Genomic DNA, 115343 nt, shown 5'->3' with positions numbered 1-115343 from the left:
GCCAGTATCACATAAAGAATCGCAACAACCCTCTCATCCACTGGCTACACAGTGAAATACAGACCGCACTCAACCATCAAGTCAATAAAAGCGAATCCATTCTAGCAGTCTGACCAAAAGTAATAAGCATTACTTATCTTTGATATAAGCTCATTCCATTAGATGAAGCAGTGCTTATTAACAATAATAGCCACCAGCAGTTTTGCTCAGCATCGGAATTTGCTGATGGGTGTTGCTTTGACGCAGCTATTTACGTTCGTCTCAAGCCTTAGATTCTCTTCGCCCTCGCCTAAGGAACTGGCAGCTCAATAACACCTGGCAGTAATCACATTTATCTCGCCAGTCTAAAATTTGTCAGACTTTAAGGTAGTCAATTATGAAAAAATCTCTTATCGCTTTAGTAGTGGCAGGTTCATTGGTGCTTGCTGGTTGTTCTTCGTCAGGTGGTGTTGCCGGTGACTCTCAATCGCCAACTATTCCTGACATTGATAACTCTCCAGAGTGGGGCTTAGATACCGGTAACCTACCTAGCCGTCCTGAGCCTGTCGATCCTGGTTTTGGCGTTGCAGTACCATCTCAACCACCAGTTGATAATGCACCAGACCGTCCGACACCAGATATGGGTGATACTCCTGACTGGGGGCTAGATATGGGTAATGCACCAGACCGACCAGAGCCAACAGATCCTGACTTCGGCGTCGCTGTACCGACTCAACCGCCAGTGGATAACGCACCTGATCGCCCAACACCAGATATGGGTGACACGCCAGAATGGGGCTTAGATTCACCAGTCGACCGTCCTGAGCCTGTTGATCCAAGCTTTGGCGTAGACACAAACCCAGAAGTATCACCAGCGATCAACTCTATCGATCGCAACAAGGTCCGTGACGCTCTACGTTCTCGTCTAAACGGCTAACCTTCCCTTTTCAGAGCCCTTATTTCTTAAGGGCTCTCATTTAAGTTTCCGACTATGAAAAAACTTTCAATAGCCTGCTTAGCGACCATGTTAAGCGCAGCGTCATATGCCGACGTGACTGTCTCTATTGAAAAGGACTTCTTTGAACTTGGTCTCTATGCCTCTTTGACCGATAACTCATTTCTGTTTGTTGGTGCTGATACCGATGGCTGGCTCGGTGTAGGTACTGGATATCGCCACAACTTTAATCACCAATGGCGGATGGATGCCTACTATGAATATGGGCTGTACGACGATTGGCTGATGCATGAAGTTGGCATTGATGGTGTCAAAACAACAAGCCACCAGATCGATCTTTCAGTGACGCGGTATTTTGAACACACTTCTCTTAAAGTTGGCGCAACTGCTGAATATATTCGTAATGGTTTTACATGGTTGACGGTTGATGACGTTAACAAATACTCGGCATACGTAAGCGCAACTCGTTACTTTGAGCATGTCTACGTTGCTGCGAAATATGAGCACTACATGGCGATTGATCAGTCCGATATGGAAGATTTTAATCAAGGTCACGCAAACGTCTGGGAGCTTTCACTTGGATCAATGCATTCAATATTCAAGTTTTTCCCCTACGTCAAAGTCAGTGTCTTTGAGCCTAACGGCACCTACTATGGGCTTACAAACTCAAACGTGACATTTTCCATCAATGGAACATTCTCATTTTGATGATAAGCCTTACTTATAAGCAATATAACAACCATTAATTAGAGCTTATTTATCATCTTCGATAATATAAACGCATCGGAACAAAGACATTTCTAGGAAGGAAAGCAAAAATTAATTTACGAGAGAGTAAACAAATGAAATTAGCTTTCACAACACTATTAACGGCATCACTTCTATCGACAACGACTATTGCAAACACATTTGAAAGCCAACACCGAGTTGGCATTGGTTTCAGCGGCACAGAAATATCTGACGCAGACTATGGCATCTCAGGCTCATGGGGCAATGGCATCAAGTTGGAATATGGCTATGAGTTTAACAAGATCGTTGGAATTAACGTCTCATACGCTAAGAACAAAGATAAAGAGGGTGGCTACAACTTAATCGCCGAAATTGATGGCACGACAATGCAAATTGATGCGGATATCGGTTACAAATTTGACTTAAATGGCTTCTCAATCAAACCGTATGGCGTTATAGGTCTAGCGCGCTACAACGAAGAGTTAACCTTAGGCTATCAAGATAGTAAGGCGTCTAGCTCTTGGAATGATACTAATCTAGTTCTTGGAGCAGGTGTGCGTGCGGATATCGGCCAACACTTTTACTCAGACCTAAGAGTCGACATTACCGCCTATGACACGGGTATAGACGTCATCGATTACGATCAAGTGTCATGGACGGTCGGCTACAAGTTCTAAGCATTTAAAATTTGCCCAGAATGGCAACTGTCACTGATTCTATTTATCGAAGCGCATCATCAATGCTTTGTTCGCCCAAGTGGCGAACATCTTTACCTTTGACAAAGTAGATGATGTACTCACAGATATTCTGGCAACGATCTCCAACTCGCTCTATCGCGCGAGCAGACCACATGACCTGAAGAATATTGGGAATATTTTTCGGGTCTTCCATCATATAGGTCATCAACTGGCGGATCACCGCTTCGTACTCAGCATCAATCTTATCGTCGAGTTTGTATACTTCTGCTGCCGCGTCAACATCCATACGTGCAAAGGCATCGAGCACTTGGTGCAGCATGCTAATTGCTTGACGGCAAAGCGGCTCCAACGAAACATGGAACTGGCGCTCTTTAGAAGATGGACTTTCAATCGCCACATAAGCAATTTTGGTTGCAACATCACCAATGCGTTCTAAATCGGTAATCGTCTTGATGATCGCCATAATCAAGCGCAAATCTTTAGCTGTCGGCTGACGTTTGGCAATGATACGAGTACAGGCTTCATCGATTGAGACTTCCATTGCGTTAACTTTATGATCATCGCGCACCACTTTTCTCGCCAGTTCGATGTCTTCTTTGTGCAACGCCTGCATCGCAAACGATAACTGCTGCTCGACCAAACCACCCATAGTTAATACATGGGTTCGGATCGACTCTAGCTCGACATTAAACTGACCTGATATGTGGCGTCCAAAATTCATAGTTGACGTTAATCTCCCAATGGATAAGTAAAAATTCTAATACGACGAGTTAGCCGTATCGACCCGTAATATAATCTTCAGTCTGTTTTTTCAATGGCGACGTAAAAATTGAGTCGGTATCTGAGTACTCGATCAACTTACCCATATGGATAAAGGCTGTGTGATCGCTCACTCGCGCTGCCTGCTGCATGTTATGGGTAACGATAACTACAGTATATTTGGTTTTCAGGTCGTTGATCAGCTCTTCAATGGTTAAAGTGGAAATAGGATCAAGTGCTGAGGTCGGTTCATCAAGCAACAGTACCTCAGGCTCAATCGCTATTGCACGCGCGATAACCAAACGTTGCTGTTGACCACCTGACAATCCAAATGCATTTTCATGTAAGCGATCTTTAACTTCATCCCACAACGCCGAGGCACGCAATGAACGCTCGACAGCATCATCGAGAGCACGGCTGTTTTTGATTCCTTGCAGACGCAAGCCATACACCACATTTTCATAGATAGACTTGGGAAACGGATTCGGGCGCTGGAACACCATACCCACTCGGCGGCGAAGCGTGGCGACATCGACTTTCGGGTGGTAAACGTTTTTTCCGTGTAGTTTGACCTTGCCTTCGACACGGCAACCATCAACAAGATCGTTCATGCGGTTTATGCAACGAAGCAGTGTCGATTTTCCACAACCAGAAGGACCGATAAACGCGGTAACCTGCCCTTTTGGAATTCGCATCGAGATATCACTTAATGCCTGGCTGTTTTGGTAGTACAAGTTCAACCCTTCGATAGCAATCGCTGTTTGCTCATCGCTCAGATTATTCACATCTAAGGGGGTCTGGTAGCCGAGTGTTTGATTGACTGAAAACATGGTTAATCTTGTCCTAGAGTTCGGTACTTCTCGCGCAAATTATTACGAATACTGATCGCGGTTAAGTTCAGGCCAACAATCACAGTTACAAGTAAAAATGACGTGGCGTAAACCAAAGGTCTTGCTGTTTCAATGTTAGTGGTTTGGAAGCCAACATCATAGATATGGAAACCTAAATGCATGAACTTACGCTCCAAATGCAAAAACGGAAACTGGCTATCGACAGGCAAGCTCGAGGCCAATTTCACTGCACCGACTAACATTAACGGAGCCACCTCACCTGCAGCGCGAGCGACCGCAAGAATCAAACCAGTAATAATCGCCGGGCTCGCCATTGGCAAGACAATTCGCCACATGGTTTCAAACTGAGTCGCGCCTAACGCCAAAGAACCGTGACGAACTGAACTCGGAATTCGAGTTAAGCCTTCTTCGGTAGCCACAATCACCACTGGCAGTGTTAACACTGCAAGCGTCAATGCTGACCATAACAGACCAGGAGTACCAAAGGTCGGGGTTGGCAGTTTCTCTGCATAGAATAGCGAGTCGATTGAGCCGCCTAGCGTGTAAACAAAGAACCCTAGTCCAAATACACCGTACACAATGGAAGGCACACCTGCCAGATTAATCACTGCCACTCGAATTAAGCGGGTGAACGCATTGTTCTTAGCGTATTCGTGAAGATAGATAGCCGCAATCACACCGAGTGGCATCACGATAACCGACATGATCAGCACCAGTAGCACTGTACCAAACATCGCAGGGAAGACACCGCCCTCAGAGTTAGACTCGCGAGGGTCATCAGATAAGAACTTCCACGCCTGCTTACCCCATCTAGCAGTTTTCTCTACTAGGTTCATTTGGTTCGGGTACCATAAATCCAGAATCTCACTCAGCGGAATCGTTACCTGCTGACCAGTCATATCTTCAACCAGCAAACCTTGGTTCGCCAACTGGTTACGCAATCGGTCTAACTCAGCTTCTGTTGCCGCTAACGCCTCTGTGTACTTGTTACTCTGGCTTTGATACAAAGCAATGAAATCATCATCCAGCGTGCCATTCAGGCTACGTTTTTTCCTCTCCAACCTTAATCGCTCAGCTTGAGCATTAATCACTCTCACATCGCGCTCAATGAGATTTTCGATCTCGTCTCGCAAGTTTTCAGCAAACGCGATTCCTTGCGTGTAGTCTTGAAGAATATCGCTACTTACACGTCCATCCGCATGCATGTATCCAACCGGATGACCGTAAAAATCTCCACCACGAGTTCGCTCTATAACCGCCCAGTTTTCTGGTTTCGTTGGCTCATCAAGGTCAATTTCTAACAGCGACACAAAGTCAGAAGAATATAAGTCGCGGTTGGCAACCTTGATGCTCACTCGCTTTACCAGACCTTTTTCTACCACGTCCTGCGGCAGTTCAATATCCATCTCTCGCAAGTGACTGATAGGGACGTACTCTTGCGAGTAGACTTGACCAACCAGAATGTCGCCTTGCTTTGTTTGCCACTGATACAAGGGGGCAGGCCAGAAGTAAGAAAGCCCTTTCCAGCCAATAAGCAGCAAAAGCCCTAACACAGACAACAAGCTGATACTGACTGCACCGCCCGTTAACCATATCCAAGGAGAGCCTGACTTTAACCACTTAAACACTTAGAAGGTTTCCTAATAAATCTGATTTACAGCGAGCGATACTTAGCGCGTAAACGCTCACGTACCCACTCAGCTAAAGAGTTAACCGCAAAGGTAAACACTAGCAACAACAACGCTGCTAAGAACAAGATTCGATAGTGAGAGCTACCGACTGCTGACTCTGGCATTTCTACCGCAATCGTAGCGGATAGAGTGCGCATCCCTTCAAGGATGTTCCAATCCATAATTGGGGTGTTACCTGTTGCCATTAACACAATCATGGTTTCACCCACCGCACGTCCGAGTCCCATCATAATCGCAGAGAAGATGCCTGGACTGGCTGTCAATAGAACAACATGAATCAGCGTTTGCCATGGCGTCGCCCCTAAAGCGAGTGAACCATCAGACAAATGCTTAGGTACTGAGAAAATAGCATCTTCTGCAATAGTAAAGATCGTGGGGATAACCGCAAATCCCATCGCAAAGCCAACCACTAGCGCATTACGTTGATCAAAATCGATACCGTGTTCAGCTAGATAAACCCTGACATCACCATTAAAGAATAAGGCTTCAATGTTGCCACTCTGCGACAAGATCACCACAGTAATAACCACAATAATTGGCATCAAAATCGCAGCATGCCAACCATTTGAAAGCTGCCCAGACCATTGCTTTGAAGCACTATGCCAAACAAAACCCACCATTATCGTTGATAGTGGTAAAAACAGCATCAGGGCGACGACCGCTGCTAGATGGCTTTCTACAATCGGCGCAAACCATAATCCAGCGAGGAAACCTATGATAACCGTAGGTAGCGCTTCCATCAGTTCAATAGAAGGTTTGACTACCCTGCGCATTTTCGGCGTCATAAAGTAGGCTGTGTAAATGGCACCTAAAACCGCGATAGGAATCGCGAATAGCATGGCGAACGTCGCAGCTTTCAAGGTTCCAAATGCGATTGGGATTAAACTGAACTTAGCTTCAAATTCATCGCTAGCGGACGTGGTTTGCCAAACAAACTCGGGTTCTGGATAACCTTCATACCAAACTTTCTGCCAAAGCGAGGAAAGAGAAACTTCTGGGAACGGGTTATCAATCACTGCGAGATTTAATGTATTGTTATCGACAGCTAATAAATACGATTCGTTATTCGACATCGCCGCTAGCAACGGGGCTTTAGTGTAGGCACGCTCGAACATCACCAACTTTTCACTGGTGGTGTAATGACTTTGAACAGTGCCATTAATATAAAAACTGTAGAACCCTTTACGGTAGGTATCAGGCAATAGGAATTGGAGCTCGGAAGCAAGCTTGAACTGGCGAATATGAGTTAAGTATCGTTCTCCATCTGTCAGAACATCAAACCATTGAGAGACAAGGCCGTCTTGGTGGGTCACCAAAACAGAGTATGCTCCCGGCAACAAATCAATATCGGTAACGGCGTGTTCTGAGCGACCTTGGCTCAAGTCCACTACCTCACGAACCTCAAATCGATTTTCGTTTTTTAGCGCGATGATAAGTTCAGAGCCAGAGCGCAAATACAGCGCGTTTCCATCAGGCGTCAATATTAGTTGTTCTAAATCTGGTAACGGCTCTGCAAAGGTAAAATGGTGGGCTTGATCCTGCTCTAGCCAACGAACTCTGACAAAACCATCATCATACCAACCCGCCAACGCCATACTGTCTTGGGTAGCAAAAGCAAATTTAACTAACTTGTGCTTATCAGTACGTAAATCAAACGGTCGCTTGAGTTCAGTGACACTCGGGGTTAAAACTCTAACGCCTTGATTCATTTCAGAGTCTAAGTTTGGCTTGATGATTTGTACTTGCCCTTCTGGCGTAGCAAAGCCATATAGCCCATCGGATGCCAGTGATTGAGCAAACAAGTCATTAGGCTGACCAATCTGCTGAGATAATACCGGTTGGCGAGTCGGATGCGTGAGTGACCAAAAATCTATCTCGCCTTGTGCTGAAATGACAAAAGCGCTTTCACCCACATCATCCACCCCTAAAGCGATGGGCTGAGAAACTGAAACGGGAACTGAACGAACATTGGGGGTTATCTTCGCATCACTAAACAGTGGCAATACCATCATGGCAAGGTAGACGAAGATCAGAACCAGCGCTGCCAACACACCCACGCCACCAGCAGATACAGCGAGTCGAACTAATCGATCTTTGATTAGTCGCTTTTGATCTCGCTCTCGCAATGAGAATTCTGCTTGGCCCATCTGTTTCTCTTACCTATTTTCGTCCGAGGGTATAATATTTCTATTAGGTGACAATTATATTACAGATCGCAATAAACAACTGAAAACAATGCAATAAAAATTTGCAATAAAACTGTCATCTCAGCACCTTAAGTTGCTATTCATCTGAGAGTTTTCTCAGTAATTTACTTCGTCATTTCGGTTAAAGGTGAGATCATGAGCGCAGAGAAACTCTATATTGAAAAAGAATTAAGTTGGCTCTCTTTCAATGAGCGTGTCTTACAAGAAGCCGCAGATAAAAGCGTACCTATAATCGAAAGGATCCGTTTTCTTGGCATATTTTCCAATAACTTAGATGAGTTTTATAAAGTTCGCTTTGCGGATGTGAAGCGTCGCATCCTGATCAACCAAGAACGTGGGATCAACGATAATTCCAAACACTTGTTAACCAAGATGCAGACCAAAGCGCTAAGACTCAATGAACGTTTTGACGAGCTATACGCAGAGCTTATCCGTGATATGGCAAGGCATAGAATCTTTTTAGTCAATGAAACCCAGCTCAACGAAACTCAACAAAACTGGGTAAAAAAATACTTCCGCAAACAAGTACTGCCTCACATTACCCCATTAATGATGCGTGATGATATTGATGTGCTGCAATTTCTGAAAGATGAATATGCCTACATTGCGGTTAATTTGCGCAGCGGTGAACAAAGTCAATATGCATTGATAGAAGTCCCAACCGATCACCTGCCTCGCTTTGTGATGGTTCCGGAGCAAAAGCGCAAGCATCGCAAAACGATCATCTTACTCGATAATATCATTCGTTATTGCTTAGATGAGTTGTTCAGTGGATTCTTCGAATATGACGAGCTCAACGGCTATGCGATGAAGATGACACGCGATGCTGAATACGATCTTAACTATGAAGTCGAGCATAGCTTAATTGAGCAAATGTCTGAAGGGGTAAACCAACGTTTAACCGCGATGCCTGTAAGGTTTATCTACGAGCGAGAAATGCCGCAAGATATGCTCGACTTTCTGTGCAGAAAACTCAAAGTATCCAATTATGACAGCTTAATTCCAGGCGGTCGTTACCATAATTTTAAAGACTTTATCGACTTTCCTAACGTAGGAAGAGACTACTTAGAAAACAAACCTTTACCACCAATGGCATGCGCCGACTTTTACGGATATGCCAATAAATTTGACGCCATCAAGGCTCAGGACATCTTGTTGCACTACCCCTATCACACTTTTGAGCATATCAGTGAATGGGTACGCCAAGCTTCGTTCGACCCTAAGGTACTGAGTATTAAGATCAATATCTATCGCGTTGCTAAAGACTCACGCCTAATGAACTCGCTAATTGATGCTGTTCACAATGGCAAAGCAGTGACCGTTGTCGTTGAGCTGCAAGCGCGCTTTGATGAAGAGGCGAATATCGAGTGGTCAAAAGTACTCACCGAAGCCGGAGTTCATGTCATATTTGGTGTTCCAAGGCTTAAGATTCACTCCAAACTATTGCTGATTAGCCGACGAGAAAATGACGAGATTGTTCGTTACGCGCACATTGGAACCGGTAATTTTCACGAAAAAAATGCGCGAATCTATACCGACTTTTCTCTGCTTACCGCGGACTCAGAGCTCACCAACGAAGTTCGTGGGGTCTTCAACTACATTGAGAACCCTTATCGGCCGATAAAATTCCACCACTTGATCGTCTCACCGCGCAACTCTCGCAAACAACTCTATCGTTTAATTGACGATGAAATCGCTAACGCAGAACAAGGTCTTAAAGCAGAGCTAACTCTCAAAGCCAATAACTTAGTCGATAAGGGCTTGGTCAATAAACTCTACGAAGCCAGTGGGGCTGGGGTCAACATTCGCATGATCATTCGCGGTATGTGTTCTTTAGTTCCTGGGGTCGAAGGCGTCAGTGACAACATCAAGATCATCAGCATTGTTGATCGATTCTTAGAGCATCCAAGGGTTATGATTACTCACAATAACGGTGACCCACAGGTTTACATTTCTTCAGCAGATTGGATGACGCGTAATATTGACCATCGCATTGAGGTCGCAGTCCCTATTCGTGACGAACGTCTTAAACAGCGCATTATTGATATCATTAACATCCACTTTACCGATACAGTGAAGGCGAGATGGATCGATAAAGAAATGAGTAATAGCTACGTAGCACGCGGAAACCGTAAGAAAGTTCGCTCACAAATTGCTATTTACGACTATCTTAAAAATATAGAAAAACAAACTAAGAATCAGAAACGTAAAGAGCCGTTAATACAACATGACCTCGGACATTCGTGACGTTGCCGCTATAGATTTGGGCTCCAATAGCTTCCATATGGTGGTAGCAAAAGTCATTGACCAAGACTTACAACTTGTCAGTCGCCATAAGCAGCGAGTTCGGCTAGCTGCTGGGCTCGACGCACAAAAAAACCTAGACAATGCCTCTATTGAACGCGGATTAGAATGCCTTGCGATTTTTGCTGAGCGCTTACAAGGCTTTGATCAACAAAACGTTCGTATTGCAGCAACTCACACGCTTCGCCAAGCCAATAATGCACATATCTTTTTGCAGCGCGCTCGGGAGGTCCTCCCTTTTCCGATTGAAATTATTCCCGGCATTGAAGAGGCGCGCTTAATTTACCTTGGTGTGGCTCACACCCAACCCGAATCAGACTCAAAACTAGTGGTCGATATTGGTGGTGGTAGTACCGAAATGATTATTGGCGGTGGCTTTGAGCCAGAACTGATCAACAGTAAACAGATGGGCTGTGTCAGTTACACCAAACGTTTCTTCGCTAACGGTAAACTATCGAAAAAGAATTTCGCTAAAGCCATGCTCGCCGCCGAGCAGAAGATGGAGTCTTTAGCCTATCGCTACAAGAAGAGAGGTTGGGATATTGCTTTTGGTTCATCGGGGACCATCAAAGCGATTCGAGAGGTATTGATTGGGTTAGGTTTCGAGGATGGGCTTATCACTGGCAAACGTCTCGATAAACTCATCAGTGTCTTGTGCGATTGGGAAACAATCGAAGAGATCGAGCTTGGTGGGCTCACCCCAGAGCGCAAACCCGTTTTTGCTGCCGGCGTTGCTATTTTATCCGCGATAGTAAACAGCCTCAAAGTTACTGAGATACACTTTTCAGAGGGCGCATTGCGTGAAGGTCTACTGTTTGAAATGGAAGACAGCTTTAAACGTTCTGATATTCGTATGCGAACCACTGAGAACCTCGCCAATAAACATCTCGTAGACTTAGAGCACGCCGCAAAAATCAAAGGCCAAGCGACCGAATTTTTGCAGCAAGTCCATAAAGATCTCGGCATCAAAAAAAGCTCAGAGCTGTTCGACTTGTTAGAGTGGAGCGCACTGCTACATGAGGTGGGTTTAAGCATCAGCTTACAGGCTTTTCACCGTCACTCCGCTTACATTCTGCGTAATACATACATGCCAGGGTTTAACCGTGAGCAACAACGCGTGTTAGCCATGTTGGTTCGTTTTCAAAGAAAAGCGCTCAAACTGCATGAGATGGAAGAGTTTACCCTGTTTAAGAAGAAACACATCGTCGGTTTGATACGTATCTTGCGCTTGTCGATTTTACTTAATGGTCAGCGTAATGACACGCCTCTCCCTGCGCTGACGCTATCTATTGACGGCGATAAGTGGTCACTCACTTCGCAAGATGAAAACTGGTTGGAATCAAATAAATTGCTCGATGCGGACCTAACCAGTGAGCAAGAATATTGGCTGGCTGCCGGCTGGGAGTTGAGCTTCTAGATGTAAATAGAGCCTCTTAAATGAGGCTCTAGTAAAGTTTACTGTTATTCCGAAATGCCGACTTTCGCTAGCTCTCGTCGAGCGATTTGCGTAGAAATGGGAATGTAGCCATCTTTTGCCACCAAGGCCTGCCCTTGCTTTGAATAGATAAAGCGAATGAACTCTTGCTCGATGGGACTGAGTGGTTTGACTGGGTTCTTGTTTACATAGACGTACAAGTAGCGCGATAGTGGGTACTTGCCAGATAAAATATTCTCTTGGCTCGCTTGTACGTAATCCTCACCTTGTTTCGCTATCGGTAACAGCTTCACTCCCGAAACCTGGTAGCCAACACCGGAGTAGCCAATAGTGTTGATTGCAGAGCTGACAGATTGAACGACAGACGCCGAACCTGGCTGCTCATTGACACTATTTTTAAAATCACCACCACAAAGTGCGTTCTTCTTAAAATAGCCGTAGGTGCCAGAAACGGAATTTCGGCCGAACAACTGCATGCCTCGTTTAGCCCACTGATAGTCTAAACCTAGCTCTGACCAAGTATTGATATGTTGTGTAGAGCCGCAACGTAGTGTTGCTGAGAAAATGCTGTCGAGCTGAGAAAAGTTCAAACCCTTGATTGGATTATCTCGATGAACAAAAATCCCAATAGCATCAATGGCAATTCTTAGCTCAGTCGGCTTGTAACCATGCTCTCTTTCAAATGCCTCAATCTCACGATTTCGCATTGGCCGACTCATAGGACCAAACTGCGCTGTGCGTTCAGTCAGCGCAGGTGGCGCAGTCGAAGAACCTGAAGCCTGAACCTGACCATTAACGCTCGGGTATAGCTCTTTAAATTCCTCAACCCACAAGGTCGTCATACCTGCCAAAGTATCAGAGCCGACACTAGTTAAGCTGCCCGTAATCCCAGACTTTTTCTTATAGTTTGGCAATTCATCCGCCGCAAAAGCAGAGATACAGACACTCAATAACATTGACGCTACGGCTATTCTCATTAACTCACCACTAATCGCGGTGGCAGAATAAACGAGAACTTACTGCCAACATTGACCTCACTTTGAATTTCAAGGTGTGAGTCATGATGACTAAGCGCATGCTTAACAATGGCTAAGCCTAAGCCACTGCCGCCTGTATCGCGAGAGCGAGCTTTATCAACGCGATAGAATCTTTCTGTAAGCCGATGTAAGTGTTGCGGCTCAATACCGTCACCACTGTCTTCCACCTCTAAGTGTGCACCTTGTGCAGACTGATACCAACGAACTCGAATATCTGCCCCTGCCGGAGTATATTTAACTGCGTTGTATACCAAGTTCGATATTGCACTGCGTAGTTGATCATCATCGCCTAATACACGTAAGCTGCTATCAACATCGAACGACAATTTATGTTCGAGCTCACCGCTTAGACTTGCCGCTTCTTTCTCCAGCACTTCAAGCATCGCGGGAACATTGACGACCTCTTCAAGCTCATGCATCGGCGCAGCTTCAATCTTAGATAGCGTCAGCAACTGATTAACCAAACTGTTCATACGATTGAGCTGCTCAGTCATTACGCCATGAGCTTTAGTCCACATTGGGCCAACCACCATATCTGGATCTTCGGTCATTTCAAGGTAACCTTGCAGCACCGTCATTGGCGTTCTTAGCTCATGAGAGACATTGGCGAAGAAGTTACGACGCATCCCTTCCAGCTGTTTAAGCTGAGATACGTCACGCACCACCATCAAGTGCTCGCCTTCTGTGTAGGGTACGATACGCAGTTCAAGCATACGTTCAACATTGAGCGGCGAACGCATCTCAAGTGGTTCAGAAAAGTCTTGCTTGTTGAGGTACTTAATAAAATCCGGCGTACGAATCAGATTCGAAATTGGCTGACCGGAATCATCGGGCCATTTAAAACCAAGTAGGTGCTGGGCAAGTTTGTTGCACCAAACAATATTCCCCTCACCGCGAAACACGACCACGGCATCAGGTAAGGATTCTGCACCATTGCGGAAACGGCGAATTAGGTTGGTTAACTCTTTGCGTTTTTTACGTTGGCGTTGCTGCAAACGGTAAATACCGTTAAACAACGATTCCCAGTTACCGCTACCCGAAGGGGGCGTAAGACGCTTTTCATCCCACAACCATGCAGATAAGCGCATCTGGTTATGTAAATGCCATACAAGCTGCAAAACCGTGGCAGCCAATAGCAACCACGGCATATATCCGAAAATCCAGCCTACAATCACCCAAGGGGTGTAAAAAAAAGCTAGCTCCCAGGCTAGCTTTTTCCAAGTTAACCGTTCTACCACTTACCTCTCCAAATGGTATTGCTTGTTACGCTTTCGTCGAGAATCGGTAGCCTGCACCACGAACTGTCTGAATCAGTTTGTCATGCCCTGCTGCCTCTAGCGCTTTACGCAAGCGACGAATATGTACATCCACTGTGCGGTCTTCAACATAAACGTTGGTTCCCCAAACATTGTTCAGCAGTTGCTCACGGCTATATACGCGCTCTTGATGCGTCATAAAGAAGTGCAGCATTTTGAACTCAGTTGGGCCCATATCTAACGCTTCATCATTAGCCGTAACGCGGTGTGAAACTGGGTCTAGTTTAAGACCTTGAACGTCAATCACGTCTTCTAGCGCGGTTGGTGTCACACGACGAATCACAGCTTTTAAGCGAGCCACCAGCTCTTTAGGTGAGAATGGCTTGGTAATGTAGTCGTCAGCGCCGACTTCAAGTCCACGGACTTTGTCTTCTTCTTCACCGCGAGCCGTTAACATCACAACAGGAATGTTACGTGTCAGCTCTTCACGCTTCATATGTTTAATAAAATTGATACCGCTGCCACCAGGTAGCATCCAATCTAGTAGCACTAGATCTGGGAAGGGTTCAGCCAGTTTAGTTACCGCACTGTCGTAATCTTCCGCTTCCACCGCTTGGTAACCTTTCTGTTCAAGAACAAAGCAAAGCATTTCGCGAATTGGTGCTTCGTCTTCAACAACCAGAATCCTTCTAGACATAATCGCATAACCTTATGTTAATTGAGTTTTCTCATGATTAAGGCAGTTCTGCCGCCTCTTGATGCATAGGCATTATTACTAGCAATTATGACACTTTTGTGACCTTTGAAAACAAATTTTCATATAACTTTCATCCCACTATTGTGTGTTTGCAGTAAGACAAGCGCGACAAAAGTCTTTATGATTGGCTGCTAATTTAAAGGTATAGAGAAAGAGTATGTGGTTTAAAAACTGTCTGGTATATCGTTTTAACCGTGAAATCGAGTTCAACGCAGATCAGCTTGAGAAACAATTGGCTGAGTTTCGTTTTACCCCGTGTGGCAGCCAAGATAAGCAGAAATTTGGCTGGGTTACCGCCATGGGCAAGCATGGTGACATGATGACTCACGTCTCTGAAAACCGCATCCTTATCTGCGCTAAGAAAGAAGAAAAAATGCTACCTGCGTCAGTCATCAAAGATTCTTTGAATGCCAAGGTAGAGGCTCTTGAAGCGCAAGAAGGTCGCCCTCTTAAAAAGAAAGAAAAAGATAACCTCAAAGAAGATATTGTGATGGATTTGCTTCCGCGCGCCTTTAGCCGTAGCAACCACACTTATGTCCTTATCCTGCCTAAAGAAGGTTTTATCTTAGTCGATGCGAGCAGCTTCAAAAAAGCGGAAGATGTTTTAGCCCTACTACGTAAGACGATGGGCAGCTTACCTGTGGTTCCTGCTATCCCAGAGAAAGCGGTAGAAACAACCCTTACTGAGTGGGTGAAAACGGGTGAGACGCCGGTTGGCATTCAAATGCTTGATGAAGCCGAGCTAAAATCAGTGCTTGAAGAAGGCGGTGTGATTCGCTGTAAGAAGCAAGAGCTGACAGCAGACGAGATCCGTAGCCATATTGATGCTGATAAAGTCGTGACAAAACTGGCCTTATGGTGGCAAGAGCGTATCGAGTTTATCTTAGCTGAAGATGGTAGCATCAAACGCTTGAAGTTCTCTGATGAGCTTAAAGACCAAAATGATGATATTCCACGTGAAGATCAAGCAGCGCGCTTTGACGCTGATTTCTCTCTACTGTGTGGCGAGCTAAGCGCATTCCTACCTAACCTGTACGAATGCTTGGGTGGTTTACCTCACCCTAACGCTTAATACCTCCTAGGTGCTCGACCTATTCGGGCACCTTTTGCATTTCCCCAACTTAGTTATGGACTTTTTCCTAGTCACAGGTCACATTTTGGCGTAAAATTTGCGCCCCCGATCCCATCTGGTGGAATCGGCCTGACTTGAGATCAGATTAAGAGAATTACACATGACTGAGAAAGCATTCGTACCTGAGCTACTGTCACCAGCAGGTAGCCTGAAAAACATGCGTTACGCATTTGCCTACGGCGCAGACGCGGTATACGCAGGCCAACCTCGTTACAGCCTTCGCGTACGTAACAACGAGTTCAACCACGAAAACCTAAAGATAGGTATTGATGAAGCTCATGCCCTTGGCAAAAAGCTTTACGTGGTTTGTAACATCCAACCGCACAACTCTAAGCTAAAAACCTTCATCCGCGACCTTAGACCTGTGGTTGAAATGGGCCCAGACGCACTAATAATGTCTGACCCTGGTTTAATCATGATGGTTCGTGAAGCCTTCCCTGAAATGCCAATTCACCTGTCGGTACAGGCGAACGCGGTAAACTGGGCAACAGTGAAATTCTGGGCGGCAAACGGCGTTGAGCGCGTGATTGTTTCTCGTGAGCTTTCTCTGGAAGAGATCGAAGAAATTCGCGAGCACTGTCCTGAAACTGAACTCGAAGTGTTCGTTCACGGTGCTCTATGTATGGCTTACTCTGGTCGTTGCCTACTTTCTGGCTACATCAACAAACGTGACCCTAACCAAGGCACATGTACCAATGCATGTCGTTGGGAATACAAGGTTGAAGAAGGCAAAGAAAACGACACTGGCGACATCGTTGAGAAGTTCGACCCAGCACAAGCGCAAGCAGTTGAAGTTCAAGACGAGCGTCCTGAAACGACAATCGGTCGTGGTAAGCCAACTGATGAAGTAGTTCTGCTTTCTGAAGCACACCGTCCAGAAGAGAAGATGGCAGCTTACGAAGATGAGCACGGCACTTACATCATGAACTCAAAAGACTTGCGTGCAATCCAACACGTTGAGCGCTTGACTAAGATGGGTGTTCACTCACTCAAGATTGAAGGCCGTACTAAGTCTTTCTACTACTGTGCTCGTACAGCGCAAGTTTACCGTAAAGCGATCGATGATGCGGTAGCAGGCAAGCCATTTGATGAGAGCCTGATGACCACTCTAGAAAGCCTAGCTCACCGTGGCTACACAGAAGGCTTCCTACGCCGTCACACTCATGACGCTTACCAAAACTACGACTACGGTTACTCAGTTTCTGACGCTCAGCAGTTTGTCGGTGAATTCACAGGCAAGCGCCGTGGTGACCTTGCTGAAGTTGAAGTGAAAAACAAATTCGTTGTTGGTGATAGCCTTGAGCTCATGACGCCAAAAGGCAACGTGATCTTCACACTTGAAGCAATGGAAAACCGCAAGTCTGAAAAAATTGAGGACGCTAAAGGAAACGGCCACTTCGTATTCATTCCAGTTCCAGAAGATATGGATCTAGAGTACGGCCTATTAATGCGTAACCTAAACTCAGGTCAGGATACCCGTAACCCAACTGGTAAATAAACAATGGCGTTACTGATTACCGACAAGTGCATTAACTGCGATATGTGTGACCCAGAGTGCCCAAACGGCGCAATTACTATGGGTGATACTATCTTTGAGATCGATCCAGATCTCTGCACTGAGTGTAAAGGTCACTATGAAAAGCCAACATGTCAGTCTGTGTGTCCAATAACTAAATGCATCATCACAGATCCAAACCACGTTGAAACCGATGAAGAACTGCTCGAAAAGTTCGTCATTATTCAAGGTTTAGCTTAATTGAAAACGCCGCTCATCGAGCGGCGTTTTTGTTGAGTAGTTGCTGACACTGTTGGTGCATCACTTTAGCTGGTTTCTTTTTCGGTTTGCTATTCGAAACTTTGGGAACGGCGGGTTTAGGTTGAGGTTTCCAACTCGCTAACTCAGCACCACACCCATCCCCAAAGGGCGGCGAAGCTTGAGGCTTACAATCAGTACTTCCTTCGGGGCACTGCAATCGTACGTGCATATGATAGTGATGCCCCCACCAAGGGCGAACCTTACGCAGCCACTCTCTATCACTTTCACCTTCACTAGAACACAACTTTTCTTTAATCACAGGGTGAACAAATATCCGTGCTACCTGTTCATCACTGGCCGCCATTTTGATCAGCTGAAAATGGCGACTGTCCCAGCTTTTCTTTAACAATTGATACTGTTTTAGATTCACCACACTAACAGGCGTTGGCTGTTCTAGATCTGTTGGCGACAGCGGAGAGTCAGCCAAGCGCAGCCAAATATCAATATCAAGGCCAGTTTGATGACTAGAATGACCGCTAGAAAAACGCCCACCTTGTGGCAAAGACATATCACCAATCAGTAGCCTGGTATTGAGCTTATCTTTGGTCAGGCTAGCCAGTCTCTGAATGAAACTCACTGCATTAGGGTGACCATAGTAGCGCACTCTTTGGCTGCGGATAACTTGATAGCCCTCCCCTTCGAGCGGTAAAGCAGCTGCACCCGCTAAACAGCCGTTAGCATAGCTGCCAATGGCTTGAGGAGCTTGCTGTGAAGGGGTTTGAATCTGCTCCCAGGGAGTCGTATAAGCGGTCACTGGAATCAAGCCCAGTAAGGATAAGAGCGCAGCTTTCGTCATTGCGATGTTGTTTCTCATCCTTACCTCACTCATTTATGCTCTTTTAATAGTGCTGACCATTATCATAGTAGCCACTTGCATCCAGTGCTGTGAAGATTACCGCGACATCGACATCTTCACCGATCATGCCACGTACTTGATGCGTAATGATCTTAGCCACTTCATCTTGTGTCTCTTGCCCACGGTTGAACCACAATACTTCGACAAACGGATACGCTTGGTTGACTTCACCTTCATGATAAAAAGTGCTGTAGATGTACTCAAAAGTAAAATCCTCACGCGGACAGTCCATATGTGGCTGTAGCTCATCGATCAGCGATTTTGATAGTGTCTGGACCGTTTGCGGCTCTACTGCTCTAAAACGTAAATGTGGCATTACTTGCTTCCTATTATTTTATTTTTATTCATCATAACAAGTTATTCATTAATGTCTCTCTAAATGATCACCCTATGTTTCAGTCTCGTATTTCTCTTCAATAGTGCAATTACTACTTACTTGACCATTAGCACTATGCTTAGTGATAGAAGATAGAAAACACCGTGTCTTCAGTTTTTAAGGGAGTATTTCTTGATGGTCAGAGGATTACGTCGATTAATGGTACTGTGCTTGATCAGTTTCAGTTCTAATAGCTTATCTCAAGATTGTATTGGCGTGGTTCCTGCTGGTTCAGTTCATGACTTTTGGATGTCAGTGAAAGCAGGCAGTGAAAAAGCAGCGCAAGAGCTAGGGTTAGCCATTTATTTTCGCGGTCCAAAGGACGAATCCGACATTGATGCTCAGCGTATGATCATTGACCAAGTGGTAAAAAATAGATGTATCGGTCTATTGCTCGCTCCCAACTCTGCAGACAGAGCAGACGACGTTGCACGGCTCAAACAACTCAACATTCCAACCGTCTATATAGATAGAGATGCAGGGATTTCAGATGTCATAAGTGTTATTGCGACGGATAACTATCACGCCGGTTTTCTAGCCGGGAAAAAAATGGCGAAAAGACTTGGCAATCAAGGTAAGGTCGCGCTGTTAAGAATGGAAAAAGGCGTGGTATCAACAGACGACCGTGAGCAAGGCTTTGAAGATGGCGCAACATCGTCTGGGTTAATGATTGTTGAAGACCGTTACTTAGGACTAAAGATTGGTGACGCGCGCAAAAATGCCAAAGAAATCCTTGCCGGCAAAATCCAACAACTTGATGGTATCTTCACACCGAATGAATCCACAACTGTCGCTGTGTTAATCGCTTTAGGATCACTCAAAACACCGACAGATTTAGTTCACATTGGCTTCGACTCAAACAAAATTCTTGTAGAGGCTCTATCGGATGGTCGAATTTATGGACTCGTAATACAACAACCCTATGAGATGGGCTATCGAGGTGTTTACGCTTTGTATCAGACTTTTCTCGGTAATCCTTTTCCTAAAAACATTCCGACAGATAGTATCTTCGCCACTCAAGCGAATATGGACCAACCTAAGGTACGTAAAGCACTGTTAATGAAGTACCGATAAGAAAACGGTTGTTAAGACAACTCCAGCTTTGCAAATCAGTTTTCACTTGGTTGAATGCGACGCTGAGTAAGTGTCAACGAGACTAACTCACCATCACTTTTTAGCTGGGTATGCCAAACTCGACTTTGCCAATCAAGTGTCCGTTCAGCGCTAGAGGGGTAGCGATTAAGAAACAGAATTAGAGCCCTGTCCGCTTCAGCAAGCGACGACTCTTTTACCGCTGAGGCAACATCAAACTCTACCCCTTCAATCTTTACTCTAAGCAGTTCAAAGCCATCTTGGCGCAGGTGCAGTTGTAATTGAGAAAGTAAGTGAGGTGAGTATTCCGCAAACAACTCGATAGTAAGGCTCTGCTCGGTAACTTGCGCTTCGGCAATAAAGCTCTCTCGATAGTAATACAGCTCCTCCGCACACCAACGTTGCTCCTCACAGTGCATCCACGATGATTGAATCGTCGCTTTCAACTCATCGCCCGTATCCTCTGATATGACTAAGGTGTTCGCCGATAATGTTGAACTCAGCAGTACAGAGATAAAAAAAGCGAAACAACGGTTCATTGGTTTTCCTTATACCAATCGGATGAAAGAGGTGATCAGATAGTTATTCTGGTTTGTATTAAAACAATAAAGCCGCTGAGATTCAGCGGCTTTCGTATAGCGAGTTTGATGTGCCTTATGGCATCTCGTCGAACTCTGCACCTTCTTTTTCTACTTGAGGTGGCATTAGGTGTTCTTTGGTAATACCCAGTTTCAATGCTAGCGCCGAAGCCACGTAGATTGATGAGTAAGTACCTACCGTAATACCCAATAGAAGTGCGGTCGCGAAGCCGTGAATCATAGCACCACCCTGGGTAAACAGAGCGATAACTACGAACAAGGTTGTACCTGAAGTAATCAATGTACGACTCAATGTTTGTGTAATTGAGTTGTTCATGATCTCAGCAGGCTCGCCTTTACGCATCTTACGGAAGTTTTCCCTGATACGGTCGAATACAACGATGGTATCGTTGAGCGAGTAACCAACAACGGTTAATAGCGCCGCGACGATCGTCAGGTCAACTTCGATTTGTAGCAGTGAGAAGATACCTAGCGTAATGATAACGTCATGAGTCAGGGCCATTACCGCACCCGCTGCCAAACGCCACTCAAAACGCACCGATACGTAGATCAAGATACAAATAAGGGAAACAAGGATCGCCAGACCACCCGCTTCTGTTAGCTCATCACCGACGTTCGGACCAACGAACTCGATACGACGCATCTCAACGCTTTCACCTGTACCATCTTTGATAGCATCTAGGATTTGGTTACCCAGTGTTTCACCGGCAACATCTTCACGTGGACGCAGACGTACCATAACGTCACGAGCACTACCAAAGTTCTGTACTGTCGCATCACCGAAGCCTTTCGCTTCTAGAGCACTACGAATATCTTCAAGGTTAGCTGGTTGCTCAAAACCGACTTCGATCAAGGTACCGCCAGTAAAGTCTAGACCCCAGTTCAACCACTTGGTTGATAGAGTAAAGATTGACGCACCAATCATTAGGATTGAGAAAACAAATGCCAGCTTTGACCAACGCATAAAGTCGATCGTTCTTTCTGTTTTCAATAACTGAAACATAATACTTCCCTAGATCGACAATTTTTTGATTCGTTTACCGCCGTACAATAGGTTCACGATACAACGTGTACCAATGATGGCTGTAAACATTGAGGTCAAGATACCGATAGATAGCGTTACTGCGAAACCTTTAATCGCACCTGTACCGACTGCAAATAGTATAATCGCAGTGATAAGGGTTGTGATGTTCGCATCGGCAATGGTACTGAATGCATTAGCGTAACCTTGGTGAATCGCTTGTTGAGGGTTACGACCTTCACGTAGCTCTTCACGAATACGTTCAAAGATAAGTACGTTGGCATCAACCGCCATACCCACCGTTAGAACGATACCGGCAATACCGGGTAGCGTCATCGTCGCACCAGGGATCATCGACATAATACCGATGATAAGTACGATGTTAGCAATCAAGGCACAGTTAGCAAAAATACCAAACTTACGGTAGTAAACCAGACAGAAAAGCATCACCGCAACCAGACCAAAGATACACGCTTGAATACCCATATCGATGTTCTGCTGACCCATAGAAGGACCAATGGTACGTTCTTCAACGATAGAGATTGGCGCAATCAGAGCACCTGCGCGTAGTAGAAGCGCGAGGTTATGTGCTTCTGAAGCTGAATCAATACCTGTGATACGGAAGTTACGACCAAGAGCAGATTGAATCGTTGCTTGGTTGATCACTTCTTCATGCTTAGTCAGAATCACTCGACCATCAGGCGTTTTACGGCCGCTATCTTTGTACTCTGCAAACACGGTAGCCATTAGCTTACCAATGTTCTTTTTCGAGAACGCAGACATCTTGTTACCACCTTCGCTATCTAGCGAGATGTTAACTTGCGGACGACCATATTCATCAACACTTGAGCTTGCATCCGTAATGCTTGAACCACCTAGAATGACGCGCTTTTTAAGCACAACTGGGCGACCATCACGGTCTTGCTTGATCTCACTGCCTGCTGGCGCACGGCCATTTGCTGCAGCTGCTAGATCCGCTTTCGAATCCACTTCACGGAACTCAAGCGTCGCTGTCGCACCAAGAATTTCTTTAGCGCGCGCAGTGTCTTGCACACCCGGAAGCTCAACAACAATGCGGCTTGCGCCTTGGCGTTGTACAAGCGGCTCAGCAACACCTAGTTCGTTTACACGATTACGTAGGATGGTGATGTTCTGCTCAACAGCGTAGTTACGAATTTCAGTTAGGCGTTGCTCAGTAAAGGTTGCGGTTAACGCGTAGCGGCCATCAGAGTCTGATTCAGTGAAGATCATATCTGGGTGGTTTTGCTTTAGAATGCGCTCAGCATCCGCTAACTGTTCTTCGTTACGAAGCAGTACTTCAACGGCATCTTTACCTGAAGGGCGAATAGCACGGTAACGAATTTTCTCTTCACGAAGTTCGCTGCGGAAAGCTTCTTCTTGCTGACCAACTAGCTTTTCCATTGCAGCGTCCATATCCACTTCCATCAAGAAGTGAACACCACCACGCAGGTCAAGACCAAGCTTCATTGGTGCAGCACCAATAGACTCTAGCCAGTCTGGTGTTGCAGGAGCAAGGTTAAGAGCAACAATTTTATCGCTGCCAAGCGCTTCGTTGATAATATCGCGAGCACTGATTTGCGTGTCAGTGTCGTTAAAACGTACGAGAATAGATCCATTTTCGAGAGCAATGGATTTATGAGATAAGCCCTGTTCATCAAGAGCTTTAGTGACAGAATCCAGCGTTGACATATCTACAGAGGCGCCACGCGCCCCTGTAACTTGAATAGCCGGATCTTCACCGTAGATATTTGGAAGTGCATACAATGCAGCAATGGCGATGGCAAACACCACCATTAGGTACTTCCACATAGGATAGCGGTTTAGCACAGCGAGGATCCTCTAGCTGTTTTATAGAGACTTAAGCGTACCTTTTGGTAGCACTGCAGTAACGAAATCTTTCTTGATCACAACTTCGTTATTTGTGTTCAGCTCGATAGAGATGTAGTCGTTGTCTTCTGCGATTTTAGTAATTTTACCTACTAGACCACCGCTTGTTAGAACTTCATCACCTTTGCCCATCGAAGACATTAGGCTCTTGTGCTCTTTTACACGCTTAGCTTGTGGACGGTAGATCATGAAGTAGAAGATCACCGCGAACATACCTAGCATGATTAGCATTTCAAAACCGCCGCCTGCTGGAGCGCCTTCTGCTGCTGCGTGAGCTTGAGAAATAAACATTAAAAAGTCCTCTATTATTTTTTATTAATATCCAAGTTGGGCTTTCGCATTTTAGTTTCAAGTCTGAGAGTGACTAATAGAGATCGCTCTCTCAAAAATAACCTGCGTTCGCCTACTTTATTAGCAAAAGCCTCTGGCACAATGCCAAAGGCTTTAATTTTTTAAATCGGTCAATTACTGCTCTTTTGCTAGTGGTGGTACTTCACGACCACGACGCTCATAGAACTCAGTAACAAACTCATCGAAACGATCTTCATCAATCGCTTTACGAATACTTTCCATTAGACGCTGGTAGTAGCGCAGGTTGTGAATCGTGTTTAGGCGAGCACCTAAAATTTCGTTACAACGCTCTAAGTGGTGAAGGTACGACTTGCTGTAGTTCTGACAAGTGTAACAGTCACAGTGTGGATCTAATGGCGTTGTATCTGTTTTATGTTTCGCATTACGGATCTTGATCACACCACCAGTCACAAATAGGTGGCCGTTACGTGCGTTACGCGTTGGCATTACACAGTCAAACATGTCGATACCGCGACGTACACCTTCTACTAAATCTTCTGGTTTGCCAACACCCATTAGGTAACGAGGTTTGTCTTCCGGAAGTTGTGGACAAGTGTGCTCAAGAATGCGGTGCATGTCTTCTTTAGGCTCACCGACTGCAAGGCCGCCAACCGCATAACCGTCAAAACCGATATCCGTTAGACCTTTAACCGATACATCACGCAAGTCTTCATAAACACCGCCCTGAACGATACCAAATAGGTTGTTCGGGTTTTCTAGCTTATCGAAGTGGTCGCGTGAACGTTGTGCCCAACGCAGTGACATCTCCATCGATTTTTTCGCTTCTTCGTGTGTCGCTGGGTATGGCGTACACTCGTCGAAAATCATCACGATGTCTGAACCTAGGTCTTTTTGGATTTCCATCGACTTTTCAGCGTCCATGAAAATCTTGTCACCGTTTACAGGGTTACGGAAATGTACGCCTTGCTCTGTGATGGTACGCATTTTACCTAGACTGAATACCTGGAAACCGCCTGAATCGGTAAGAATAGGACCGTGCCAGTTCATAAAATCGTGCAGGTCACCGTGCATTTTCATCACTTCTTGACCCGGGCGTAACCATAGGTGGAAAGTGTTACCAAGAAGAATTTCAGCACCCGTGCCTTTTACTTCTTCTGGCGTCATGCCTTTCACAGTACCGTACGTACCTACTGGCATAAATGCAGGGGTTTGAACTGTGCCACGTTCGAAGGTCAGTTGACCACGACGTGCAACACCGTCTTTTTTCTTAAGATCGAATTTTAACTTCACGAAGCCTCCGGTTGTCAGAGAAACAGTCTGACATTAAGTTCAGAGCTTTAAGCTCTATGAGGAGCGGTCGCTTTCCATGCGAGATACAAACCAATTTTTTAGTATGCGTCCTAGCCTACTGCTAGCACTCGTAAACAATAAATTATAAAAAAGCTTACTAGCAAAATATTACGCTTTAAGAGCAAGAAAAAAGCGCGGAGCTTACGGATGTAAGTGAGCACTTTTGACGCTGCTATTGAAGCGTAAGATACAGCTAGTCAGTTTTTTTCTTGATGAACATTGAATCGCCATATGAGAAGAAACGGTAGTTATTCTCTACAGCATGTTTATAAGCGTTCATCGTATTTTCATAACCAGCAAATGCACTCACCAACATAATCAGTGTCGACTCTGGCAAGTGGAAGTTAGTGATTAAACAATCGACTAACTGGTACTCATAACCTGGATAGATAAAGATTTCAGTGTCACCAAAGAAAGGAACGAGCTCAGTGCCTTTCTTGATTGCATCTTGCGCAGCACTTTCTAGCGAGCGAACGGATGTGGTGCCTACCGCGATGATGCGACCGCCACGCGCTTTGGCAACGTTGATCGCCTCTACCACCTGTTGCGGTACTTCAACATATTCCGCATGCATATGGTGATCGTTGATGTTATCGACTTTTACTGGCTGGAACGTACCCGCGCCAACGTGAAGTGTCACGTAAGCGAGCTCTGCACCTTTTGCTTTGATTTTTTCGATTAAAGGCTCATCAAAGTGCAAACCTGCTGTTGGCGCCGCAACAGCACCCGGTTTTTCATTGTAAACCGTTTGGTAACGCTCTTTATCTGAATCTTCGTCAGGGCGGTCAATATATGGTGGAAGAGGCATATGACCAATCTCTTCCAATACCGTCAACACGTTCTGGTCAGAATTAAATTTCAGTTCAAACAGTGCATCATGGCGTGCCACCATTTGTGCCGAATACTCGTCGTTCTCACCAATAAAAATGGTTGAACCCGGCTTAGGAGATTTAGAACAGCGCACGTGGGCCAGAATGCTCTTTTCATCCAGCACTCGCTCAACAAGCACCTCAAGCTTACCGCCGGATTCTTTACGACCAAACAGTCGTGCTGGAATCACGCGCGTGTTATTGAAAACCACTAGGTCACCCGCTTGTACTTGATCCAGTACGTCGGTGAAGGTGCCATCATTAAGCTCACCGCTATTTCCATCAAGTTGAAGCAGACGGCTAGCAGTACGTTCAGGCTGAGGGTAACGAGCAATCAGCTCATCAGGTAAGTCAAAGTGGAAATCAGATACTTGCATGTTACTAAATCTTTTGTCGTGGTTTATCTTGTCGTGATGGAAGTCGAACTGATTCTGTCACAAACAGACGACGAGTTTTTCGCAGCCGACTAGTATATTCTGCGCACGCGCAATAGCAAGGAAAGAGATGTGAATTATTGTAATCAGATTCGAATTTCGTGCGAATGAAAACGCTTTGTAGGCAATGCTTCTGAGTCGTTGCTGGAAGCTGTTCATATTTCGCTGCAGCTTTTTCTAAAAATCGGAATAAAAACCCAACTAGCTCTCAATATCCAGTCGCAAAAGTTACTATATTAAAGGTATACCTAAGTAGCTTTCGTCGATATCGACAGTGGGTAGATGACAAAGATTAGAGGTACTGCCAAAGCAAAGGTTACTTAGTTATAAACAACAATAACTCAGGAGGCAGCCATGATTAAAATCGAAGACATGATGACGCGTAATCCGCATACCTTGCTACGCTCACATAACCTTGCCGATGCAAAACACACCATGGAAGCACTAGATATTCGCCATGTTCCTATCGTCGACGCGAACAAGTGTTTGCTTGGCGTGGTTTCTCAACGTGACGTATTGGCCGCTCAAGAATCGAGCTTGCAAAAAATTCCAGAAAATCAATCTTTCACTCTCGATACACCGCTATATGAAGTCATGAAAACGGGTGTCATGACCGTTTCTCCACAAGCAGGATTAAAAGAGAGTGCGATCTACATGCAGAAACATAAGGTAGGCTGCTTACCCGTAGTAGAAAAAGGCCACTTAGTCGGAATTATCACTGACAGCGATTTTGTTGCTATCGCTATCAACTTACTTGAGCTTCAAGAAGAAGTTGAACCAGAAGAAGTAGAATAAAAAAAGAGCGGTCTGCACCGCTCAAAGCATGTCAAAGTTTATGCTTAACAGAATACCAATTCCCAAATTTAGCGAGTTAAAGCCTGCATTTTTAACTCGCTAGTTAGGAATAGTGGCGAGGGTCTGTGAACCTTTTGCGGTTAATTTTTGTTCGAGATAAAAGCGTTTTAGTCGCGGCGAGAGGTTTGCCGCCTAGTCATTCTAAGCAAAACACCTCTCAACAAAGAGTAAAACACTTTTAGCCGAACCCTTCGGGCAGCGTTTGTGGCTCCTTTCTGCTGTGTTATCGGCTTATCGAGTAGAGCAACTACAATTCAAAGCCTCTGCCTTGCATAAAGAACCCACAAACTGCTGCAAAAATCAGCTCAAAAGGTCAACAGACCCTATGGATTAAAATTGGTCTTCTTCGGTAGAACCTGTCAGAGCCGTCACTGAAGAGTTACCACCTTGAATGGTGTTGGTCATCTTATCAAAGTAACCTGTACCTACTTCTTGTTGGTGAGCTACGAAGGTGTAACCTTTTTCAGCCGCTTGGAACTCAGGACGCTGTACTTTCTCAACGTAGTGGCGCATACCTTCACCTTGCGCGTAGTCGTGCGCTAGTTCAAACATGTTGAACCACATGTTGTGGATACCCGCTAGCGTAATGAACTGGTACTTGTAGCCCATATCTGACAGCTCTTGTTGGAACTTCGCGATGGTTTCAGCATCTAGGTTCTTCTCCCAGTTAAATGAAGGAGAACAGTTGTATGCCAATAGCTGATCAGGGTATTCAGCATGAATCGCTTCGGCAAACTTACGTGCTTCTTCCAGACAAGGTGTTGCCGTTTCACACCAGATAAGGTCTGCGTATGGTGCGTAAGCTAGGCCGCGAGCGATTGCTTGGTCAATACCTGCACGAACTCGGTAGAAACCTTCTTGAGTACGCTCACCTTGAATGAAATCTGCATCGTATGGATCGCAGTCTGAAGTGATTAGGTCTGCAGCGTTCGCATCTGTACGCGCAATCACGAGTGTTGTTGTGCCTGATACGTCTGCCGCTAGACGCGCTGCTACTAGTTTTTGTACCGCTTCTTGAGTTGGTACAAGAACTTTACCACCCATATGGCCACATTTTTTCACTGATGCTAGCTGATCTTCAAAGTGTACGCCTGCCGCGCCCGCATCGATCATCGACTTCATCAGCTCGTATGCGTTAAGTACACCACCAAAGCCTGCTTCTGCATCCGCTACGATTGGTAGGAAGTAGTCAATACCCCCTTCATCCGCTGGCGATTTACCGTTAGACCATTGGATTTGGTCAGCGCGACGGAATGAGTTGTTAATACGCTTAACCACTGAAGGGACAGAATCCACTGGGTATAGAGATTGGTCAGGGTACATGGTAGATGCAGTGTTGTTATCTGCCGCTACCTGCCAACCTGATAGATAAATTGCCTCGATACCCGCTTTTGCTTGCTGCACCGCTTGACCACCGGTTAGAGCACCTAAACAGTTTACGTAACCTTTTTTCGCGTCACCGTTGACCAGTGACCATAGCTTGTCTGCACCACGTTGAGCGATAGTGTTGGCAGGCACCATTGAACCACGTAGTTCTACGACTTCTTCAGCTGTGTAAGGGCGTTTAACATTTTTCCAGCGTGGATTAGTAGCCCAGTCTTTTTCCAAAGCTTCGATTTGTTGGCGGCGAGTTAAGTTAGTCATCGGTCTATCCCTCTTTTGATGAGCGCTTCTTATATGGGTAAATGGGCGCTATGTTTCTTTTATCCTTGGCAGTACATCCATCTCTGCCTTAGAACATTCACGTTATTGTTGAGTTGTTATTGGTTTACTTAGTCCAAGAAGTCATATCCTGGGACGGTTAAGAAATTGGTCAGTTCATCACTGGTGGTAAGCTTAGCCATTAGCTCGGCGGCTTGTTCAAATCGACCTGAGTCATAACGCTCTTGGCCAATCTCACTTTTCACCACTTCTATCTCTTCTGTTAGGTACTGCTCGAATAGTGGTTTGGTCACGGTTTGCCCGTTATCAAGTGATTTACCGTGTTGAATCCATTGCCAGATAGAAGCGCGAGAGATTTCTGCTGTCGCGGCATCTTCCATCAAGCCATAGATAGGCACACAGCCGTTACCAGATATCCAAGCTTCAATGTATTGCAGCGCAACACGGATATTGTGACGCATGCCTTGCTCAGTAATCGCTCCGTCACACGGTGCCAGCAGATCTTCTGCCGTAACGGGGGCATCTTGGTTTCGAGAGACATTGAGCTGGTTAGTACGCTCTCCTAGAGCTTGGTCAAACACCACCAGCGCTGTGTCGGCAAGGCCCGGGTGCGCAACCCAAGTGCCATCATGGCCATTGCTCGCTTCCAGTGACTTATCGTTATAAACCTTATCGAGCACTTGCTGATTGGTTTGTGGGTCTTTCGCTGGGATAAAGGCGGCCATCCCTCCCATAGCGAAAGCACCACGCTTGTGACACGTTCGAACAAGTAAACGCGAGTATGCATTTAGGAACGGCTTGTCCATGGTCACCACCTGACGATCCGGCAGCACGCGATCGGGGTGTCTTTTTAGGGTTTTAATGTAGCTAAAGATGTAGTCCCAGCGGCCACAGTTTAGACCTACGATATGCTCTTTAAGAGAGAACAAAATTTCATCCATCTCAAATACCGCAGGGAGCGTTTCTATCAATACCGTTGCTTTGATAGTGCCAGTGTCTAAACCAAAGTAGTCCTCAGTAAAGTGGAATACGTCGCTCCACCATTTCGCTTCGTGATGAGACTGCAACTTAGGAAGATAAAAATATGGGCCGCTGCCTTTTTTCAACAAGCTGGTGTAGTTGTTGTAAAAGTAAAGCGCAAAGTCAAACAGCGCCCCCGGGATAATCTGACCGTTAAATGTCACGTGTTTTTCTTTTAGATGTAGACCACGTACACGGCAGATTAAAACCGCTGGATCTTGTTCCAGCTCATAGTGCTTACCATTAACCGGATTGGTGTAACTGATGTCGCCATTTACCGCATCGCGTAGGTTAATTTGACCATCAAGTACCTTATCCCAAGCGGGAGCCAAAGAGTCTTCAAAATCTGCCATGAACACTTTTACGTTAGCATTCAGTGCATTAATCACCATTTTGCGGTCAGTTGGACCTGTGATTTCAACACGGCGATCTTGCAGATCTTTTGGAATCCCTTGGATCTTCCAGCTTCCTTCTCTGATATCTAGCGTATCTTCAAGGAAATCCGGCAGTTCGCCAGCGTCAATGCGCGCTTGCTTCTCTTCACGAGTAGCCAGTAACTCATCAACTCGGCCAGCAAACTTGTTACACAGCAGAGACAAAAAGGTTTGGGCTTCAACAGGGAAAATCGCCTGATGCTCTGGTGAAAGGGTACCAGTGACATCAAGCATGCCTTCGGTTAGTAGGGTTTCTTGGGCTTCTACTGTTGTTTTTTCTCTATCTGGTGTGTTGGCAAGCATAATTTCTTCCTTAACTATCCAGAGTGTTGAAACTGGGTGCTGTTCACTCACCTTTAATCTGTTTCTGTCACTCGGGTATTGCTTGGTCTATATAAAGTTACATTTGTAACTATCAAACAACAATCAAACATCCACATTGACCATCACTTGATTGATTTTTTTGTTTCGTTGGTTGTTAGATTGACTGAGCCTAACTTGCTTTTCAATCTAGACATAAGTCTTACAAGACCTGCATTTAAACTATACCAACATCCGTTAGAGTAAAAGTCCTAAAGTAAACAAATCGTTAAATTCAAAGTTTTATTCGGTCAGCTCCAAGCTATTGATTTCGATCACCAAAATGTAAGTAGTTACGTAATTTAATTACAGTAAAATTACACCTGTAAAACCGTTTCAAACGGACGTTTGATTATTAATAATAGAAAGGAAACCTAGCGATAACTGGGCTTTTAGAGGATATGCAACGAAGAGATCAAACAGAGTAAATTTGACTAGTTGTAAAATTCACAGTGTGAAATTTCACAATTTAATGAAAGCTTCATCAAGATTTCTTTGTAAAATTTTACAAGTTAAAGTTCACCAACAGAATAAAATGCTAAAAAGCGCACTGAAACTAGTGCGCTTTTTACGGGATATTGAGAGTTAATGGCTACTACTTATCGCTAAAGTAGCTCTGACACGACATCTGCTAATTGATTAAAAGTATTCACACGCGACGAACTTGGTCGCCAAACGAGTCCGATATGGCGATGAGCCTGTTGCCCTGGCGCGTCGACGACGACCAAATTCTGGTTTTCAATCAAGCCATGATCAATCGCCATTTGCGGAATAAACGTCGTACCCATGCCGTTTGCCACCATTTGAACCAGCGTATGCAAGCTAGTGGCAGAAAACGGATTGATCTTTTCTTTATCGGTTAACTGACAAGCCGATACCGCATGCTCGGTTAAACAGTGCTCTTTCTCTAATAGAAAGACGAACTCATTTGGCAAGTCAGCATATTTAATCGGTGTTTGAATAGCATCGGCTTGGTTTTGACTGATGATCATCCGGAAAGGGTCATTTCCAACAATTCGGCTGTCCATACCGTCAATCTCGACCGGTAAGGCTAATATCAGCACATCAAGCTCACCGTGACGAAGCGCATCTAATAAATTAGTGGTGGTGTCTTCTCTTAATAGAAGGTTGAGTTGTGGAAAGCGCTGGTTCACTTCCTGAACTAGATCGCACAATAAGAAAGGAGCAATCGTCGGAATACAGCCAACTCGAAGTTGACCTTCCATTTCATCCCCTTGGCACAGACGCCCGAGTTCAACTAAGTCTTGTCCTTTAGCCAGTAGCTCTCGCCCTTGCTGGACAACGAGTTCTCCTGCCTGAGTAAAAACCAATGGGCTCTTCTTATCTTTCTTTTCATAGAGAGGACAGCCAATCAGCTCTTCGAGATTTTGAATGCCTTTACTTAAGGTTGACTGGCTAACAAAACACTTTTCAGCAGCATCGCTAAAATGACGTGTTTCATACAAAGTGATTAGATAGTGTAACTGCTTGAGGCTAGGCCACTTATTCATAGATTTGTTTATTACTTCTGACTAGATATTGACCAAGTTAATAAAAACTAATTTATCGCTTTTTTCGATTAACTTAATCTATTTAATTCGCTTTTTTACATACTACAATGTGTACTATAGTTTGTCGCGTACAAACACGGACCAAACCAAAAACACTTATCTTGGTTTGGAACTAACCATATATTTTAGGAGCAAAAAAATGGTACTAGTAGGTCGTCAAGCCCCAGATTTTACTGCTGCAGCTGTTCTAGGTAACGGTGAAATCGTTGATAACTTCAACTTTGCAGAGTTCACTAAAGGTAAGAAAGCGGTTGTTTTCTTCTACCCACTAGATTTCACTTTCGTTTGCCCATCTGAGCTAATCGCTTTCGACAACCGTCTAGCTGATTTCCAAGCTAAAGGTGTTGAAGTAATCGGTGTTTCTATCGATTCTCAGTTCTCTCACAACGCATGGCGTAACACTGCTATCGAAGATGGCGGTATCGGTCAAGTTAAGTACCCACTAGTTGCTGACGTTAAGCACGAAATCTGTAAAGCATACGACGTTGAGCACCCAGAAGCAGGCGTTGCTTTCCGTGGTTCTTTCCTAATCGACGAAGAAGGCGTTGTACGTCACCAAGTAGTTAACGACCTACCACTAGGCCGTAACATCGACGAAATGCTACGCATGGTTGACGCTCTAAACTTCCACCAGAAGAACGGTGAAGTATGTCCTGCACAGTGGGAAGAAGGTAAAGCAGGTATGGACGCATCTCCAAAAGGTGTTGCAGCGTTCCTATCTGAGCACGCAGAAGACCTAAGCAAGTAATTACTTGCTTCACATACCCAAGCTCACGGGTATGAACGGTTGGTAGTATAAAGCTATATAAACAGTAATAAGCGCAAAAAGCGCAGCGCCAATCAGTTATAAGTAAAGTCTTACTAAAGAGCCCGAAGCACTGCTTCGGGCTCTTTTTATTGCTGGTAGCAAATCGCCAATATAGGCAAAAAGACAACATATCGCTAAAGAGACAAAAAATATCGGCTTACAGACTTTCTCCATTTCAGGTCTTTAAACTCTTAAATCGTCTCTTTATGATGAATCTAACTTAATTTGAGACAGAGCAACAACGCCCTGTCGAAACGATATCTACATGGAGATGAAACATGGCTTACTTTTCTCTAGCCTTTGGTACGGCAACCAAAAACCGTGATGGAAAAATCATCGAAGCGTTTTTTCCAAACCCAGTTCTTAACCCAGCTGATGCTCTAGTTGAAGCAGTAGCAAAAGTGGCAGGTTATGAGCAAGGTAACCAAGCTATCGAAATCTCTGCGGCTCAAAGTGCTGAGCTTGCTGGCGTATTTGAAGCAAATGGCGACGCAGCAAACGCATCATTCGCGGCAAAAGCAGCGGAATCTTCTCAGCCACTAGTACTGGTTGTTCTAGCATCGGACGAGAAACCGGCGTCAGTAGCAGAAGGCTTCCTTAAGCTACAACTGATCTCTAACCGCCTAGTTCAACCTCACGGTACTGTACTTGACGGTATCTTCGGTCTACTGCACAACATTGCTTGGACTAACGAAGGTCCTATCGATCTACCAGAACTGGCTGAGCGTCAAATTGAAGCTCGCCTAGCAGGTCGCGCACTATCTGTAGATTGTGTCGATAAGTTTCCTAAGATGGTTGATTACGTGGTTCCTGCAGGCGTTCGTATCGCTGACACTTCTCGTGTACGTCTTGGTGCGCACGTGGGCGAAGGTACTACGGTTATGCACGAAGGCTTCATTAACTTCAATGCGGGTACAACAGGTGTAAGCATGGTTGAAGGCCGTATTTCTGCTGGCGTGGTTGTTGGCGACGGTTCAGATATCGGTGGCGGTGCATCTATCATGGGTACGCTATCTGGCGGCGGTACTGTTGTCGTATCTATCGGTGAAAACTCACTGCTTGGTGCTAACGCAGGTCTTGGCTTCCCACTAGGCGATCGTTGTACTGTTGAATCTGGCCTTTATGTAACTGCGGGCTCTAAAGTGCGTATGCTTGATTCAGATGGCAATGAAGTAGAAGTGGTTAAAGCTCGTGATCTTGCTGGCGTATCCGACCTACTCTTCCGTCGTAACTCAGTAACAGGCCAAATTGAATGTCTTGCTAACAAGACGGCTGTAGAACTGAACTCTGAGCTTCACAGCAACAACTAAAAGCACAGTAGACATAGTTAGCGCTTGTTAATAATAAAATCCCCTAGCAGATACCTGCTGGGGGATTTTTTCGCTTAGCTATTAGTAATAGTAAGCTTTATAGTCACTGACGTTGTTTTTATTGTTTTCTACTTAAGAAGCAACAACCTGAGATCAGGCTAGCGCTTCTTTCTCGCGTGCTTTTTGTTCGTGGTGCGCTCTTTCACCTAAGAAGGCATAGGTCAAACAAACGATAGATGTAATACAAGAGCCAACCAAGATGATGAATCCGCCATCCCAGCCAAAGTGGTCAACCGTATAGCCGAGAATCGCATTCGCCGCCACAGCGCCACCTAAGTAACCAAACAAGCCAGTCAGTCCTGCCGCCGTTCCCGCCGCCTTCTTCGGTGCCAGTTCTAATGCATAGAGACCGATTAGCATTACTGGGCCGTAAATTAAGAAGCCGATCGCCACGAGAGCCATCATATCAACCGTTGGGTTACCGGCTGGGTTAAACCAGTAAACCAGAACAGCGACGGTAACGAGAACCATGAATAAGATACCTGCAGGCGCTCGGCGACCTTTGAACAACTTATCGGAAATCCAGCCACAAAGCAGAGTGCCAGGGATCCCCGCCCACTCATATAAGAAGTAAGCCCACGAGGATTTGTCGACTGAAAAATCTTTCGCTTCTTTGAGATATACAGGTGCCCAGTCCAATACTCCGTAACGAATCAGGTAGACAAACGCATTGGCAATCGCGATCGACCACAAGAGCTTGTTAGAGAAAACATATTTAAAGAAGATCTCTTTTGCCGTCATCTCTTTCTCATGTGACTTGTCGTAATCATCTGGATAATCTTCTTTGTACTCTTCAATCGGAGGCAAGCCACAAGACTGAGGCGTATCTCGAACAGTAAACCAGATAAAAATCGCAACGAGAGTGGCAAAGAAAGCGGGAACATAGAAAGCAGTTCGCCAATCATCGTTGAATGCCCATAATCCGAGAATAAACAGTGGACCAATTAAGCCGCCGCCAACGTTGTGTGCCACGTTCCAAACCGAAACGATCTCACCCCGCTCTTTACGCGACCACCAGTGAACCATAGTTCGACCGCAGGCAGGCCAGCCCATTCCTTGGAACCAGCCGTTCAAGAACAACAGAATGAACATGGCTGCGATGCTTCCAGTAGCCCAAGGCATAAAGCCAAAACAGAACATCACCAAAGCTGACATCAACAGACCGCCACTTAGGAAATAACGTGGGTTAGAGCGGTCCGACACACTGCCCATCAAAAATTTGGACAGACCATAAGCAATAGATACCGCGGCAAGAGCAACGCCAAGATCACCACGACTAAAGCCTTGTTCAATTAGGTATGGCATAGCCAGACTGAAGTTTTTACGTACTAGATAGTAGCCCGCATAACCGACAAAGATGCCGATAAAGAGCTGCCAACGTAAGCGGGAATAAGCGCCATCAATCTTATCTGTGGGTAAGCGATCGATGTGCGCCTTAGGTTTAAATATTCCAAACATAGGGGCCTCATTATAATTTGAGCGATAGTAGGGTCTTCAAAAACTCGAACGAGCAAAATAAAGTTTCGTTCGAAAGCCTGCGCATTCTATTAGAAATTCAATTTATTTCTGTGACAAATGTTGCATAAGAATTAAATCTGAGTAAATACAGTGTATTAAGGCAAAATAGTTAGCGCGCGCTTCCACTTTTCACATATTTAGTTACTGTTCGAATGACCATATTGAACAAAACACCAACTCCCCTACCGTACAAAATCTCAAATAAAGCTAATTACAACAGTGATACTCTCGATAACAGAGTGACTGAAAGGCACGCTCATTAGGGGCGAACATCGATTCATTGGGACTTTCAGAAACTACGCCTAGATAGCAAACAGACAGAGACGATTAACAAACAAAGCGCGTTTACTTAACATTTACATGCTTAAACGCTCATTTTTTATGCTCGTTTGTTTTCGATTGCTGTGATATGTGCAAAATTAATGTGCATAAACAGGGAAACTACACCAATCTTCACTGCTCAAATCGACATGTCTCGACTCGCACGGCAAAGATAAGCAGACCAAGATTAGCTAAAATAGTAATAACGAAACAAAAGGACTCTTACCATGACTGAGCAAAAGTACATTGTTGCCCTAGACCAAGGCACAACAAGCTCACGCGCGGTGATTTTGGATCACGATGCAAACATCGTTAGTATCTCGCAACGTGAATTCACACAAATCTATCCTCAGTCAGGATGGGTGGAACACGACCCTCTCGAAATCTGGGCGACCCAAAGTTCAACCTTGATTGAAACTCTGGCTAAGTCTGGCATAAGCAGTGATCAGCTCGCAGCTATTGGCATCACTAACCAACGTGAAACCACCATCGTTTGGAATAAAGAGACGGGTAAACCTGTTTACAATGCGATCGTATGGCAATGCCGCCGAACTGCAGAAATTTGTGAGCAGCTCAAAGAGCGAGGATTGGAAGAGTACGTCAGAGAGAATACGGGGTTAGTTCTCGATCCTTACTTCTCGGGAACCAAAGTAAAATGGATACTCGACAACGTAGAAGGAGCAAGAGAAGATGCCGAAGCGGGCAAGCTCTTGTTCGGCACCGTTGATACTTGGTTAGTTTGGAAAATGACTCAAGGCCGTGTTCATGTCACTGACTACACCAACGCATCACGTACCATGTTGTTCAACATCAACGACTTGTGCTGGGATCAAAAACTACTTGATGAGCTAGGAATTCCGGCTTCAATGATGCCAGAGGTTAAACGCTCTTCTGAAATTTACGGACAAACCAACATTGGTGGTAAAGGCGGTACAAGGATCCCTATTGCCGGTATCGCTGGAGACCAGCAAGCCGCACTCTACGGCCAAATGTGTGTCGAAGCTGGTCAAGCTAAAAACACCTATGGAACAGGTTGTTTCCTACTGATGAACACCGGACAAGAGAAGGTCAACTCTACCCATGGTTTGCTCACTACATTGGCTTGTGGACCTTCAGGGGAACCTGCTTATGCATTAGAAGGCGCGGTATTCATGGGTGGCGCTTCTATCCAATGGTTACGTGATGAGATGAAACTGCTTGCTGACGCAAAAGATTCTGAATACTTCGCCACCAAAGTCGACTCATCCAATGGGGTGTATGTCGTCCCTGCTTTTACCGGCCTTGGTGCTCCGTATTGGGATGCTTGGGCGCGTGGCACTATTGTTGGCCTAACTCGTGGTGTCAGCTCTAACCACATCATAAGAGCGACGCTAGAAGGTATCGCCTATCAAACCAGAGATGTTCTTGATGCGATGCAGGCGGACTCGGGCATTAAACTGGCCAACTTACGTGTTGATGGAGGTGCAGTCGCCAATAATTTCCTTATGCAGTTCCAATCAGATGTTTTAGATACTGAGGTTCACCGTCCTAAAGTAACCGAAGTCACCGCATTGGGAGCGGCCTACCTTGCTGGCCTTGCTGTTGGATATTGGAATAGCATTGATGAGCTGCAAAACAAAGCCGAACTCGATCGCACCTTTGAGCCTCATCATGACGAAGAGAAACGTAATCGCCGCTACAAAGGATGGAAGCGCGCCGTGAAGTGTGCTCAAGTATGGGCTGAAATGCATAATGAAGAAGACTAGTACCTAAACCTGGCATTCGATTAACGAAAGTGGGGCGTCTTATACCAATCGGGATAAATAGATGTTCAGAAAGTTGCGTAGGAAAAATCGCTTAGAGCAAGGCATAGATTGCAGCTAGCTAGTTGACCTAACTACAAAATCTATAACGACGCTATAAGCGATTTTAACCAGCAAGAATGACCAGATATTTGTGCCGCTTGGTATTGAGGCGCCCTTTTTTGCGCCTTGTCCCCTATTCCGTACACGCTTCTCTTCTCAGAACGAAAGAATTCGCGCACAATAGCGCGAGTTATTATTTTCGAATATTAGTGTATTAATTCTAATAGTTCGAACACAGGGAGCGGCGAGTGAAGCAAATACCAAGACATCAGCAAATCATTGCTCTTGTACAAAAGCAGGGCTATGTGAGTACTGATGAGTTAGTTGAAAAGTTTAATGTCAGTCCACAAACCATCAGGCGAGATCTGAATGAGTTAGCGGACGAAAATAAAATTCGCCGCTATCACGGCGGTGCTACGATTCCATTAAGTTCAGAAAACACCTCTTATACCGATCGTAAGAGCATGAACTTCAATGAAAAAGATGTGATCGCTGACGAAGTGGTCAAACACATCCCAGATGGTGCGACGCTATTTATCGACATCGGTACCACCCCAGAGGCCATCGCTCGTGCACTGAGTAAAAATCACAAGCAGTTACGTGTTGTCACCAATAACATCAATGTCGCGACTATCTTGCTGCCCAACCCAGAATTTAAAGTGATTCTCGCAGGCGGAGAGGTGCGCAATCGAGACGGCGGTATTGTCGGCGAAGCGACACTAGACTTCGTCAAACAGTTCAGACTAGACTTTGGTATTCTGGGGATTAGTGGCATTGATTTTGATGGATCTCTACTCGACTTTGACTACCATGAAGTCAGAGTGAAACAGGCGATTATTGAGAACAGCCGCAGTGTGTTCTTAGCCGTTGACCACTCCAAGTTCGGTCGTAATGCAATGGTCAAACTAGGCAATATCTCTCAACTCCACATGTTGTTTACCGATAAGCAGCCACCAAAAGAAATCCTTTCAATCCTTAAAGAACATTCCATTCCTTTAGAAGTGGTGAACAAAGAAGAATAATCAACATTTCTTCATTTGAATTTAACCTTATTGAAACCTTTATCGTGAGATAAAGGTTTTTTTGTGCACAAATCACACAAACGCGCGTAAACGAAAATAAATAGTGATCAAAAACGAAAGCTGAGCTAGGATTCAATTATGTTCAAAAATGCTCGTTCGCTCAACACAAGGTCATATTCATGAGTAACAACCAGAATTCGGCTAATTCACAAAAAGTTTTAGATTTGATCGTTATTGGTGGTGGTATCAATGGCGCAGGTATTGCTGCAGATGCGGCAGGTCGTGGACTATCAGTCGGTCTATACGAAGCACACGATTTCGCGTCAGCCACTTCGTCGGCCAGTTCTAAACTGATCCACGGTGGCTTACGCTATCTAGAGCATTATGAGTTTCGTTTAGTTTCGGAAGCGCTCGCTGAACGTGAAGTATTACTCCAGAAAGCGCCCCATGTTGCTCAACCTATGCGTTTTCGCTTACCTCATCGACCATTTCTCCGCCCAGCTTGGATGATCCGTTGTGGACTATTCCTTTACGACAACCTAGGTAAACGCACCACACTACCTGCAAGTAAAGGGATTGATTTAGCCAAGTCCGGCATACTTAAGCCTGAAATGAAAAAAGGCTTTGAGTATTCAGACTGCTGGGTAGACGACGCGCGCTTAGTGCTGCTCAATGTCCTTGCTGCTCAGGAGAACAATGCAGAGATCCGTAACTACAGCCGTGTAGAAAGCGCTCGACGTGAAGGTGAACTGTGGAGCGTGACTATTCGTGATGAACTTACAGGCCAAGCAATAGAACGCAAGGCGAAAGCCTTAGTCAACGCGGCAGGACCGTGGGTCAAACAGTTCTTTGATGATGGTTTAGAGCAAGCTTCTCCTCGCAATATTCGCTTGATCAAAGGATCGCATATTGTCGTTCCTCGTATTCATGATGAGCCTCAAGCTTACATTCTTCAAAACCAAGATCACCGAATCGTGTTCATGATTCCTTATTTAGATAAGTTCTCGATCATTGGTACCACCGATGTGGAATACAAAGGTGACCCGCGTGAAGTTGCCATCTCTGATGATGAAGTCGATTACCTCATCGACATCGTCAACCAACACTTCGTCCAGCAACTTAAACGTGAGGACGTGGTTTGGACATACAGCGGCGTGCGACCTTTATGTGATGACGAATCAGACTCACCACAAGCGATAACGCGCGACTATACTCTTGAACTGGAAGCGGAATACGACCAAGCACCACTGCTTTCCGTATTTGGTGGCAAGCTAACTACCTACCGTAAGTTAGGTGAAGCGGCGTTAGAAAAACTCAAGCCTTACCTACCTAATATGGGTACACCTTGGACAGCAAACCATGCGCTTCCTGGCGGTAACTTCAGTTGCTCACGTGAACAGCTAGCCGCAACGCTTCACAACGCTTACCCTTGGTTACCCGAAGCATTATTGCTGCGCTACGTAACGCAATTTGGCACCTATACATGGAAGCTACTGGAAGGAATGGAAAACATCGATGCGCTGGGGATTAAGTTCTCGGACGCAGCCCAAGGTGTTTTCCAACGTGAAATCGACTATCTCATTGAACATGAAATGTCAGTCACCGAAGAGGATATATTGTGGCGTCGTACCAAACTTGGCTTGTACCTAGACAGCCAAGAGCAACAGGCGCTAAGTGACTATCTAAAGAGTAAGCAACCTGCCACAGTGGTCCCGTTTTCTGAGGTAGGTTAGCCCCCACTTTCCTATCGCAATGCAAAAGGCTTGGCACTCGCCAAGCCTTTTCTTTTGATTTAATTCACTTTAACCAGGGTGCCCATCGACTCTTGGCGTGATCAGCATCTTGCCAAACATTCCCACATACATAGCGAATGCGAGTATCCACAATGCGGCGCTGATGTTGACCGATTCAATCAGGTATTGAGGGAAAAACGCAACGCCCAAGCTACGAACCAAAGCAGCCAATATAATCGCTGCGAAAGCAACACTCATGTTTGGACCTTGGTAAATCGCGCGCCCGGTGTGCCCCATAGTCACACGTGCGATCATCGCTAAGATCACACCACCAATGGCGCCAATAGCAAACATGTGCAGCATATTGTGGCTGGCAAATGGGTTGTCGAGTAAACCACGCAGCAACAAACTCATTGGAATACATAAGTAGGTTGCGTGCAACGACCAGACTAGAGGCTCACTGAGAGTTCGCCACGGCTGCCACCTCATCACTCTAATCAAATGCGCTAACCCTGAAATTACCATTAGCGGTTGACCTAACTGTGCAAACGTCATCGGGAAGAAGCTGAGAATAAACAGCCCTACCAATGGCAAGTTCGCCACCCAATCTAACCAGACGATAGGTTGAGGCTTTTCGAAATTAAACCGACGAGCCGTAAAGAATGGGATCACTCTGCTCCCCATAACAGAAAGCAACAAGGTGAACCACCACAGCATAGCTTGCCACACCGCCGATGAAGGAAACGGTGGCATCCCCTTCACCGTTGCGTAACTGGCAAAGTTAGCCACGATTGCCAGAACAAACAAGGGAACGAAAAACAGGTTACGCCACCCTTTTGCTTTGACCACGCGCGTCCCGACTTCAAATGCTGTCATAGCTAAAAACAGAGCTTCAATAGAAGAGATGAGCCACAACGGCGTTGGCGTCCATAACAGTACGCGAGGCGCCAACCACAACCCAACCAAGATGGCTAAACGGTGATGTTTAGTGCCGTTAATGCCCGTCCAGTTTTGCACTGCAGTTAACACAAAGCCGACAACAATCGCCATCGCAAAGCCAAATATCATTTCATGTACGTGCCACCACAGCGCAGGCACTTGCAATGTTGTTGGCTGGCCGGATTGAAACATCCATACCCAAACCGCTATCGCAATAACGGCATAAATAGAACCAAGAAGAAAGAAAGGTCGAAACCCAAGACGCAAAACGGGTGGAATGGCTTCTTCGACCTTTTTGTCGGTAATATTGAGCACTGAAATACTCCTAAACAAATTTAAATCTCTAACTTTTTGCACTATCGCAAGAAGTGTTCCAGTTTGTTAAAGCGTTATAGACTCTTGCTTTCAGCGCTCTAACCACTCCATTTAAAGTCATAATGACACAGTAAATACATGTCATTATGACCCTACTAAAACAATTTGTATCACTTCCTTTTGTCTCGAAAAGTCGCTAGTTTAGAACTTTGCTGATCATGCCAATCAATAAGGAGAGCAGAATGGCAAACTATATCTTTGGCTACGGCAGTCTGATGAACTCTGCCTCACGACAACTGACTGGCCAAACTTCCGCAGCGATTCCCGCTACCGCACATGGCTTCAGGCGTTACTGGGGCAAAGTCGATGATAGCTATATTCTATCACCATTGGTGGTAGACAAAGGACAGGGACAAGTCAATGGGGTTTTGTTGGAAGTGAGCGGTGACGGACTGCAAGAATTCGACATTCGCGAACGAGGGTATCAGCGAGTTTTAATCTCAGCGGATAAACTTGATGCTGAACTAGCATTATCGACCAATGATCACGTGTGGGTCTACATCAAAGACAACCCTGAACCACCTTGTTCATTAAGCCCTATCATGCAGACTTACGTTGATACTGTACTCGCGGGGTGCCTAGAAATCTCCGAGCAGTTTGCCCAGCAGTTTGTAGAACATACCATTGGCTGGAATTTTCCATTGGAGAATGATCGCCATCAGCCCAAATATGGCAATTTGGCAGGAGTAAAACCAGAGCACCACAACACAATTGATGCCCTGGTGGCTGAAGCAAGAGCCTAACTAAAAACCCTCAGCCGAAAAGAGAACTCTATACAATACGAACCCCAGCAGGCATAGAACGCTCTGGGGTTAACAGAACACTTTGTGATTCATCGTCAGTCTCAGCGCAAAGCAACATACATTCCGAGGTTTCTCCACGCATTTTGGCTTTCGCCAAGTTACACAACACCACTACTTCTTTTCCCATCAACTCCTGCTCGGTGTAATAAGGCACTAAGCTAGTGACGGTTTGCAGCGTCTTTTCTCCAACATCAATTTGAACGATGTAGAGTTTGTCTGCATTTTCGTGGCGAGCGACTTCGATGATTTTTCCTGTACGCATTTCTAATTTTGCGAAGTCGGTGTATGCGATCGTTTCCATGATTAACCTCGAACTTAAAGCTGGTAAAATTTTACTAAAAGACAACGTTTACACTATCAGCAACCGCTTATATTGCAAGTGGTAAAGATCGCATTTCAAGAAACTGAATGCTATACAATTTGCCTTATTTACATTCAAAGGGTTAAATAACCCTAGGAGTATTTTTCGAGGTCACACATGGCAACTATTAAAGATGTCGCCAAAGAAGCGGGCGTATCCATCGCGACTGTTTCTCGGGTCATTAACAAATCACCAAAAGCGAGCAAAGCATCGATTGCTTCAGTGACACAGGCGATGGCCAAACTCGGTTATCGACCAAATGCCGCCGCGAAAGCTTTGGTAAGCCAAAGCAGCAATACGGTTGGAGTATTAGTTGGCGATGTATCTGATCCTTTTTTTGGCACTTTGGTCAAAGCAGTCGACAATGTTGCCCATGAACACGGTAAACATATCTTGATCGGTAACGGCTACCACAGCCCGGAAGAAGAGCGAAAGGCGATTGAACTATTGATCAACAACCGTTGCGATGCCTTGGTTATTCACTCGAAAGGTTTATCAGATGAAGAATTGATCGGCTATGCCAAAGAAGTCAAAGGCCTGGTTTTTATCAATCGCCACATTCCAGAAATGGCCGAGCGCTGCATTGCACTGGATAACCGCCGAGGCGCCTACCTCGCCACGGAATACCTTATTCGCCATGGTCATACTAAGATAGCTTGCGTCGCTTCAGCGCATCGTATTGAAGACTCGGATCAACGTGTTGATGGTTACTTGCAAGCACTACGAGACAACAATATCGAACTTCCTCAAAGCTATATTGAATATGGTGAACCGAACAACGATGGCGGTGAAGTTGCCATGACGAATCTGCTGACTAAATCTTTAGACATCACTGGCGTTGTAGCCTACAACGACTACATGGCCGCGGGTGCGCTGTCGGTGCTAGACGAAAATGGTATCAAGGTGCCGGATCAAATTTCAATGCTTGGCTTTGATGATGGCCTGATCGCTCGCTATGTCAGCCCTCGCCTGACAACGATTCGTTATCCAATCGCGATGATGGCAGAACGAGCGGCGCGTTTAGCGCTGAATCTAGCCAAAGAACAAAGCTCAAACGATGAGGCACTAATGTTCACGCCGACCTTAGTACGCCGCAACTCAGTTGAGAAAGTGACCTAAACGTAATAAAACAAAGGCGTTACCTGAGTAACGCCTTTGTTGTTTTAGGCTTCTAAGCCACACCATGACCTTTCGATGCAACCCAAATTCGGTACCACTGTTCATTGGTCAATGACAGTTCAAGCGCGCCGACCGCAGAGTGAACACGCTCAATGTTACCACTGCCCAAGATTGGGATTGGGTTAGACGGTAGACGCAATACCCATGCAAAGATGACTTGGTCGATCGAGCTTGCACCGACTTCTTGCGCCACTTCTGCCAAGGTATGACGTAAACGGCACATCTGTTCGCTCTCTTCGCCGAAAATACGACCACCAGCAAGACAAGACCAAGCCATTGGCTGTACGCGATGCTGCTGAAGCTGTTCAAGCGTGCCATCTTCCGTCACTTGCAAGTTCACTGGATTGATCTCGACTTGGTTAGTGATCAACGGCTGTTCAACTCTTGATTGCAATAAAGCAAACTGAGCAGGCGTGAAGTTAGACACACCAAAATGCTTTACTTTCCCCGCAGCTTTTAACTGAGCGAACGCTTCAGCCGCTTCATCTGCATCCATGAGTAAGTCAGGACGATGTAGGAGTAACACGTCTAAATGATCGGTATTCAAACGAGTTAACGATTGATCAACGGATTCAACAATGGCGGCTTTACCACTGTTATAGTGATTAACCTGAGGATCTTCACCGCGATAAATTCCGCATTTTGAAACAATCTCAATTTGATCACGCAAACTGCTATCTAGCGCTAAGACTTCTCCAAACATACGCTCACATGCAGAGTCTGGGCCGTAAACAGGCGCGTGGTCTACCGTCGTAATGCCTAGCTCTAGGTGCTGCTTAACAAACGACAGCTGCTGTTGGGTATTCATTCCCCACTCAGCCATACGCCAGTAACCTTGGATCATTGGTGAAAACACCGGATGTGTCTTATTCATCTCTATCCCCCTGATTTATAGACCTCACCATTGCAATATTGCAGTGAGTTTAATCTGTTCTGTACTCAGTATACTGGTACTAAAGCTAGGGATTAAACTAGCTAACAAGAAAAGATAATTCGATATACAGCACAATAGATGAGATTTAATTTCCTATATAGAACGATATAATTAACGACAGATTCAAGAACTCAGGTGAGTCAGATATGCAGAAGATGCACAAACGCTTTGAACGATATGCGTTGTTTAGTGAAGTCGCAAAGCAGCTCAGCTTTTCTAAGGCCGCGGAAAATTTAGGCATTTCACGCAGCTACCTTTCTTCACAAATCAATCAGCTAGAGCAAGAATTAGATACAAGTCTACTGATTCGTTCGACACGCAATGTGCGCCTAACTGCAGCGGGAGAAAAAATTCTCGCTAAGATGCAGTTTATTAATACATCGATCGTCGAGTTAGAAAAAGAGCTCGACCACACCAAAAGCGATGTCAGTGGCCTACTTCGAATTACTGCACCCACCATTTTTAGCCATCGCTTCTTGATCGATATTTGTCATCAATTTCAGCAGCAATACCCTGAAATCGAGTTTGATCTCGATGTCGGTTATAACCGCGAAGATCTGACCAAAAGTCATTTCGACTTAGCAATTAGAGCCACCAACAATCCACCCGACAACATGGTGGCAAAGAAGCTAATTCCTTATCAACACATCTGCTGTGCGTCTCCAGAATATCTAGAGAAACATGGCGTACCCAGTCACCCAGACGAACTGGTCCATCACAACTGTTTGTCCGATCCCAACTTACGTCGCTGGCAGTTTATCGATAATACTAAGAGCATTGAGGTAGAAACTAATGGCGATATGCTGATCAACGACAACTTACTGCTTCTGACGGCCGCGCAACAAGGCAAGGGGATCATAAAAATGCCAAGCTACTTGGTGCAGCCTTCATTAGATAGTGGGCAGTTAATACAACTACTACCGAATTACTTTATTGCCAGAAGCAATATTTATCTCATCTACCCACCGCAACTGCGCAGCAGCAGCAAGCTTGCCGCTTTTATCGACTTCACTCAGAAATGGTTTGAGGGTAAGTAGTCGCAGCACACATACAAAAAAAAGCCACTTCCAATCGCTTGGAAGTGGCGTCGAAATTACCGACAAAATGTTTGCAAATGAATATGGACAGGGATAAGCGCTTTACGCCGTTTCAGCAACCTCTGCTGGAGCAGGTGTGCGAATTAGGTAGTCGAACGCGCCTAAGCTTGCTTTTGCCCCCTCACCCATAGCGATGATGATTTGCTTGTACGGAACCGTAGTTACATCACCCGCAGCAAAGACACCGCTCATCGTAGTTGCACCGTGCGCATCGATTTCAATTTCACCGCGTGGTGAAAGCTCAACCTTAGTACCTTTCAACCATTCGCTGTTTGGCATAAGACCAATTTGAACAAAGATACCGGCTAATTCGATTTTCTTAATCTCACCTGTGTTGCGATCTTGATATTCCAAGCCAGTAACACGGTTGCCGTCGCCTAGCACTTGTGTGGTTTGCGCCATCTTGATGATTTCAATATTAGCTGTCGCATTGGCTTTATCGATCAGAACTTGGTCAGCACGTAGGGTGTCTGCAAACTCTAGAACGGTAACATGTTCAACAATACCGGCTAGGTCAATCGCCGCTTCAATACCTGAGTTACCACCACCGATTACCGCTGTTTTCTTGCCTTTAAATAATGGACCATCACAGTGTGGGCAGTAAGCAACCCCTTTGTTACGGTACTCTTGCTCACCAGGAACATTCATTTCACGCCAGCGTGCACCTGTACTGGTAATCACTGTACGAGCTTTTAGTACTGCGCCGCTTTCAAGCTCAACATGGATGTAACCATCTTCAGTCTGCTCTGCATCGATAATGTTGGCTGCGCGTTGCTCAGTCATTACTTCCACGCCGTATTCTTTAACGTGCTCTTCTAGACTCGCAACTAACTTAGGACCGGTTGTCGCTTTGACTGAGATAAAGTTCTCAATCGCCATCGTATCCATCACCTGACCACCGAAGCGCTCAGCGACGACACCTGTGCGAATACCTTTACGTGCTGCGTAGATTGCCGCTGAAGAACCCGCAGGACCACCACCAACAACCAAAACATCAAATGGTGCTTGTTCGTTTAGGCTGGCTGCTTTTTTCGCTGCTGCACCGGAATCAACTTTGTTAAGAATCTCAGCCAATGACATACGGCCTTGACCAAACAGCTCACCGTTGATGAAGACACTAGGCACCGCCATGATATCGCGTGATTTCACTTCATCTTGGAATGCAGCACCATCAATCATGGTTGTTTTGATTAGAGGGTTAATCGCAGACATCATGTTGAACGCCTGAACTACTTCAGGACAGTTTTGGCATGATAGTGAAATAAAGATTTCCACGTTTAATGCTTGGTCTAGCTGCTTGATCTGCTCAATCACTTCCGCTTCTAGCTTGATTGGGTGGCCACCGCTGTGAAGAAGAGCGAGAACCAGAGAAGTAAACTCGTGACCCATTGGCAAGCCTGCAAAACCAATTGCTGTACCTTGTGCTCGGTTCACAACCTGCATAATTGGTTTGCGTGAGCTTGCGTTGTCGTCACGCGTTACTTGGATTTTGTCTGTCAGTGAAGCGATATCATCCGCCAGTGCTTGGAGCTTGCTTGCTGTTTCGCTTTCATCAAGGCTCAATACAAGCTGAACGTCTGTTTTTAAGTTTTCTAGGTATGCTTTAAGCTGCTGCTTCATCGCTTGGTCTAACATGATATTACCTACTATTCATTTGTGATTCAGATGCGCTCTACTGCGCTGATGAAGCTATATTGCCCTGCGGTCGTAGATAGGTAAATTTGAACGTTTCTATTAGTTTGGTAGGTAAAACCTATCGAAAACTCCACGCCATCAGAATTCTTTTCTGCAAAAAATCAAACGCAAAAAGCCACACCCTATTCGGGTATGGCTTTATCAGTAAGGGCGGTATGCCAAGCTCAATAGGAGCAGAGCAAGGCATACCTGTACAAACCTGGTAATGAGGTTAGATTTTACCTACTAGGTCTAGAGATGGCGCTAGAGTCTCTTCACCTTCTTTCCATTTCGCTGGGCAAACTTCACCTGGGTTTGCTGCAACGTACTGTGCTGCTTTAACTTTACGTAGTAAGTCTTCTGCGTCACGACCGATACCTTCAGCAGTGATTTCCATTGCTTGGATAGTACCTTCTGGGTCGATTAGGAAAGTAGCACGGTCAGCAAGACCTTGACCTTCACGCATCACGTTGAAGTTGTTAGTAATAGTGCCAGTTTGGTCACCTACCATGAAGTATTCGATAGTACCGATCTTGTCAGAAGTATCGTGCCACGCTTTGTGTGAGAAGTGAGTATCCGTTGATACTGAGTAAACTTCTACACCACGTGATTGAAGTTCAGCGTACTTCTCTTGTAGGTCTACAAGCTCAGTTGGACATACGAAAGTAAAATCAGCTGGGTAGAAGAAGAATACTGCCCATTTGCCTTTCACGTCTTGCTCTGTGATATCTACGAACTCGCCGTTTTTAAATGCTGTTGCTGAGAATGGTTTGATTTGTGTGTTGATCATGATTTTACTCTCTTTCTAATCTAGTGTTTGAACGCTGCCTTGCGTCGATGGAGTTATATTGCCCTGACCAGGTTGATAGGTAAATTTGAACGTTTCTATTGCTCTGATAGGGAATCGCTATCAATCGAGATAGAGAAAATCTATCAACTCCACATGGAAATAGAGAGCGTGGCGAATTGAGGTGTGTTGCGATAAAGTGACATCTATTAACCCCCTTAATTGACTCACCATGATTTCCGTTCCGTTAAACAGTTTTGTTCACCGCGTTAACGATAAAGCGCAGGTTATCAGCGCGATTGTTGCTTATGGCTGCCAAGTAAAGCGTATCCGACGCTCTCGACATTGGTTGCTGAGTGGAGAGGAACAAGCGTTAAGAGAACTCAAACAATACTTGGTTACGGAAGATACATTGTGGATTGTGAAAGCGATCGATAAAGCTTTGCCCACTCCCGTTGTTGATCTGTCAGCCATCATTGCTGAGTCACCAAATATCACAATCAATCAGCTCGTTACTCAGTCGGGGTGTTCTCTCTCTGAAGCAAGAGCCGCGATTGACGAATTTGAAGGGTTTTAACGCCAGTTGTCAGACTGGCGTTACTAGGGTCTGTTCGAAGCTAAATTAGAAAGCAAATTGATAGGTGGTTTTATACCTGTATTCCTGTTCTGGGTAGAGAATACAACTTGGTTGCTGCCATTCTGGGTGGTTAGGCGAATCAGGTAAAAATTGGGTTTCCAATGCTACGCCTGCGTAGTCTGCATATTCTTCCCCATCGCGCGCTGGGGTTCCTGCTAACCAATTACCAGTATAAAGCTGCATTGCGGGCTTATCGGTTAACACTCGCATAGTCACTAAGCTGTCTTCACTAACTAGGCTGGCAACAGGTAATGTTAGGTCGCGATTTGGCTCAAACCAATAGCTGTGATCATAGCCTTTCGCCGCTTGCTGTTGTTTGTCTTGCAGCAAGTCTTGCGTGATGCTTTTTGCCACGCGAAAGTCGAATCCAGTGCCACTCACACTTTCCAGCTCACCGAGTGGAATCCCCACATCGCTGGTTGGCAAATAGTAATCCGAACAAACATTCAAAGTATGATGGCGCGCGTCTAACTCGCTGCCCGCTCCATTGAGATTAAAGTAGGCATGATTCGTCAGATTGACTGGCGTTGCTTTGTCGGTGTGAGCAAAGTATTCAATCGAGACGCTGCCGTCGTTATCGAGCTGATAAGTGACAGAGACACTTAGATTACCGGGGAAGCCTTGGTCACCATCTGGAGATTGGAGACTAAAAGTCACCCTTTGAGCGCTTTGCTCGACAATTTCCCAGCGCAGCTTATCAAAGCCAGTGACGCCACCATGTAAGCAATTGCCCGCTTGATTCGTCACCAATTGAACTTGCTGACCTTCGAGATCAAAAAGACCATTGGCAATGCGGTTTGCATAGCGACCAACCGTTACCCCCATGTAACTTTGTTGGCACTCAAAGTCAGCCATAGCCCCTACACCAAGCAAGACTTCGCGCTGCTCCCCGCACGCCAAAGGTAAACGACAACTGAGCCACGTAGCTCCGATGTCCATCAACACAATGCTAACCCCTCTAGCATTGGTCAATTCAATTAACTGAGCAGGATGCCCATCATAGGCAGACTGCTTAGTCATACTCTCAAAAAGAGGATGAGTCATCATTTAAGTTACTCCACCACACCCGCGCCATGTTTAGCTTGGCACACGTAGATAGACTCTTTAAGTCCAGTCGCAGCTTGATATTGTGCTGCAACCGCCGCTTTTACTGGCTCGACAAGTTCAGGTGGCATAACCGCAACAATACAACCACCAAAACCGCCTCCTGTCATACGAACGCCACCTTGCTCACCGATCACTTGTTTAACGATCTCAACTAAGGTGTCGATCTCTTTGACTGTGATTTCAAAGTCGTCACGCATAGAGGCATGGGACTGTGCCATCAACTCTCCGATGCGCTTCATGTCGTGATTACGCAACGCATCAGCCGCTTCGACCGTTCTGTCGTTCTCGCTGATCACATGGCGCGCTCGCTTTGCTACTAACTCATCTAATTCAGACGCCTTAGCAATGAACTGCTCAATAGTGACATCACGCAACGCTTTTACACCAAAGATGCGAGCCGCTTCTTCACATTGCTCACGGCGAGTGTTGTATTCGCTATCGACCAATCCACGCTTTTTGTTCGAGTTAATGATCACCACTGACATGTTTTCAGGCATTGAAACCGCCTGCGTTTCTAGGCTACGACAATCAAGCAGCATTGCGTGGTTCTCTTTACCTTCAGCAGAAATCATCTGGTCCATAATGCCGCAGTTACATCCGACAAATTCGTTCTCAGCTTGCTGACCATTAAGAGCGATCTCAGCCTGAGATATTTCTAGGTTATAAAGCACCTTAAATGTCTGACCAATCACCACTTCAAGCGCTGCTGATGAGCTTAGCCCTGCGCCTTGAGGAACGTTACCGCTGACAGAAATATCCGCGCCACTAAACTCATAACCGCGTGCGATAAGGTACTTCACTACACCACGGATGTAGTTCGACCACATTTTGTCTTGCTGAAAGGTGATCTCTTGGCTGATATCAAACTCATCAAGCTCATTGCCATAATCAACCGAGACGACACGGACTATGTTGTCGTCACGCTTAGCTGCTGCAACGACAGTTTGGTAATCAATGGCACATGGCAGAACAAAACCATCATTGTAGTCGGTATGCTCACCGATCAAATTAACGCGCCCCGGTGCTTGGACAATGTGGCTTGGTGCATAGCCTAGCGCTTGTTGAAAAGAAGCTTTTACGTTTTGGATTAGATCAGACATAGTAAATTCTCAAACTGTTTAATTCTCTAATAGCGGCTCAATCTAAAACCACGATTATGACGCCTCTTAAATACCTGCAACTTAAATAAGACAGAGGCTACTGTTCTTTGTAGTGAATATCGCTCAAATCACGCAGACGCTGCGCGGCTTGCTCTGCGGTTAAATCACGCTGACTTTCTGCCAGCATTTCGTATCCCACCATAAATTTACGAACCGTTGCGCTGCGCAGCAGTGGCGGATAGAAGAGTGCGTGTAGTTGCCAATGTTCAATATCCGTACCCTGTTCAAAGAAAGGTGCGTAGTGCCAACCCATTGAGTAAGGGAAAGAGCATTGGAATAAGTTGTCATAACGACTGGTGAGTTTTTTGATTGCCACAGCCAAATCATCACGCTGGTTTTCTGTCAGCTCACTCATACGGCGAATATGCGTTTTCGGTAGTAGCATGGTCTCAAATGGCCAAGCCGCCCAGTAGGGGACTAGTGCTACCCAGTGTTCGGTCTCCACTACAATACGCTCGCCATCTTTCAATTCAGCTTGAACATAATCGACCAGTAAATTGGTGCCCTTTTCTTGATAGTAAGCTTTTAGATTTTGCTCTTTGCGCTCAATTTCATTGGGTAGAAAACTGTTCGCCCAAATCTGACCATGCGGATGCGGCTGAGAGCAGCCCATGGCTTCGCCCTTGTTCTCAAACGCTTGCACCCATACATAGTCTTTACCTAGTTCTTCAATTTGTTCGTTCCAGGTATCGATCACGCCACGAATTTTTTCAACGGCAAGCTCAGGTAAAGTTTTGCTGTGATCTGGTGAGAAACAGATAACCCGGCTCAACCCTGTTACACCCTGAGTTTTAAACAATGGATTTTCTGATTCGGGCGCCTCTGGTGAGTCAGTCATCAAAGCAGCAAAATCATTGTTAAATACATAAGTGCCTTGGTAATCAGGGTTCACATCACCAGAAATACGCTCATTCGTCGGGCATAAAAAACACTTACCGTCATAGCTTGGCAAATCAGCAGTAGCAGGAGTTTCATCCGCCCCACTCCATGGACGTTTAGCGCGATGCGGTGAAACTAAAATCCACTGCCCTGTCAGCGGGTTGTAGCGGCGGTGTGGATGATCAACTGGGTTAAACTCAATACTCGACATATTACTTACTCAACTTTTAAAAATACCTTTGTGCATTCGCCAATGAAATTGGAGTGCAACCTTGTTACGCAGGGGAATAGCCGTTTGGGTTTTCTGATTGCCAGCGCCATGTATCAGCCGTCATTTCATCGACACTGCGAGTGGCTTTCCAAGCTAAATCTCGCTGCGCTTTATCTGTACTCGCCCAACATTCAGCAATATCCCCTAGGCGACGTGGACAGATTTCGTAAGGAATAGGCGCACCACAAGCTGCACCAAATGCATTCACCATCTCAAGCACACTGGAACCTTTACCCGTACCTAGGTTGTAAACATGTAAGCCCGCTTTATCCCCAACAGATTTTAGCGCTGCAATATGACCATCGGCCAAGTCCATCACATGAATATAGTCACGAACTCCAGTGCCATCTGGTGTTGGGTAGTCATCCCCAAATACCGCTAAAGATTCGCGTCGTCCCACTGCAACTTGAGCAATGAAAGGCATTAAATTGTTTGGAATACCTTGCGGGTCTTCACCCATGGTGCCTGATGGATGGGCCCCCACCGGATTGAAATAGCGTAGTAGCGTGATGCTCCAATCACTCTCTGCATTGAAGAGATCACTCAAACACTGCTCGACCATATATTTGCTGCGACCATAGGGGTTGGTTGTGGCCCCTGTTGGAGAGTCTTCAGTAATTGGCACAGTTTGCGGGTCGCCATACACGGTTGCTGAAGAGCTGAACACAATGCTTTTCACGCCAGCTTTACGCATACAACGCGCCAAGACCAAGGTGCCGTTAACATTGTTATCGTAGTACTCAAGTGGTTTTGTCACCGATTCACCGACCGCTTTAAGTCCAGCGAAATGAATAACGGCGTCGATGTCATGCTGCGCAAACACAGTGTCTAGAAACGCCTCGTCTCGGATATCGCCCATATGAAACTTTGGCTGTTTACCCGTTAACCCTTCAACGCGGCTCAACACTTGTTGTTTTGAGTTAGCTAGATTGTCTACGATAATTGGTTCCATCCCTGCTTCAATCATTTGAACGCAGGTATGACTGCCGATGTATCCCATCCCACCTGTGACTAGAACTTTCACTGTTTGCTCTCCAGATAATCTTGAGCACTAAATACTCAATACTTGATGTTGGAAAAAGTCTACCAATCAAACCGCATACAGATCCGTGATCAAATTCGCATTGTGTAAACGTTTCCACAAAATCATTCATTAGAAGAGGGAAGATATTAGGCAGAAAATGATTTTAACGCTGGGCTTAAAATCCCTTTTAACCCCTGTTTTTATTGGTTTTCTAGCTAACCATCTCTGCAGCTTTACACTCAGGGCAAAGCTGACAACAATTTTTACTAAAAATTAGTACTTCATCAGTGTGTTTGTTTACAATAGAGACCAATAGTTAGATTGCCCGCTCAAAAAGGGATGTAAGAACACATGGCAACACTAAAAGATATTGCAACTGAGGCAGGCGTTTCTTTAGCGACGGTTTCGCGAGTCTTAAACGATGATCCGACACTCAGTGTGAAAGAAGAAACCAAGCACCGCATTCTGGAAATTGCAGAAAAGTTAGAATACAAAACCAGTAGCTCAAAACGTGCTGGACTGGGGAAAAAGCACAATCACCACTTTCTTGCTGTCTACAACTACAAGCAAGAAGCAGAAGTGAATGACCCTTATTATCTGTCGATTCGCCATGGTATTGAGACCCAATGTGACAAATTAGGCATCGAGCTAACTAACTGTTATAACAATGAAATCTATCTTGAAGGCAATAAGGTTACTGGTGTCCTTTTAGTTGGTCGCAGTCATCCAAATGTTTTATCTGAAGTCCAAAAACTCACCGATAATATCTGTTATGTCGATTTCAGTGACGCGAACTGTGAATATGATTCGGTAGACATCGACCTCGTGCGCATTAGCAAAGAAATCACCGACTTTTTCATCGCTCAAGACTATCAACGTATCGGTTTCATCGGCGGTCAAGACGAACCGAATAGTGCCGATATTCGTGAAATTGCCTTTGCAGAATATGGGCAGTTAAAAGGTGTTGTCTCTCTAGATGATATCTACCGCGGCGATTTTACCAGTTCGTCAGGATATGATTTAGCTAAGGAAATGCTCGCTAAACCGGACTACCCTAACGCACTTTTTATTGCATCTGATTCAATTGCGATTGGTGTATTGCGTGCGATTCATGAACACGGCCTTAATATCCCACAAGACATTTCACTGATTAGTGTTAACGATATTCCAACCGCAAAGTTCACCTTCCCCTCTCTTTCAACAGTAAGAATTCACTCTGAAATGATGGGAATTCAGGGAGTTAACTTGCTGATCGAAAAAGCGCGCGATGGACGAGCGCTCCCTTTGCAAGTTTACGTCCCAAGTAAACTCAAGCTGCGAGACACTACCAAGAAGTAGTTCCCACTGCTAATTACTCACATAAAGCGCTGATTTTCAGCGCTTTTTTATTACCTCCCTTTCTCTACCCCAGCGCTTAGTGGTTAGCTTCTACACATTTACTGTTCAATATTCACTCTTTTAAACAGATCACAGCTTTCAGACAATTCAGTCAATAAATCGTGATCAAGTTAAAGTAAAACGTTTTCACAAATTTATTTTAGTAAAACTTTTACTAATATCTTTCCCAGATGCTCAATGAGCAATTATTTCATTACAACGTCGGCATGATCATTCGATCGTTTTAGCCGAGGGAGAGTAAACGTGAACAACTGGGAAAACTTCCTACATCTGCATGAGAACCGTATGGCACCACGTGCTTACTTCTTCTCTTATGACTCAGTGAAAACAGCTCAAACCTTCCAACGCGAACTCAGCAGCCGCTTTATGCTTCTGAGCGGTCAATGGAACTTTAACTTCTTCACTAACCCTCTGTTGGTTCCTGAAGAGTTCTATTCACAAAAGATGACCCAATGGGGCCAAATTACAGTTCCGAACATGTGGCAAATGGAAGGCCACGGCGACCTTCAGTACACCGACGAAGGTTTCCCGTTCCCAATTGATGTGCCGTTCGTGCCAACCGATAACCCAACCGGTGCTTACCAACGCACCTTCACCCTAGGTGAGAGCTGGGATAACAAGCAAACGATCATTAAATTTGACGGCGTTGAAACCTACTTCGAAGTGTATGTAAACGGTAAGTATGCAGGCTTTAGTAAAGGCAGCCGCTTAACCGCTGAATTTGATATTTCTCAGTTCGTTCAGCAAGGTGAAAACCTACTGTCAGTGCGCGTTATGCAGTGGGCAGACTCTACTTATATCGAAGACCAAGACATGTGGTGGACTGCGGGGATCTTCCGTGATGTTTACCTAGTCGGTAAAGAGCAAGTTCACGTACAGGACTTCACCGTTCGCACGGATTTCGCCGAAGATTACCGCGCAGCAACCCTTTCTTGCCAAGTAGAACTGGAAAACTTATCTGCCCTCCAAACTTCGGGCTACGCGCTTGACTATGCACTAATGGATAAAGATCAGGTTGTCGCACAAGGCTCTTGCAGAAACCTGACTATCGATACCACTACACAAGCTCGCTTTGAGATTGAAATGGATGCACCAATCCACTGGACGGCAGAAAATCCTTATCTTTACCAACTGATTCTGATCTTAAAAGACAACCTAGGCAAAACCGTGGAAGTCATTCCGCAACGAGTAGGTTTTCGTGACATTAAGGTGCGCGATGGTCTGTTCTACATCAATAACCAGTATGTGATGCTGCATGGCGTTAACCGTCATGACAACGATCATCTGAAAGGTCGCGCTGTCGGAATGGAGCGTGTAGAAAAAGACTTAGTCTTGATGAAACAGCACAACATCAACTCTGTACGTACTGCTCACTACCCGAACGACCCACGCTTCTACGAACTGTGTGATATTTACGGCCTGTTTGTGATGGCAGAAACGGATGTAGAAACCCACGGTTTTGCTAACGTTGGCGATCTCAGCCGAATCACTAACGACGCAGCATGGGAAGCGGTATTTGTTGATCGAGCAGAACGTCATGTTCATGCCCAAAAAAACCACCCTTCAATCATTATGTGGTCGCTAGGCAATGAGTCTGGCTATGGCTGCAATATTCGTTCGATGTATGAGGCGACCAAAGCGATTGATGACACTCGCCTAGTGCATTACGAAGAAGACCGAGATGCTGAAGTGGTCGACGTGATTTCAACCATGTATTCCCGTGCTCAACTGATGAACTACTTTGGTGAGTTTCCTCACGAGAAGCCACGCATTATCTGTGAATACGCCCACGCAATGGGGAATGGCCCAGGCGGTTTAACTGAGTACCAAAATGTGTTCTACCAACATGATCACATTCAAGGCCACTACGTTTGGGAATGGTGTGATCACGGCATTTTAGCTCGTGATGAAAAAGGCCAATCCTTCTACAAATACGGCGGTGATTACGGTGACTACCCGAACAATTACAACTTCTGTATGGATGGTTTGATTTATCCAGATCAAACGCCTGGTCCGGGGCTTAAAGAGTACAAGCAAGTGATTGCGCCAGTGAAAATCCGCGCTATGGATGAGCAAGCAGGCAAGTTCATTGTTGAAAACAAACTCTGGTTTAGCGACCTCAATGATTACACCATCACCGCAGATATTCGCGCTGAAGGTGAAACACTACGCAGCGTTCAGTTCAAAGTGGAACAGCTTAGCGCGAACTCAGCGCGTGAAATTAATATCGCCATCCCTGAACTTGATGAACGTGAAGTCTTCATTAACTTCACGGTACGCAAAGATACGCGCACTCTGTACAGCGCCGCAAACCATGAGATAGCTATTTACCAATACCAGCTCAAACAAAGCACGGCGATAGAACCAAGCTTCATTAATCAAAATGCGACACCACTTAACGTTGAAGAGAGCCGCCTTAACTACCTGATCTCAGGTAATAACTTTGCGCTTAACTTCTCGAAAGTGAATGGCAAGCTGACCTCTTGGATTGTCAATGGCGAAGAGCTGATTCAATCAGAACCTAAACTGAACTTCTTTAAGCCGATGATCGATAACCATAAACAAGAGCACGAAGGTCTGTGGGAACCCGCTCACCTGCAAATCATGCAAGAGCATTTCCGCACCCTTCACCTTGAGCATCTTGATGGAAAAGTAGAGATCACCGCCACCAGCATCATTGCGCCGCCCGTGTTTGATTTTGGTATGCGCTGCGAATACCGCTACCAAGTGAGTGCTGACGGCCAATTAAACCTAGAACTGAGCGGTGAACGTTACGGCGACTACCCTCATGTCATTCCAGTTATCGGCCTAGATCTTGGTATCAACGGCGAGTTTGACCAAGTGAAATACTACGGTCGTGGCCCTGAAGAAAACTATCAAGATAGCAAGCAGGCAAACCTGATTGATGTTTACCACAGCACAGTTGCCGACATGTTTGAGAACTACCCATTCCCTCAGAACAACGGCAATCGCCAACAGGTTCGCTGGGCGGCGTTAACCAACCGCAATGGTACCGGTTTGTTAGTGAAACCTGAGCAAGAGATCAACTTCAGCGCTTGGTTCTACACCAATCAAAACCTACATCAAGCACAGCACACGATTGAGCTAGAAAAGAGCGGTTATATCACCCTCAACTTAGACCATAAATTGATGGGGCTTGGCTCAAACTCTTGGGGTAGCGAAGTGCTCGACTCTTACCGAGTATATATGGATGAGTTCCGCTACGGGCTGACACTCGTTCCGCTACAAACGGGAGATTGCAGTGCACAGACAATGGCACAGCACCGCTTTGAACAAGGTTTCTTTACTTCAACTACAGCAAATGAGGCATAACCCATGATCGTGTTAGAGAGCTTAGCGCAATTCAAAGTCGTTTACCGCGATGGCCGCAAGTGGAACCGCTGTATAGAAGCGATTGAAAACATAGCCAATATCAAAGATGGCGTCATGCATTCAATTGGAGATTCATTGGTTTACATGGTTGAAGATGGCGTTGCTCGTCATACCGAGACCTTTGAAGGTAACCGACGCTACTTCGATGTTCATTACTACATAGAAGGAAGAGAAACCGTCGAATTCGCTGAAAAATCTCAGCTTGAGCGCGCCGATAAGTACCGTGATGAAACGGATCGAGAATATTTCTATGGTCAAGGTGCGACACGTGAACTCACAGAAGGCCAAGTTGCCATCTTCGACAACAACAATGCCTACCGTTTCCACGGAAATAACCGAGTTCGAAAAGTGGTGCTTAAAGTGACCATCGAAGACGGCTATTTCCTGAATAAATAAATACAACTTACAGGGTCAGCACAACTGACCCAAACAATAACGACTACAACCCCTGAGGTACTAAAGTCACAAAAGCCAGTGACAGCGCTGGACTCTAACGCGGCATAGCCTACTATTCGCGCAGGATGATAGAACGCTCAATAGCAGTGTGACTTTTAGTACCAAAGGAATTGACGTGATTCATCGGAGGACTCTATGTCTGAATCTATGCGTGGCACCATTGGCAAGTTTGCCCTGCTGTCGATGACCTTTGCGGCGGTATTTAACGTCCGTAACATCGTAAACAACAACATTGAATTAGGCTTAAGTTCAGCGCCTATTTTCTTACTCGCAACCATCGTTTACTTCATTCCTTTTGTGTTCATTATTGCCGAGTTTGTTTCGGCCAATAAGAACTCAGAGTCCGGTATGTATGACTGGCTGAAACAACCGTTAGGCACTAAAGCCGCATACTTAGGTTCTTTCTTATACTGGTTTGTAAACCTGTTCTGGTTTGTCTCCCTATTACCCAACGTTATTGCTTACGCCTCATACGCTATGCTCGGCTATGAGTACACCTTCTCACCTATGGTGACATCGATTATTTCGATTGTTCTCTTTGCTGCGGCGACTCATATCTCAACTAAAGGTGCGAGCTGGCTGGGTAAGATTTCAGAGATTGTGGCATACGGCGTCTTTGCTCTGTTCGCTATTTACGTCCTTGGCGCGTTAATGGCGTTAGGCGGTGGTGAATACACACCAGCTGAACCGATTACCTTAGAAGCGATGAGCCCAACAATTAACTGGGCAACCTTAGGCATTATGTGTTGGATCTTCCAAGCAGCCGGTGGTGCAGAAACCGCAGCCGCTTACCTCAAAGATGTCAAAGGTGGTCAGAAAGCCTTTATCAAGGTGATCATCATGGCAGGTGTTCTGATCGGTGCTATGTATGCGCTTGGCTCACTACTGGTTAACGTTTTTGTCCCTCGCGAAGACCTCACTTACGCAGGTGGTATGGTCGAAATCTTTACCGGTATGGCTCAGTACTTCGAGGTTTCTACCTTAGTGGTTGGCCGCTTTGTTGGGATCATTCTCTTTATCGCAATGTTTGGCTCTATGATGATGTGGACAGCGGCTCCAGTGAAAATCCACTTCTCGGAGATTCCAAAAGGCGTCTACGGTGAGAAAACCACTGAGCTTAATGAGCACGGTGTGCCAGTTCGCGCAGCTTGGTGGCAGTTTGCCTTCGTCGTCGTGATGTTGGTTGTGAATGGCTTTGGTTCAGAATCCGTGCAAGACATGATGAACCAAGCAATCAACTTGACCGCTGGTACTGCGATGCTACCGCCAATCTTTATCATGGCTGCTTACTTCATCTTCCGCCTAAAACATGATGATACGCCACGTGATTTCCGTATGGGCTCACGCAAGTTTGGTATGGGTGTGGTGTCGGTATTGATCACCATCTTTGTGGTAAGTATGACTGCATCAGCCTTCCCGACAGGCGTTGATTTAGTACGTGCCTTCTTCATCAACGTCTTTATGACCGCGGTATTCTCTGGCCTTGCATGGTGGTGGATCTCTCGATTCGAGAAAAAACAGGCAAGCAAAGAGGTAAAGTTACACACAGCTAAACAAGCCTAGGGTCTGTTGAACATTGTAAAATTAAAGTCCTTACCATAATGGTAAGGGCTTTTTAATATGTCGCTAAGCGCGGTACTGACTCATAAACAAACGGGTGCTTTGCTCTGCCAATACCCTCGCCTCTTGCTTGGTCAGCGAAGGTTTCATTCCCAGAACCTGAGGCCAGAAGGCACTGCCTTTAACTAAGCTGTGCAACTGGGTACTCGCCACAACCACGTCCTCAATAATGAGCGTCTTCTGCTCCTTCTGCTCAATTAGCCAACGAAACAGCGCAGTCTCTTGCTTTGCCATCTTCGCTTCTTGCTCTTTAAGCTCATCCGGCTTATGGAAGAAGTAGCTCAAAGCCACTTTAGCTAGATCAACATAGTGAGGTTCTGTCACAACATTAATCTCGCTTTCAAGCAGTGCGATAAGCTGCTGCTCTAATGTCAGTTCAGCAAGCCCCGCTATTTCATGTTCAGCCATTGAAGTGCGCCATAACTCCGCCAGCAGTTCCATGACAATCGCTTCTTTAGATTCAAAGTGGTTGTAAACCGTTCGCTTAGAAACCTCAGCCATCGCAGATAGCTTATCCATACTGGTATTTTGCACACCAAATTCCTGAAAAGCCTGCTTTGCCGCAACCAATATCGCCTCACGTTTGATTTCGCTACGACCTTTTTTTCTAACTTTCATAGAGTTAACGATCCTACCTCATTCTGCTGAGATCTATTTTACACCAAGTAGTTTACTTTAAAAGCAAAGTATGTAAACTACACCGTATAGTTTACTTTAGGATAGTCACTATGAAACGCACATTGTTAGCTACTGTAGGAGCGATAATTATGACCACCTCTATCATCTCTTGTTCTAGTTCAGATAAAGCAGCGGGTAAGCAATACCCAGAGAAGTTTGCCAACACTGAGCTTGAATACAAAAGCGGCTTTGGTGACATCCTGAAGATCGCAAAAGCCTATTTCACGACTGAGCGCCTTAACCCAACGCCAAGCTTTGATTTGCCCGTCCATGCGATGACAACGGAGCAACTTGCCAATGAACAGCAAGATGTTCTCTATCGCTTAGGCCATTCAAGTATCGCGATGAAGATCGATCAGCAGCTCATCCTGACAGATCCTGTGTTTAGTGACCGAGCATCTCCCGTACAATGGGCTGGGCCAAAGCGCTTCCATCAGCCGCCTATATCGCTACAAGAGCTACCAAGTATTGACGCCGTTCTGATCAGTCATGACCATTATGATCATCTCGACAAAGCGTCGGTCAAAACACTGACCGAAAAAGTCACGGTATTTATTGTGCCGCTGAAGATTGGTCAAACCTTGAGAGAATGGGATGTTCCTGAAGAGAAGATAGTTGAGCTTAATTGGTGGGAGTCCCATGTGCACAATGGCGTGGAATATGTGCTGACTCCAACCCAACACTTCTCCGGACGTGGACTGACTGATCGCGACGGCACTTTATGGGGAAGCTGGGTGATTAACGGTCAGCAGAATAAAGTCTTCTTTAGTGGTGACTCTGGCTACTTCTCAGGATTTAAAGAGATTGGTGATAAATACGGACCATTTGATTTCACCATGATAGAAACTGGAGCTTACAATAGCTTATGGGCGGACATCCATATGTTCCCTGAGCAAAGTGTTCAGGCGCACATTGATCTTAAAGGTAAGGTGATGATGCCAATTCACAACGGTACCTTTGATCTCGCTATGCACGATTGGAACGAACCAATGCAGCAAGCGATGGAGATTAGTGAAAAGCGCGGTGTCACCATGGTCAGTCCTGAATTTGGACAACGTGTTGAACTCAACGAGCCACTAGAACTCAAACCTTGGTGGAACCTATAAGGACGAACAGGGTAAGTGATCGAGGCCAAATACGGATTAAGGGGAAGTGATGAAACGGTTGTATCTCGTCATAGTGTTAGCGATGTCGGCTACTTCTGCAGCTGCCAGCATTCAAAATGATGTAGACAGTTTAATCAGCAAGATTGAGCAATCATCCTGTACTTTTTATCGAAACGGCAAAGCCTATACCCCGACTGAAGCCGCTGAGCACATTAAAAATAAATGGGACTATGCCCAAGATGAGGTCAAAGATATCGAGACCTTCATTAACGAAGTTGCCTCTAAAAGCTGGTTCACAGGTAAACCTTATATGGTCGAATGTGGCACACAACAAATTACAAGTCAGCAATGGTTACTTCAGCTCGCTAAAAGCGACACCACTCAATAATATCATTAGCACTAAAAGCACCCATGCGGTGCTTTTTCTTTTCCTTGCTCTCACCAACTTCGACCTCTAGGAACAGAAAACCGTCCGATGGGATCAGTTGTTCCGATTTAGCCAAGCTATAGTAACTATCCATGTAGGTGGCCACCGCATCATTCTCTATAGTTGAATTTATAAGGTTAAATCTGATGATTAAATTAGATTCCCTCGCTCCAATCCTATTCCTAGTGATGTGGAGCAGTGGTGCGGTTATTGTAAAACTTGGATTACAGTTCTCTTCCGAATGGAGCTTTCTGGCAATACGTGCGGTGATCTCTTTTGTCAGTGTCAGCGTCATTTGTTTGCTTGCTAAATCACTGTTCAATACTCAATTTCATAAACCTAGCAGGGAAGAGTTGAAAACCGTCTTGTCGGTCGGTTTGTTGTTACAGGTGTTCTATCTCACTTTCTATATTCTGGCGATAGCAACAGGCATGTCTCCTGGCTTAGTAACATTGGTTTTAGGTATCCAACCTTTGATAACCCCCTTACTTGGCAAGCAAAAAATCGGGGCGCGTAAATTTATCTTACTGGGTGTTGGTTTCGCAGGACTCACTATCGCGATTGCTGGTGCGCAAAGCCTTGATAGCATTCAATGGGCTGGAATACTGTTTTCCGTCTTAGCGCTCCTCTCCCTCACAATAGGCACTATCAAGCAAACCAAGGTGACGATGAATTCATTTCAAGCCATGTGGTATCAATGTGTTTTATCGAGCCTTGTGTTTATCGCGCTTAGCATGGGCACTGAAGGCTATATTGATTGGCAGCCAGAGCTTGTTTTCTCAGTGTTATGGATGAGTTTGGTGGTTTCCGTCGGGGCACTCTTACTGCTGATGTACATGGTAAAACGGGACAGCTCAGATAAAGTCAGCGTACTGTTTTACGCAATCCCCATGCTGACCTATCTGTTTGACCACCTGCTGTTCGGTACAGTGTTAACGCTTTTGACTATGCTAGGAATGGCTATCGTCGCCATTTGCATTGTTTTGTATCGTTGTCAGCCGAGACTCAATCGTGGGCGCGATAAGCTTTCGGTGGCAAACCAAAATAACCACTAAAACTACGCGTAAAGGAAGATGGATTACTAAAGCCCACTTCCTCAGCAATCCGGCTGATCGGCATATCGGTGTTGATCAGCAAAGTACGCGCTTTTTCCATACGTAACTTAGCTAGATACTTAAGTGGGGAAAGCTGTACTTCTTTGCTAAATAGGTGTTTAAACTGAGTCGCACTTAAGCAGGCAACCTGAGCGAGCTCGTCAATTGAGTGATTCTTAGCGATGTCTTGATGAAGGTACTGGATACTGTTTTTGATCCTCATATCCATTTTGCTACTGGAACACTGGCGAGCTAATAGTTCAAACAGGAGCGACAACATGTTCTCTTCCAACTCACCGGAAATGTCTTGCTCAAGCTGCTTCTCAATAAAACTAATATACTGATGCGTTGCTTCATCGAGTGCCAGAATTGGATGCTCTAGTCCTAGTAATTGACTTGGTAGCTCATTGACATCAATCACCAAAAAGCGAAAGTCCTCACGAGCACGAAACTCATGGTAGCAACCGGATAAAATCACCACACAATCACCATAAGAGACTGTCGCCGCCTGCCCATCTAACGTCAAATCAATATAGCCGCGTAAAGGCAGCAACACCTGATGATGGCTATGACGATGTCCATTCGAGGAGCGGCTATAAGCTCGCACTGTTATCTTACCACTCAAAGCTTCTTCCTGAATTTAAACAAGTGAATACTCACTCTATCACACTCATCAAGAATCAATCGATGGCAAATTCTATAGCTACCTTCTGTTGTCATTCCAATAACTAACTGGACAAATGCAAAATAAAGTAAAACTTTACTAAATAAAGATCACATATTAACTAAAGATTATTTAACCCCAACCAATAGGGTCGATAGAATCACCTCAAACAAACTTCAGGTCGCTGACCGAGGATAATTACATGACCCTACGAAAAACTTTAATCGCTGTTGCTGTTGGTTCTGCTGTCGCTCTCTCTGGCTGCGGCTCTATATCCGATTCAAACAACGCAGATCTGCAAGCTGCTCAATTCAAAAATGTCATCGACCGCACTGGTTCTCCAGAGTATATGCGTGATTATGACTTTGACGACCACCAACGATTCAATCCATTCTTTGACAATGGCGCTTGGCATGGTCATCTACTTCCTGATCATCAAGAGGGGATGGGAGGTTTTCCAGGCACGGCATTGCTGACCGAAGAATACATCAATTTCATGGCCAATAATTTTGACCGTTTAACTGTGTACAAAAATGGCCAGAAAGTTGAGTTCAACATGGAGGCTTACAGTCTTCCTGGCGCACTCGTCCAAAAGCTTTCATCTGACGATGTGCAAATTGAAATGACTTTACGCTTCGCGACTAATCGCACTTCGTTGCTAGAAACTAAAATCACGTCAGACAGCCCACTCGATCTGGTTTGGGATGGAGAGTTGCTTGAAAAATACCACGCCAAACAAGGCATCGCGCAATCCGACAAAACCATCGATCAAGCTTATCCTGAATATGATCGTCAGATCGTAAAAACCGATGACGGCCTCAAGGTAACCTTTGGCAAAGTTCGTGAGACATGGACATTGTTAACTTCGGGTGAATCTGAATACCAAATCCATAAATCAATCCCAATGGAGACAAAGATCTACGGACATAAGTTTGTTTCCAAAGCACAGGTTCCTGGGTCGACAACACTCTATACCACATACACACATGTACTGACTGAGAAAGAAAATCAGGCTGAACAGAGCAAGATCCAAGATGTATTCGCCCACCCACAGCAATATTTACAGGCTTCGGCTCAACGTTGGGAAGACTATTTAGAAAAAGGTCTGAGCAACCCAAATGCTACACCAGCACAAGAGCGCGTCGCGGTCAAAGCAATGGAAACGTTGAATGGTAACTGGCGTGGAGTCGCTGGTGCGATGAAGTTTGACTCTGTCACTCCGTCGGTTACCGCCCGATGGTTCTCCGGTAATCAAACTTGGCCTTGGGACACATGGAAACAAGCCTATGCGATGGCGCATTTCAATCCAGATGTGGCGAAAGACAATATTCGCGCGATGTTCGCTTATCAAATCCAAGCTGACGATCCGGTGCGACCGTGGGATGAAGGCTATGTACCAGATTTGCTAGCTTACAACTTAAGCCCAGAGCGCGGCGGTGACGGTGGTAACTGGAATGAGCGTAACACGAAGCCGAGTTTAGCCGCATGGGCCGTAATGGAAGTGTACAAAACGACTGGTGATAAAGCTTGGCTAGAAGAGATGTATCCAAAACTGGTTGCTTACCACAATTGGTGGCTACGTAATCGTGATAACAATGGTAATGGCGTACCTGAATATGGCGCCGCCCGTGATAAAGCCCACAATACCCCAGACGGTCAGATGCTGTTTACTGTCACTCGTGGTAACAAAGAGCAAACCTTTACCGGGCTCGATCAATATCAAGCAATCATCGCCAATGGCCAATATGACCATATTGAAATCCCAGCCCAAACAGCTGCTTCATGGGAATCTGGCCGAGACGATGCGGCAGTATTTGGCTTTATTGATAAAGAGCAGCTAGACAAGTATGTAGCCCAAGGGGGTAAGCGTGGTGACTGGGATGTACAGTTTGCTCAAAACCGAGCGAAAGACGGCACCTTACTTGGCTACTCTTTGCTGCAAGAATCCGTCGATCAGGCTAGCTATATGTTTAGCGATAACCAATACCTAGCTGGCATGGCAGACATACTTGGTAAAGCGGAAGAAGCCAAACAGTTTCGCGCTAAAGCAGATCATCTAGCTAACTACATCAACACTTGTATGTTCGATGAAAGCACTGGCTATTTCTACGATATTCGCATTGAAAACAAACCACTTACCAACGGATGTGCGGGCAAACCTATCGTCGAACGTGGCAAAGGCCCAGAAGGCTGGTCGCCACTGTTTAATGGCGCGGCAACCCAAGAGCACGCAGATGCCGTGGTCAAAGTGATGAAAGACAACAATGAGTTCAACACCTATGTTCCACTAGGAACAGCAGCGTTATCCAACCCTGCTTTTGGTCCAGATATTTATTGGCGTGGCCGCGTATGGGTCGATCAGTTCTACTTTGGCCTTAAGGGGATGGAGAAGTATGGCTACCGCGACGATGCGGTTGAAATGGCGAAAGCCTTCTTTAGCCACGCTGATGGCTTAGTGGAAGATGGCCCAATCAGAGAAAACTATAGCCCGCTAACCGGTGCTCAGCAGGGTGCTCCAAATTTCTCTTGGAGTGCAGCGCACCTGTATATGCTCTACAACGATTTCTTTACTGACAGTCAGTAAACTTAAAGGGTACCAAGCCAACTTGGTACCCCTTTCGCTAAACGGCTTCAATACTTAGCAGTAAACAAGCTTCTGGGTCTAAGATAGGTAAACTGAGTCCAAGTGTTGCTAACCAATCGCCACTCACGACTATAGGTTCCCCTTCCCACCAGCCATCACTTGGTTTCATCAATTGCGCGCTTAATTGTGGATAGTCGACTAACGTGACTTTGTAATCTCGTGCACGATCAAGGTGCTCCAAGATAAGTGGTTCTGGAAGTGCATAGTCCGGCATCGCTTTTTGGCACACAGTGATTAACGTTTGTTGAGCTTTTGTCACCCCATAGACCAAACGAGTATCATCAGCACTATCTAGATAGAACGCCTCACCACTATGAAGCAACTCGCGATAGTGTTTATGCAGAGCAATGTACTTAGCAAAAGCTTGCTTCTCTTGTTCACTTTCTTTAACTGGGTCGAGCTCCACCCCCATATGACCACTCAACGCCGTTAAACCACGTAGGTTGATATCATGGGTTCGTCTTGTCGTGTGACTATGATAGGGCCCGATATGAGCGCCCATCACTTCTGGAGGGAAAAAGATCCCCATGTTCTTTTGGATAGTTTGACGCTCTAACGCATCATTACAGTCTGAAGTCCAGAAACGGCACGTGCGCTTTAGGATCTCATAATCAATTCGCCCACCACCTGATGAACATGACTCAATTTCGACCTCGGGATGCACCGCGACCAACTTATCAATCAATCGGTATAAAGCCTGAGTTTGCCCGTGTACCGCGCCTTTGCCTTGATGAGTCGCTTGAACTAGCTCTCGGTTCATGTCCCACTTTACGTATCCAATATTGTGCTCACGTAGCAAGTCATCCAGACAGTTAAACAGGTAATCAAAGCAATCTTGGTTTTGCAGGTTTAGGACATATTGATAACGCCCTGTCGGCTGCGCGTAGCCCTCAGCGGCTAGCAACCATTCTGGGTGAGCACGAAACAGGTCTGAATCAGGATTGACCATTTCAGGTTCAACCCAAATGCCAAACTCCATCCCAAGCGCGTTAACGTGTTCAATAACAGGAGTTAAACCGTTAGGGTATTTTGTCGCATCAAGCGTCCAATCACCCAGAGACGACTTATCATCATTGCGGCCTTTAAACCAACCATCATCAATAATAAATCGTTCGACACCAATGCTCGCTGCTTGGGTCGCCATTTCACAAATATACTCTGGGTCATGGTCAAAGTAGATACCTTCCCAAGTATTGAGATGAACAGGGCGTACCTTAGCCTGATCAAACGATATTACCTGCTCACGTACATAGCGGTGACTCACATTACGAATACCATTAATACCTTTTGGACTATAGGTAGCCAAAAGCTCTGGTGTGGTATAGCTCTCCCCTTGCGGTAAAATCACTTCACCCGGAATTAGCCACTCTCCTGCCTGTAGCAATCGGCGGCCATCACTTTTCACATCGGCGCGCCACTGATGGTTTCCGCTCCACGCAAGATGAAAGCCCCATACTTCGCCTGTTTGATCACTAAAACCCGACGACCCCAATAAACAGCCTGGAAAGTACTCATGAGATGTACGGCCCCGACGGTTTTCGATCACCCATGAACCATGCGCTATTGACTGGCGCTGCGCCTGAAACTCACGGCTCCAACGACCATGATAACTTTCCAGCTCTGACGCTCGGTATGGAACTGGAAGTGTCAAAGCCAGTTTATTTAAGGTGTAATCTTCTGCAGCTAAATTGGTGAGTGTTAATTGCTTACTCAAGACGCCGGATTTATCCAGTTTAAGGTGTATCGCTAATGCGAGTTGAGTTTGTTGGTCTTGGCACACGATATCCACTTGGCTACCTGATTGTGTGTGCGAGACATAATCTAGCCTTGGCATACTCGCCAAGCCTTTGCGATGACCTTCTATGCCTGACGAGCCAAAATTGCCACGCCCTAATTCAGGACAAAGAGTTAAAGGAACATCATGATCCAAACGCGCTTGAGGCACAGCACGCTGCTGACTGCTCATCAGATTGGCGAACTGTGTGTCGTTAATCTGTGCAATGTTTTTGCCCCAATAAATGATTTCAGGTGCCGGTGACAGTTTGATCACCACTGAGACATGCTCGCTATGGAGCTGAACAAATGGGTTCATTTCGTTATTCCTTTAAAAGCTCAAGGCCACTTGGTAGCGGTAGCGTCGATCATTCAGTAAGTACTCTTTGTGTACGCTTGGGGTCCAAGAATCATCGCCACCGACTCCCATATGGAAACCATCAATCCGAACAAAAATAGTGTCTTGCTTCATCAGTTCATTGGTGTGTTTTGCCATCGCGAGGTTAGCTTGACTAAACTCACTCACCGCAAAATGGAAGTCACCTCGAACGCTCAGTTCGCCAATCTGTGCTTCTAACACATCGCAGCGTAGACCGTTTTCTGAAGGGAAGATGTAATCGGTGTGCATCTGCCTAACGGAGGATTGATAACGACCTATATGCGCCGATTCTTTTCTATCAGGATAATTCTCGTGAGGCCCGCGACCAAACCAGCTCACAGGCTCTTGGTGCTCGCTCACTCCATGATCATATAGTGATAACTCAAGACCAATCCGAGGTAGTGGCGCAAGGCCATTGGCCAATTCAACATCGACATCGATAGTCACTTCACCATCTTGAGTCACCAGATAACGCCACGTGGATACAATCAGGACTCTACCCTGTTGAAGATAAGCCGATTTGGTGATGACTTGTAAGCCAGATTTGGTTTCATTCCATTCAAAATCAATCGCTTCACGCTCTAAGGAGTCTAACCCTATCGACTGCCAGCGAGCGAACCAAGAATTGGGGTCTAACCTGTCTGCCTCACTGGTGCCTATATCATTATCGAGCGGCGCGCGATAAAAGTTATCCATGATTGGCTGGGTAAGCTTTTCGTTGTCATTGACCTTCCAGCTCGAAATCGCACCAAGGCATTTGTCGAACTCAAGCGCAAAAAGATCACTGTAGACCAAAAGCTTTTCTGGGCTATCAGAGATGTTCGCTTGCCAAGTTGGTTTCGCCTCAGGCAGCACCAACTCTGGCTCTGGGCTCAGTTCAAACTGTTCAGTGGCAGTAACATGCCCAGCTTCAGACCATGGAGTCGCTTTGCTCAGTACCACAGTTAAATTCAAGTGATATCGAGCGCCTGATTTTTCACGCAAAGCGGTATTTTCTAGTACCAATTCGGTGCTTTGCTGCGCTTCTAAAACAAGCTCTGCTTCACCTTCATCCACTACAATGCCATCTTCAAGAATCTGCCACTGCAGGCTTTCTCCTTGGCTTGAAGTGAATAAGTTTTCGCTGGTCATTTTCACCGTTAAAGGGGCTTGCTCTACTAGACTGAACTGGTAGAACTGCTGAGCTTTTTTCACTTCATGTAGAGTGGGATGCACACTACGATCTGGGAATATCAACCCATTGATACAGAACTGGCGATCATTAATCTCGTCACCAAAGTCCCCACCATAAGCCCAATATTGATTACCTTGCTCGTCGACCTTGGTCAGTCCTTGGTCAACCCAATCCCAAATAAAGCCACCTTGTAGGCGCGGATGATCGCGAAACGCCTGCCAATACTCGCTGAAACTGCCTAAGCTATTTCCCATCGCATGCGCGTATTCACACAATATCAGCGGGCGTTGCTCATCAGGCAGCGCGATAGACTTTTTAATTCCAACTCTTGGCGTCACATGAGGTTGATGAGCAACGACAGGTAAATCCCAATCTACTCTGGCGTACATTGGGCAAATAATATCAGTGGCAGCTGTCATTGCACCGCCACCTTCATACTGAATAGGCCGTGATGGGTCACGCTGCTTCACCCATTGGTACATTGCATGATGGTTATTGCCTATCCCTGACTCATTACCTAACGACCAGATAATGATAGAAGGATGGTTTTTATCGCGTTCAACTAAGCGCGTTATTCTGCGCATGTAAGCATTGAGCCACTCACTGTCATCGGATAGACGACACATCGGAAACTGACCATGAGTTTCGATATTGGCTTCATCGACCAGATAAAGCCCATATTCATCACAGAGCTGATACCACATCGGGTGATTGGGGTAATGGGCAGTGCGCACTGCATTAAAGTTGTTTTGCTTAAGCAATTTGATGTCGCGAATCATATCTTCGCGCGTCATCACATGACCAAGTTCGGGATGGTGCTCATGACGATTAACACCGCGAATCAGCAACGGTTTACCATTGAGTTTTAGCTGACCTTGGCTGATTTCGACGTGTCTAAAGCCGACATCATAGCTCTCACAATCCACCAGCGAACCTTGCTCATCAATTAAACTGACCACCACTCGATACAGTGCTGGCGACTCTGCGCTCCATAGCTCTGGCGCTTGAATCGATAGATTGTGATTAACTTTATCGCACCAAGGCCCCTTCTCATCGGCAAACTCCAGACCTGCTTGAGAGCTCTGCTGAGCAACCATTTGCTGCTGGGCATCAAACAAGCTGACACATACCTGATAGGGGAGGTTCTTTTTCGATAGCGTCGTTACCACTTTTAGCTCAGCATCGCGATAAGCCTTATCTAGCTGCGTGACGACTTGGACATCTTTGATATGAATGGCAGGTTTCGTTAACAGGGTAACATCACGAAAGATACCGCTTAGCCACCACATATCTTGGTCTTCAAGGTATGATCCGTCACTCCAACGCATCACCATGACTGTGAGTTGATTTTCACCATCGATGAGAAAGTCTGACAGGTCGAATTCCGCCGCAAGTCTTGAGTCTTGTGAGTAACCTACCCATTGGTCGTTACACCATAGATGGAAAGCACTATTTACCCCATCAAAGGTGACCGTTGTTTGCCCTTGCTGTGGCGCAAACAGGAAACGAGTTCGGTAAACACCCGTTGGATTATCTTCAGGAACTTTTGGTGGCGTATCCGCAAATGGATACTTTACGTTGGTGTAGATTGGTTTATCAAAGCCTTGCAGTTGCCAGTTACTCGGTACCGCTATTTGACTCCAGTTGCTGTCATCAAAACTCTTACTCACACATTCAGCCGGCACATTGTCTGGTCTATTGAACAGCGCAAACTGCCACTGACCGTTCAAGCTAAGTTGATTGCTTGAAGGTGTTTTATTCAGTGCGTTTTGTTCGCTTGAATAAGCATGAAGAGGCGCGTGCGCAGGCATCACATTGTGGTGAACCACATGCTGATTTTCCCATTCGCGCGCCGCTATGACTTGGGTAAAAGTTCTCATCACAGCACCCTTTAGATAAGAGGAAAAAAAGCGCCCCTTGTTGGTAAGGAAACGCTCAAGATTGGACACATCAATCTCATCTCGATTGATGTCCTCCTCTGCTTATCGCTGGCATGGTAAACAGGGAACGACAACAATAAACAAAGGAAGAACAGTTTGATTTATTTAAAAGTACGCTTACGAACTTTTTCTAGCTTCTTCAGAATCTTATCGAGACGCTCAGGCTTAACCATAAACTCTTGGAAACCTTTCATGCCTTCTTTGGCCATGGCAGGATCCGTATCGCGATCATAGAACTGAGCAGTACCTTCAGCAGACGCTAGCATAGCAACACCCTTGTTAAGGAACGGGTCGTCAGCCGCTTGCGCTTTGTTGTTGGTGGGGATCTGTAGGATAGATTCGTTAATTAACTGCTGAATCTCAGCCTGTGCGACAAACTCAAGGAATTTACGCGCGTCAGCTTTATTTTTCGCCTTGCTTGGAATATGAATCGTATCCATTGGCGCATCTTCAGCGACTGGTACTGCAGGGTCGATGACAGGGAACTGGAAGAAGCCCATGTTATCTTTCATCTCTGCTGGGAAGTTTGGTGTGATGAAGTTACCAATCAGGTACATCGCCGCCTGACCGTTATATAGGAATGGCTGCGCTTCCTGCCATGAGTACGACGCGTGGTTTTCTAGGAAGTAGCCCGGCTCAACAAGTTCTGCCCAGTTAGCAAAAGTTTTCTTAACACGCTCATCGGTGTAAGGAATTTTGCCGTCCATTAGATCGATATGGAAAGCTAAACCATTAGTACGTAGGTTGATGTAATCGAACCAACCTGCTGCTGTCCAAAGGTACTTTGTACCGATAGCAAACGGCGCGACTTTATTTTGTTTAAGCGTTGCAGAGGCAGCTTTTAGCTCTTCCCAAGTTTTAGGCTCTGCAATGCCATATTTTTCGAACAGGTCTTTGCGGTAGTAAACGCCCCATTGGTAGTAAGTGTAAGGCACACCATATTGCTTACCATTGACCGTCATCGCTGGCGCTGCCGCAGCAAAGTCCTGAGTCATGTTGTTTTCTGCCCAGATATCACTCACATCTTCAAAAAGACCACGATCTACGAACGTTTTCATACGGTTGCCCGCATACCAGAACACGACATCTGGTGGCGATGTCACCAACCAGTTACGAATCGTCGTCTTGTAGGCTTCTTTATCGTAAAGGTTGTACTCAACTGTAATGTCTGGGTTCTCTGCCTCAAAGCGCTTCACAATCTCTTGCCAAGCAGCTTTAGGAGCTGGGTCCGCTTGGTCAGAGTTAATGACCAATGTGCCCGCCCATGCGGTGGTAGATAATGTTGCCCCGAGAATTGCGGAAGCAGCAAGATGTTTCACGTATTTCATATTCAGGTCCTTGTTAGTGAGCTTATGCTCATGGGTCCAATTGTTATATTTATTTACTGCATAAAAGAGCTAGCCAACCTGTGAGGGATAAAGTTGGCTTGCTGCGAAAACTAACCTTTTGTCGCGCCGAGTGTTAAACCTGCGATAAAATGGCGCTGCATGGTAAAGAACAACACAACAGGTGGAATCGCCGCGACGATGGCGCCAGCAGAGATAAACTGCCAAGATGCTAGCCACTGGCCTTTGAGTGAGCTTAGGCCCGCGGTAACCGGACGCACTTCATCGCTCTGCACCAGAACCAATGCCCAGAAGTAGTCATTCCAGATAAAAGTGAATACAAGTACCGCGAGCGCAGCCAATGCTGGGCGCACGAGTGGTAATACGACATGCCAGAAGATCTTCCATTCGGTTACCCCTTCAACACGCGCAGCTTCGATCAAGGCATCTGGAATTCCGACAATAAAGTTACGCATGAACAGAGTACAAAAACCGGCTTGGAACGCGACGTGGAAGAAAATCAGCGCCCAGTGGGTATCGTATAAACCAAAGCTGATCGTTAGGTCACGTACCGGAATCATTAGAATCTGGAAAGGCACAAAGTTGCCCGCAATAAACATCGCAAAAATCCAGATATTGGCTTTGAACTTGTATTTAGCTAACGCAAATCCTGCCAAAGTAGATAGAGTCACTGCTCCAGCGACAGCCGGTAAGGTAATCAATAAACTGTTAATCAGATACTGGCCCATAGACGTCGAGGTAAACACCTGAGTGTAGTTTTCCACGAACTGGAATTCACTCGGCCAACCCCAGTAGTTACCAGTGTTGATATCTTCAATGCCGCGGATTGAGGTCATCATTACGGCGATCAAAGGCAATAACCACATCACAATAGAAATTGGCAATGCCACGCGATAGCTAATGTTGGTAAAGCGTCCTGCTTTTTGAATCGGTTGTGGGTACATTATTTTTCACTCCTCAACATACGCCATAAGAAGTAAGCGATATACACGTCCATGATGAGGAACAACACAACAGAAACCGATGCGCCATAACCCATTCGATAGTTAAAGATCGACTCTTCATACATTTGATAAGCCAGTACCGTCGAGCTGCCCCAAGGACCACCTGCTGTCATGGTTGCGACTAAGTCAAAAGAACGCAGAGCGCCAATCACGGTCACAACGATGGCAATAAACGTCGCCGGGCGTAGCTGAGGGATCACCACGTACCAAAGCATGCGCCATTTTTTCGCCCCATCAAGACGCGCGGCTTCAATTTGCTCTGGGTCGAGGTTGTTCAAACCTGTGAGGTACAAAATCATGCAGTAAGAGATTTGCGGCCATAGACCGGCAGCAATGATGCCGTAGGTAACGTAGTCTTCATTGGCAAGAATCGAAATTGGCTCTACACCAAATGACCCCAGCACCATGTTAAACAGGCCAAACGACGGATCGTAAAACCACGCGAACACCAAACCGACCACTACTTGTGAAATAACAAAAGGGAAGAAGAAAAGTGACTTCACCACGCGGATTCCTTTTACCTGCTGGTTAAGGAATAGAGCGATAGCAAGACCGATTGGTGGGGCTAACATAAAGAAGACTAGCCACAAGGTATTGTTCTTAAGAGAGGTATAGAAAGCTTCAGAGTCAAACAACTCGCGATAGTTATCTAAACCTACCCATACCTTCTCACCTAAACCATCCCACTCGTAAAAACTAAGCCAGATACTGTCTAGAATTGGATAGATGACATAAATAGCGAAGATCGCCATTGCTGGGGCTAAAAATAACCACGGTGAGAGCTTTGCGCTTACCCTTGCTTTACGCCTTGCGGAAGGAAGACGATTTTCTGGGTATATCGTTTTCACAGATTGCTCCATTTTGTGTGACTCCTTGTCACATCTTCCGGTTTATGAACGTTTCAAACACTTTAGTAAAAGTAGAAGAAAAGTGACCAAAAGATGAAGTTTTATCTAATCTACACTCATATATTAATAACTCTGATGATTTAATACACACTAACAAATCAATTTTGTAAACGTTTCCACAAAAATGGTCAATTTTCGTAAAATAACCATGATCGTGATCAACTATTCCTTGTTAGCAGGTAACAAAAATCTATGAAACGCGTATGTTTTATAAACAAAGCGAAACTAACGGTGATTTATCGCTCATAATTCGCTCATCAAACGAGTTTTTTGCGCCATAAGGCAAGGAGTAGATATGGCTGACATCAGCTTAAAACAGGTCATCAAGCGTTTTGGTGATGTGCAAACCATTCATGGTGTCGATCTAGAAATAGAGAATGGTGAATTTGTTGTCTTCGTTGGCCCATCGGGCTGCGGTAAATCGACGCTATTACGACTTGTTGCAGGCCTTGAAGAGATCTCTGACGGTGAAATTCATATCGATAACCAACTGGTGAACGATATTGATCCTGCCGAACGGGGCGTTGCTATGGTGTTCCAATCTTATGCTCTCTACCCACATATGACCGTAGAAGAGAACATGGGCTTTGGCTTGAAGATGAATGGCCACCCGAAAGAGCAGATCGAAAAACAAGTCCATAGCGCCGCAAAAACGCTGCAACTTGATCATCTACTAAAGCGTAAGCCAAAAGAGCTGTCTGGTGGTCAGCGCCAACGTGTTGCTATTGGTCGTGCCATTGTACGCAACCCGAAAGTGTTCTTATTTGATGAGCCTTTGTCTAACCTTGATGCCGAACTGCGAGTAGATATGCGTTTGCAGATTGCCAAGCTGCATCAAGATCTGCAAAACACTATGATCTATGTGACTCACGATCAGGTCGAAGCAATGACGTTGGCAGATAAGATCGTGGTGCTGCGCGATGGGCGTGTTGAGCAAGTGGGTTCACCCCTTGAGCTTTACCATAACCCACAAAATGAATTTGTGGCGGGCTTTATTGGCTCACCTAAGATGAACTTCATCCCGACAAAAATTGAGTCTTCGAACGAGCAAGGCTTGAAGCTTGTCAGCGAAGATGGTTCATTGTTTACCTTGCCTGCCGTGGAACAAGACCTAGCAGCAGGCGATACTCTTACTCTAGGTATTCGCCCTGAGCATTTGGAAATTGACCTTTCCGGTGATGTGCACCTTAACTTCCAAAGTGAGGTCGTTGAGCGCTTGGGTAATAGTACTTACATGTTCGGCCAATCATGTGGTGTCGATGGCTTCAAAGTTCATCTGCCCGGTGACCAAGAGGTGTCTAAGTTCCAGCAAATGGAGCTAAGCTGCAAAGCATCAGATTGCCACCTATTTGATGCTAATGGCCTGCGGGTCGAATAAACCGATCAAAGATGTCAAAGTGGCTGAGAGAACTTCAGCCACTAATTGACGACTGAAGCCACTACCCTTCTTATCCAAATACTTTTCTCTTCATACTGATTCGCCTTTAAGAACAGTAAGCGAATATCAAAGTCTGGAATCTCTATTGGGCTCGAAATAGCTTGCAGACCATGGCTGTACATTTCCATCTCGGCAAAACGTTTGGGCACAATACATAACAGCTCTCGCCCGAGTAACAAACGTCGAATCGTTAGAAAGTTTCGCGACGCTACCCCAACTCTGCGTTCATAACCTAACTTAGCGAGGCGCTTATCAACCTGAGTTTGTAAGCTACCATCTGGACTAACGAGCGCATGCTCATAGCCCACAAAGTCTTCAAGGCTCATCGGTTCATTCGTGGTCACGGAGTGAGGATCAAACAAACAGAGATGTTGCTCGGTATAGAGGTGCTCAGAGAGGAAACGACGGTTAAGGTTTTCAATGCTACCAATCACGACGTCCAAACCTTCGCTCTCTGCAATCTCAACATAGTTGCTGCGGTTGACGTTGAAAAAGCTTACTTGCGAGTTGGGTGACTGCTGCTTGATCGCATCATACAGGGCTGGGGCAAAAAGCTGCTCTGCATAATCAGTTAAACCTATTTTCCACACTCCCGAATAGCCATTGGCTGTGAAATGCTTCTTAACTAGCAAGTCGTTCTTGATACTGCCCAACAACCTGTCGATTGTCGGAGCTATCTCCTGAGCATGTTGCGTGGGCTCCATTTTCGCTCCAACCCTCTCAAACAGAGGATCATCAAACAGCACACGCATTCTTTGTAAGGTGTGGCTCATTGCCGACTGGCTAACAAAGCACTGCTCTGCGGCCGCACTGACACTGTTGGTCTGAAACAAGGCTTGAAAAGCCACCAGCAAATTGAGGTCGACCCCTTTCCAATTAAACTCTTTCAATCACCCAATCCCATTTGATTCATAGTTTGTATTAAGACTATCAATTTGAGTCATTTTAGTTCATTGCGTACATTATTGGCACTATTTAAGGTCTATTAACCTAGCAAAAGAGTAAACCTAACCATGCTGTCGATTTTTAAAACCTTCTTTATGCTTGGCTGGATTAGCTTTGGCGGTCCTGCAGCGCATATTGGCTATTTCAGAAATACCTTTGTTGAAAAGCTCAACTGGCTAGATGACAAAGAGTACGCGCAAATTGTTGCGCTGAGCCAGTTCTTACCCGGCCCAGGTTCGAGCCAAGTAGGCTTTGCCTTAGGTTACAAACGTGGTGGTCTTGGCGGTGCGTGTATGGCGTTTATCGGCTTTACCTTACCGTCTGTCATCATTATGTTGGCGCTCGCAGTGCTGAGTAGCCAACTCACAGAGGCGAGTGCGTTCCAAAATATTGTCCATGGTTTAAAACTGCTCGCGGTTGTAGTGGTTGCCGATGCCACTTGGGGAATGTACAAAAACTTCTGTAAAGAGAAGCTATCTGTCGCATTGTGTTTAATGACGGCTGTAGCGCTATTACTTTTACCTGGTATTGCGACCCAAATGGGCGTGTTGATTGTCGCGGCCTTAATCGGCGTGAAATGTCTGGGGAATGACGACGCGCAGAGCACCCGCAAATTTGAGCCTTCTATTGCCCCTCTCGCCCTGTTTGTTGCTTTACTTGTTGGGCTGCCGTTTGCGGCGCAAGCATTGCCTGCACTTGGGCTATTCAATGACTTTTTCCAAGCGGGCAGTTTAGTCTTCGGTGGCGGTCATGTGGTTCTGCCACTGCTACAAAACATCGTCGGTGATCAGCTAAGCCAAGATGCTTTCCTTACTGGCTATGCAGCAGCGCAAGCGGTGCCTGGACCTATGTTTACCTTTGCGACTTACATAGGTTACGAGTTGATGCCTTCAGCTCCAATTGCGGGTGCATTGATAGCAACATTAGCGGTGTTCTTACCGGGCTTCTTGTTGCTACTTGGAGTACTAAAGAATTGGCAATCACTGGCTAAAAATCACAAAGTCTCTGGCGCTGTCAACGGAGTGAATGCTGCGGTCGTTGGTTTGCTGGTCGCTGCGTTATACCAACCGGTATTTACTAGCGCAGTAATCAATCCACTTGATATCTCGCTCGTTCTGGTCGGTTTCTATTTACTCAAGCAACAGAAGCTGCCGATTGTTTGGATGGTCGCCTTCTTTATGCTAGCGGGCTTAGCAACAGGCTACATCGCTTAGCCCAAAAGCACATAGAAATTAACAAGGGAGAGCCAGTGCTCTCCCTTTTTTTATTGCTCTTGTTTAGCTTTCTCTTCTCTAACCATGGCCAATGCTTTTTCTAGGTTCTCATTCGCAACTTTGTAGTAAGTCGATTTGGTATTAATCGCTTGTTGAAGGTAAGGGATTGCCTTATCAGGTTTACCTTGCAGGGTGAGAAAGTAGCCGACGTTATTTAACGCCTCAGACTTATCCATATGCTGTGAGAAAACATTAAGTGCCCGATTGATCTCACCTTTCCCTAGGTAAACAAGTGCCAAGTTATTCAGTGCTTTCTCGTTGTCAGGGTCTATATCGAGCGCCTGCAATACGAAACGCTGCGCCTTACGATAATCTCCAGACATATAGAATGAATAGCCGACATTGGTGAGAGTTTTGACCGACTCTGGCTCAATGCTTAAAGCCTGTTTGTAAAATGCCTGTGCTAACTCGTGCTGCTTATCTAAATCTGCCGCTACTCCTAACCCCATAAATGCGTACTCAGGTGAATGCTGGTCAACCTTAAGATTGGCAACAGATTTCACCGTCATCAAATCTTCACTTTCTAGCGTATCTCCATTATTGAACCTTAACTGGTCAGCATTGACCGCACGCAGGAAGTAACTGCGACCTTGCTCAATATCGCCATTACGACTATAAAGAATGCCTAGTTGTTCAAGGACTTTGATATTGTTGGGGTTCTCTTCAATAGCAATCAAGTAGGCCTTTTCTGCCAACGCCAAGTTGTTTCGCGACTGATGAATACGGCCAATATTAAACAGCGCCCTATCTCTGAATTGCCCGTTTTCAAACGCCAGCGAGCGAATATATTCATACAAAGCGAGATCAGAGTTGCCCGAACTCAAGGCAATATCACCGCGTTGAATCGCCTCTTTTTCAGTTTTCGGTGGTTCCTCTAATGAAAGCGTATCGATGGGCCGTCCGTCATACAGAGAGGTATCAAGAGATGGCTCCTTGCTCGCACACGCTGAAAGCAGCACAATGCTAGCTAACAGTACTAAATAACGTAATCCATTCATAACGAGTCCTTAATTCCCTAAGGTCGAAGTTAACGACAGCATTGAAGGGCCTATTGCGACAATAAAAAAGCAAGGCCAGATGAAAATTAGAAGCGGGAATATCATTTTAGTCGGTATTTTAGCCGCAATCTCTTCCACCTCTTGATTACGCTTATCACGGAAGTCTTCCGTATATTCACGCAAAGTTTGCGACAAGCTACCACCAATTCGAGAAGCATGAGACAGCATGGTAACAAGACCCGCAATCTCTTTTACACCTGTGCGTTCGACCAACTCACTAAAGGCATCAGACATTTCCACACCCGCTTTAATTTTTGCACAGACCGTATCAAGCTCATCAGCAAAATCAGGGTGAGAAATCATTAGCTCATCAGCCACCCGACGCAATGCCGCTCCAAAGCCTAAACCTGATTCTGTACAAACCACCAGCAGATCTAGCGCATCGGGCACCCCACCACGAATCAGAGACTGGCGTTTATCCACCATATAGTTGAGCGCGATATTAGGTGTATATAAACCAATAGCGACACTGACTATCATCAATAGGTTTAGCTGTGTTACTTCCGGCAAGAAAAAGAAAAGAAATGCGGCAACCGCTAAACCAAAAATGATTGATATACCTTTGAAAGCATAAAATATAGTAATCGCACTCGCATCATGGTAACCAGCATGCATTAATTTACTTCGAATACTCTCACTTTCCTTACTATTGGCAGGCTGCATTACTGGTGCCAATGACTCCAAAGTATTATCTAAACGACGGCTCTTCTTAAGTTTTTCGCTTCCTGTACTTTTGCGGATCTCTTCTAGTTTTAGAGTGATGGGGGATTTAGATCCCAATAAGAGCATAAAAAGAGTAAAGATGATCACCACTGTCGCAATGAGTATGAAAACTAAAAAAACAGTTTGTTCGTCTATTTGAAAAGCATTGAGTTGATTAATGAGGTCTTCCATAGTTACACCTCAAAGTTGATTATTTTTCTTATCCACATCGAGCCAATAAATAGACTCACTATGCCACCACTCACTAAATCTAACCCTCGTGGATCTCTGTAAAGTGGTTCCACATACTCAGGATTTATGAACGACATGAAAACAAACAAAATAAAGGGGGAAAGGACAAGTATCCATGCTGATAAACGACTTTCAGCCGACAAAGTTTTAATCTTACGCTGTAGCTTGAAACGAGAACGTAGCACCTTAGACACTTTCTCTAAGTTCTCAGAAAGGTTTCCTCCCGTTTCCTTTTGCAGAAGTACGGCACTAGAAAAAGCAAGCATGGAAACGGTGGGGGTACGCTCTGCCATCTGCATAATAGCCATGCGCATATCGTAACCATAATTAAGTAAGTTAAAGGTGTTTTTAAACTCTACTCCGATGGGTGCTGGCATTTCATTACCAACCTCGTTGAATGCCTGAGTGACTGGCTGACCAGCCTGAAGCATTCGGCGCATAATATCGAGCGCTTCAGGAAGCTGCTCCTCGAATGCCGCTAATCGATCTGAAATCTTTTTATTCAACCAGAAGTAGAGTATGAACCAAATACCAACAGCGGCGACAAGCCCAATGTAAATCGGTTGCTTGAATATTAAGGTCGTGACGAAGACTATCGTCGAAAATAAAAAAGTAACAGTAAGTGTTTGAGTAAGACTCCAGTCGTAACCTGACAGCTCTATCATTTTCTTTAAGGAAGAGAAAGTTTCAATCTTAACCAGTTTTCTATCAAGCGGAGTTAAGCTTTTAACGTAGTGCTCTTGTAACAAAGAGCGAGCTTCTTCATCGAGGCCAGCTTGAGACTCTTTCAGTCGCTGAGACAATTCTTTGTGCTTGGCTTTGCTACCAGCAGCAGGAAGTATCAATGCTTGGGAAATAAACACCACAGCAAAGAAAAGTAAAATAAAGAATAACGTCGCATCCTGCTGCATAACGCCCCCTTATAAGAATGTCTCATTAAAAATGTCGAATGGAAGGTGCATGCCTTTTTTCGATAGTTGGTCATGACATTGAGGTACGACTCCAGTCGCTGTGTAATAACCTCGAACATTACCTTCTTCATCCATCCCTTGGCGATTAAAACGGAACAGTTCAGACATGGTAATGATCTCGCCTTCCATGCCATTAATTTCACAAATGCTAACCATGCGCCGTTTGCCATCTTCTTGACGTTCCATTTGAACCACCAAATGAATCGCGGATGCTATCTGTGAGCGCAGGTTCTTGGCCGACATGTTCCACCCTGCCATGGCAAACATGTTTTCTACCCTTGAAAGTGCGTCTCGCGGCGTATTGGCGTGAATCGTCGCTAGAGATCCATCGTGACCGGTATTCATGGCCGCGAGCATATCAACCGCTTCAGCGCCACGCACCTCCCCAAGCACAATGCGATCAGGTCTCATCCGCAGTGAGTTTTTGACTAAATCTCGCTGTGTGATCTCTCCTTTACCTTCAAGGTTTGCAGGGCGAGTCTCTAGACGCACAACATGAGGCTGTTGCAACTGAAGCTCTGCCGAGTCTTCAATCGTCACGATACGATCATCTGACGGGATAAAGTTGGAAAAGATATTCAAAGTGGTGGTTTTACCTGAACCTGTACCACCCGAAATCAACACGTTCAAAGCACCGTTCACCGCCGCTTCGACAAATTGAGCCATCTCTGGAGAAAGCGAGTTGAAGTCAAGCAAGTTATCCATGTTGAGCTTTTCAACCGCAAAACGACGAATAGAGACGGAAGAACCATCTAAAGCTAATGGGGGAATGATCGCATTAACACGTGAACCGTCAGCCAAACGCGCATCGACCATAGGTGACGCTTCATCGATACGACGCCCCACCTGGCTTACAATGCGATCGATAATATTGCGCAAGTGTCGTTCATCAAGAAATGTATAAGGAGTAAGCTCAAGCTTACCGCGTCTTTCAACAAATACATGCTTGGGACCATTGACCAAAATATCAGAGACGGTCGCATCGTGAAGTAACGGTTCCAAAGGCCCAAGACCAAACACTTCGTCTTCAATCTGTTGGATAACACGTTTACGCCCTTCCGCACTCAACGCATGTGTCTGATCCTCAGCCATCAACTGAACGATGGCATCATGTAGATCAGCTTTTGCTCTTTCTGGTTCTAAACTTGCCAAAAGTCCAAGGTCTAATGTTTCAAGCAATCTTTGGTGGTAATAACGCTTTACTTCCTGCTCAAGCGTCAATTGCTTACGAGTCTCTTCTATGATCTTTTCTTTCGCCTCTGTCTCTAACATTTTCTGTTCTTTGAAAGAGTTAGATGGGGACGAGATGACTCCGGTCTGTGCATCTGAATCTGACGTTTTCGATAGATTGTCTTGTTGTTGCTCTACTGCATTCACTTTTTCTTGCAACTCAGGATTCAGATTTTTCCTTTTAAAAAACATAATCGCTCTCTGTCACTGTAAGTGAGAAGTTATGAGAATAACCGCTTAAACCAACCTTTTTTCTCTTCAGTCTGTGGGGAAATAGACTCTACAAAGCGGCTAATTGATTTCGAAATCGAACTGCTTTTTTTGGCTTCAATAAATGGACGACCTAAGTTGGCACTTTCTAATGCCACTTTGAACTCATTTGGAATGACATGAAGAGAAATATCACCAACAGTTCCTTTAATATCTTTGAGTCGAATGGACTGACGCTTCTCATAGCGGTTAATCACAATTTCTAGCTGTTCTTTGCTAATACCGAATTCAAACGACAATAGCTTGATCATTTGGGTGGTGTTTTTAATCGCGACTAAGTTTTGTTGCGCGATCAGGTAAACTTTGGTCGCAGGTGCCAACACAGGAGCAAATAGACGATCTAACCCTCGCGAAAGATCGACAATCACATAAGGATAATGTTCTCGCAGTAAGGGCATCAACTTATTTAAGTACTTGGCTTTTTCGTAGTTTTCATGGCTGTTCTCTCGTTTGAAAGAAAGAATATGCAAGCCACTGGAATGCTTAGTGACGAATGTGCCTAATGCGACCTCATCTAAATCGGAGACGTTGGCTAGAGCGTCAGTCATGCTATATGTTGGGTTTAAACTCAAGTAGTCATTCACCACACCAAATTGAAGATCTAAGTCGAGCAATAATACTTTTTCAGGATTTCGATTTGCCAATTTAATTGCAGAATTGAGTGCAATGGTTGATGCCCCAGAACCACCTTTGGTATTCATAAACACCAGCAATTCACCCAAATTACGGCTTGCGACTTTTTCTTCAGCCACATTTTTAAGTAGCGGAATTAGCTCTTCAATCTGTGCGGTATTCGAAACGAAGTCTGCCGCCCCGATACGCAAAGAGATCTTCAGTGCGCCATTGTCATTCTCATTGCCAAATACAATCAGTGAAGCTTCATGATTATCACCATTAGATTCAGGCGCTTCATAGTTTTGCAGTTCGACAATTTTCTGCGCCCAGTTGGGACCCGTTTCAACGAAGATTAAGTCTGGCGGTGAAAAGTGGGCTAAATTAGCAACAACTAGCCCATGAAAAGAGATCATTTCGTAGCTGATGCTTTGGCATTTAGAAAGCTCGTGACTGATATGCAAATGAAAAGAGTCAGACGAGTAGAACACCCAAATCGTAAGATTGGTTTTTAATCTTAGCGGAGCACTTCCATTTGGCGTTATCTTCACAGCCTCTCCCATATTTGCCTCCTAGCAATTTGAACTACTACTGTTGCCATCCGATGTTCGGTGATGACCTAATTTTTCTCTCGGTCGAATCGTTTCAAACTCAGGAACAGCCAACACCCCTGTTAAGTTGATGAAACTCAATAACCCTGTGTATTGATAATTAAAAATCACCACTCTTGCTCTTACATAACTAATTGTAGGAAACACATCATCATCTGTCAGAGTTAACACACAACTAACGAATGTTTAAGCTGCACGTCTATCAGCAGGACGCGAGTTAAGTGTTCAACGTTTAGAACTATCACTTTCCAAAAACTGACTATCACTACCTGTTAGCTCTGCATCTTGTTTACCAGTATAAACTTGATAAGCACCTTCCATTCGTTCACCACTACCGGTCGGAATAACCCCTAAATTGTCCTGAGTTGCATTAGGGTTGTACGTTTGTTCTTTTGTCAGTTTCGCCACATGGCCACCCAACCGCTCTGCATTATTGACACACCCAAAGAGCAGTAGAGATAGAAAAATCACACCTGTAATTACTTTCGTATGTTTCATGTCGCCCCCTATAGACTGTGTCCAAATGTGCCTTCCGTACCACCTTTGGTATGGTCAACATATTCTGGCTCAGTGTTATCGTTTGGCTTAGCCGTGTTTGCAGGAGCTATATAAGCACCACGCCCAAGTAAGTAATATTCAAAGTCATTCGGCTCAACAAATGAATCGGTCGGAAGAGTTACACGGCGGCGGTCCACAGGTTTAGCTAATCGCGGAGTGACCAAAATAACTAATTCAGTTTCACCTGAAATGTACTCTTGACTATTGAACATCTGACCAAGGATAGGAATATCACTAAACCCCGGCATTTCATTAACGATGTCACGAACGTTTTCACTAATTAAGCCAGCAATACCGATTGTCTGACCATCGGCCATTTCCAATGTCGAAGATGCGCTACGACGGGTAATAGGTGGGATAATATAGGTGCTGTTAGTAAAGTTAGGGTCTAATACCAAAGATGACGTATTGGCGATTTCACTCACATCAATCGCCAAGTTAAGATTAATTTTCTGATCGCTTAACACCGTGGGGATAAACTTGAGACCAACACCATATTCCTTATAAGCAATGGTAATTCCATCCTTATCGGGTACCGGTATTGGGAACTCACCACCGGCTAAGAATTCAGCTTTAGCACCACTGAGCGCGGTTAAATTCGGCTCTGCCAAGACCTTGGCGGTTCCATTTTGTTTAGCAATATCTAACGCAAATGAGAAGAGGGTATTACTGTCAATAAAAGAGCCCAATAAGCCTGTCGTATCTATAGCGGGTGCGTTAAATACAGGAGTCACAGAGCCTGGACTTCCTGGCAATGTCGGTAAAGAACCGCCTGCTGACGTTCCTCCCCAAGAAAAATTGCCGCTTTGCTGCAAAAACTGAAAGTTTGCATCAAACTTACGCACTAGGCTTCTTTGCACTTCAGCAACGGTGACTTCAAGTAGCACTTGTTGCGCACCACCTATGGTCATTAGGTTAATCACTCCAGTTTGAGACGTTTGCTCACTCAAGGACTCTTTCGCTTCATCAGCCTCTTGCCCTACAGCGTAAGTCTCTGCGACTCGCAATGCGATATTCATTGCCGCTTGGTTACTGATTTGCCCACTTAGGATCAAACGATTCTGAGCACTGTGAACTTCGATCTGTTCATTAGGTAAAAACTCAAATAGTTTAGCTTTTAGGCTATTCAAGTCATGGGTGACTTCAATATTGATCGATTCAATCAACTGGCCTCGACTGTCCCAAGCCATCAAGTTGGTTGAGCCTAGTTTTTTACCAATTAAGAACACTTCGTTTGATTTAAGCATCACAATATCAAGCACTTCTGGGTCGCCTAAAGAAACGCGTTTTGCTTTACCCGCTAAAGTGACATGAGTTGATTTATGATGTGGCACCTTAACCACTTTTCCCGATTGAGTCGCGCTATGTACATGTAACGTACTCAATAAAAAAACACTTATTAGTATGATTATCTTACGCATAGCTCACCTCAATCCTTGACTCTGATGTTGCTTTTCTCTGTGCCTTTAAGGATGGTGACACTTGGTGCAACGTATCTTTTAACAGGCTTCTCCTCTTCGTGAGGATTGCGAAGGGCGAGTTGAATCTCCCCCTTACTTTGCGCTGATAAAAGCTTCTCAGCTTCTCTTGGTGACACTTCTAAAGTCACTGCTCTAACAATAATGGGTTTGTTTTCTTTAGTTCTGGCGGTTTGGTCTACCGCTAATACTCTAATGTCTTTTAAAACAGTTAGGGTTGTTGCTGATGTCGCGCTATAGCTAATGGTATTCAGCACATCAACTCTGTTGCCGGGTAATAAGAAACCCGCAACACCAATAACATCATTCACTCGTATCGTAACGGCTCTCTTGCTCTCTGGTATCAGTGCCGCTAGCGTTGAACCTTCTCCAGAGTTGGCTAGCCGATTCCGGTTAACAACTTCCCCTGGGTAAATAGTTGTCGCAGCAACCTGTCCAAGCAGCTCTTCTCCAGAATCAAACTGCGAATCATCTCGCCAAGATACTTCGATCAGTTTTGAGCTAATATGTTGTTCTTCAATAACGCTGCCAGCCGGTATCTCTTGGGCAGCCACAATTACAGGCTCACGTTCGACCACTTCAACTTCGGTTTGTGGTGTCAGTTGCCGATCCATCCACTGCTTGGCAAAAAAAACCGCTCCAAGTCCAAATGCAATAGAGAGTAAAAATAGTAAGATCACTTGGTTTCGACTCATCGAGCACCTCCTCCTTTGCCATCAGCAGTAAAATAAACTTCCCATGCGCGGCAGACGATCTCGGAGGTAATGACCGGGGCAACTTCTTCGAAAACTATAATATCTCGGCTGATACCTACTAAATCCTTTGGAATACAAGGATAAAAGCCAACGCTATGCTGACGATGTAACTCTAAAAGTGATGGTATGCAGTCGTCAGCAAGCTCAAGCTGACGACCTTTAGAAAATTGGTCCCACAATTGGCGATACTCTGTTTCCAATAAAGGACCAAATTGAATTTTGTAGCCTAATCGACGTAAAAAAGCGGGGTCACTGATCTTTTCCGGATCTAAGTTCGTAGAAAAGGCCAGAGTTAAAATAAATGGAATCGTGATTTGTTGTCCATTTGGCAGTGATAGATAATCATAGAAGTACTCCATCGGTACTATCCAGCGGTTAAGCAATGTAGCAACAGGCATAGTTTGACGACCCAAGTCATCAATGATGAAAATGCCATTATTTGCCATCATTTGGAGAGGGGCCATCCAAACTCGGTTATGCTCACTGTGGTTGACCTCAAGCATATCCATGGTCAACTCACCACCAACTTGGATACTGGGTCGCTCACATAGACACCATCGACGGTCAAACTGTTCTTTAAATGTTATGGACTGATTTTCAGCACTTCTAACCCGTTTGTGGTGCTGGGGAGAAAATACTTTGATGATGTTTCCCGCTGCATAGACAGCATAAGGAACATAGACAGACGTATTAAGAGAATTCAGTAAACGAGTCGCAACAAACGTTTTACCAGTACCTGCATCGCCATAAAGAAGCAGCGCTCTGCCCGAGTTTATTGCCGGACCTAAAACACCAGTCATTCTCTCAGCACCAAGTACTTCCTCTAAGGCATAAGTAACATCTTGGCGATTGACCATTTTTGCTCTTACATCCTGAGACTTGACCATCGCATCGTAACTAGTTAAAGAAACCGGGACGGGACCTAGGTAAGCATCTTTGGCAAAAGCAGTATCCGCTTCCTGCATACCTTGTTCTGAGAGACCATAACGTATGTTGCCAGCAGAGGAGGCAGCGAAACCTGAACCCTGTGCTTGATACACTTCAACTTGGGACTTAGCTCTCAGGTCGCTGAGCATATCTTCAATCATGTGGCTGTTAATACACATCAACTTGGTCAGGTGAAGAATGTCAGATTTGGGGTATGCTGCGAGGTGTTTAAGAAGCAGATTCTCGACAACGGCTTTAGGTAATTCCAAAGCATCAAAAGAAACCGGTACAGAGGGTGCGGAGGCTTGAGGTGTAAGTTCTACCCTATGCTTTGCTTGAACTGTCGACTGAACCATAGAGACTCCTTGTCTCATCAAGGTAAGTGCTTAAAAATACTGAGAAAGTGCTACTCCTACGACTACGACTGGAGCAAATGGCATTCTGTAGCGCTCGTCCATGCTTCTTTTCTCACCTAGAGCTTTAGTAGAAGAAACGCCATACAATGCAAAGATCGAGTATTTTTTTATTAGTACTTTAGTTTGTTCTGGGCTTTGCGCCATTCTCTGAAGTGCGTACAACAACCCTATCATTACGCTAGAAACTGCAATCCAAAACACAGCATTTAACGTGTGCTCACTACCTAACCAAAAGCCGACTACTCCCATTAGTTTTACGTCCCCAGGAGCCATAACTTTTAATAAGTAAAGAATCAAGGCGCATATAAAACAAGTAATACCACTAAATAAAGACCATGCTAAAAGAGAAAAATCACCGACAACGAAAGCATTGTTTATGAAAACAATAACAATAATCGTTAATAAAAAAGTATTAGGAATTCTATGTTCCTTAGCATCAGAAACGGCTACTGCAAATAAGACGACCCAAACTAATACATCCATTTAACCGCTCCGTAATAAGGCTTTATTATTAGTTAAATATAGTCGCAAATTCGGCAGTTAGTATTCCTCTAAACGCAACAAATAAACCAGCAAAGCCGACAACTATCAGACCAGCCCCCACTACATATTCAACGACGGTAAGTCCTTCTTCATCCTTTAAAAAATCTGATACAGACACAAAAACCTCCTTATGCTCCCTAGCACAAAAGACCCATAGTGGGCTCACTATGGGTCATAAACTATCGATTGAGAGGTGATACTTTTACCTTGTACTCTCGGCTATTCATCAGCAAATACAGTGCCAAGCTCAGTTTCTAGGGTTGTACTGAATGTGCCAAAAATACCCGCTAATCCTGCAACGAGTAGGCCTGCACCTACAACGTACTCAACAACTGTCAAACCTTCTTCGTCTTTCATAAATGCTGTGATGTTTTTAATAAGCTTGCTCATGATATGTCTCCTTCCAAAGTTCATTAAGCTGTAGCGCTTATTGATAATTTAGAGTTATTCACAGATAAGAGTTAGGATTATTTTGTCCATCTTTGGTATTTTTTTGCTCAACCTTCAAATACGATTTGGACTTTTTTGTCCTATTAAGCGCACAATTTTATCCATTAAAATAATTACTCTAAATATTTTTAATATTACAAATAAATGATTAAAAAAGAAATAATCAACAATCCAAGCTAAAATTATAAAAACACTACAAACATTATGCACTTTCTCATTCTTGATACTTGACAAAATTACAACGACAGAAAAGTGTGACCCCCATCAACCAAAAAAGGGCATATAAGTTTGTTAAAACTCAATAGTGTGATTGGTCAACCTCATAATCTCATACTAAGCTCAACCTTATAGTTCCTCATTATTCTAATTAAGATGACTAAGGACTGCATACAGTGGAAGTACTACATAAAGGCTACTGGCTCGGAAAATCAGTTACTTATATCGAAAAAGATCTGGTAAGAGATTTAGAAAGACATTTCCACATTCTAGATTACGGTTATGATGTATCAGTACTCAGTGAGCCAGATATACACTTCTGTTTTTTTTATTTTGAAGAGCCCTTTGCTTCTTTAATGCATACCGCAGTTAAGCTGTGCCAAAACTTAGATAAACACTTAATTGTTGTCTGTAATGACGAAATTCCAGAAGAAATAAGTCAGTTAGACGTGGTATTTTCTTCCTTCTCTATAAATAATGATGACGTAAGGTTATGGTCTGATGAGCTTAATAAACAAGTTTATTATCAGTTTACTAAGCATCAAGAAGTTCTAGACATCCATAAATTAGTTGAGAAACAATCTCAAAAACATATCAGTAAAGATCTAGTCGAAATGCTGAGGTACATAGAGAAAAATCTATCCAGAACAATTAGAGAGGAAGATGTAGCAGAATATTGTCACTATTCAGTCACTTATTTTTCAAAATTTTTTCATAAAACTATCGGGGTTAGTTTTCGCGATTACCTGACCTTAAAAAGAATCAATCTCGCTAAGCACCTTCTCACCAACGACCGAAAAGAAAAGATTTCATTTATCGCTTTTCAATGCGGTTATAACGATGTCTCCTACTTTTCTCGTATCTTTAAAAAGAAGACCGGTATCAGCCCGGCTATCTACCGTCAACTACACTAGTAGTAGATAACGAGGAAATCTTTCATATTCTAGACTTATACATATTGAACGGGTTTACGTATATTGTTCACAAGATGCACGAAAACTCGCGACTTGCACTTTCCTCCGCTTAGACTAACATGCTAGAGTTAACAATCTATTAACAATAAAAATATAAACATAACTTTGCAAATAACATGGAGTTAGAGAATGATTCAGCCTAACGAGTTAAGCAAACCAACCTGTGCTCTCCCACCACCAAACGAGATGATCCTAAAATGGGCTGAGGAACGCCCAAACGAGGTTTATCTCAAGCAAACCATCAATCGAAAGTTTGTTGAATATACCTATGCTGAAGTCGCCGATCAGGCATTGAAGCTAGTTAGTGCGTTAAATGATCTAGGGGTTCAGCCTCGCGATAAAGTCGCCTTAGTCTCAAAAAACTGTGCAGAATGGTTTATTTGTGACTTAGCGATGATGCTTGGTGATTTTGTAAGTGTCCCTATCTTCCCTACTGCGGGGGCGGATACAATCGAATACTGTTTAACGCATAGTGAAAGTAAGGTCTTGATTGGAGGTAAGTTAGATGACGCCGCTGCGACGCAGCAAGTGATCGACTCTAAGCCTGATGTCATTACTATCTCACTACCTTATGATACTGCGCCAAACTGTAAATATCAGTTCAAAGAGTTAATTGCTTCAGCTCAGCCTAGTGAGACTCGTCCAGAACATTATGATGATAAGTTAATGTCATTGGTATACACCTCTGGTACTTCTGGTCTACCTAAAGGCGCAATGCTGACCTACGGCGCATTCAGTTGGTCAGTTCAACAGCTTATTAATCATATCGGTATCCAAGAAAACGATCGCTTGTTCTCTTATCTGCCGTTAGCACACATCACTGAACGCGTTTACATCTTTGGTTCATCGATCATGGGTGGCGTTCAAACCGCCTTCCCTGAGTCTTTAGATACCTTTATCGAAGACGTGAAAATGCAGCGCCCAACGCTGTTCATCTCAGTTCCTCGCCTATGGACTCTGTTCCAGCAACGTATTCAAGACAAGCTACCGCAGAAAAAACTCAACATTCTGCTTAAGATACCGTTTGTAAACTCTCTGATTAAGAAGAAACTCGCAGAAGGCTTGGGATTAGATCAAGCACGTGTACTCGGCTGTGGTTCTGCGCCAGTTTCACCTGCTCTACTTGAGTGGTATCACAGCGTTGGTCTACATATCACCGAAGCATGGGGCATGACAGAGTCATTTGCCTACAGTACGCTCAACTACCCATTCCGCGCAGACAAAATAGGTAGTGTCGGCAATGCAGGTCCTGGTATTGAGCTTAAGATCGCCGAAGATGAAGAGATCTTGGTTCGAGGCAAAGGTCTGTTCTCTGGCTACTACAAAAATGATATTGCAACGCAAGAGTCATTCAATGCTGAAGGCTGGCTACATACAGGCGACATCGGCTTTATTGATAGTGAAGGCTATCTAACGATTCAAGGTCGTAAGAAAGATACCTTTAAGACTGCTAAAGGCAAGTTTGTTGCACCTGTACCAATCGAGAAAAAACTGTTTGAATACAGTCGAGTCGAAATGATGTGTTTGATAGGGCTTGGTCTTCCAGCACCTATTCTGCTCGTTGTTCCGCATGACTTCCCGAACTTCGATAAAGAGCGTTACGAGAGAACAACCAAAAAGGTCATTGCGAAAATGAACGCCGACCTTGAATCTCACGAGCAGATCAAAGGCGTGCTAATGATCAAAGACCCGTGGAGTATTGAGAATGGTATCTTGACGCCAACGCTTAAGATCAAACGTCATGTTCTAGAACAAAAATACCACGACATTGGTCATAACTGGCCAAAAGGACAACTCGTGGTGTGGGAAGATTAATCTTCACTAACTCAATCCAAAGGAGAGCATACGCTCTCCTTTTGCTTTTGTTACTAAACCGATTATGATGCCAATTCATTCGGACCAAACATAGGAAGTGGATATGGATGCAAGGCTGCATCACTTACCGGGTTTACGCTACTTTGAGGTGGCTGCGAGATTAAACAGCTATAGTCGCGCTGCCGAAGAGCTATTTATTAGCCAAGCGGCTGTCAGTCAGAAGATTCGTCAGCTAGAAGACGGCTTAGGCTGTAAACTGTTTGTCCGTGAAGGCAGGGAAATGCGTTTAACAGAACAAGGGAAAATCTTGTTTAAACATGTCTCCCAAGGTTTTGAAAACATCATCAGTGGCCTCAATCAAATCCAAAGTGAACCGGTAGAAGGCTTGCTGTGTGTCAGCTCTACTCCTTCGTTTGCTTCGCGTTGGCTACTGCCGAGACTGTGGAAATTTTCTACTCAGCACCCAAACATCCCGATTCGCATCATCACCAGTTGTGATGCCCCAAACCTCAAGCAAGGCGACGCTGACCTTGCGGTATGGCAGGGGGAAGAACTGGATATCAACATTGACCAAAAGCTGCATAAAGAGTTTCTATTTGAGGAAACCATCTATCCCTTCTGCTCACCCAATTTAGCCAAAACTATCCAACTTACTAGCCCTGAACAGTTACTCAATACATGGCTTATTCACTATGAGTCTGGTGGTTACCCTTGGCAAACCTGGTTCGCTCAAGCAGGCGTGACGATGAATAAAGAGTCCGTTCAATGGATGGATGTCAGTACTTTTGACCATGCAATGAATGCCGTTATGGCCGGTCATGGCGCTTGCCTTGCATCTGATTCATTAGCAAGCGACTACATTGAAAGAGGGCTACTCATTAAACCGTTTGATATTGGAATGACGCCGGGTATTCAGTTCAACCTTTTCTACGATAGTGAATCACCTCGCCGACAACGTATCGCTGCATTCGCCAACTGGCTGCACAGTGAAATTGCAGAGTAACCCTTTTTACGGATTACTCATCCCAAAAACGTCGAATGCTTTCTTCATGCGATTGCTCTTTCGTTAGTCCAAGATCATCAAGAAGGTGATCTGGCAAATCTTCCAACTGCTTACGAGTGCGATGATTTCGCCACCAGCGCTTCAATATAGTTAAGATTTTTTTATCCCAAACTAAAGTATCAGATAGTTTTTGTTTGTAGCCGTACTCTGAAGTTTCCATGGTTTATCCCCTCTCTTGCATTTAGTGATTAAATAATTAACCATGAACCTATCTTGCTCAAACGATACAAATTGACCTTCAGTTAAGGAAAACTAAAGTGAAAGATCGATTGCCACCTTTGCAGGGCATTTATTACTTTTATACCGCAGCGAGGCTGGGCAGTTTCAAACTGGCAGCCCAAGAGCTCTATGTCACCGCCGCAGCCATTAGTCAGCAGATACGCCAACTGGAAGACTTTTTAGGCGCAGAACTGTTCTTGAGGCAACATCGTAAAGTCACGCTAACCATGGAGGGGGAAATACTCTATGAGCAAGCTCTAAGAGGCTTTGAGCATCTTCATCGCGGTGTTCGACAAATCAACCAAGACCCCAATCCTAACCAGCTCTCCATTTCGACATTGCCTTCCTTTGCCCAACACTGGCTTGTGCCAAGAATTGGCCACTTTAGACAGCAAAACCCAGATCTTGAACTGATGATTGAGCCCACCAGCGAGCTGGCTGACTTTCAAAACTCTAACCTTGATTTGTGCATTCGATATGGGCCTGGTGATTACCCAAACATCACTTCAGAGCTACTTATTGAAGAGTTACTCTATCCTGTTTGTCATCCTATCTACCAAGAGCAACACGGTATTTACCAACTCAGCGACCTAACAGGCGCGGACTTAATTGAAGATTATTGGCGAGACCTAGATTGGGGGATTTGGCTCAACAACGTGGGCCATAAAGCCTCTAAGCCGACACTTAAGTACAATGGCTCCCACTTTGTATTAGAAGGTGCTTTAGCTGTTCAAGGCGTCGCGCTCGCCAAGCATACCTTAGCTCAACGTTATATTGATGAAGGGAAGCTAGTCAGAATCGGTAATCTAGCGCAGCGTACCGACTACAACTATTTCTTGTGCGCACCACGCGCCTACTTTAAAAGAGAGAAAATCAAACGCTTCTGTGAATGGATTTTTGACCAAGCCAAAGAGTGCCAGAAGCTCGATCATTTAGGTCTAGAGATTATCGATAGCCGCAGTCCGAGGTGAGCGGAACAACGAGAAACGAGAAACGAGAAACGAGAAACGAGAAGTCTTTAAGGAATAATGTAAATTCTCAACACTTTCCTCTCGAAGGGCGAAGCCCGATCTCGATTCTCGTAGCGGAGCGTTCCATAGGGCGTAGTCCGTTCCCATAACAAAAAAAAGCCCCAGTCTTTCGACTGGGGCTTTCAAATCTATCTAGCTAACGTAAGAATTACTTCTTCTCGTTACGCTCTTTAACTTCAGCGATTACTTGCTCAGCAACGTTTGCTGGACATGGTGCGTATTGACCGAACTCCATAGAGAACTGACCACGACCAGAAGTGATAGTACGTAGGTGACCGATGTAGCCAAACATTTCTGATAGAGGAACGTCAGCTTTAATACGAACGCCAGTAGTACCAGCTTGTTGGTCTTTGATCATACCACGACGACGGTTAAGGTCACCGATTACGTCACCAACGTTGTCTTCTGGAGTGAATACGTCAACGTTCATGATTGGCTCAAGAAGTTGTGCACCCGCTTTAGGCATAGACTGACGGAATGCGCCTTTAGCAGCGATTTCGTAAGCGATAGCTGAAGAGTCAACTGCGTGGAAACCACCGTCGAATAGTTCAACTTCTACGTCTAGAGTTGGGAAGCCAGCTAGAACACCAGTTTCCATCATAGATGCGAAACCTTTCTCAACTGCAGGCCAGAATTCTTTAGGTACGTTACCACCAACAACTGTTGAAGAGAACGTGAAGCCAGAGTTTGGCTCACCTGGTTTGATGCGGTAGTCGATCTTACCGAATTGACCAGAACCACCAGACTGCTTCTTGTGCGTGTAGCTATCTTCAACTGCTTGAGTGATAGTTTCACGGTAAGCTACCTGTGGAGCACCTACTTCTAGCTCAACGCCGTAAGTACGCTTAAGGATATCTACCTTGATGTCTAGGTGAAGTTCACCCATACCTTTCAGGATAGTTTCGCCAGACTCTTCGTCAGTCTCAACTTGGAAAGATGGATCTTCTGCAACCATCTTACCGATAGCGATACCCATCTTCTCTGAACCGCCTTTGTCCTTAGGAGTTACAGCGATAGAGATTACTGGTTCTGGGAAGATCATAGCTTCAAGAGTACATTCGTGCTTAGGATCACATAGAGTGTGACCAGTTTGAACGTTCTTCATACCAACGATAGCGATGATGTCACCAGCTTGCGCTTCAGTAAGTTCGTTACGCTCGTCAGCTTGCATCTCACACATACGGCCGATACGCTCAGTCTTACCAGTTGCTGAGTTAAGGATAGTGTCACCCTTCTTCAGACGACCAGAGTAGATACGTACGAACGTTAGAGCACCAAAACGGTCATCCATGATCTTGAATGCTAGCGCTTTTAGTGGCTCATCTGCAGATACAGTAGCAACTTCGCCAGTTGGCTCGCCAGTTTCTGGATCTGTTAGAGGCTGAGGATCAACTTCTGCTGGAGCTGGTAGGTAATCTACAACAGCGTCAAGGATAAGCTGCATACCTTTGTTTTTGAATGCAGAACCACAGAAAGTTGGGAAGAACGCTAGGTCACGAGTACCCTTACGAATACAACGCTTAAGGTCTTCGATAGAAGGCTCTTCACCTTCCATGTAAGCTTCCATTAGATCGTCGTCTTGCTCTACAGCAGTCTCAACTAGCTCTTCACGGTATGCTTCTAGGTCATCAACCATGTCCGCTGGAACTTCTTTGATTTCGTAGTTCTCTGGAAGACCTGTGTCATCCCAAACGTAAGCTTGACGGTTTAAAACGTCTACAACACCAACGAAATCGTCTTCACGACCGATTGGCAGAGTCATTACTAGTGGGTTTGCACCAAGAACGTTTTTCACTTGATCAACTACGTTGAAGAAGTCTGCACCCATACGGTCTAGTTTGTTTACGAAGATCAGACGAGCAACTTCTGAATCGTTCGCGTAGCGCCAGTTAGTCTCTGACTGAGGCTCAACACCACCAGAACCACAGAATACACCGATACCACCGTCAAGAACTTTAAGTGAACGGTATACTTCTACTGTAAAGTCAACGTGTCCCGGAGTATCGATAACGTTTAGGCGGTGGCCATTCCACTCACAAGTTACGGCAGCAGACTGGATTGTGATACCACGCTCAGCTTCCTGCTCCATGAAGTCAGTTGTAGACTCACCGTCGTGTACTTCACCAGTTTTGTGGATTTTACCAGTAAGCTTAAGGATACGCTCAGTGGTGGTAGTTTTACCCGCATCAACGTGCGCGAAAATACCAATGTTTCTGTACTTTGATAAATCTGCCATTGTCTTACTCTGTTTATAAGGTATAAATTGCGCGCAGAGTATATCACAATCTGTCAAGACTGATACCCTTGCGTGCTGTTGTCATAAAAAAAATATCTAGAACAATAATGGTACCCTAATATCTACTTTTCAACTATCTCCTCCTCCTCAAAGTTCTCACAAGTAAGAACTCGACAAATTATTGACTGTTCGACATATATATGACAGTGATTCATAGCTAATATCTAGCCGCATAAAAACCACATCAATGCCGTCAGTTAAATAAAAGCAATTAAGGACGAGGGAGTCTATATGTTAAAGAAAACCATATTCACACTTGCGAGTGTTTGCGCTTTTTCCGCTGTCGCAGATAGCTACGGGGAAAGTTACTCACAAGATTTTAGTGAGTACGCTATTAAAGGTTGGGGGCTTATTGCTCCAGTTCCGTTTCACTTTGAAGATAGAAATTTCACACGTGCAGAGAAATTAGCTTATACAGAAAACAATCGTATTCTCTTCGATGTACGCTGGACACAAAATACATTAAAAGCTTTGCTTGGCTCTAAATGGAATGACAACCTATCACTTCGTAACATTCGCAAAGCCTTCAACAGTCATAACTCTACTTGTAAAGCAAAGCTAGAAGTAGGAAGAGCTTATATTTATGGCCCATATGCTTATGACCAGCATGTCGCTGAATTAGATTCTGACCTTCATCATTGCGGTAGTTCAATAGATATAGAAAATATTAATGGAGAGTACAATACTTATACTATTGACAGGTCAGACAATGCATCAGGAGTACGTTTAAGAACCTATATTCCTACCATACCTGGTGTTCGCTATACTTTCGACCTTGATTACGGTTCTCGTTTTTCGGGGTATGACCCTACACAGGATAAGTTGTTCATTAGACTACGCTCTGACAACATTGAGAAAGCGGCATTAAACGGGATTGACCTCACTGCGTCTTTAGTCAACGAACACAAAATCTCATTGCCACTGCCAGTAAGTGTGCCAAACAACGATTTCTACACAGCCAAAGTTGAGTTTGTAGCCGATCGCTTCTTCACACCAATTTTTATACGCTCAAACGATAAACCCAATTCTTACGGCCCATTATTGGAAAGCCTAAACATTTCTCCTTCAGCAAACCAAAAACTCACTTCCGAGCATATTGAGCTTTGTAAATCTTTCTACAAACCTTATAGCAACGAGTTAAAGCGCTGTTTAACTACACCAGAACCAGAAAGCAACTTGCTCAGCTGCAATTTAGATGCAGCTCTTCAAAATGTTATCTATGGTAAAGAATATGCAGATCCATCAATTAGACATGAGTTTGTACGAGTGAATAGAGAAGGCGCTAGACCATTTAGCGATCAAACTAGATATATCCCTGCCGGCATGACTGGAGCTGAAGATAGTTCAAGCTTCTATTCTGTTGGTCGTTCAGGTATGACTACAGTTAGACTAAACTGCCCTATTGAAGGAAAATCATTGTATGTTAGAGAGTTTTCAGGAGGCGGGGTTTCTTTTGCACAATACCCAGAGCAAGGAAAAACAAAGGTCCACCTAAAATGCTTGGATGGTGACGACATAACTAGTTCTTGGCATGCACTTGCAGATGTAGGTGAAGTTGACCAAATCGTTTCGAGCTACACAGGAAACGACCAATTGCTTCGTACCAATAGATCCTTAAATATTAAATTCGATAGTGAGTTCGAAGGATGCCGACTAACCGCCATTCGCTTTATTGACCAGACGCATAAAATTACAACTAAAGACCCGCACAATTTTGATGAAGCTTCGCTTGAGCGACATATCAATTCCAGTGACGGTTTTGAAATTCAAGCACTGAGTATTCAATAAAAAAAGGGCCATTCGCTAGAATGGCCTTATTTTTACAGCTTATCGAGGACAGATTTCCGATTCAGGGAAGAAGAATTCAATTTCGCGAGCCGCAGACTCTGGGCTATCAGAGCCGTGAACAGAGTTATGACGCATGCTTAATGCGTAATCAGCGCGAATAGTGCCGCAAGCCGCTTCTTCTGGGTTAGTTTTCCCCATTAATTCGCGGTAGCGAGCAATTGCGTTCTCACCTTCCAGTACTTGAACCATAATTGGGCCTGAAGTCATAAAGGCTTTCAAATCTTCAAAGAACGGTTTGCCTTCATGTTCAGCATAAAAGCCGCTCGCTTGATCTTCAGTTAAACGCACCATTTTAGCAGCAATAACTTGCAGACCTGCTTTTTCAATACGGTGGTAGATTTCACCAATTAGATTACGTTCTACTGCATCGGGCTTAACAATAGAAAAAGTTCTTTCTAGAGTCATAGGGTATCCTTTCGTTATTTCTTGGTATTATTAAAAGAGGCTCTACGGCCTCTTAGCTTATTTATTCGCTTGCTGTAGTAGCAGACCAGCTAGGCTACGTACACCTACGCCAGTTGCACCTGCTGCCCACTTATCTGTCGCAGACTTACGATAAGTTGCTGCACAGTCAAAATGCAACCAACCTTTTTTGTAGTCTTCAACAAAGTAAGACAAGAATGCTGCCGCCGTACTTGCACCTGGTGAGTAGTCACCAGTGCTGATGTTTGAAAGATCAGCAAAATTAGATGGCAACATACCACGGTGGAAGTCAGCCAATGGCAGTGGCCATAAGCCTTCTTTTTCTTCGCGTGCCGCGTTCAGCGCTTGATGAGACAACTCATCGTCAAAGCTCATCAATGCGTGGTAATCATTACCTAAAGCATTTTTAGCAGCTCCAGTTAAGGTAGCGCAATCAATAATTAGCTCAGGTTTTTGCTCACTCGCATAAATTAGACCATCCGCAAGTACAAGGCGACCTTCCGCATCGGTATTCATGATCTCGACCGTCTTACCGTTTTTATAGGTAATGATGTCACCAAGCTTAAGTGCGCGACCAGAAATCATGTTCTCAGCACAACAAAGGATCAGTTTCACACGCTTGTTCAAACCGCGCATGATCGCCAGACCTAAACCGCCGGTAATTGTACCTGAACCGCCCATATCCGCTTTCATTGCCGTCATAAAGCCAGACGGTTTGATGCTGTAACCACCAGAGTCGAAGGTGATCCCTTTACCAACTAGACAAGCAAATACTGGTGCGTTCTCGTCGCCTGTAGGGTTGAAATCCAGTTGAAGCATGGCCGATGTACGCTCAGAGCCGCGACCTACCGCAAAGATACCTTGCCAACCTTCAGCAAGAAGGTCTTTATCTTTTACGATACGCGCCTTCACTGTCCCTTCTGGTGCAACAGATTTGATGAACTCAGCCGCCATCGTCGCCAATTGACGCGGTGCGACTTCTTCTGCTGGCTTGTTGATAATGTCGCGAGTAAAGTCCGTCGCTTTAATGCGCGCAGTCAACTCAGCTTGATCTTGCTCTTCAAGCTCTTGCCATACGAATTGATTTTTCTTCTTTGGTCCACGGTAACCTTGATGGAACGACCAAATACTCTCTAGGTCCCAACCTTCCCCTTGTAAAGAAATGAAAGCGATACCTTGACCATCTAACTTACGAGCAGCACGCTGAATTGCGCCTAAATCATGATTATCACCAAGATGGATTGTCGCACCTGATTCAGAGAAAGAAAGAATTGCGTTCTCACCCCAATGCGGCGCTGCAGCCTCTTGGCTTAGAAATACTGACATCTGTGTAGACATGGTTTCTCCTTGTCTGTACTGGCGCTGCCTACGCCTTTTTCTGTTCACTCTGGGATGTTAACACTTTAATGTGAAATTGATAAAAAAACGGGCCATAAGGCCCGTTTTTTTTAGTAAATTTTGTTAACTGCGATGGGTTTCCGTTTAAGGATTAATCCATTTCATCCATCCAGCACAAGATCACCGCTTCCAGAATCTTTTCATTAGATCGGTTCGGTTCATCATCAAACTCATCTAACTCAGTAATCCACTGATGAAGATCGGTAAAACGTACTGTTTTAGGATCTACCTCTGGAAACTTGTCACATAGCTCGATCGCAATATCGCGTGAATCTGTCCATTTCATTGCTTACCTTCCTTCTACTCTTCGGTAGTGATAATTCGAATAAGAAAAGCTGTCGATTAGTGATCTTCTGAAGCGTGGTTCAGAGTATATTTTGGAATCTCAACGACCAGATCTTCGTCTGCGACTTTAGCCTGACAACCAAGGCGAGATTCTGGCTCAAGACCCCACGCTTTATCTAGCATGTCATCTTCAAGCTCGTCACTCTCTTCTAGTGAATCAAAACCTTCACGAATCACCACGTGACACGTCGTACAAGCGCACGACTTTTCACACGCGTGTTCAATGCCAATGCCATTTTTTAGCGCAACATCAAGAACGGTGTCACCACTGTTTGCTTCCAAAACCGCACCCTCTGGGCATAAATCCTCATGCGGTAATACAATAATCTTAGGCATAACTCTTTCTCTTAAATATCATTTACTGATTGACCTGACAAAGCAGCTCGAATCGATTTGTCCATGCGGCGAGAAGCAAACTCTTGGCTCGCCTTGTCAGTATCTTTGATACCTTGTTCTATTGCGTCAGCGCTGTCACCATTGCGCAGCTCAATCAAAGACTCAATCGCTTTAAGCAGTTCACCACGTTCTGATTCAGACAATAGCTCATCACCATCTGCTTGCATTGCTGCAATCAAACCTTCGATAACGCGATCGGCTTCAACGCGTTGTTCTGCTAGCGCTCTAGCATTCATATCTTCTTTAGCGTACGTCATAGAGTCGCGCAGCATGTTGGCGACTTCATCATCGCTCAAACCATAAGATGGCTTAACCTGAATCTCAGACTGAACACCAGTACTCTTTTCCATCGCTGTTACAGACAGTAGGCCATCTGCATCGACTTGATAAGTCACACGGATATGCGCTGCACCCGCCGCCATCGGTGGGATACCTTTTAGCGAGAAACGTGCTAGAGAGCGACAGTCATCAACCATTTCACGTTCACCTTGAACAACATGAACGCTCATTGCCGTTTGACCATCTTTAAACGTGGTAAATTCTTGAGCTCGCGCAACTGGAATAGTCGTGTTACGTGGAACAATCTTCTCAACCAGTCCGCCCATGGTTTCAATACCAAGGGATAGCGGAATAACGTCGAGTAGTAGCATTTCAGAGTCGGGCTTGTTACCCGCTAAAATATCGGCTTGAATACCAGCGCCAATCGCCACCACTTCATCCGGGTTAATGCTGGTTAGCGGCTTACGACCAAAGAAGTCACCCACCATTTCTCTTACAAGCAGCGTACGTGTAGAGCCGCCTACCATAACCGCTTCTAGCACATCTTCGGCGTCAACTTGAGCATCTTTCAATGCACGGCGACAAGACATTAAAGTCTTCTTAACGAGCGGGCGAATCAAGTCTTCAAACTCATCGCGAGAAACACTACCTTGCCAACCTAGAACATCGACGTCTACGGATTCTTTATCTGAGAAAGCAATTTTAGTCGCAGTAGCCACATTCAAAACTGTGCGCATTTGCGTTGCAGTTAAAGTCTCTGTGTTACCTGATTTTTCAAGCAGGTAATCAGCCAACAAGTGGTCAAAATCATCACCACCAAGTGCAGAATCACCACCCGTTGCCAGTACTTCAAACACGCCTTTAGATAGACGTAGGATAGAGATATCAAACGTACCGCCACCCAAATCGTATACGGCAATTACACCTTCTTGACCAGAGTCTAGTCCGTATGCAATCGCAGCCGCTGTTGGCTCATTAAGCAGTCTTAAAACATGTAGACCTGCGAGCTTAGCCGCATCTTTGGTTCCAGCACGCTGAGCGTCATCAAAGTAAGCAGGAACGGTGATTACCACACCCGCTAACTCGCCACCCAGCGTTTTCTCAGCACGCTGACCTAGCGACTTGAGAATTTCAGCGGATACTTCAATCGGGTTTTTATCCCCACTTGCCGTCTGCAGTACCGGCAGGCCGTTGTCACTCGCTTCAAACTGGTAAGGAAGATTTGGATAACGCGCTTGAATATCTTCTAGTGAACGGCCTAACAGTCGCTTCACTGAGATAATTGTATTGGTTGGATCAACTTCTGCTTTATCTTTCGCTACATAACCAACTTCGGGAGTCTCTCCTGAGTAGTTAACAACGGAAGGTAAGATGCTTTGACCTTGCTCATCTTGCAATGTTGCCGCGTCGCCACTTCGAACTGAAGCCACCAGTGAGTTAGTCGTACCTAAGTCAATGCCAGCGGCAAGTTTATGCTCATGTGGAGCCGAGCTTTGACCCGGTTCTGCAATTTGAAGTAATGCCATGGGTGGTCCTTGTATTGCACTAGCCGAAGAGTTTGTCTTCCACTAGTTCGATTTCGTTCTGTAGTTTGGCAATAAATTTAAGCTTACGAACTCGGTCAGCCGCTTGCTGCCAGTCCGTTTGATTTAAATCTTGCTCGGTCGCAGTCAGTTGCTGCTTAAACATTTTGCTCACTTTGCTTTCAAAGTCGAACAACGCATCTTCTGCGTCGGAGCTTGAAGAGATATCTTCTAGTTCTTCACGCAACTCCATTTGCTCCATTAAGAACATCGGATCTTGCATCGTTTGCTGCTCACCGCGAATCTCTACGCCATTCTCAGACAAGATGTATTCGGCTCTTGAGATAGGGTTCTTGAGAACTTGGTAGGCGTCGTTGATCTCGGCAGCTTTTTGCACCGCCATTAAACGGTCACGTTCAGATGCAGTCGCAAAGTTATCAGGATGAAACTGTTTTTGAAGTTCACGGAATTGTGAAGAAAGAAGGCTACCATCCAGATTAAACTGACTTGGTAGCCCAAATAATTCAAAGTAATTCATGGAGAATTCTATCCTTGGTAATAAACCTGTGGGCCGAAACCCACAGGCCTTATCAATTACACGTTGAAGCTTTCACCACAACCACATTCGCTCTTAGCATTCGGGTTATTGAATTCAAACCCTTCGTTGAGGCCTTCTTTAACGTAATCCAATTCAGTGCCGTCTAAGTACACTAGGCTCTTTTGGTCAATGATGACCTTTACGCCTTCATGCTCGAATACTGAATCTTCTTCGTTTAGCTCATCAACGAATTCAAGTACATATGCCATACCAGAACACCCGGTCGTTTTCACACCCAAGCGTAAACCGATACCTTTGCCTCGGTTTTCTAGGAATGTTCTAACGCGACTTGCCGCGGTTTCTGTCATTGTAATGGCCATACTGCACCTTAGTTTGTCTATTTCGCGAATGAAATGGGGTTCTGGCCCCCATTATATACAGATTACTTATTCTTGGTGTTTTTTCTTGTAGTCAGCAACCGCTGCTTTGATTGCGTCTTCAGCAAGAATTGAGCAGTGAACTTTTACTGGTGGAAGCTCTAGCTCTTCAGCGATTTCAGCATTTTTAATTGCTGCCGCTTCATCAATGCTCTTGCCTTTCACCCACTCAGTCACAAGTGAGCTTGATGCGATCGCACTACCACAACCGTAAGTTTTAAACTTCGCATCTTCGATAATACCTTCTGGTGTTACCTTGATCTGAAGTTTCATTACGTCACCACACGCAGGAGCACCAACCATGCCGCTACCTACTGCTGGATCTTCTTTATCAAATGAACCAACGTTACGTGGGTTCTCGTAGTGATCAATTACTTTTTCGCTATATGCCATGATATTTACCTCGAATCCTCTATTTCTATCCTTGGAATGACTGAGTCAGTATTAGTGGTGTGCCCACTCAACTGTGCTTAGGTCAATTCCTTCTTTGTACATATCCCATAGAGGAGACATGTCACGCAGTTTAATCACTGCTGTACGAATTTGTTCGATTGCGTAGTCGATCTCTGCTTCAGTCGTTGCACGACCAAATGAGAAACGAACTGAGCTGTGAGCTAGCTCATCATCCAAACCTAGAGCACGTAGAACGTATGAAGGCTCTAGACTTGCTGAAGTACAAGCACTACCTGAAGAAACCGCTAGATCTTTTAGCGACATCAGTAGTGATTCACCTTCAACGAAAGCAAAGCTGATATTTAGGTTATGAGGTACACGCTGCTCAAGGTCACCGTTAATCGTGACTGCTTCAAGATCTTTAACGCCATCAAGAAGACGAGTACGTAGAGCTAGAGCATGATCGAAGTCTTTCTGCATCTCTTCGTTCGCGATGCGGAACGCTTCACCCATACCCACGATTTGGTGAGTCGCTAGAGTACCTGAACGGAAACCACGTTCGTGACCACCACCGTGCATTTGTGCTTCTAGACGAATACGTGGCTTACGACGTACGTATAGTGCGCCAATACCTTTAGGACCGTATACTTTGTGCGCTGACATAGAGATCAGGTCGACTTTCATCTCTTGAACGTCGATAGGTAGTTTACCTGCTGATTGGGCGGCATCTACATGGAAAACAATCTTACGTTCACGACACATTTCGCCGATTGAAGAGATATCTTGGATAACACCGATCTCGTTGTTTACGTGCATGATAGACACAAGAACGGTATCTTCGCGCATTGCAGCTTCAAGCTTCTTAAGATCGATAAGACCGTTTGACTCTGGCTCAAGGTAAGTGACTTCAAACCCTTCACGTTCTAGTTGACGGCATGGATCAAGAACTGCTTTGTGTTCTGTTTTGCAAGTGATTACGTGCTTACCTTTCTTCGAATAGAAGCGCGCTGCACCTTTAATCGCTAGGTTGTCTGACTCAGTTGCGCCAGAAGTGAATACGATTTCACGCGGGTCTGCATTTAATAGGTCTGCAATCTGCTCACGAGCGGTATCTACTGCTTCTTCTGCCTGCCAGCCGTAACGGTGCGAACGAGACGCTGGGTTGCCAAACGTACCGTCCATAGTCATGTACTGAACCATTTTTTCAGCTACACGAGGATCAACAGGACAGGTCGCTGAATAATCTAAATAAATAGGCAGTTTCATTTTCTACTCCAATGTAACAGGCAAACCGCTTATGAGCGGACGTTTACACCGATGGGCGCGGTGTTTGTATTTTTAGTAGCGAACCCATGATTAACGGCAAGATCAATATCTTGTCGATCTGAAATTTCTAGTACTTCATTGTCTTTCATCAACTCACCTAGAGTGATGTTATTCAAGAAGTCACTGATACGTGAACTTAGGTCACGCCACAGTGTGTGCGTAAGGCAACGAGAACCACCTTGGCAATCTCCTTTACCATTACATTTTGTTGCATCCACTGACTCATCGACCGCGGCAATGACAGTACCGATTGCGATTGAATGAGCGTCTTCACCGAGGCGGTAACCACCACCAGGACCACGTACACTAGCTACGAGGCCAGCTTTACGTAACTTAGAGAAAAGCTGCTCTAAGTAAGACAAAGAGATACCTTGACGCTCTGAAATATCAGCCAGAGGTACAGGGTTCTGTTGCGAATGCAGAGCCACATCTAACATGGCTGTCACTGCGTATCTTCCTTTAGATGTAAGTCTCATATAACACCATATCCACACCGTTTATGTGGTATGAATTGTCACATACCCGACTAAAATGGTCAAGTATTTAATTGACTAATTTAGTCAGGTATTTAACCATTAAATTGTGGTGGTTATTTTTGCTGAGAGATACGCTTCTCAATTGAAGTTAAGATACCGCGCAGAATATTAAGCTCTTGTGATTCGGGCCTAGCTCGATTAAACAATCTACGTAGCTTATTCATTACCTTGCCAGGTTGATCTTCACTGATAAATTGGGTCTCTTGAGCCACTTTTTCAAGGTGTGAGAAAAATAATTCTAATTCTTTGTGCCTTGGGTACTCAGCCGACTCTTGCGGCTCATATTGGCTTTGCTCACGTTCTAAGTAAGCCATTCGTACTTCGTAGCTCAATGTCTGAACCGCCATCGCCAAATTCAGAGAACTGTATTCAGGATTCGCAGGGATACATACGTGATAATGGCAAGTTTGTAGCTCTTCGTTAGTCAGCCCGGTGCGCTCTCGCCCAAAGACTAAAGCCACTGGTGCAGATTGACCTTCTTCAACAAACTTCTGGCCGCATTCACGCGGCTCAAGCATCGGCCACTCTAGAGTACGCGAGCGAGCACTCGAACCGACAACTAACGCGCAATCGGCTACCGCTTCAGTCAAAGTCGATACAACTTGAGCATTCTGAGCGATGTCTGCCGCGCCTGCCGCTAACGCTAAGGTTTGTTCATCAACGCTACACTGAGGATCGACGAGCACTAGGTTGGATAACCCCATAACCTTCATTGCACGGGCTGCTGAGCCTATATTTCCTGAGTGAGAAGTGCCGACAAGGACGACTTTTACGTTGTTAAGCATTGATGATTTCCGAACACAAAATTTGAGCTGCAAGATAGTACCATATACCTGAGTAAAATGGTCAGACCCTTTCTACTAATAAAACTAAAAGTGCAAAAATTAACCACTTCCATTTCACTATTTATCTGGTATACTGCCGCCCGTTTTTCTGTTCTTTAACATCCGTTGGGAAATTAGTATGCATCCAATGCTTAATATCGCTATTCGTGCTGCACGAAAAGCAGGCAACCATATTGCTAAATCTTTAGAAAATGCTGAGAAGATCGAATCGACTCAAAAAGGCGCGAATGACTTTGTTACTAACGTAGACAAAGAAGCTGAAACTCTAATTATCGATACAATCAAAGCGTCTTACCCTGAGCACGAGATCGTTGCTGAGGAAAACGGCGTAATCGAAGGTAAAGATAAAGATGTACAATGGATCATCGACCCACTGGATGGCACAACAAACTTTGTTAAAGGTTTGCCACATTTCTCTGTATCTATCGCTGTTCGTATCAAAGGCAAAACTGAAGTAGCGTGTGTATACGACCCAATGCTTAACGAGCTATTCACTGCACAACGTGGTGCTGGCGCTCAGCTAAACAACGCTCGTATCCGCGTTAAACAACTAAAAGACCTTCAAGGCACTGTTCTAGCGACAGGCTTCCCATACAAGCAGAAGCAACACTCTGAGTCTTACTTCAAGATCATGTCTGCTCTATTTGTAGATTGCTCTGATTTCCGTCGCACTGGTTCTGCTGCTCTAGACCTATGTTACCTAGCAGCTAGCCGAGTTGATGGTTTCTTCGAGCTAGGCCTTAAGCCTTGGGATATCGCTGCTGGTGAACTTATTGCTCGTGAAGCGGGTGCTATCGTGACTGATTTTGCAGGTGGCACTGACTACATGAAGTCAGGCAACGTTGTTGCATCAAGCGCTCGCGGCGTTAAAGGTATGCTTAAGCACATCCGTGAAAACGGTAATGAAGCACTACTAAAATAATATCAAGCTCCGTCACAGCTGAAATTTTTAGCCCACTCTCTAATGAGTGGGCTTTTTTATATCTACACTATCTATAATTGGGAGCTAACTCAGCTATTAGCTCACTATAAACACATATCTAAAGCAATGTGTGATAAGAAAGTGACGCCTACCTTATTAAGACAATGGACGTATCGACACTAGCACATGAAGATAAAACCTCTACTCTATTCTCTAACACTACTTTTAATTGGCTGTGGCTCAGATCCCGACAGTGTGCCACTTTCTGAAAAAGATCATTGTGACTCAATCGAGCCACATCACGTTGAGCCCCTCTCTCATTACATCCAGCCATTCCAATCAAAGCTAGACAATACAACTGGTGTGTATGTTTTGGAGCAAGGCGCTGAAGCCATGATGTCCAGAGCTTGGATTACGGATAGGGCTGAGCACAGTATTGATATTCAGTACTTTATATTCTCGGTGGATAACATTGGCCTGATTGCAACAGACCACCTTGTTCGCGCGGCCGAACGCGGAGTAAAAGTCAGAGTATTAATTGATGACATCATGCTAGATGCAAAAGGCGATGAGCTCCTAATGCTCACTGCCCATGAAAATATAGAGATAAAAATCTACAACCCGAATGTAAACATAGGCAAGAACGTCATCAACAAGCTGGGAACCTTACTTACTGACTTCCACGGTTTAAATCAGAGAATGCATAACAAGGTCTTCTTGGTCGACGACCAGATAGCCGTTACTGGAGGGCGCAACATTGCGGACGAGTATTTCGGCTTTGACCATGAGTATAACTTCAGAGATCGCGACGTCTTTCTCGCGGGTAAAGCGGTATCAGATGTAAAAAGGTCATTTAATGAATTTTGGAATCATGAATTAAGCGTAAGAGTAGAGAAGTTAGTTGGTAAAAACCCTTACCCTAAGAACCCTGACTTCTCCCGCCTACATTCTTACTCATGTAACCCTGAAAACTTCCATCCTGAGATAAAAGCAGAAATCGAGAAAGTGCCACAAACTTTTGATCGCTTGATGGACCAAGGACGCTTTAGATTCCTTGAGAAGGTGGAATACATTTCTGATAGCCCCGGTAAAAACGATCAGCAAACCTTTCTTGGCGGTGGAAGTCTTACAAGAAGTAAGTTGATTGAACTCGCAGAAAGTGCTCAGAAAAGCATTTTGATCCAAACGCCATACCTAGTCACCACAAAAGCGGACCGTAAGTTCCTTCGTCAATTAGTCGATAAAGGGGTGGAGATAAAGATCCTCACTAACAGCCTCGCCTCCAACGACAACCTAGAAGCGTTTAGTGGCTACCAAAGGAATCGCTCTGCACTACTAAAAACAGGCGTCGAGATTTATGAGTTCAAGCCAGATGCCAAAGTTCGTCAACGGGTCATGACTGAACATATGTTTAAACGCTTGCCTACGACGCCTATCTTTGGCTTACACGCTAAGACGATGACCATTGATGACCATATAACGATTGTCGGTACTTATAACTTCGACCCTCGTAGCGCTAACCTCAATACAGAAAGCTTTACCGTCATTCATTCACCAGAGATTACCGACGGTGTAAATATTGCAATGAGAATCGAGATGGAGCCAGAAAACGCGTGGCTTATTAGTGAGGACTTCAACCCAGATCATAAGGTCAGTATCTTTAAACAGATTGGGGTAAAGCTCAGAAGAATTGTTCCTAAGAATATCCTCTAAGCTAGAGGAATAGTTGTTATGTTTAAAATGGCTCTAGCATTTCTGCTAGAGCCTTTTATTTGGCATGGGAGAGATATGACTGGGCTAGCACTCCAGCTCCCAACACGCCTGCCTTTGATATCGGCGGAATCCGCTGCTTTGGTTTAGCACTAACATACGAAAAAAGCCTCAGCATTTCTGCTGAGGCTTTTGAAGATGGCAGGGGTGGAGAGATTCGAACTCCCAACACGCGGATTTGGAATCCGCTGCTCTGCCAATTGGAGCTACACCCCTGTAGTTCGTGTTTAATGAGACGACTCTCTAAATAAGTGGCGGAGCGGACGGGACTCGAACCCGCGACCCCCGGCGTGACAGGCCGGTATTCTAACCAACTGAACTACCGCTCCGCACTGGTTAGACTCTTGAGTCTAAATTTAAAGCCTGGCGATGTCCTACTCTCACATGGGGAAGCCCCACACTACCATCGGCGCTAATTCGTTTCACTTCTGAGTTCGGCATGGAATCAGGTGGGTCCAAATCGCTATGGTCGCCAAGCAAATTCTTTAATTCGGAAAGCTGCTATTGTGTTCTCTACACATTCAATCTGTTCTTGCTTTGAGTCCATCAAAACGCTTTGGGTGTTGTATGGTTAAGCCTCACGGGCAATTAGTACAGGTTAGCTCAACGCCTCACAACGCTTACACACCCTGCCTATCAACGTTCTAGTCTCGAACAACCCTTTAGGACCCTCAAGGGGTCAGGGAAGACTCATCTCAGGGCTCGCTTCCCGCTTAGATGCTTTCAGCGGTTATCGATTCCGAACTTAGCTACCGGGCAATGCGTCTGGCGACACAACCCGAACACCAGAGGTTCGTCCACTCCGGTCCTCTCGTACTAGGAGCAGCCCCCTTCAATCTTCCAACGCCCACGGCAGATAGGGACCGAACTGTCTCACGACGTTCTAAACCCAGCTCGCGTACCACTTTAAATGGCGAACAGCCATACCCTTGGGACCGACTTCAGCCCCAGGATGTGATGAGCCGACATCGAGGTGCCAAACACCGCCGTCGATATGAACTCTTGGGCGGTATCAGCCTGTTATCCCCGGAGTACCTTTTATCCGTTGAGCGATGGCCCTTCCATACAGAACCACCGGATCACTATGACCTGCTTTCGCACCTGCTCGAATTGTCATTCTCGCAGTCAAGCGGGCTTATGCCATTGCACTAACCTCACGATGTCCAACCGTGATTAGCCCACCTTCGTGCTCCTCCGTTACTCTTTGGGAGGAGACCGCCCCAGTCAAACTACCCACCAGGCACTGTCCTCAACCCGGATAACGGGTCTAAGTTAGAACATCAACACTACAAGGGTGGTATTTCAAGGACGGCTCCACCGATACTGGCGTACCGGTTTCAAAGCCTCCCACCTATCCTACACATGTAGGGTCAATGTTCAGTGCCAAGCTGTAGTAAAGGTTCACGGGGTCTTTCCGTCTAGCCGCGGGTACACTGCATCTTCACAGCGATTTCAATTTCACTGAGTCTCGGGTGGAGACAGCGTGGCCATCATTACGCCATTCGTGCAGGTCGGAACTTACCCGACAAGGAATTTCGCTACCTTAGGACCGTTATAGTTACGGCCGCCGTTTACCGGGGCTTCGATCAAGAGCTTCGACTTACGTCTAACCCCATCAATTAACCTTCCGGCACCGGGCAGGCGTCACACCGTATACGTCATCTTACGATTTTGCACAGTGCTGTGTTTTTAATAAACAGTTGCAGCCACCTGGTATCTGCGACTCTCAATAGCTCCATCCGCAAGGGACTTCACCGTCAAGAGCGTACCTTCTCCCGAAGTTACGGTACCATTTTGCCTAGTTCCTTCACCCGAGTTCTCTCAAGCGCCTTGGTATTCTCTACCCGACCACCTGTGTCGGTTTGGGGTACGATTCCTTACAATCTGAAGCTTAGAGGCTTTTCCTGGAAGCATGGCATCAATGACTTCACTACCGTAGTAGCTCGACATCGTGTCTCAGCCTTAAAGAGAGCCGGATTTACCTAACTCTCAAGCCTACGCACTTGAACCTGGACAACCGTCGCCAGGCCCACCTAGCCTTCTCCGTCCCCCCATCGCAATTGTAAGAAGTACGGGAATATTAACCCGTTTCCCATCGACTACGCCTTTCGGCCTCGCCTTAGGGGTCGACTTACCCTGCCCCGATTAACGTTGGACAGGAACCCTTGGTCTTCCGGCGAGGAGGTTTTTCACCCCCTTTATCGTTACTCATGTCAGCATTCGCACTTCTGATACCTCCAGCAGACTTTACAATCCACCTTCAACGGCTTACAGAACGCTCCCCTACCCAATACGATAAATCGCATTGCCGCAGCTTCGGTTTATAGCTTAGCCCCGTTACATCTTCCGCGCAGGCCGACTCGACTAGTGAGCTATTACGCTTTCTTTAAATGATGGCTGCTTCTAAGCCAACATCCTAGCTGTCTAAGCCTTCCCACATCGTTTCCCACTTAGCTATAATTTGGGACCTTAGCTGGCGGTCTGGGTTGTTTCCCTCTCCACGACGGACGTTAGCACCCGCCGTGTGTCTCCCGGATAGTACTTACTGGTATTCGGAGTTTGCAAAGGGTTGGTAAGTCGGGATGACCCCCTAGCCTTAACAGTGCTCTACCCCCAGTAGTATTCGTCCGAGGCTCTACCTAAATAGATTTCGGGGAGAACCAGCTATCTCCAGGTTTGATTGGCCTTTCACCCCTAGCCACAAGTCATCCGCTAATTTTTCAACATTAGTCGGTTCGGTCCTCCAGTTGATGTTACTCAACCTTCAACCTGCCCATGGCTAGATCACCTGGTTTCGGGTCTATATCCAGCAACTCGACGCCCAGTTAAGACTCGATTTCTCTACGGCTCCCCTAGATGGTTAACCTTGCTACTGAATATAAGTCGCTGACCCATTATACAAAAGGTACGCAGTCACACCACGAAGGTGCTCCTACTGCTTGTACGTACACGGTTTCAGGTTCTATTTCACTCCCCTCACAGGGGTTCTTTTCGCCTTTCCCTCACGGTACTGGTTCACTATCGGTCAGTCAGTAGTATTTAGCCTTGGAGGATGGTCCCCCCATATTCAGACAGGATATCACGTGTCCCGCCCTACTCGATTTCACTGATGATGAGATGTCGGTTACGGGGCTATCACCCTGTATCGCTGAGCTTTCCAGCTCATTCACCTGTCTCATTAAAAGCTTAAGGGCTAGTCCAATTTCGCTCGCCGCTACTTTCGGAATCTCGGTTGATTTCTTTTCCTTCGGGTACTTAGATGTTTCAGTTCCCCGAGTTCGCCCTGTTAACCTATGTATTCAGTTAACAGTAATTGCTTATGCAATTGGGTTTCCCCATTCAGAAATCCCAGACTCAAATGGTTGTTACTACCTAATCTGGGCTTATCGCAAGTTACTACGTCTTTCATCGCCTCTGACTGCCAAGGCATCCACCGTGTACGCTTAGTCACTTAACCATACAACCCCAAAGGGTCTCTGTTTAAACAACCAAAGTTGTCTGCATTTTTATACATGTGCAGACACGATTTTGCCGGACTCAAATATAAACATCACAAGGATGTTTCCAAGAACACTTGAATGTGTGTTGGTACCTAATTCTTAGTAACTAATAGCTCAGAACTAGGATTTGAGAACTTTTAATTGAATAACAACGCATCTCATAGAGATGGGGATTGTTGTTATTCGTCAGCTTTCCAAATTGTTAAAGAGCAAATCACCTCAATGAGGTAACCATTTTTAAACACACTCATAAGAATGCTTAAAGATGGTATCCCGTAGGGGAGTCGAACCCCTGTTACCGCCGTGAAAGGGCGGTGTCCTAGGCCTCTAGACGAACGGGACACTAATAAGGGCTCTTAATAAGACATATCAATCTGTGTGGACACTCATCGTGAGTAATCATCGTATAAGGAGGTGATCCAGCCCCAGGTTCCCCTAGGGCTACCTTGTTACGACTTCACCCCAGTCATGAACCACAAAGTGGTGAGCGTCCTCCCGAAGGTTAAACTACCCACTTCTTTTGCAGCCCACTCCCATGGTGTGACGGGCGGTGTGTACAAGGCCCGGGAACGTATTCACCGTGGCATT

The 115343-nt window shown here is 45.2% G+C and carries 99 protein-coding genes, 3 tRNA genes and 3 rRNA genes (1 of these 105 running past the window's edge); 37 read left to right on the top strand and 68 right to left on the bottom strand.

Going from position 1 to position 115343, the window contains the following annotated elements; translation table 11 throughout:
• From AC6R00_RS04255 to AC6R00_RS04240, 4 genes are all read left to right on the top strand, one after another.
• Nucleotides 1-113, top strand: partial view of a LysR family transcriptional regulator gene (locus tag AC6R00_RS04255; RefSeq protein WP_500639431.1) — the 3' end only. Its footprint begins 835 nt before the window's first position; the window shows 113 of its 948 coding nt (coding positions 836-948); its start codon lies beyond the left edge, outside the window; the stop codon is at nucleotides 111-113.
• Between the two features lie 263 nt (nucleotides 114-376).
• A complete protein-coding gene (locus AC6R00_RS04250) occupies nucleotides 377-916 on the top strand; it encodes a hypothetical protein (protein ID WP_500639430.1) in 540 nt (179 codons plus the stop codon).
• 54 nt (nucleotides 917-970) lie between these two features.
• Nucleotides 971-1642, top strand: coding sequence for a hypothetical protein (locus AC6R00_RS04245; protein ID WP_500639429.1), 672 nt, complete (start codon nucleotides 971-973; stop codon nucleotides 1640-1642).
• 134 nt (nucleotides 1643-1776) lie between these two features.
• A complete protein-coding gene (locus tag AC6R00_RS04240; protein ID WP_500639428.1) occupies nucleotides 1777-2340 on the top strand; it encodes a porin family protein in 564 nt (187 codons plus the stop codon).
• A 43-nt stretch (nucleotides 2341-2383) separates the two neighbouring features.
• Here AC6R00_RS04240 and phoU read toward each other — a convergent pair whose 3' ends face one another.
• The 4 genes from phoU to AC6R00_RS04220 are packed head-to-tail and all read right to left on the bottom strand — an operon-like array spanning nucleotide 2384 to nucleotide 7809.
• On the bottom strand, nucleotides 2384-3082 hold the full coding sequence (gene phoU, locus AC6R00_RS04235) for a phosphate signaling complex protein PhoU (RefSeq protein ID WP_004747942.1): 699 nt from the start codon (nucleotides 3080-3082) through the stop codon (nucleotides 2384-2386).
• A gap of 49 nt (nucleotides 3083-3131) precedes the next feature.
• Complete coding sequence (gene pstB, locus AC6R00_RS04230; protein ID WP_171382644.1) at nucleotides 3132-3950, bottom strand: phosphate ABC transporter ATP-binding protein PstB; 819 nt, start codon at nucleotides 3948-3950, stop codon at nucleotides 3132-3134.
• 2 nt (nucleotides 3951-3952) lie between these two features.
• The gene (pstA, locus tag AC6R00_RS04225) at nucleotides 3953-5599 is read right to left on the bottom strand and encodes a phosphate ABC transporter permease PstA (RefSeq protein ID WP_500639427.1); all 1647 of its coding nucleotides are present in this window, start codon (nucleotides 5597-5599) and stop codon (nucleotides 3953-3955) included.
• Between the two features lie 26 nt (nucleotides 5600-5625).
• Nucleotides 5626-7809 carry an ABC transporter permease subunit gene (locus AC6R00_RS04220; protein WP_500639426.1) on the bottom strand — a complete coding sequence of 728 codons (2184 nt, stop codon included), beginning with the start codon at nucleotides 7807-7809 and terminating at the stop codon, nucleotides 5626-5628.
• Nucleotides 7810-8004: 195 nt separating this feature from the next.
• On the opposite strand from AC6R00_RS04220, the gene ppk1 reads away from it, so the two are divergent.
• Together ppk1 and ppx are read left to right on the top strand one after the other, a co-directional pair.
• On the top strand, nucleotides 8005-10116 hold the full coding sequence (ppk1, locus tag AC6R00_RS04215) for a polyphosphate kinase 1 (RefSeq protein ID WP_500639425.1): 2112 nt from the start codon (nucleotides 8005-8007) through the stop codon (nucleotides 10114-10116).
• A complete protein-coding gene (ppx, locus tag AC6R00_RS04210; RefSeq protein WP_500639424.1) occupies nucleotides 10097-11590 on the top strand; it encodes an exopolyphosphatase in 1494 nt (497 codons plus the stop codon). The genes ppk1 and ppx overlap by 20 nt, the downstream gene beginning before the upstream one ends.
• Before the next feature lie 44 nt (nucleotides 11591-11634).
• Here the strand turns inward: ppx and AC6R00_RS04205 are convergent, their stop codons facing one another.
• The 3 genes from AC6R00_RS04205 to phoB are packed head-to-tail and all read right to left on the bottom strand — an operon-like array spanning nucleotide 11635 to nucleotide 14598.
• Complete coding sequence (locus AC6R00_RS04205; RefSeq protein ID WP_500639423.1) at nucleotides 11635-12585, bottom strand: PstS family phosphate ABC transporter substrate-binding protein; 951 nt, start codon at nucleotides 12583-12585, stop codon at nucleotides 11635-11637.
• A complete protein-coding gene (gene phoR / locus AC6R00_RS04200; RefSeq protein ID WP_004747932.1) occupies nucleotides 12585-13883 on the bottom strand; it encodes a phosphate regulon sensor histidine kinase PhoR in 1299 nt (432 codons plus the stop codon). Before phoR ends, AC6R00_RS04205 begins: the two co-directional genes overlap by 1 nt.
• A gap of 25 nt (nucleotides 13884-13908) precedes the next feature.
• Nucleotides 13909-14598 carry a phosphate regulon transcriptional regulator PhoB gene (gene phoB / locus AC6R00_RS04195; RefSeq protein ID WP_004747931.1) on the bottom strand — a complete coding sequence of 230 codons (690 nt, stop codon included), beginning with the start codon at nucleotides 14596-14598 and terminating at the stop codon, nucleotides 13909-13911.
• A 217-nt stretch (nucleotides 14599-14815) separates the two neighbouring features.
• Here phoB and rdgC point away from each other — a divergent pair, with 217 nt between their 5' ends.
• The 3 genes from rdgC (at nucleotide 14816) to AC6R00_RS04180 (ending at nucleotide 17546) form a co-directional block, all read left to right on the top strand.
• Nucleotides 14816-15730 carry a recombination-associated protein RdgC gene (rdgC, locus tag AC6R00_RS04190; protein WP_004747930.1) on the top strand — a complete coding sequence of 305 codons (915 nt, stop codon included), beginning with the start codon at nucleotides 14816-14818 and terminating at the stop codon, nucleotides 15728-15730.
• A gap of 160 nt (nucleotides 15731-15890) precedes the next feature.
• Nucleotides 15891-17288, top strand: coding sequence for a prephenate-dependent tRNA uridine(34) hydroxylase TrhP (trhP, locus tag AC6R00_RS04185; RefSeq protein WP_500639422.1), 1398 nt, complete (start codon nucleotides 15891-15893; stop codon nucleotides 17286-17288).
• A 3-nt stretch (nucleotides 17289-17291) separates the two neighbouring features.
• Nucleotides 17292-17546, top strand: coding sequence for a YfhL family 4Fe-4S dicluster ferredoxin (locus AC6R00_RS04180; RefSeq protein WP_004747928.1), 255 nt, complete (start codon nucleotides 17292-17294; stop codon nucleotides 17544-17546).
• A gap of 13 nt (nucleotides 17547-17559) precedes the next feature.
• Here the strand turns inward: AC6R00_RS04180 and mepA are convergent, their stop codons facing one another.
• Nucleotides 17560-18402 (bottom strand): penicillin-insensitive murein endopeptidase, encoded by an 843-nt coding sequence (gene mepA, locus AC6R00_RS04175; protein WP_500639576.1) that lies wholly within the window; start codon nucleotides 18400-18402, stop codon nucleotides 17560-17562.
• Nucleotides 18403-18445: 43 nt separating this feature from the next.
• Nucleotides 18446-18778: a DUF1904 domain-containing protein gene (locus AC6R00_RS04170; RefSeq protein ID WP_171382638.1), complete on the bottom strand. Its 333-nt coding sequence runs from the start codon at nucleotides 18776-18778 to the stop codon at nucleotides 18446-18448.
• 195 nt (nucleotides 18779-18973) lie between these two features.
• Here AC6R00_RS04170 and AC6R00_RS04165 point away from each other — a divergent pair, with 195 nt between their 5' ends.
• Complete coding sequence (locus tag AC6R00_RS04165) at nucleotides 18974-19912, top strand: ABC transporter substrate-binding protein (protein WP_500639421.1); 939 nt, start codon at nucleotides 18974-18976, stop codon at nucleotides 19910-19912.
• A 35-nt stretch (nucleotides 19913-19947) separates the two neighbouring features.
• Here AC6R00_RS04165 and AC6R00_RS04160 read toward each other — a convergent pair whose 3' ends face one another.
• The 6 genes from AC6R00_RS04160 to queA form a co-directional block, all read right to left on the bottom strand.
• Nucleotides 19948-20469, bottom strand: a complete 522-nt coding sequence (locus tag AC6R00_RS04160) for a hypothetical protein (RefSeq protein WP_500639420.1) — start codon at nucleotides 20467-20469, stop codon at nucleotides 19948-19950.
• Nucleotides 20470-20584: 115 nt separating this feature from the next.
• The gene (gene secF / locus AC6R00_RS04155; protein WP_239851070.1) at nucleotides 20585-21532 is read right to left on the bottom strand and encodes a protein translocase subunit SecF; all 948 of its coding nucleotides are present in this window, start codon (nucleotides 21530-21532) and stop codon (nucleotides 20585-20587) included.
• Nucleotides 21533-21541: 9 nt separating this feature from the next.
• Entirely contained in the window at nucleotides 21542-23398 is a 1857-nt protein-coding gene (gene secD, locus AC6R00_RS04150; RefSeq protein ID WP_084656669.1) for a protein translocase subunit SecD, read from the bottom strand.
• A gap of 21 nt (nucleotides 23399-23419) precedes the next feature.
• Nucleotides 23420-23749 (bottom strand): preprotein translocase subunit YajC, encoded by a 330-nt coding sequence (gene yajC, locus AC6R00_RS04145; protein WP_004747918.1) that lies wholly within the window; start codon nucleotides 23747-23749, stop codon nucleotides 23420-23422.
• 174 nt (nucleotides 23750-23923) lie between these two features.
• Nucleotides 23924-25060, bottom strand: a complete 1137-nt coding sequence (gene tgt / locus AC6R00_RS04140; protein ID WP_500639419.1) for a tRNA guanosine(34) transglycosylase Tgt — start codon at nucleotides 25058-25060, stop codon at nucleotides 23924-23926.
• A 253-nt stretch (nucleotides 25061-25313) separates the two neighbouring features.
• Entirely contained in the window at nucleotides 25314-26366 is a 1053-nt protein-coding gene (gene queA, locus AC6R00_RS04135) for a tRNA preQ1(34) S-adenosylmethionine ribosyltransferase-isomerase QueA (protein ID WP_500639418.1), read from the bottom strand.
• A gap of 411 nt (nucleotides 26367-26777) precedes the next feature.
• On the opposite strand from queA, the gene AC6R00_RS04130 reads away from it, so the two are divergent.
• Nucleotides 26778-27218 carry a CBS domain-containing protein gene (locus AC6R00_RS04130; RefSeq protein ID WP_004747910.1) on the top strand — a complete coding sequence of 147 codons (441 nt, stop codon included), beginning with the start codon at nucleotides 26778-26780 and terminating at the stop codon, nucleotides 27216-27218.
• A gap of 390 nt (nucleotides 27219-27608) precedes the next feature.
• Here AC6R00_RS04130 and aceA read toward each other — a convergent pair whose 3' ends face one another.
• The 3 genes from aceA to AC6R00_RS04115 form a co-directional block, all read right to left on the bottom strand.
• On the bottom strand, nucleotides 27609-28922 hold the full coding sequence (aceA, locus tag AC6R00_RS04125; protein ID WP_494505763.1) for an isocitrate lyase: 1314 nt from the start codon (nucleotides 28920-28922) through the stop codon (nucleotides 27609-27611).
• Between the two features lie 128 nt (nucleotides 28923-29050).
• Nucleotides 29051-30697, bottom strand: a complete 1647-nt coding sequence (aceB, locus tag AC6R00_RS04120) for a malate synthase A (RefSeq protein WP_500639417.1) — start codon at nucleotides 30695-30697, stop codon at nucleotides 29051-29053.
• Nucleotides 30698-31359: 662 nt separating this feature from the next.
• A complete protein-coding gene (locus tag AC6R00_RS04115; RefSeq protein ID WP_004747908.1) occupies nucleotides 31360-32265 on the bottom strand; it encodes a hydrogen peroxide-inducible genes activator in 906 nt (301 codons plus the stop codon).
• Between the two features lie 199 nt (nucleotides 32266-32464).
• Here AC6R00_RS04115 and AC6R00_RS04110 point away from each other — a divergent pair, with 199 nt between their 5' ends.
• Both AC6R00_RS04110 and dapD read left to right on the top strand, forming a co-directional pair.
• Nucleotides 32465-33073, top strand: coding sequence for a peroxiredoxin (locus AC6R00_RS04110; protein WP_019274128.1), 609 nt, complete (start codon nucleotides 32465-32467; stop codon nucleotides 33071-33073).
• A 338-nt stretch (nucleotides 33074-33411) separates the two neighbouring features.
• Entirely contained in the window at nucleotides 33412-34443 is a 1032-nt protein-coding gene (gene dapD / locus AC6R00_RS04105) for a 2,3,4,5-tetrahydropyridine-2,6-dicarboxylate N-succinyltransferase (protein ID WP_500639416.1), read from the top strand.
• A gap of 153 nt (nucleotides 34444-34596) precedes the next feature.
• Here the strand turns inward: dapD and glpT are convergent, their stop codons facing one another.
• Nucleotides 34597-35961 carry a glycerol-3-phosphate transporter gene (gene glpT / locus AC6R00_RS04100; protein ID WP_171322171.1) on the bottom strand — a complete coding sequence of 455 codons (1365 nt, stop codon included), beginning with the start codon at nucleotides 35959-35961 and terminating at the stop codon, nucleotides 34597-34599.
• A 608-nt stretch (nucleotides 35962-36569) separates the two neighbouring features.
• Here glpT and glpK point away from each other — a divergent pair.
• The 3 genes from glpK (at nucleotide 36570) to glpD (ending at nucleotide 40941) form a co-directional block, all read left to right on the top strand.
• The gene (glpK, locus tag AC6R00_RS04095) at nucleotides 36570-38087 is read left to right on the top strand and encodes a glycerol kinase GlpK (protein ID WP_004747901.1); all 1518 of its coding nucleotides are present in this window, start codon (nucleotides 36570-36572) and stop codon (nucleotides 38085-38087) included.
• A 347-nt stretch (nucleotides 38088-38434) separates the two neighbouring features.
• Nucleotides 38435-39208: a DeoR/GlpR family transcriptional regulator gene (locus tag AC6R00_RS04090; RefSeq protein WP_171322168.1), complete on the top strand. Its 774-nt coding sequence runs from the start codon at nucleotides 38435-38437 to the stop codon at nucleotides 39206-39208.
• 179 nt (nucleotides 39209-39387) lie between these two features.
• On the top strand, nucleotides 39388-40941 hold the full coding sequence (gene glpD / locus AC6R00_RS04085) for a glycerol-3-phosphate dehydrogenase (RefSeq protein ID WP_500639415.1): 1554 nt from the start codon (nucleotides 39388-39390) through the stop codon (nucleotides 40939-40941).
• A 69-nt stretch (nucleotides 40942-41010) separates the two neighbouring features.
• Here the strand turns inward: glpD and AC6R00_RS04080 are convergent, their stop codons facing one another.
• Entirely contained in the window at nucleotides 41011-42195 is a 1185-nt protein-coding gene (locus tag AC6R00_RS04080) for an NnrS family protein (RefSeq protein ID WP_500639414.1), read from the bottom strand.
• Nucleotides 42196-42437: 242 nt separating this feature from the next.
• Here AC6R00_RS04080 and AC6R00_RS04075 point away from each other — a divergent pair, with 242 nt between their 5' ends.
• Nucleotides 42438-42998 carry a gamma-glutamylcyclotransferase family protein gene (locus AC6R00_RS04075; RefSeq protein ID WP_500639413.1) on the top strand — a complete coding sequence of 187 codons (561 nt, stop codon included), beginning with the start codon at nucleotides 42438-42440 and terminating at the stop codon, nucleotides 42996-42998.
• 28 nt (nucleotides 42999-43026) lie between these two features.
• Here AC6R00_RS04075 and AC6R00_RS04070 read toward each other — a convergent pair whose 3' ends face one another.
• Nucleotides 43027-43359 carry a tRNA-binding protein gene (locus tag AC6R00_RS04070; protein ID WP_004747893.1) on the bottom strand — a complete coding sequence of 111 codons (333 nt, stop codon included), beginning with the start codon at nucleotides 43357-43359 and terminating at the stop codon, nucleotides 43027-43029.
• 177 nt (nucleotides 43360-43536) lie between these two features.
• Here AC6R00_RS04070 and AC6R00_RS04065 point away from each other — a divergent pair, with 177 nt between their 5' ends.
• Nucleotides 43537-44538, top strand: coding sequence for a substrate-binding domain-containing protein (locus AC6R00_RS04065; protein WP_171322159.1), 1002 nt, complete (start codon nucleotides 43537-43539; stop codon nucleotides 44536-44538).
• A 52-nt stretch (nucleotides 44539-44590) separates the two neighbouring features.
• On the opposite strand, the gene AC6R00_RS04060 is transcribed toward AC6R00_RS04065, so the two are convergent.
• A complete protein-coding gene (locus AC6R00_RS04060; RefSeq protein WP_500639412.1) occupies nucleotides 44591-45472 on the bottom strand; it encodes an aldo/keto reductase in 882 nt (293 codons plus the stop codon).
• A gap of 206 nt (nucleotides 45473-45678) precedes the next feature.
• Here AC6R00_RS04060 and AC6R00_RS04055 point away from each other — a divergent pair, with 206 nt between their 5' ends.
• Entirely contained in the window at nucleotides 45679-46569 is an 891-nt protein-coding gene (locus AC6R00_RS04055; protein WP_500639411.1) for a LysR family transcriptional regulator, read from the top strand.
• Nucleotides 46570-46671: 102 nt separating this feature from the next.
• Here AC6R00_RS04055 and ahpF read toward each other — a convergent pair whose 3' ends face one another.
• The gene (ahpF, locus tag AC6R00_RS04050) at nucleotides 46672-48264 is read right to left on the bottom strand and encodes an alkyl hydroperoxide reductase subunit F (protein ID WP_500639410.1); all 1593 of its coding nucleotides are present in this window, start codon (nucleotides 48262-48264) and stop codon (nucleotides 46672-46674) included.
• A gap of 271 nt (nucleotides 48265-48535) precedes the next feature.
• Nucleotides 48536-49093 carry an alkyl hydroperoxide reductase subunit C gene (ahpC, locus tag AC6R00_RS04045; RefSeq protein WP_004747884.1) on the bottom strand — a complete coding sequence of 186 codons (558 nt, stop codon included), beginning with the start codon at nucleotides 49091-49093 and terminating at the stop codon, nucleotides 48536-48538.
• A 229-nt stretch (nucleotides 49094-49322) separates the two neighbouring features.
• On the opposite strand from ahpC, the gene AC6R00_RS04040 reads away from it, so the two are divergent.
• A complete protein-coding gene (locus AC6R00_RS04040; RefSeq protein WP_500639409.1) occupies nucleotides 49323-49667 on the top strand; it encodes a ribosome recycling factor family protein in 345 nt (114 codons plus the stop codon).
• A 45-nt stretch (nucleotides 49668-49712) separates the two neighbouring features.
• Here the strand turns inward: AC6R00_RS04040 and galM are convergent, their stop codons facing one another.
• The 4 genes from galM to galE form a co-directional block, all read right to left on the bottom strand.
• Nucleotides 49713-50771, bottom strand: a complete 1059-nt coding sequence (galM, locus tag AC6R00_RS04035; RefSeq protein ID WP_500639575.1) for a galactose-1-epimerase — start codon at nucleotides 50769-50771, stop codon at nucleotides 49713-49715.
• A gap of 8 nt (nucleotides 50772-50779) precedes the next feature.
• Nucleotides 50780-51934 (bottom strand): galactokinase, encoded by a 1155-nt coding sequence (gene galK / locus AC6R00_RS04030; RefSeq protein ID WP_500639408.1) that lies wholly within the window; start codon nucleotides 51932-51934, stop codon nucleotides 50780-50782.
• Nucleotides 51935-52031: 97 nt separating this feature from the next.
• Complete coding sequence (locus AC6R00_RS04025) at nucleotides 52032-53084, bottom strand: UDP-glucose--hexose-1-phosphate uridylyltransferase (RefSeq protein WP_500639407.1); 1053 nt, start codon at nucleotides 53082-53084, stop codon at nucleotides 52032-52034.
• A gap of 64 nt (nucleotides 53085-53148) precedes the next feature.
• Entirely contained in the window at nucleotides 53149-54168 is a 1020-nt protein-coding gene (gene galE, locus AC6R00_RS04020) for a UDP-glucose 4-epimerase GalE (RefSeq protein WP_500639406.1), read from the bottom strand.
• 351 nt (nucleotides 54169-54519) lie between these two features.
• Here galE and ebgR point away from each other — a divergent pair, with 351 nt between their 5' ends.
• The 4 genes from ebgR to AC6R00_RS04000 all read left to right on the top strand — a co-directional run bounded on the left by ebgR (nucleotide 54520) and on the right by AC6R00_RS04000 (nucleotide 60978).
• Nucleotides 54520-55506 carry a transcriptional regulator EbgR gene (gene ebgR, locus AC6R00_RS04015; protein WP_500639405.1) on the top strand — a complete coding sequence of 329 codons (987 nt, stop codon included), beginning with the start codon at nucleotides 54520-54522 and terminating at the stop codon, nucleotides 55504-55506.
• Nucleotides 55507-55809: 303 nt separating this feature from the next.
• Nucleotides 55810-58899, top strand: a complete 3090-nt coding sequence (gene ebgA / locus AC6R00_RS04010) for a beta-galactosidase subunit alpha (RefSeq protein WP_500639404.1) — start codon at nucleotides 55810-55812, stop codon at nucleotides 58897-58899.
• Nucleotides 58900-58902: 3 nt separating this feature from the next.
• On the top strand, nucleotides 58903-59355 hold the full coding sequence (locus AC6R00_RS04005; protein WP_500639403.1) for a beta-galactosidase subunit beta: 453 nt from the start codon (nucleotides 58903-58905) through the stop codon (nucleotides 59353-59355).
• A gap of 195 nt (nucleotides 59356-59550) precedes the next feature.
• The gene (locus AC6R00_RS04000; RefSeq protein ID WP_500639402.1) at nucleotides 59551-60978 is read left to right on the top strand and encodes an amino acid permease; all 1428 of its coding nucleotides are present in this window, start codon (nucleotides 59551-59553) and stop codon (nucleotides 60976-60978) included.
• A gap of 63 nt (nucleotides 60979-61041) precedes the next feature.
• Here AC6R00_RS04000 and AC6R00_RS03995 read toward each other — a convergent pair whose 3' ends face one another.
• A complete protein-coding gene (locus tag AC6R00_RS03995; protein ID WP_500639401.1) occupies nucleotides 61042-61653 on the bottom strand; it encodes a TetR/AcrR family transcriptional regulator in 612 nt (203 codons plus the stop codon).
• Between the two features lie 149 nt (nucleotides 61654-61802).
• Between AC6R00_RS03995 and AC6R00_RS03990 the strand changes: the two genes are divergently transcribed.
• Nucleotides 61803-62819, top strand: coding sequence for an MBL fold metallo-hydrolase (locus AC6R00_RS03990; RefSeq protein WP_500639400.1), 1017 nt, complete (start codon nucleotides 61803-61805; stop codon nucleotides 62817-62819).
• A gap of 49 nt (nucleotides 62820-62868) precedes the next feature.
• Nucleotides 62869-63207, top strand: coding sequence for a DUF5329 family protein (locus AC6R00_RS03985; protein ID WP_500639399.1), 339 nt, complete (start codon nucleotides 62869-62871; stop codon nucleotides 63205-63207).
• On the opposite strand, the gene AC6R00_RS03980 is transcribed toward AC6R00_RS03985, so the two are convergent.
• Nucleotides 63185-63340: a hypothetical protein gene (locus AC6R00_RS03980; RefSeq protein WP_500639398.1), complete on the bottom strand. Its 156-nt coding sequence runs from the start codon at nucleotides 63338-63340 to the stop codon at nucleotides 63185-63187. The genes AC6R00_RS03985 and AC6R00_RS03980 overlap by 23 nt on opposite strands.
• Before the next feature lie 52 nt (nucleotides 63341-63392).
• Between AC6R00_RS03980 and AC6R00_RS03975 the strand changes: the two genes are divergently transcribed.
• A complete protein-coding gene (locus AC6R00_RS03975; protein ID WP_500639397.1) occupies nucleotides 63393-64301 on the top strand; it encodes a DMT family transporter in 909 nt (302 codons plus the stop codon).
• On the opposite strand, the gene AC6R00_RS03970 is transcribed toward AC6R00_RS03975, so the two are convergent.
• A complete protein-coding gene (locus AC6R00_RS03970) occupies nucleotides 64252-64965 on the bottom strand; it encodes a helix-turn-helix domain-containing protein (RefSeq protein WP_500639396.1) in 714 nt (237 codons plus the stop codon). The two genes, AC6R00_RS03975 and AC6R00_RS03970, sit on opposite strands and share 50 nt — an antisense overlap.
• A gap of 241 nt (nucleotides 64966-65206) precedes the next feature.
• Here AC6R00_RS03970 and ygjK point away from each other — a divergent pair, with 241 nt between their 5' ends.
• Nucleotides 65207-67588, top strand: coding sequence for an alpha-glucosidase (ygjK, locus tag AC6R00_RS03965; RefSeq protein ID WP_500639395.1), 2382 nt, complete (start codon nucleotides 65207-65209; stop codon nucleotides 67586-67588).
• Nucleotides 67589-67625: 37 nt separating this feature from the next.
• On the opposite strand, the gene AC6R00_RS03960 is transcribed toward ygjK, so the two are convergent.
• The 5 genes from AC6R00_RS03960 to AC6R00_RS03940 form a co-directional block, all read right to left on the bottom strand.
• Complete coding sequence (locus tag AC6R00_RS03960) at nucleotides 67626-69740, bottom strand: alpha-galactosidase (RefSeq protein WP_500639394.1); 2115 nt, start codon at nucleotides 69738-69740, stop codon at nucleotides 67626-67628.
• A 12-nt stretch (nucleotides 69741-69752) separates the two neighbouring features.
• Nucleotides 69753-72854 (bottom strand): beta-galactosidase, encoded by a 3102-nt coding sequence (locus AC6R00_RS03955; protein ID WP_500639393.1) that lies wholly within the window; start codon nucleotides 72852-72854, stop codon nucleotides 69753-69755.
• Between the two features lie 161 nt (nucleotides 72855-73015).
• Nucleotides 73016-74242: an ABC transporter substrate-binding protein gene (locus AC6R00_RS03950; protein ID WP_500639392.1), complete on the bottom strand. Its 1227-nt coding sequence runs from the start codon at nucleotides 74240-74242 to the stop codon at nucleotides 73016-73018.
• 110 nt (nucleotides 74243-74352) lie between these two features.
• Nucleotides 74353-75204: a carbohydrate ABC transporter permease gene (locus tag AC6R00_RS03945; RefSeq protein WP_500639391.1), complete on the bottom strand. Its 852-nt coding sequence runs from the start codon at nucleotides 75202-75204 to the stop codon at nucleotides 74353-74355.
• Entirely contained in the window at nucleotides 75204-76016 is an 813-nt protein-coding gene (locus AC6R00_RS03940; protein WP_417801472.1) for a carbohydrate ABC transporter permease, read from the bottom strand. The genes AC6R00_RS03945 and AC6R00_RS03940 overlap by 1 nt, the downstream gene beginning before the upstream one ends.
• Nucleotides 76017-76467: 451 nt before the next feature.
• On the opposite strand from AC6R00_RS03940, the gene AC6R00_RS03935 reads away from it, so the two are divergent.
• Nucleotides 76468-77550 (top strand): ABC transporter ATP-binding protein, encoded by a 1083-nt coding sequence (locus AC6R00_RS03935; RefSeq protein WP_500639390.1) that lies wholly within the window; start codon nucleotides 76468-76470, stop codon nucleotides 77548-77550.
• A gap of 41 nt (nucleotides 77551-77591) precedes the next feature.
• Here AC6R00_RS03935 and AC6R00_RS03930 read toward each other — a convergent pair whose 3' ends face one another.
• Nucleotides 77592-78500: a LysR family transcriptional regulator gene (locus tag AC6R00_RS03930; RefSeq protein WP_500639389.1), complete on the bottom strand. Its 909-nt coding sequence runs from the start codon at nucleotides 78498-78500 to the stop codon at nucleotides 77592-77594.
• A gap of 123 nt (nucleotides 78501-78623) precedes the next feature.
• Here AC6R00_RS03930 and chrA point away from each other — a divergent pair, with 123 nt between their 5' ends.
• On the top strand, nucleotides 78624-79769 hold the full coding sequence (gene chrA, locus AC6R00_RS03925) for a chromate efflux transporter (protein ID WP_500639388.1): 1146 nt from the start codon (nucleotides 78624-78626) through the stop codon (nucleotides 79767-79769).
• Nucleotides 79770-79819: 50 nt separating this feature from the next.
• Here chrA and AC6R00_RS03920 read toward each other — a convergent pair whose 3' ends face one another.
• The 12 genes from AC6R00_RS03920 to AC6R00_RS03865 form a co-directional block, all read right to left on the bottom strand.
• Nucleotides 79820-80827 carry a tetratricopeptide repeat protein gene (locus AC6R00_RS03920; protein ID WP_500639387.1) on the bottom strand — a complete coding sequence of 336 codons (1008 nt, stop codon included), beginning with the start codon at nucleotides 80825-80827 and terminating at the stop codon, nucleotides 79820-79822.
• A 9-nt stretch (nucleotides 80828-80836) separates the two neighbouring features.
• Nucleotides 80837-81781: a type II secretion system F family protein gene (locus AC6R00_RS03915; RefSeq protein ID WP_500639386.1), complete on the bottom strand. Its 945-nt coding sequence runs from the start codon at nucleotides 81779-81781 to the stop codon at nucleotides 80837-80839.
• Between the two features lie 2 nt (nucleotides 81782-81783).
• A complete protein-coding gene (locus AC6R00_RS03910; RefSeq protein WP_239826446.1) occupies nucleotides 81784-82752 on the bottom strand; it encodes a type II secretion system F family protein in 969 nt (322 codons plus the stop codon).
• A gap of 9 nt (nucleotides 82753-82761) precedes the next feature.
• The gene (locus AC6R00_RS03905; RefSeq protein WP_500639385.1) at nucleotides 82762-84234 is read right to left on the bottom strand and encodes a TadA family conjugal transfer-associated ATPase; all 1473 of its coding nucleotides are present in this window, start codon (nucleotides 84232-84234) and stop codon (nucleotides 82762-82764) included.
• Nucleotides 84235-84263: 29 nt separating this feature from the next.
• The gene (locus AC6R00_RS03900; protein WP_500639384.1) at nucleotides 84264-85487 is read right to left on the bottom strand and encodes an AAA family ATPase; all 1224 of its coding nucleotides are present in this window, start codon (nucleotides 85485-85487) and stop codon (nucleotides 84264-84266) included.
• 273 nt (nucleotides 85488-85760) lie between these two features.
• On the bottom strand, nucleotides 85761-86033 hold the full coding sequence (locus tag AC6R00_RS03895; RefSeq protein ID WP_486794578.1) for a hypothetical protein: 273 nt from the start codon (nucleotides 86031-86033) through the stop codon (nucleotides 85761-85763).
• A gap of 8 nt (nucleotides 86034-86041) precedes the next feature.
• Entirely contained in the window at nucleotides 86042-87514 is a 1473-nt protein-coding gene (locus tag AC6R00_RS03890) for a type II and III secretion system protein family protein (protein ID WP_500639383.1), read from the bottom strand.
• A gap of 8 nt (nucleotides 87515-87522) precedes the next feature.
• Complete coding sequence (gene cpaB, locus AC6R00_RS03885) at nucleotides 87523-88266, bottom strand: Flp pilus assembly protein CpaB (protein ID WP_239826453.1); 744 nt, start codon at nucleotides 88264-88266, stop codon at nucleotides 87523-87525.
• On the bottom strand, nucleotides 88263-89609 hold the full coding sequence (locus tag AC6R00_RS03880) for an ATP-binding protein (RefSeq protein WP_500639382.1): 1347 nt from the start codon (nucleotides 89607-89609) through the stop codon (nucleotides 88263-88265). The genes cpaB and AC6R00_RS03880 overlap by 4 nt, the downstream gene beginning before the upstream one ends.
• Before the next feature lie 30 nt (nucleotides 89610-89639).
• Nucleotides 89640-90152 (bottom strand): A24 family peptidase, encoded by a 513-nt coding sequence (locus tag AC6R00_RS03875; RefSeq protein WP_500639381.1) that lies wholly within the window; start codon nucleotides 90150-90152, stop codon nucleotides 89640-89642.
• A 28-nt stretch (nucleotides 90153-90180) separates the two neighbouring features.
• Nucleotides 90181-90330, bottom strand: a complete 150-nt coding sequence (locus AC6R00_RS03870; RefSeq protein WP_004747820.1) for a Flp family type IVb pilin — start codon at nucleotides 90328-90330, stop codon at nucleotides 90181-90183.
• Nucleotides 90331-90431: 101 nt separating this feature from the next.
• A complete protein-coding gene (locus tag AC6R00_RS03865) occupies nucleotides 90432-90602 on the bottom strand; it encodes a Flp family type IVb pilin (RefSeq protein WP_171382600.1) in 171 nt (56 codons plus the stop codon).
• A gap of 452 nt (nucleotides 90603-91054) precedes the next feature.
• Here AC6R00_RS03865 and AC6R00_RS03860 point away from each other — a divergent pair, with 452 nt between their 5' ends.
• From AC6R00_RS03860 to AC6R00_RS03850, 3 genes are all read left to right on the top strand, one after another.
• Complete coding sequence (locus AC6R00_RS03860; protein ID WP_500639380.1) at nucleotides 91055-91792, top strand: helix-turn-helix domain-containing protein; 738 nt, start codon at nucleotides 91055-91057, stop codon at nucleotides 91790-91792.
• A 189-nt stretch (nucleotides 91793-91981) separates the two neighbouring features.
• Nucleotides 91982-93667 carry an AMP-binding protein gene (locus AC6R00_RS03855; RefSeq protein ID WP_500639379.1) on the top strand — a complete coding sequence of 562 codons (1686 nt, stop codon included), beginning with the start codon at nucleotides 91982-91984 and terminating at the stop codon, nucleotides 93665-93667.
• A 103-nt stretch (nucleotides 93668-93770) separates the two neighbouring features.
• Entirely contained in the window at nucleotides 93771-94670 is a 900-nt protein-coding gene (locus AC6R00_RS03850; RefSeq protein WP_500639378.1) for a LysR substrate-binding domain-containing protein, read from the top strand.
• Nucleotides 94671-94683: 13 nt separating this feature from the next.
• On the opposite strand, the gene AC6R00_RS03845 is transcribed toward AC6R00_RS03850, so the two are convergent.
• Nucleotides 94684-94890: a YjiS-like domain-containing protein gene (locus tag AC6R00_RS03845; RefSeq protein WP_500639377.1), complete on the bottom strand. Its 207-nt coding sequence runs from the start codon at nucleotides 94888-94890 to the stop codon at nucleotides 94684-94686.
• A 97-nt stretch (nucleotides 94891-94987) separates the two neighbouring features.
• On the opposite strand from AC6R00_RS03845, the gene AC6R00_RS03840 reads away from it, so the two are divergent.
• A complete protein-coding gene (locus tag AC6R00_RS03840) occupies nucleotides 94988-95920 on the top strand; it encodes a LysR substrate-binding domain-containing protein (protein ID WP_500639376.1) in 933 nt (310 codons plus the stop codon).
• Nucleotides 95921-96128: 208 nt separating this feature from the next.
• Here the strand turns inward: AC6R00_RS03840 and fusA are convergent, their stop codons facing one another.
• Nucleotides 96129-98216 carry an elongation factor G gene (fusA, locus tag AC6R00_RS03835; protein ID WP_486786717.1) on the bottom strand — a complete coding sequence of 696 codons (2088 nt, stop codon included), beginning with the start codon at nucleotides 98214-98216 and terminating at the stop codon, nucleotides 96129-96131.
• A 291-nt stretch (nucleotides 98217-98507) separates the two neighbouring features.
• On the opposite strand from fusA, the gene AC6R00_RS03830 reads away from it, so the two are divergent.
• Entirely contained in the window at nucleotides 98508-100064 is a 1557-nt protein-coding gene (locus AC6R00_RS03830; RefSeq protein ID WP_500639375.1) for a hypothetical protein, read from the top strand.
• A 39-nt stretch (nucleotides 100065-100103) separates the two neighbouring features.
• Here the strand turns inward: AC6R00_RS03830 and ndk are convergent, their stop codons facing one another.
• The 11 genes from ndk to trmJ all read right to left on the bottom strand — a co-directional run bounded on the left by ndk (nucleotide 100104) and on the right by trmJ (nucleotide 108503).
• On the bottom strand, nucleotides 100104-100529 hold the full coding sequence (gene ndk / locus AC6R00_RS03825; protein WP_069665550.1) for a nucleoside-diphosphate kinase: 426 nt from the start codon (nucleotides 100527-100529) through the stop codon (nucleotides 100104-100106).
• Between the two features lie 57 nt (nucleotides 100530-100586).
• Nucleotides 100587-101885: an aminopeptidase PepB gene (gene pepB, locus AC6R00_RS03820; RefSeq protein ID WP_500639374.1), complete on the bottom strand. Its 1299-nt coding sequence runs from the start codon at nucleotides 101883-101885 to the stop codon at nucleotides 100587-100589.
• A 151-nt stretch (nucleotides 101886-102036) separates the two neighbouring features.
• Nucleotides 102037-102231 (bottom strand): Fe-S cluster assembly protein IscX, encoded by a 195-nt coding sequence (gene iscX, locus AC6R00_RS03815; protein ID WP_038197960.1) that lies wholly within the window; start codon nucleotides 102229-102231, stop codon nucleotides 102037-102039.
• Between the two features lie 56 nt (nucleotides 102232-102287).
• Nucleotides 102288-102626 carry an ISC system 2Fe-2S type ferredoxin gene (gene fdx / locus AC6R00_RS03810; RefSeq protein WP_004747803.1) on the bottom strand — a complete coding sequence of 113 codons (339 nt, stop codon included), beginning with the start codon at nucleotides 102624-102626 and terminating at the stop codon, nucleotides 102288-102290.
• A gap of 11 nt (nucleotides 102627-102637) precedes the next feature.
• Entirely contained in the window at nucleotides 102638-104491 is a 1854-nt protein-coding gene (hscA, locus tag AC6R00_RS03805; protein ID WP_500639373.1) for a Fe-S protein assembly chaperone HscA, read from the bottom strand.
• A 19-nt stretch (nucleotides 104492-104510) separates the two neighbouring features.
• Nucleotides 104511-105026 (bottom strand): co-chaperone HscB, encoded by a 516-nt coding sequence (gene hscB, locus AC6R00_RS03800; protein WP_004747800.1) that lies wholly within the window; start codon nucleotides 105024-105026, stop codon nucleotides 104511-104513.
• A 56-nt stretch (nucleotides 105027-105082) separates the two neighbouring features.
• The gene (gene iscA / locus AC6R00_RS03795) at nucleotides 105083-105406 is read right to left on the bottom strand and encodes an iron-sulfur cluster assembly protein IscA (RefSeq protein ID WP_004747799.1); all 324 of its coding nucleotides are present in this window, start codon (nucleotides 105404-105406) and stop codon (nucleotides 105083-105085) included.
• 66 nt (nucleotides 105407-105472) lie between these two features.
• Nucleotides 105473-105856 carry a Fe-S cluster assembly scaffold IscU gene (gene iscU / locus AC6R00_RS03790; RefSeq protein ID WP_004412993.1) on the bottom strand — a complete coding sequence of 128 codons (384 nt, stop codon included), beginning with the start codon at nucleotides 105854-105856 and terminating at the stop codon, nucleotides 105473-105475.
• A gap of 51 nt (nucleotides 105857-105907) precedes the next feature.
• A complete protein-coding gene (locus AC6R00_RS03785; protein WP_500639372.1) occupies nucleotides 105908-107122 on the bottom strand; it encodes an IscS subfamily cysteine desulfurase in 1215 nt (404 codons plus the stop codon).
• Nucleotides 107123-107151: 29 nt separating this feature from the next.
• Nucleotides 107152-107658, bottom strand: a complete 507-nt coding sequence (gene iscR / locus AC6R00_RS03780) for a Fe-S cluster assembly transcriptional regulator IscR (protein WP_004747795.1) — start codon at nucleotides 107656-107658, stop codon at nucleotides 107152-107154.
• Between the two features lie 113 nt (nucleotides 107659-107771).
• Nucleotides 107772-108503 (bottom strand): tRNA (cytosine(32)/uridine(32)-2'-O)-methyltransferase TrmJ, encoded by a 732-nt coding sequence (trmJ, locus tag AC6R00_RS03775; protein ID WP_171322084.1) that lies wholly within the window; start codon nucleotides 108501-108503, stop codon nucleotides 107772-107774.
• A gap of 178 nt (nucleotides 108504-108681) precedes the next feature.
• On the opposite strand from trmJ, the gene suhB reads away from it, so the two are divergent.
• The gene (suhB, locus tag AC6R00_RS03770; RefSeq protein ID WP_500639371.1) at nucleotides 108682-109485 is read left to right on the top strand and encodes an inositol-1-monophosphatase; all 804 of its coding nucleotides are present in this window, start codon (nucleotides 108682-108684) and stop codon (nucleotides 109483-109485) included.
• Nucleotides 109486-109671: 186 nt separating this feature from the next.
• Nucleotides 109672-111198, top strand: a complete 1527-nt coding sequence (locus tag AC6R00_RS03765; RefSeq protein ID WP_500639370.1) for a phospholipase D family protein — start codon at nucleotides 109672-109674, stop codon at nucleotides 111196-111198.
• Between the two features lie 196 nt (nucleotides 111199-111394).
• Here the strand turns inward: AC6R00_RS03765 and AC6R00_RS03760 are convergent.
• From AC6R00_RS03760 to AC6R00_RS03735, 6 genes are all read right to left on the bottom strand, one after another.
• A tRNA-Trp gene (locus AC6R00_RS03760) sits at nucleotides 111395-111471 on the bottom strand.
• Nucleotides 111472-111507: 36 nt separating this feature from the next.
• Nucleotides 111508-111584, bottom strand: a tRNA-Asp gene (locus AC6R00_RS03755).
• Nucleotides 111585-111616: 32 nt separating this feature from the next.
• Nucleotides 111617-111732 (bottom strand): 5S ribosomal RNA (gene rrf / locus AC6R00_RS03750).
• 90 nt (nucleotides 111733-111822) lie between these two features.
• Nucleotides 111823-114712 (bottom strand): 23S ribosomal RNA (locus tag AC6R00_RS03745).
• A gap of 309 nt (nucleotides 114713-115021) precedes the next feature.
• Nucleotides 115022-115097, bottom strand: a tRNA-Glu gene (locus AC6R00_RS03740).
• Between the two features lie 65 nt (nucleotides 115098-115162).
• Nucleotides 115163-115343: ribosomal RNA gene (locus AC6R00_RS03735) — 16S ribosomal RNA — on the bottom strand; the annotation flags it as partial.

Source organism: Vibrio sp. R10-SF1-ISO8 (assembly GCF_059833805.1).
Note: the sequence above shows the minus strand (reverse complement) of the source record. Positions and strands in the feature narration are given on the sequence as shown.

What these genes read in the sequence shown, in the direction of transcription:
- AC6R00_RS04250 (WP_500639430.1), top strand. Translation starts at nt 377, where the DNA reads ATGAAAAAATCTCTTATCGCTTTAGTAGTGGCAGGTTCATTGGTGCTT.
- AC6R00_RS04245 (WP_500639429.1), top strand. Translation starts at nt 971, where the DNA reads ATGAAAAAACTTTCAATAGCCTGCTTAGCGACCATGTTAAGCGCAGCG.
- AC6R00_RS04240 (WP_500639428.1), top strand. Translation starts at nt 1,777, where the DNA reads ATGAAATTAGCTTTCACAACACTATTAACGGCATCACTTCTATCGACA.
- phoU (WP_004747942.1), bottom strand. Translation starts at nt 3,082, where the DNA reads ATGAATTTTGGACGCCACATATCAGGTCAGTTTAATGTCGAGCTAGAG.
- pstB (WP_171382644.1), bottom strand. Translation starts at nt 3,950, where the DNA reads ATGTTTTCAGTCAATCAAACACTCGGCTACCAGACCCCCTTAGATGTG.
- AC6R00_RS04220 (WP_500639426.1), bottom strand. Translation starts at nt 7,809, where the DNA reads ATGGGCCAAGCAGAATTCTCATTGCGAGAGCGAGATCAAAAGCGACTA.
- ppk1 (WP_500639425.1), top strand. Translation starts at nt 8,005, where the DNA reads ATGAGCGCAGAGAAACTCTATATTGAAAAAGAATTAAGTTGGCTCTCT.
- ppx (WP_500639424.1), top strand. Translation starts at nt 10,097, where the DNA reads ATGACCTCGGACATTCGTGACGTTGCCGCTATAGATTTGGGCTCCAAT.
- AC6R00_RS04205 (WP_500639423.1), bottom strand. Translation starts at nt 12,585, where the DNA reads ATGAGAATAGCCGTAGCGTCAATGTTATTGAGTGTCTGTATCTCTGCT.
- phoB (WP_004747931.1), bottom strand. Translation starts at nt 14,598, where the DNA reads ATGTCTAGAAGGATTCTGGTTGTTGAAGACGAAGCACCAATTCGCGAA.
- rdgC (WP_004747930.1), top strand. Translation starts at nt 14,816, where the DNA reads ATGTGGTTTAAAAACTGTCTGGTATATCGTTTTAACCGTGAAATCGAG.
- trhP (WP_500639422.1), top strand. Translation starts at nt 15,891, where the DNA reads ATGACTGAGAAAGCATTCGTACCTGAGCTACTGTCACCAGCAGGTAGC.
- AC6R00_RS04180 (WP_004747928.1), top strand. Translation starts at nt 17,292, where the DNA reads ATGGCGTTACTGATTACCGACAAGTGCATTAACTGCGATATGTGTGAC.
- mepA (WP_500639576.1), bottom strand. Translation starts at nt 18,402, where the DNA reads ATGACGAAAGCTGCGCTCTTATCCTTACTGGGCTTGATTCCAGTGACC.
- AC6R00_RS04170 (WP_171382638.1), bottom strand. Translation starts at nt 18,778, where the DNA reads ATGCCACATTTACGTTTTAGAGCAGTAGAGCCGCAAACGGTCCAGACA.
- AC6R00_RS04165 (WP_500639421.1), top strand. Translation starts at nt 18,974, where the DNA reads ATGGTCAGAGGATTACGTCGATTAATGGTACTGTGCTTGATCAGTTTC.
- AC6R00_RS04160 (WP_500639420.1), bottom strand. Translation starts at nt 20,469, where the DNA reads ATGAACCGTTGTTTCGCTTTTTTTATCTCTGTACTGCTGAGTTCAACA.
- secF (WP_239851070.1), bottom strand. Translation starts at nt 21,532, where the DNA reads ATGTTTCAGTTATTGAAAACAGAAAGAACGATCGACTTTATGCGTTGG.
- yajC (WP_004747918.1), bottom strand. Translation starts at nt 23,749, where the DNA reads ATGTTTATTTCTCAAGCTCACGCAGCAGCAGAAGGCGCTCCAGCAGGC.
- queA (WP_500639418.1), bottom strand. Translation starts at nt 26,366, where the DNA reads ATGCAAGTATCTGATTTCCACTTTGACTTACCTGATGAGCTGATTGCT.
- AC6R00_RS04130 (WP_004747910.1), top strand. Translation starts at nt 26,778, where the DNA reads ATGATTAAAATCGAAGACATGATGACGCGTAATCCGCATACCTTGCTA.
- aceA (WP_494505763.1), bottom strand. Translation starts at nt 28,922, where the DNA reads ATGACTAACTTAACTCGCCGCCAACAAATCGAAGCTTTGGAAAAAGAC.
- aceB (WP_500639417.1), bottom strand. Translation starts at nt 30,697, where the DNA reads ATGCTTGCCAACACACCAGATAGAGAAAAAACAACAGTAGAAGCCCAA.
- AC6R00_RS04115 (WP_004747908.1), bottom strand. Translation starts at nt 32,265, where the DNA reads ATGAATAAGTGGCCTAGCCTCAAGCAGTTACACTATCTAATCACTTTG.
- AC6R00_RS04110 (WP_019274128.1), top strand. Translation starts at nt 32,465, where the DNA reads ATGGTACTAGTAGGTCGTCAAGCCCCAGATTTTACTGCTGCAGCTGTT.
- dapD (WP_500639416.1), top strand. Translation starts at nt 33,412, where the DNA reads ATGGCTTACTTTTCTCTAGCCTTTGGTACGGCAACCAAAAACCGTGAT.
- glpT (WP_171322171.1), bottom strand. Translation starts at nt 35,961, where the DNA reads ATGTTTGGAATATTTAAACCTAAGGCGCACATCGATCGCTTACCCACA.
- glpK (WP_004747901.1), top strand. Translation starts at nt 36,570, where the DNA reads ATGACTGAGCAAAAGTACATTGTTGCCCTAGACCAAGGCACAACAAGC.
- glpD (WP_500639415.1), top strand. Translation starts at nt 39,388, where the DNA reads ATGAGTAACAACCAGAATTCGGCTAATTCACAAAAAGTTTTAGATTTG.
- AC6R00_RS04075 (WP_500639413.1), top strand. Translation starts at nt 42,438, where the DNA reads ATGGCAAACTATATCTTTGGCTACGGCAGTCTGATGAACTCTGCCTCA.
- AC6R00_RS04070 (WP_004747893.1), bottom strand. Translation starts at nt 43,359, where the DNA reads ATGGAAACGATCGCATACACCGACTTCGCAAAATTAGAAATGCGTACA.
- AC6R00_RS04065 (WP_171322159.1), top strand. Translation starts at nt 43,537, where the DNA reads ATGGCAACTATTAAAGATGTCGCCAAAGAAGCGGGCGTATCCATCGCG.
- AC6R00_RS04060 (WP_500639412.1), bottom strand. Translation starts at nt 45,472, where the DNA reads ATGAATAAGACACATCCGGTGTTTTCACCAATGATCCAAGGTTACTGG.
- AC6R00_RS04055 (WP_500639411.1), top strand. Translation starts at nt 45,679, where the DNA reads ATGCAGAAGATGCACAAACGCTTTGAACGATATGCGTTGTTTAGTGAA.
- ahpF (WP_500639410.1), bottom strand. Translation starts at nt 48,264, where the DNA reads ATGTTAGACCAAGCGATGAAGCAGCAGCTTAAAGCATACCTAGAAAAC.
- ahpC (WP_004747884.1), bottom strand. Translation starts at nt 49,093, where the DNA reads ATGATCAACACACAAATCAAACCATTCTCAGCAACAGCATTTAAAAAC.
- AC6R00_RS04040 (WP_500639409.1), top strand. Translation starts at nt 49,323, where the DNA reads ATGATTTCCGTTCCGTTAAACAGTTTTGTTCACCGCGTTAACGATAAA.
- galM (WP_500639575.1), bottom strand. Translation starts at nt 50,771, where the DNA reads ATGACTCATCCTCTTTTTGAGAGTATGACTAAGCAGTCTGCCTATGAT.
- galK (WP_500639408.1), bottom strand. Translation starts at nt 51,934, where the DNA reads ATGTCTGATCTAATCCAAAACGTAAAAGCTTCTTTTCAACAAGCGCTA.
- AC6R00_RS04025 (WP_500639407.1), bottom strand. Translation starts at nt 53,084, where the DNA reads ATGTCGAGTATTGAGTTTAACCCAGTTGATCATCCACACCGCCGCTAC.
- ebgR (WP_500639405.1), top strand. Translation starts at nt 54,520, where the DNA reads ATGGCAACACTAAAAGATATTGCAACTGAGGCAGGCGTTTCTTTAGCG.
- AC6R00_RS04005 (WP_500639403.1), top strand. Translation starts at nt 58,903, where the DNA reads ATGATCGTGTTAGAGAGCTTAGCGCAATTCAAAGTCGTTTACCGCGAT.
- AC6R00_RS04000 (WP_500639402.1), top strand. Translation starts at nt 59,551, where the DNA reads ATGTCTGAATCTATGCGTGGCACCATTGGCAAGTTTGCCCTGCTGTCG.
- AC6R00_RS03995 (WP_500639401.1), bottom strand. Translation starts at nt 61,653, where the DNA reads ATGAAAGTTAGAAAAAAAGGTCGTAGCGAAATCAAACGTGAGGCGATA.
- AC6R00_RS03990 (WP_500639400.1), top strand. Translation starts at nt 61,803, where the DNA reads ATGACCACCTCTATCATCTCTTGTTCTAGTTCAGATAAAGCAGCGGGT.
- AC6R00_RS03985 (WP_500639399.1), top strand. Translation starts at nt 62,869, where the DNA reads ATGAAACGGTTGTATCTCGTCATAGTGTTAGCGATGTCGGCTACTTCT.
- AC6R00_RS03980 (WP_500639398.1), bottom strand. Translation starts at nt 63,340, where the DNA reads ATGGATAGTTACTATAGCTTGGCTAAATCGGAACAACTGATCCCATCG.
- AC6R00_RS03975 (WP_500639397.1), top strand. Translation starts at nt 63,393, where the DNA reads ATGATTAAATTAGATTCCCTCGCTCCAATCCTATTCCTAGTGATGTGG.
- ygjK (WP_500639395.1), top strand. Translation starts at nt 65,207, where the DNA reads ATGACCCTACGAAAAACTTTAATCGCTGTTGCTGTTGGTTCTGCTGTC.
- AC6R00_RS03960 (WP_500639394.1), bottom strand. Translation starts at nt 69,740, where the DNA reads ATGAACCCATTTGTTCAGCTCCATAGCGAGCATGTCTCAGTGGTGATC.
- AC6R00_RS03955 (WP_500639393.1), bottom strand. Translation starts at nt 72,854, where the DNA reads ATGAGAACTTTTACCCAAGTCATAGCGGCGCGCGAATGGGAAAATCAG.
- AC6R00_RS03950 (WP_500639392.1), bottom strand. Translation starts at nt 74,242, where the DNA reads ATGAAATACGTGAAACATCTTGCTGCTTCCGCAATTCTCGGGGCAACA.
- AC6R00_RS03945 (WP_500639391.1), bottom strand. Translation starts at nt 75,204, where the DNA reads ATGTACCCACAACCGATTCAAAAAGCAGGACGCTTTACCAACATTAGC.
- AC6R00_RS03940 (WP_417801472.1), bottom strand. Translation starts at nt 76,016, where the DNA reads ATGGCGATCTTCGCTATTTATGTCATCTATCCAATTCTAGACAGTATC.
- AC6R00_RS03935 (WP_500639390.1), top strand. Translation starts at nt 76,468, where the DNA reads ATGGCTGACATCAGCTTAAAACAGGTCATCAAGCGTTTTGGTGATGTG.
- chrA (WP_500639388.1), top strand. Translation starts at nt 78,624, where the DNA reads ATGCTGTCGATTTTTAAAACCTTCTTTATGCTTGGCTGGATTAGCTTT.
- AC6R00_RS03920 (WP_500639387.1), bottom strand. Translation starts at nt 80,827, where the DNA reads ATGAATGGATTACGTTATTTAGTACTGTTAGCTAGCATTGTGCTGCTT.
- AC6R00_RS03915 (WP_500639386.1), bottom strand. Translation starts at nt 81,781, where the DNA reads ATGGAAGACCTCATTAATCAACTCAATGCTTTTCAAATAGACGAACAA.
- AC6R00_RS03910 (WP_239826446.1), bottom strand. Translation starts at nt 82,752, where the DNA reads ATGCAGCAGGATGCGACGTTATTCTTTATTTTACTTTTCTTTGCTGTG.
- AC6R00_RS03905 (WP_500639385.1), bottom strand. Translation starts at nt 84,234, where the DNA reads ATGTTTTTTAAAAGGAAAAATCTGAATCCTGAGTTGCAAGAAAAAGTG.
- AC6R00_RS03900 (WP_500639384.1), bottom strand. Translation starts at nt 85,487, where the DNA reads ATGGGAGAGGCTGTGAAGATAACGCCAAATGGAAGTGCTCCGCTAAGA.
- AC6R00_RS03895 (WP_486794578.1), bottom strand. Translation starts at nt 86,033, where the DNA reads ATGAAACATACGAAAGTAATTACAGGTGTGATTTTTCTATCTCTACTG.
- AC6R00_RS03890 (WP_500639383.1), bottom strand. Translation starts at nt 87,514, where the DNA reads ATGCGTAAGATAATCATACTAATAAGTGTTTTTTTATTGAGTACGTTA.
- cpaB (WP_239826453.1), bottom strand. Translation starts at nt 88,266, where the DNA reads ATGAGTCGAAACCAAGTGATCTTACTATTTTTACTCTCTATTGCATTT.
- AC6R00_RS03880 (WP_500639382.1), bottom strand. Translation starts at nt 89,609, where the DNA reads ATGGTTCAGTCGACAGTTCAAGCAAAGCATAGGGTAGAACTTACACCT.
- AC6R00_RS03875 (WP_500639381.1), bottom strand. Translation starts at nt 90,152, where the DNA reads ATGGATGTATTAGTTTGGGTCGTCTTATTTGCAGTAGCCGTTTCTGAT.
- AC6R00_RS03865 (WP_171382600.1), bottom strand. Translation starts at nt 90,602, where the DNA reads ATGAGCAAGCTTATTAAAAACATCACAGCATTTATGAAAGACGAAGAA.
- AC6R00_RS03855 (WP_500639379.1), top strand. Translation starts at nt 91,982, where the DNA reads ATGATTCAGCCTAACGAGTTAAGCAAACCAACCTGTGCTCTCCCACCA.
- AC6R00_RS03850 (WP_500639378.1), top strand. Translation starts at nt 93,771, where the DNA reads ATGGATGCAAGGCTGCATCACTTACCGGGTTTACGCTACTTTGAGGTG.
- AC6R00_RS03845 (WP_500639377.1), bottom strand. Translation starts at nt 94,890, where the DNA reads ATGGAAACTTCAGAGTACGGCTACAAACAAAAACTATCTGATACTTTA.
- fusA (WP_486786717.1), bottom strand. Translation starts at nt 98,216, where the DNA reads ATGGCAGATTTATCAAAGTACAGAAACATTGGTATTTTCGCGCACGTT.
- AC6R00_RS03830 (WP_500639375.1), top strand. Translation starts at nt 98,508, where the DNA reads ATGTTAAAGAAAACCATATTCACACTTGCGAGTGTTTGCGCTTTTTCC.
- ndk (WP_069665550.1), bottom strand. Translation starts at nt 100,529, where the DNA reads ATGACTCTAGAAAGAACTTTTTCTATTGTTAAGCCCGATGCAGTAGAA.
- pepB (WP_500639374.1), bottom strand. Translation starts at nt 101,885, where the DNA reads ATGTCTACACAGATGTCAGTATTTCTAAGCCAAGAGGCTGCAGCGCCG.
- iscX (WP_038197960.1), bottom strand. Translation starts at nt 102,231, where the DNA reads ATGAAATGGACAGATTCACGCGATATTGCGATCGAGCTATGTGACAAG.
- fdx (WP_004747803.1), bottom strand. Translation starts at nt 102,626, where the DNA reads ATGCCTAAGATTATTGTATTACCGCATGAGGATTTATGCCCAGAGGGT.
- hscA (WP_500639373.1), bottom strand. Translation starts at nt 104,491, where the DNA reads ATGGCATTACTTCAAATTGCAGAACCGGGTCAAAGCTCGGCTCCACAT.
- hscB (WP_004747800.1), bottom strand. Translation starts at nt 105,026, where the DNA reads ATGAATTACTTTGAATTATTTGGGCTACCAAGTCAGTTTAATCTGGAT.
- iscA (WP_004747799.1), bottom strand. Translation starts at nt 105,406, where the DNA reads ATGGCCATTACAATGACAGAAACCGCGGCAAGTCGCGTTAGAACATTC.
- iscU (WP_004412993.1), bottom strand. Translation starts at nt 105,856, where the DNA reads ATGGCATATAGCGAAAAAGTAATTGATCACTACGAGAACCCACGTAAC.
- AC6R00_RS03785 (WP_500639372.1), bottom strand. Translation starts at nt 107,122, where the DNA reads ATGAAACTGCCTATTTATTTAGATTATTCAGCGACCTGTCCTGTTGAT.
- iscR (WP_004747795.1), bottom strand. Translation starts at nt 107,658, where the DNA reads ATGAGACTTACATCTAAAGGAAGATACGCAGTGACAGCCATGTTAGAT.
- trmJ (WP_171322084.1), bottom strand. Translation starts at nt 108,503, where the DNA reads ATGCTTAACAACGTAAAAGTCGTCCTTGTCGGCACTTCTCACTCAGGA.
- suhB (WP_500639371.1), top strand. Translation starts at nt 108,682, where the DNA reads ATGCATCCAATGCTTAATATCGCTATTCGTGCTGCACGAAAAGCAGGC.
- AC6R00_RS03765 (WP_500639370.1), top strand. Translation starts at nt 109,672, where the DNA reads ATGAAGATAAAACCTCTACTCTATTCTCTAACACTACTTTTAATTGGC.